General features: G+C 71.7%; 114 protein-coding genes, 4 tRNA genes and 1 pseudogene (2 of these 119 only partly in view). 93 read left to right on the forward strand and 26 right to left on the reverse strand.

The window, feature by feature from the left end:
* Positions 1–587, reverse strand: the 5' portion of a protein-coding gene (locus BLU82_RS00295) for a 1,4-dihydroxy-2-naphthoyl-CoA synthase (RefSeq protein ID WP_370246264.1). Its footprint begins 334 nt before the window's first position; only the first 587 of its 921 coding nucleotides appear in the window; its start codon is at positions 585–587; the stop codon falls past the left edge of the window.
* A 64-nt stretch (positions 588–651) separates the two neighbouring features.
* Between BLU82_RS00295 and BLU82_RS00300 the strand changes: the two genes are divergently transcribed.
* Positions 652–1695, forward strand: coding sequence for a hypothetical protein (locus BLU82_RS00300; RefSeq protein WP_157740443.1), 1044 nt, complete (start codon positions 652–654; stop codon positions 1693–1695).
* Between the two features lie 95 nt (positions 1696–1790).
* Positions 1791–2942: a hypothetical protein gene (locus tag BLU82_RS00305; RefSeq protein ID WP_092614156.1), complete on the forward strand. Its 1152-nt coding sequence runs from the start codon at positions 1791–1793 to the stop codon at positions 2940–2942.
* Between the two features lie 5 nt (positions 2943–2947).
* Here BLU82_RS00305 and BLU82_RS00310 read toward each other — a convergent pair whose 3' ends face one another.
* On the reverse strand, positions 2948–4216 hold the full coding sequence (locus BLU82_RS00310; protein ID WP_092614158.1) for an MFS transporter: 1269 nt from the start codon (positions 4214–4216) through the stop codon (positions 2948–2950).
* Positions 4217–4273: 57 nt separating this feature from the next.
* Here BLU82_RS00310 and BLU82_RS00315 point away from each other — a divergent pair, with 57 nt between their 5' ends.
* Positions 4274–4843, forward strand: coding sequence for an ABATE domain-containing protein (locus BLU82_RS00315; RefSeq protein ID WP_092614160.1), 570 nt, complete (start codon positions 4274–4276; stop codon positions 4841–4843).
* Positions 4840–6498 carry a 2-succinyl-5-enolpyruvyl-6-hydroxy-3-cyclohexene-1-carboxylic-acid synthase gene (menD, locus tag BLU82_RS00320; protein ID WP_092625225.1) on the forward strand — a complete coding sequence of 553 codons (1659 nt, stop codon included), beginning with the start codon at positions 4840–4842 and terminating at the stop codon, positions 6496–6498. Before BLU82_RS00315 ends, menD begins: the two co-directional genes overlap by 4 nt.
* Before the next feature lie 118 nt (positions 6499–6616).
* Here the strand turns inward: menD and BLU82_RS00325 are convergent, their stop codons facing one another.
* The gene (locus BLU82_RS00325; protein ID WP_092614162.1) at positions 6617–7867 is read right to left on the reverse strand and encodes an isochorismate synthase MenF; all 1251 of its coding nucleotides are present in this window, start codon (positions 7865–7867) and stop codon (positions 6617–6619) included.
* A gap of 39 nt (positions 7868–7906) precedes the next feature.
* Here BLU82_RS00325 and BLU82_RS00330 point away from each other — a divergent pair, with 39 nt between their 5' ends.
* The 19 genes from BLU82_RS00330 to BLU82_RS00425 all read left to right on the forward strand — a co-directional run bounded on the left by BLU82_RS00330 (position 7907) and on the right by BLU82_RS00425 (position 28513).
* Positions 7907–8599: a demethylmenaquinone methyltransferase gene (locus BLU82_RS00330; protein WP_092625227.1), complete on the forward strand. Its 693-nt coding sequence runs from the start codon at positions 7907–7909 to the stop codon at positions 8597–8599.
* Positions 8600–8603: 4 nt separating this feature from the next.
* Positions 8604–9422 (forward strand): DUF1707 domain-containing protein, encoded by an 819-nt coding sequence (locus BLU82_RS00335; protein WP_092614164.1) that lies wholly within the window; start codon positions 8604–8606, stop codon positions 9420–9422.
* On the forward strand, positions 9419–10300 hold the full coding sequence (locus tag BLU82_RS33875) for a DUF1707 domain-containing protein (RefSeq protein WP_172885495.1): 882 nt from the start codon (positions 9419–9421) through the stop codon (positions 10298–10300). The genes BLU82_RS00335 and BLU82_RS33875 overlap by 4 nt, the downstream gene beginning before the upstream one ends.
* A gap of 172 nt (positions 10301–10472) precedes the next feature.
* Complete coding sequence (locus tag BLU82_RS00350) at positions 10473–11798, forward strand: geranylgeranyl reductase family protein (RefSeq protein WP_092614168.1); 1326 nt, start codon at positions 10473–10475, stop codon at positions 11796–11798.
* Positions 11799–11850: 52 nt separating this feature from the next.
* On the forward strand, positions 11851–12210 hold the full coding sequence (locus BLU82_RS00355) for an NADH-quinone oxidoreductase subunit A (RefSeq protein WP_069114891.1): 360 nt from the start codon (positions 11851–11853) through the stop codon (positions 12208–12210).
* A gap of 8 nt (positions 12211–12218) precedes the next feature.
* Positions 12219–12773, forward strand: coding sequence for an NADH-quinone oxidoreductase subunit B family protein (locus tag BLU82_RS00360; protein WP_046768237.1), 555 nt, complete (start codon positions 12219–12221; stop codon positions 12771–12773).
* Between the two features lie 53 nt (positions 12774–12826).
* The gene (locus tag BLU82_RS00365; RefSeq protein ID WP_092625229.1) at positions 12827–13657 is read left to right on the forward strand and encodes an NADH-quinone oxidoreductase subunit C; all 831 of its coding nucleotides are present in this window, start codon (positions 12827–12829) and stop codon (positions 13655–13657) included.
* The gene (locus BLU82_RS00370) at positions 13657–15015 is read left to right on the forward strand and encodes an NADH-quinone oxidoreductase subunit D (protein WP_092614170.1); all 1359 of its coding nucleotides are present in this window, start codon (positions 13657–13659) and stop codon (positions 15013–15015) included. The genes BLU82_RS00365 and BLU82_RS00370 overlap by 1 nt, the downstream gene beginning before the upstream one ends.
* Positions 15012–15716, forward strand: coding sequence for an NADH-quinone oxidoreductase subunit NuoE (nuoE, locus tag BLU82_RS00375; protein ID WP_092614172.1), 705 nt, complete (start codon positions 15012–15014; stop codon positions 15714–15716). Before BLU82_RS00370 ends, nuoE begins: the two co-directional genes overlap by 4 nt.
* Positions 15713–17023 carry an NADH-quinone oxidoreductase subunit NuoF gene (gene nuoF / locus BLU82_RS00380; RefSeq protein ID WP_092614174.1) on the forward strand — a complete coding sequence of 437 codons (1311 nt, stop codon included), beginning with the start codon at positions 15713–15715 and terminating at the stop codon, positions 17021–17023. Before nuoE ends, nuoF begins: the two co-directional genes overlap by 4 nt.
* The gene (locus tag BLU82_RS00385; protein ID WP_092614176.1) at positions 17023–19479 is read left to right on the forward strand and encodes an NADH-quinone oxidoreductase subunit G; all 2457 of its coding nucleotides are present in this window, start codon (positions 17023–17025) and stop codon (positions 19477–19479) included. The genes nuoF and BLU82_RS00385 overlap by 1 nt, the downstream gene beginning before the upstream one ends.
* A 5-nt stretch (positions 19480–19484) precedes the next feature.
* A complete protein-coding gene (gene nuoH, locus BLU82_RS00390) occupies positions 19485–20792 on the forward strand; it encodes an NADH-quinone oxidoreductase subunit NuoH (protein ID WP_092625231.1) in 1308 nt (435 codons plus the stop codon).
* A complete protein-coding gene (nuoI, locus tag BLU82_RS00395; RefSeq protein WP_092614178.1) occupies positions 20761–21312 on the forward strand; it encodes an NADH-quinone oxidoreductase subunit NuoI in 552 nt (183 codons plus the stop codon). The genes nuoH and nuoI overlap by 32 nt, the downstream gene beginning before the upstream one ends.
* Positions 21312–22136 (forward strand): NADH-quinone oxidoreductase subunit J, encoded by an 825-nt coding sequence (locus BLU82_RS00400; protein ID WP_092614180.1) that lies wholly within the window; start codon positions 21312–21314, stop codon positions 22134–22136. The genes nuoI and BLU82_RS00400 overlap by 1 nt, the downstream gene beginning before the upstream one ends.
* A complete protein-coding gene (gene nuoK, locus BLU82_RS00405; RefSeq protein ID WP_069114883.1) occupies positions 22133–22432 on the forward strand; it encodes an NADH-quinone oxidoreductase subunit NuoK in 300 nt (99 codons plus the stop codon). Before BLU82_RS00400 ends, nuoK begins: the two co-directional genes overlap by 4 nt.
* A gap of 103 nt (positions 22433–22535) precedes the next feature.
* On the forward strand, positions 22536–24407 hold the full coding sequence (gene nuoL / locus BLU82_RS00410; RefSeq protein ID WP_157741430.1) for an NADH-quinone oxidoreductase subunit L: 1872 nt from the start codon (positions 22536–22538) through the stop codon (positions 24405–24407).
* 11 nt (positions 24408–24418) lie between these two features.
* On the forward strand, positions 24419–25945 hold the full coding sequence (locus BLU82_RS00415; protein WP_231947663.1) for an NADH-quinone oxidoreductase subunit M: 1527 nt from the start codon (positions 24419–24421) through the stop codon (positions 25943–25945).
* A complete protein-coding gene (gene nuoN, locus BLU82_RS00420; RefSeq protein ID WP_092614184.1) occupies positions 25942–27468 on the forward strand; it encodes an NADH-quinone oxidoreductase subunit NuoN in 1527 nt (508 codons plus the stop codon). Before BLU82_RS00415 ends, nuoN begins: the two co-directional genes overlap by 4 nt.
* A gap of 52 nt (positions 27469–27520) precedes the next feature.
* On the forward strand, positions 27521–28513 hold the full coding sequence (locus tag BLU82_RS00425) for a polyprenyl synthetase family protein (RefSeq protein ID WP_231947664.1): 993 nt from the start codon (positions 27521–27523) through the stop codon (positions 28511–28513).
* Here BLU82_RS00425 and BLU82_RS00430 read toward each other — a convergent pair.
* A complete protein-coding gene (locus BLU82_RS00430; RefSeq protein WP_069114879.1) occupies positions 28510–28779 on the reverse strand; it encodes a hypothetical protein in 270 nt (89 codons plus the stop codon). The two genes, BLU82_RS00425 and BLU82_RS00430, sit on opposite strands and share 4 nt — an antisense overlap.
* 82 nt (positions 28780–28861) lie before the next feature.
* On the opposite strand from BLU82_RS00430, the gene BLU82_RS00435 reads away from it, so the two are divergent.
* Positions 28862–29128, forward strand: coding sequence for a winged helix-turn-helix domain-containing protein (locus BLU82_RS00435; protein WP_092614186.1), 267 nt, complete (start codon positions 28862–28864; stop codon positions 29126–29128).
* Positions 29129–29178: 50 nt separating this feature from the next.
* Here the strand turns inward: BLU82_RS00435 and rarD are convergent, their stop codons facing one another.
* The 3 genes from rarD to BLU82_RS00450 form a co-directional block, all read right to left on the reverse strand.
* Positions 29179–30099, reverse strand: a complete 921-nt coding sequence (rarD, locus tag BLU82_RS00440) for an EamA family transporter RarD (RefSeq protein ID WP_231947665.1) — start codon at positions 30097–30099, stop codon at positions 29179–29181.
* A gap of 137 nt (positions 30100–30236) precedes the next feature.
* Positions 30237–31277 (reverse strand): 2-oxoacid:ferredoxin oxidoreductase subunit beta, encoded by a 1041-nt coding sequence (locus BLU82_RS00445; RefSeq protein WP_092625237.1) that lies wholly within the window; start codon positions 31275–31277, stop codon positions 30237–30239.
* Between the two features lie 14 nt (positions 31278–31291).
* Positions 31292–33082: a 2-oxoacid:acceptor oxidoreductase subunit alpha gene (locus tag BLU82_RS00450; RefSeq protein WP_092625239.1), complete on the reverse strand. Its 1791-nt coding sequence runs from the start codon at positions 33080–33082 to the stop codon at positions 31292–31294.
* Between the two features lie 279 nt (positions 33083–33361).
* Here BLU82_RS00450 and BLU82_RS00455 point away from each other — a divergent pair, with 279 nt between their 5' ends.
* The 3 genes from BLU82_RS00455 (at position 33362) to BLU82_RS00465 (ending at position 36632) form a co-directional block, all read left to right on the forward strand.
* Positions 33362–35542 carry a carbon starvation CstA family protein gene (locus BLU82_RS00455; protein WP_092614191.1) on the forward strand — a complete coding sequence of 727 codons (2181 nt, stop codon included), beginning with the start codon at positions 33362–33364 and terminating at the stop codon, positions 35540–35542.
* Positions 35539–35742 carry a YbdD/YjiX family protein gene (locus tag BLU82_RS00460; RefSeq protein WP_197682654.1) on the forward strand — a complete coding sequence of 68 codons (204 nt, stop codon included), beginning with the start codon at positions 35539–35541 and terminating at the stop codon, positions 35740–35742. Before BLU82_RS00455 ends, BLU82_RS00460 begins: the two co-directional genes overlap by 4 nt.
* 68 nt (positions 35743–35810) lie before the next feature.
* Positions 35811–36632, forward strand: coding sequence for a M48 family metalloprotease (locus BLU82_RS00465; protein ID WP_092614193.1), 822 nt, complete (start codon positions 35811–35813; stop codon positions 36630–36632).
* Positions 36633–37375: 743 nt separating this feature from the next.
* Here BLU82_RS00465 and BLU82_RS00470 read toward each other — a convergent pair.
* The 3 genes from BLU82_RS00470 to BLU82_RS00480 all read right to left on the reverse strand — a co-directional run bounded on the left by BLU82_RS00470 (position 37376) and on the right by BLU82_RS00480 (position 41084).
* On the reverse strand, positions 37376–39607 hold the full coding sequence (locus BLU82_RS00470) for an esterase-like activity of phytase family protein (RefSeq protein ID WP_092614195.1): 2232 nt from the start codon (positions 39605–39607) through the stop codon (positions 37376–37378).
* 90 nt (positions 39608–39697) lie between these two features.
* The gene (locus BLU82_RS00475) at positions 39698–40429 is read right to left on the reverse strand and encodes an alpha/beta hydrolase (RefSeq protein WP_092614197.1); all 732 of its coding nucleotides are present in this window, start codon (positions 40427–40429) and stop codon (positions 39698–39700) included.
* A gap of 160 nt (positions 40430–40589) precedes the next feature.
* The gene (locus tag BLU82_RS00480; RefSeq protein ID WP_092614199.1) at positions 40590–41084 is read right to left on the reverse strand and encodes a YajQ family cyclic di-GMP-binding protein; all 495 of its coding nucleotides are present in this window, start codon (positions 41082–41084) and stop codon (positions 40590–40592) included.
* A 100-nt stretch (positions 41085–41184) separates the two neighbouring features.
* Between BLU82_RS00480 and BLU82_RS00485 the strand changes: the two genes are divergently transcribed.
* The 7 genes from BLU82_RS00485 (at position 41185) to BLU82_RS00515 (ending at position 43893) form a co-directional block, all read left to right on the forward strand.
* Positions 41185–41266 (forward strand) — tRNA-Tyr (locus BLU82_RS00485).
* A 117-nt stretch (positions 41267–41383) separates the two neighbouring features.
* A tRNA-Thr gene (locus tag BLU82_RS00490) sits at positions 41384–41456 on the forward strand.
* Positions 41457–41496: 40 nt separating this feature from the next.
* Positions 41497–41573 (forward strand) — tRNA-Met (locus tag BLU82_RS00495).
* Positions 41574–41672: 99 nt separating this feature from the next.
* On the forward strand, positions 41673–41843 hold the full coding sequence (gene rpmG / locus BLU82_RS00500; protein ID WP_026877526.1) for a 50S ribosomal protein L33: 171 nt from the start codon (positions 41673–41675) through the stop codon (positions 41841–41843).
* A gap of 71 nt (positions 41844–41914) precedes the next feature.
* Positions 41915–42373 (forward strand): MaoC family dehydratase N-terminal domain-containing protein, encoded by a 459-nt coding sequence (locus tag BLU82_RS00505; protein WP_092614201.1) that lies wholly within the window; start codon positions 41915–41917, stop codon positions 42371–42373.
* Positions 42366–42812, forward strand: a complete 447-nt coding sequence (locus tag BLU82_RS00510) for a MaoC family dehydratase (protein ID WP_092614203.1) — start codon at positions 42366–42368, stop codon at positions 42810–42812. Before BLU82_RS00505 ends, BLU82_RS00510 begins: the two co-directional genes overlap by 8 nt.
* A 13-nt stretch (positions 42813–42825) precedes the next feature.
* Positions 42826–43893, forward strand: a complete 1068-nt coding sequence (locus tag BLU82_RS00515) for a UDP-N-acetylmuramate dehydrogenase (RefSeq protein ID WP_092614205.1) — start codon at positions 42826–42828, stop codon at positions 43891–43893.
* On the opposite strand, the gene BLU82_RS00520 is transcribed toward BLU82_RS00515, so the two are convergent.
* From BLU82_RS00520 to BLU82_RS00540, 5 genes are read right to left on the reverse strand one after another with little or no spacing between them, the layout of a single operon-like run.
* The gene (locus tag BLU82_RS00520) at positions 43890–45182 is read right to left on the reverse strand and encodes an FAD-binding oxidoreductase (RefSeq protein ID WP_092614207.1); all 1293 of its coding nucleotides are present in this window, start codon (positions 45180–45182) and stop codon (positions 43890–43892) included. The genes BLU82_RS00515 and BLU82_RS00520 overlap by 4 nt on opposite strands.
* Entirely contained in the window at positions 45179–45688 is a 510-nt protein-coding gene (locus BLU82_RS00525) for a GNAT family N-acetyltransferase (RefSeq protein ID WP_092614209.1), read from the reverse strand. The genes BLU82_RS00520 and BLU82_RS00525 overlap by 4 nt, the downstream gene beginning before the upstream one ends.
* A gap of 9 nt (positions 45689–45697) precedes the next feature.
* Positions 45698–46129 carry a nitroreductase/quinone reductase family protein gene (locus BLU82_RS00530; protein WP_092614211.1) on the reverse strand — a complete coding sequence of 144 codons (432 nt, stop codon included), beginning with the start codon at positions 46127–46129 and terminating at the stop codon, positions 45698–45700.
* Positions 46126–46404, reverse strand: a complete 279-nt coding sequence (locus tag BLU82_RS00535; protein WP_092614213.1) for an SDR family NAD(P)-dependent oxidoreductase — start codon at positions 46402–46404, stop codon at positions 46126–46128. Before BLU82_RS00535 ends, BLU82_RS00530 begins: the two co-directional genes overlap by 4 nt.
* 26 nt (positions 46405–46430) lie before the next feature.
* The gene (locus BLU82_RS00540) at positions 46431–47861 is read right to left on the reverse strand and encodes an MFS transporter (RefSeq protein ID WP_197682655.1); all 1431 of its coding nucleotides are present in this window, start codon (positions 47859–47861) and stop codon (positions 46431–46433) included.
* An 82-nt stretch (positions 47862–47943) separates the two neighbouring features.
* On the opposite strand from BLU82_RS00540, the gene BLU82_RS00545 reads away from it, so the two are divergent.
* On the forward strand, positions 47944–48378 hold the full coding sequence (locus tag BLU82_RS00545) for a helix-turn-helix domain-containing protein (protein WP_069110700.1): 435 nt from the start codon (positions 47944–47946) through the stop codon (positions 48376–48378).
* A 193-nt stretch (positions 48379–48571) separates the two neighbouring features.
* Complete coding sequence (locus BLU82_RS00550; RefSeq protein WP_092614217.1) at positions 48572–49375, forward strand: PIG-L family deacetylase; 804 nt, start codon at positions 48572–48574, stop codon at positions 49373–49375.
* Positions 49376–49712: 337 nt separating this feature from the next.
* On the opposite strand, the gene BLU82_RS00555 is transcribed toward BLU82_RS00550, so the two are convergent.
* The 5 genes from BLU82_RS00555 to BLU82_RS00575 are packed head-to-tail and all read right to left on the reverse strand — an operon-like array spanning position 49713 to position 54873.
* On the reverse strand, positions 49713–50738 hold the full coding sequence (locus BLU82_RS00555; protein ID WP_092614219.1) for an adenosine deaminase: 1026 nt from the start codon (positions 50736–50738) through the stop codon (positions 49713–49715).
* A 10-nt stretch (positions 50739–50748) separates the two neighbouring features.
* Positions 50749–51975 (reverse strand): pyridoxal phosphate-dependent aminotransferase, encoded by a 1227-nt coding sequence (locus BLU82_RS00560; protein ID WP_092614221.1) that lies wholly within the window; start codon positions 51973–51975, stop codon positions 50749–50751.
* 52 nt (positions 51976–52027) lie between these two features.
* Positions 52028–52657: a hypothetical protein gene (locus BLU82_RS00565; protein ID WP_092614224.1), complete on the reverse strand. Its 630-nt coding sequence runs from the start codon at positions 52655–52657 to the stop codon at positions 52028–52030.
* A gap of 40 nt (positions 52658–52697) precedes the next feature.
* A complete protein-coding gene (locus tag BLU82_RS00570) occupies positions 52698–53138 on the reverse strand; it encodes a hypothetical protein (protein ID WP_092614227.1) in 441 nt (146 codons plus the stop codon).
* 37 nt (positions 53139–53175) lie between these two features.
* Complete coding sequence (locus tag BLU82_RS00575) at positions 53176–54873, reverse strand: M14 family zinc carboxypeptidase (RefSeq protein WP_157740445.1); 1698 nt, start codon at positions 54871–54873, stop codon at positions 53176–53178.
* 250 nt (positions 54874–55123) lie between these two features.
* On the opposite strand from BLU82_RS00575, the gene BLU82_RS00580 reads away from it, so the two are divergent.
* From BLU82_RS00580 to BLU82_RS00625, 10 genes are all read left to right on the forward strand, one after another.
* Positions 55124–55196: transfer RNA gene (locus tag BLU82_RS00580), tRNA-Trp, on the forward strand.
* Positions 55197–55250: 54 nt separating this feature from the next.
* On the forward strand, positions 55251–55499 hold the full coding sequence (gene secE / locus BLU82_RS00585) for a preprotein translocase subunit SecE (RefSeq protein ID WP_092614235.1): 249 nt from the start codon (positions 55251–55253) through the stop codon (positions 55497–55499).
* 44 nt (positions 55500–55543) lie between these two features.
* A complete protein-coding gene (gene nusG / locus BLU82_RS00590) occupies positions 55544–56293 on the forward strand; it encodes a transcription termination/antitermination protein NusG (RefSeq protein ID WP_231947667.1) in 750 nt (249 codons plus the stop codon).
* Positions 56294–56358: 65 nt separating this feature from the next.
* Positions 56359–56790, forward strand: a complete 432-nt coding sequence (gene rplK / locus BLU82_RS00595) for a 50S ribosomal protein L11 (RefSeq protein ID WP_092614243.1) — start codon at positions 56359–56361, stop codon at positions 56788–56790.
* A gap of 86 nt (positions 56791–56876) precedes the next feature.
* Positions 56877–57587, forward strand: coding sequence for a 50S ribosomal protein L1 (gene rplA, locus BLU82_RS00600; RefSeq protein WP_092614248.1), 711 nt, complete (start codon positions 56877–56879; stop codon positions 57585–57587).
* A 116-nt stretch (positions 57588–57703) separates the two neighbouring features.
* Positions 57704–59449, forward strand: coding sequence for an alpha/beta-hydrolase family protein (locus BLU82_RS00605; protein ID WP_092614251.1), 1746 nt, complete (start codon positions 57704–57706; stop codon positions 59447–59449).
* A 233-nt stretch (positions 59450–59682) separates the two neighbouring features.
* The gene (gene rplJ, locus BLU82_RS00610) at positions 59683–60270 is read left to right on the forward strand and encodes a 50S ribosomal protein L10 (protein WP_092614254.1); all 588 of its coding nucleotides are present in this window, start codon (positions 59683–59685) and stop codon (positions 60268–60270) included.
* A 78-nt stretch (positions 60271–60348) separates the two neighbouring features.
* The gene (rplL, locus tag BLU82_RS00615) at positions 60349–60741 is read left to right on the forward strand and encodes a 50S ribosomal protein L7/L12 (protein WP_092614257.1); all 393 of its coding nucleotides are present in this window, start codon (positions 60349–60351) and stop codon (positions 60739–60741) included.
* A gap of 518 nt (positions 60742–61259) precedes the next feature.
* Positions 61260–64730: a DNA-directed RNA polymerase subunit beta gene (gene rpoB / locus BLU82_RS00620; RefSeq protein ID WP_092625244.1), complete on the forward strand. Its 3471-nt coding sequence runs from the start codon at positions 61260–61262 to the stop codon at positions 64728–64730.
* An 88-nt stretch (positions 64731–64818) separates the two neighbouring features.
* Complete coding sequence (locus BLU82_RS00625; RefSeq protein WP_092614260.1) at positions 64819–68730, forward strand: DNA-directed RNA polymerase subunit beta'; 3912 nt, start codon at positions 64819–64821, stop codon at positions 68728–68730.
* Between the two features lie 54 nt (positions 68731–68784).
* Here the strand turns inward: BLU82_RS00625 and BLU82_RS33890 are convergent, their stop codons facing one another.
* Entirely contained in the window at positions 68785–68943 is a 159-nt protein-coding gene (locus BLU82_RS33890; RefSeq protein ID WP_157740446.1) for a hypothetical protein, read from the reverse strand.
* Positions 68910–70157 (reverse strand): ADP-ribosyltransferase domain-containing protein, encoded by a 1248-nt coding sequence (locus tag BLU82_RS00630; RefSeq protein WP_092614263.1) that lies wholly within the window; start codon positions 70155–70157, stop codon positions 68910–68912. The genes BLU82_RS33890 and BLU82_RS00630 overlap by 34 nt, the downstream gene beginning before the upstream one ends.
* 188 nt (positions 70158–70345) lie before the next feature.
* On the opposite strand from BLU82_RS00630, the gene BLU82_RS00635 reads away from it, so the two are divergent.
* The 39 genes from BLU82_RS00635 to BLU82_RS00825 all read left to right on the forward strand — a co-directional run bounded on the left by BLU82_RS00635 (position 70346) and on the right by BLU82_RS00825 (position 95058).
* Entirely contained in the window at positions 70346–71104 is a 759-nt protein-coding gene (locus tag BLU82_RS00635; RefSeq protein WP_092614266.1) for a hypothetical protein, read from the forward strand.
* 559 nt (positions 71105–71663) lie between these two features.
* The gene (gene rpsL, locus BLU82_RS00640; protein ID WP_026877502.1) at positions 71664–72038 is read left to right on the forward strand and encodes a 30S ribosomal protein S12; all 375 of its coding nucleotides are present in this window, start codon (positions 71664–71666) and stop codon (positions 72036–72038) included.
* Positions 72038–72508 (forward strand): 30S ribosomal protein S7, encoded by a 471-nt coding sequence (gene rpsG, locus BLU82_RS00645; RefSeq protein WP_092614269.1) that lies wholly within the window; start codon positions 72038–72040, stop codon positions 72506–72508. The genes rpsL and rpsG overlap by 1 nt, the downstream gene beginning before the upstream one ends.
* Before the next feature lie 51 nt (positions 72509–72559).
* Entirely contained in the window at positions 72560–74665 is a 2106-nt protein-coding gene (fusA, locus tag BLU82_RS00650; RefSeq protein ID WP_092614272.1) for an elongation factor G, read from the forward strand.
* A 118-nt stretch (positions 74666–74783) separates the two neighbouring features.
* The gene (gene tuf, locus BLU82_RS00655; RefSeq protein WP_092614275.1) at positions 74784–75980 is read left to right on the forward strand and encodes an elongation factor Tu; all 1197 of its coding nucleotides are present in this window, start codon (positions 74784–74786) and stop codon (positions 75978–75980) included.
* 325 nt (positions 75981–76305) lie between these two features.
* Positions 76306–76614, forward strand: a complete 309-nt coding sequence (gene rpsJ, locus BLU82_RS00660; protein WP_026877498.1) for a 30S ribosomal protein S10 — start codon at positions 76306–76308, stop codon at positions 76612–76614.
* 13 nt (positions 76615–76627) lie between these two features.
* Positions 76628–77302 carry a 50S ribosomal protein L3 gene (rplC, locus tag BLU82_RS00665; protein ID WP_092614278.1) on the forward strand — a complete coding sequence of 225 codons (675 nt, stop codon included), beginning with the start codon at positions 76628–76630 and terminating at the stop codon, positions 77300–77302.
* Positions 77299–77949, forward strand: a complete 651-nt coding sequence (gene rplD, locus BLU82_RS00670) for a 50S ribosomal protein L4 (protein ID WP_092614282.1) — start codon at positions 77299–77301, stop codon at positions 77947–77949. Before rplC ends, rplD begins: the two co-directional genes overlap by 4 nt.
* A complete protein-coding gene (gene rplW / locus BLU82_RS00675; protein ID WP_069110679.1) occupies positions 77946–78251 on the forward strand; it encodes a 50S ribosomal protein L23 in 306 nt (101 codons plus the stop codon). The genes rplD and rplW overlap by 4 nt, the downstream gene beginning before the upstream one ends.
* Before the next feature lie 35 nt (positions 78252–78286).
* Positions 78287–79123 carry a 50S ribosomal protein L2 gene (gene rplB, locus BLU82_RS00680; RefSeq protein ID WP_069110678.1) on the forward strand — a complete coding sequence of 279 codons (837 nt, stop codon included), beginning with the start codon at positions 78287–78289 and terminating at the stop codon, positions 79121–79123.
* Between the two features lie 17 nt (positions 79124–79140).
* Positions 79141–79422, forward strand: coding sequence for a 30S ribosomal protein S19 (gene rpsS / locus BLU82_RS00685; protein ID WP_046772620.1), 282 nt, complete (start codon positions 79141–79143; stop codon positions 79420–79422).
* Positions 79423–79452: 30 nt separating this feature from the next.
* A complete protein-coding gene (rplV, locus tag BLU82_RS00690; RefSeq protein WP_069110677.1) occupies positions 79453–79818 on the forward strand; it encodes a 50S ribosomal protein L22 in 366 nt (121 codons plus the stop codon).
* Positions 79818–80675 carry a 30S ribosomal protein S3 gene (rpsC, locus tag BLU82_RS00695; RefSeq protein WP_092614285.1) on the forward strand — a complete coding sequence of 286 codons (858 nt, stop codon included), beginning with the start codon at positions 79818–79820 and terminating at the stop codon, positions 80673–80675. Before rplV ends, rpsC begins: the two co-directional genes overlap by 1 nt.
* 4 nt (positions 80676–80679) lie before the next feature.
* Positions 80680–81099, forward strand: coding sequence for a 50S ribosomal protein L16 (gene rplP, locus BLU82_RS00700; protein WP_092614288.1), 420 nt, complete (start codon positions 80680–80682; stop codon positions 81097–81099).
* Entirely contained in the window at positions 81099–81509 is a 411-nt protein-coding gene (gene rpmC, locus BLU82_RS36210; RefSeq protein ID WP_092614291.1) for a 50S ribosomal protein L29, read from the forward strand. Before rplP ends, rpmC begins: the two co-directional genes overlap by 1 nt.
* Complete coding sequence (gene rpsQ, locus BLU82_RS35420; RefSeq protein ID WP_074946514.1) at positions 81506–81823, forward strand: 30S ribosomal protein S17; 318 nt, start codon at positions 81506–81508, stop codon at positions 81821–81823. Before rpmC ends, rpsQ begins: the two co-directional genes overlap by 4 nt.
* A 7-nt stretch (positions 81824–81830) precedes the next feature.
* On the forward strand, positions 81831–82199 hold the full coding sequence (gene rplN / locus BLU82_RS00715; RefSeq protein WP_046772624.1) for a 50S ribosomal protein L14: 369 nt from the start codon (positions 81831–81833) through the stop codon (positions 82197–82199).
* Positions 82196–82540, forward strand: a complete 345-nt coding sequence (gene rplX, locus BLU82_RS00720; RefSeq protein WP_092614294.1) for a 50S ribosomal protein L24 — start codon at positions 82196–82198, stop codon at positions 82538–82540. Before rplN ends, rplX begins: the two co-directional genes overlap by 4 nt.
* Positions 82540–83109, forward strand: a complete 570-nt coding sequence (gene rplE, locus BLU82_RS00725; protein WP_092614297.1) for a 50S ribosomal protein L5 — start codon at positions 82540–82542, stop codon at positions 83107–83109. Before rplX ends, rplE begins: the two co-directional genes overlap by 1 nt.
* A 1-nt stretch (position 83110) precedes the next feature.
* On the forward strand, positions 83111–83296 hold the full coding sequence (locus BLU82_RS00730; RefSeq protein WP_092614302.1) for a type Z 30S ribosomal protein S14: 186 nt from the start codon (positions 83111–83113) through the stop codon (positions 83294–83296).
* 92 nt (positions 83297–83388) lie between these two features.
* Entirely contained in the window at positions 83389–83796 is a 408-nt protein-coding gene (rpsH, locus tag BLU82_RS00735; protein ID WP_069110670.1) for a 30S ribosomal protein S8, read from the forward strand.
* A 20-nt stretch (positions 83797–83816) separates the two neighbouring features.
* On the forward strand, positions 83817–84356 hold the full coding sequence (rplF, locus tag BLU82_RS00740; RefSeq protein WP_069110669.1) for a 50S ribosomal protein L6: 540 nt from the start codon (positions 83817–83819) through the stop codon (positions 84354–84356).
* A gap of 3 nt (positions 84357–84359) precedes the next feature.
* A complete protein-coding gene (gene rplR / locus BLU82_RS00745; protein ID WP_069110668.1) occupies positions 84360–84743 on the forward strand; it encodes a 50S ribosomal protein L18 in 384 nt (127 codons plus the stop codon).
* A gap of 35 nt (positions 84744–84778) precedes the next feature.
* Complete coding sequence (gene rpsE / locus BLU82_RS00750; protein WP_069110667.1) at positions 84779–85396, forward strand: 30S ribosomal protein S5; 618 nt, start codon at positions 84779–84781, stop codon at positions 85394–85396.
* A complete protein-coding gene (rpmD, locus tag BLU82_RS00755; protein ID WP_092614305.1) occupies positions 85393–85575 on the forward strand; it encodes a 50S ribosomal protein L30 in 183 nt (60 codons plus the stop codon). The genes rpsE and rpmD overlap by 4 nt, the downstream gene beginning before the upstream one ends.
* Positions 85576–85580: 5 nt before the next feature.
* Positions 85581–86030 carry a 50S ribosomal protein L15 gene (gene rplO, locus BLU82_RS00760; protein WP_069110666.1) on the forward strand — a complete coding sequence of 150 codons (450 nt, stop codon included), beginning with the start codon at positions 85581–85583 and terminating at the stop codon, positions 86028–86030.
* Between the two features lie 172 nt (positions 86031–86202).
* Positions 86203–87507 (forward strand): preprotein translocase subunit SecY, encoded by a 1305-nt coding sequence (secY, locus tag BLU82_RS00765; RefSeq protein WP_092614309.1) that lies wholly within the window; start codon positions 86203–86205, stop codon positions 87505–87507.
* Positions 87504–88085 carry an adenylate kinase gene (locus tag BLU82_RS00770; RefSeq protein ID WP_092614312.1) on the forward strand — a complete coding sequence of 194 codons (582 nt, stop codon included), beginning with the start codon at positions 87504–87506 and terminating at the stop codon, positions 88083–88085. Before secY ends, BLU82_RS00770 begins: the two co-directional genes overlap by 4 nt.
* 18 nt (positions 88086–88103) lie before the next feature.
* The gene (map, locus tag BLU82_RS00775) at positions 88104–88919 is read left to right on the forward strand and encodes a type I methionyl aminopeptidase (RefSeq protein ID WP_370246352.1); all 816 of its coding nucleotides are present in this window, start codon (positions 88104–88106) and stop codon (positions 88917–88919) included.
* Positions 88920–89177: 258 nt separating this feature from the next.
* Complete coding sequence (locus BLU82_RS00780; protein WP_092614318.1) at positions 89178–89636, forward strand: DUF1707 domain-containing protein; 459 nt, start codon at positions 89178–89180, stop codon at positions 89634–89636.
* 224 nt (positions 89637–89860) lie between these two features.
* Entirely contained in the window at positions 89861–90082 is a 222-nt protein-coding gene (gene infA, locus BLU82_RS00785) for a translation initiation factor IF-1 (RefSeq protein WP_026877474.1), read from the forward strand.
* 66 nt (positions 90083–90148) lie between these two features.
* The gene (gene rpmJ / locus BLU82_RS00790) at positions 90149–90262 is read left to right on the forward strand and encodes a 50S ribosomal protein L36 (protein WP_015883600.1); all 114 of its coding nucleotides are present in this window, start codon (positions 90149–90151) and stop codon (positions 90260–90262) included.
* Positions 90263–90430: 168 nt separating this feature from the next.
* Complete coding sequence (gene rpsM / locus BLU82_RS00795; protein WP_069110663.1) at positions 90431–90808, forward strand: 30S ribosomal protein S13; 378 nt, start codon at positions 90431–90433, stop codon at positions 90806–90808.
* Between the two features lie 80 nt (positions 90809–90888).
* Complete coding sequence (gene rpsK, locus BLU82_RS00800; RefSeq protein ID WP_026877472.1) at positions 90889–91287, forward strand: 30S ribosomal protein S11; 399 nt, start codon at positions 90889–90891, stop codon at positions 91285–91287.
* A gap of 32 nt (positions 91288–91319) precedes the next feature.
* Complete coding sequence (rpsD, locus tag BLU82_RS00805; RefSeq protein ID WP_069110662.1) at positions 91320–91925, forward strand: 30S ribosomal protein S4; 606 nt, start codon at positions 91320–91322, stop codon at positions 91923–91925.
* Between the two features lie 93 nt (positions 91926–92018).
* A complete protein-coding gene (locus BLU82_RS00810; protein WP_069110661.1) occupies positions 92019–93032 on the forward strand; it encodes a DNA-directed RNA polymerase subunit alpha in 1014 nt (337 codons plus the stop codon).
* 46 nt (positions 93033–93078) lie between these two features.
* Positions 93079–93684: a 50S ribosomal protein L17 gene (gene rplQ, locus BLU82_RS36085; RefSeq protein ID WP_092614321.1), complete on the forward strand. Its 606-nt coding sequence runs from the start codon at positions 93079–93081 to the stop codon at positions 93682–93684.
* Positions 93685–93710: 26 nt separating this feature from the next.
* Positions 93711–94610, forward strand: a complete 900-nt coding sequence (gene truA, locus BLU82_RS00820; protein WP_092614324.1) for a tRNA pseudouridine(38-40) synthase TruA — start codon at positions 93711–93713, stop codon at positions 94608–94610.
* A gap of 97 nt (positions 94611–94707) precedes the next feature.
* Entirely contained in the window at positions 94708–95058 is a 351-nt protein-coding gene (locus BLU82_RS00825; RefSeq protein ID WP_157740447.1) for a hypothetical protein, read from the forward strand.
* 108 nt (positions 95059–95166) lie between these two features.
* Here BLU82_RS00825 and BLU82_RS00830 read toward each other — a convergent pair whose 3' ends face one another.
* Genes BLU82_RS00830 through BLU82_RS00840 form a run of 3 tightly spaced genes read right to left on the reverse strand, consistent with a single transcriptional unit; the run spans position 95167 to position 97880 of the window.
* Positions 95167–96009: a hypothetical protein gene (locus tag BLU82_RS00830; RefSeq protein ID WP_092614330.1), complete on the reverse strand. Its 843-nt coding sequence runs from the start codon at positions 96007–96009 to the stop codon at positions 95167–95169.
* A 30-nt stretch (positions 96010–96039) separates the two neighbouring features.
* Positions 96040–96870, reverse strand: coding sequence for an MBL fold metallo-hydrolase (locus tag BLU82_RS00835; RefSeq protein WP_092614333.1), 831 nt, complete (start codon positions 96868–96870; stop codon positions 96040–96042).
* On the reverse strand, positions 96867–97880 hold the full coding sequence (locus BLU82_RS00840) for a cyclic nucleotide-binding domain-containing protein (RefSeq protein WP_092614336.1): 1014 nt from the start codon (positions 97878–97880) through the stop codon (positions 96867–96869). The genes BLU82_RS00835 and BLU82_RS00840 overlap by 4 nt, the downstream gene beginning before the upstream one ends.
* A gap of 155 nt (positions 97881–98035) precedes the next feature.
* Here BLU82_RS00840 and BLU82_RS00845 point away from each other — a divergent pair, with 155 nt between their 5' ends.
* The 7 genes from BLU82_RS00845 (at position 98036) to BLU82_RS00875 (ending at position 110379) form a co-directional block, all read left to right on the forward strand.
* Positions 98036–98470, forward strand: a complete 435-nt coding sequence (locus tag BLU82_RS00845) for a hypothetical protein (protein WP_157740448.1) — start codon at positions 98036–98038, stop codon at positions 98468–98470.
* A gap of 337 nt (positions 98471–98807) precedes the next feature.
* On the forward strand, positions 98808–100157 hold the full coding sequence (locus BLU82_RS00850) for an adenylate/guanylate cyclase domain-containing protein (RefSeq protein ID WP_092614342.1): 1350 nt from the start codon (positions 98808–98810) through the stop codon (positions 100155–100157).
* Positions 100154–100873 carry an ABC transporter ATP-binding protein gene (locus tag BLU82_RS00855; protein WP_092614345.1) on the forward strand — a complete coding sequence of 240 codons (720 nt, stop codon included), beginning with the start codon at positions 100154–100156 and terminating at the stop codon, positions 100871–100873. The genes BLU82_RS00850 and BLU82_RS00855 overlap by 4 nt, the downstream gene beginning before the upstream one ends.
* Positions 100870–103326: an ABC transporter permease gene (locus tag BLU82_RS00860; protein ID WP_197682657.1), complete on the forward strand. Its 2457-nt coding sequence runs from the start codon at positions 100870–100872 to the stop codon at positions 103324–103326. The genes BLU82_RS00855 and BLU82_RS00860 overlap by 4 nt, the downstream gene beginning before the upstream one ends.
* Positions 103326–105638 (forward strand): FtsX-like permease family protein, encoded by a 2313-nt coding sequence (locus tag BLU82_RS00865; protein WP_092614348.1) that lies wholly within the window; start codon positions 103326–103328, stop codon positions 105636–105638. Before BLU82_RS00860 ends, BLU82_RS00865 begins: the two co-directional genes overlap by 1 nt.
* Entirely contained in the window at positions 105638–108004 is a 2367-nt protein-coding gene (locus BLU82_RS00870; RefSeq protein ID WP_092614351.1) for an ABC transporter permease, read from the forward strand. The genes BLU82_RS00865 and BLU82_RS00870 overlap by 1 nt, the downstream gene beginning before the upstream one ends.
* Positions 108004–110379, forward strand: coding sequence for an FtsX-like permease family protein (locus tag BLU82_RS00875; RefSeq protein WP_092614354.1), 2376 nt, complete (start codon positions 108004–108006; stop codon positions 110377–110379). The genes BLU82_RS00870 and BLU82_RS00875 overlap by 1 nt, the downstream gene beginning before the upstream one ends.
* Positions 110380–111193: 814 nt before the next feature.
* Here BLU82_RS00875 and BLU82_RS36215 read toward each other — a convergent pair.
* Positions 111194–111469, reverse strand: a pseudogene (locus tag BLU82_RS36215) (hypothetical protein); the annotation flags it as partial.
* A 78-nt stretch (positions 111470–111547) separates the two neighbouring features.
* Here BLU82_RS36215 and BLU82_RS36220 point away from each other — a divergent pair.
* On the forward strand, positions 111548–111908 hold the beginning of the coding sequence (locus BLU82_RS36220; protein ID WP_370246353.1) for a sensor histidine kinase. The gene runs 527 nt beyond the window's last position; only the first 361 of its 888 coding nucleotides appear in the window; the start codon lies at positions 111548–111550; its stop codon lies off the right edge, out of view.

A 111908-nucleotide genomic window follows, 5' to 3' on the forward strand; every position in this document is an offset into this window, starting at 1 on the left:
ACCTGCCGGGCGAGGTAGGCCGACCCGTAGCCGCCGTCGAAGGAGCCGACGTCGGCGTCGGTCTGCTTGAACCGGGCGTGCTCGGCGCTGGCCAGCGTGAGGTCGCTGACGACGTGCAGGCTGTGGCCGCCGCCGGCCGCCCAGCCGGGCACGACCGCGATGACGACCTTCGGCATGAACCGGATCAGCCGCTGCACCTCGAGGATGTGCAGCCGCCCCGCCCGTGCGGCGTCGACGGTCTCGGCGGTCTCGCCGCTGGCGTACTGGTAGCCGGACCGGCCGCGGATGCGCTGGTCGCCGCCGGAGCAGAAGGCCCAGCCGCCGTCCTTCGGCGAGGGCCCGTTGCCGGTCAGCAGCACGCACCCGACGTCGGGGGTCATGCGGGCGTGGTCGAGCGCGCGGTAGAGCTCGTCGACGGTGTGCGGGCGGAACGCGTTGCGCACCTCGGGCCGGTCGAACGCGACGCGGACGGTGCCGCGGCCGCGGCCGTCCTCGACCTGGCGGTGGTAGGTGATGTCGGTGAATTCGAATCCCTCGACGGTGCGCCAGCGGGACGGGTCGAACGGTGCGGTCGTCACGCCGGTCACGCTAGCCGGTGCATCTGTCGGGGCGCTCCGATAGGGTGCCGCAACTGAGTGTTCGGGGGGACGAATGCGGTGGGTTCCTGCAGCCCTGCTGGTGGTGCTGACGGCGACGGCCTGCGGCGGCGACGCCGAGCCCGAGGCGGTCGCGGGCACGCCGACGCCCACCATCGACATCGCGGGGTCCACCGACAGCGTCGTCCCGCCGCCGGTCGTCCGCAGCCCGGGCACCGGCGTGCTGTTCGACTGGGTGACGTTCGACGACGAGCAGAGCTACACGAGCACCGCCCTGCCCGACGGCGCGACACCGTTCGAGAACGCCGTCCCCATCCAGGACGGCACGACCATGTCGCGCGGCCACGTGTTCGAGCACGCCGGCGGCGTCATCGGCTACGAGCTGATCGACGCCTACGCCGGCGGTGACGACTTCGCCAAGCTGGCCGCCCTGCTGGCCAGCAGCGTCGACGGCAGCGTGGTGTCGATCGAGCCGGCCGACGTCACCCAGGCGCTGGCCGCCGACGGCGAGATCGTCCACGGCGACGACGAGGTCATGCTGTTCCGCATCGTCGTGGTGAACGAGGCCGGCGACGTCTGGACCGGCTTCGTCAGCGGGCCCGAGCAGGACCGCGAGCGGCTGGAGTCCGAGTTCGCCCGGCTCACCGTCTCGCTGGACGTCCGCTCAGCCGTCGACTGGGTCTACCTCACCGACGAGCCCAGCGGCATCGTCGCGCCGTTCCGGTCCGCGGTCGAGCCGCGGTCGTGGTACCTCCCCGACGCCGGCGACTCGGCCACGTCGGCCCGCGTGTACAACGACTGGAACACCGCGTCGGGGATCATCGTGATCGACGCCGGACCCGGCGGGTTCAGCCCCGAGGACGCGCTGGCCCTGCGGGCCGAGGAGCTCGGCGGGACGGTCGAGAGCTCGGAGCCGAGCGACATCGCGGGGCACGCCGGCGTCGAGGCGGTGATCCTCGACCGGGGCTGGCAGTGGGTCCACCGCGTCGTCGCCCTGGACGACCACGTTCTCGTGGTCTACGCCGGCAACGTCACCGAGCGGGTGGACGACGCCCGGACCTTCGTCGCGATGGTGAGCGACGCGGTGACGATCCCCTGAGAACGAGGGAACGAACGGCCCGATTCGGTCGTCTCAGGGGTGTGGGAGGAACGGGTCGGGGCCGACATGCGCCCGTGATCATGGAAAATAGAGGCATGAAGTACCGCGTGCTCGCCGTCACCGGCGTCCTGGCCCTGGTCGTAGCGGCGGTGTTCGCCATTCTCGGAGCCACCGACGACGACGATTCGGTGGCCGGCGGGAGCGGGCCCGAGGCGAGCATCGTCCAGGCCGCCGCGTCGCCGGCGCCCGAGCAGGTGGCGGGCGCCATCGCCGCCGAGGCGCCCGCCGCGGCCGACGATCTCCCACTGGTCCTGACCGCCCCCGCCGAGGCCCGGCCCGGCGCGTCGGTCGCGTTCGGCGCCAGCTGGATCACGCCGTCCGGCGAGGCCATCAGCGGCGAGGTCGACCTCCAGCGCATCGAGGGCAACTCCTGGACCACCATCACCACCGTGCCGGTCGAGAACGGCGCCGGCGAGGTCGAGGTGCAGGTGCAGTCGTCGGGCATCTACCGGCTCGCGTACGGCGGCGGCCCCGAGGTCGAGGCGGTCGAGTCGCACGAGGTCGTCATCACGGCCGGCTCGCCGCTGGTGTCGCGCATCACCGCCACCGCCGAGAAGTCCGACGACGGCGTGGGCGTCACCGCGGCGTGGACGACCGAGGGCGGCGTCCCGATCCTCGGCGAGATCGGGCTCGAGCAGCAGGCCGACGGCGCCGACTGGGCGCCGGTGTCCGCCGTCACCACGACGGCCGAGGGCACCGCGGTCGCCGAGGCCACCGCCGAGCACACCACCCGGTTCCGGTTCAGCTACCCCGGCGGCAGCCGGTTCGGCGCCGTCGTCAGCGAAGAGGCGCTCGCCGTCGGCGACGACGTCCGCACCATCCCGGTCGAGACCTGCGACGACGACGTCGACATCGACAACCTCGGCAACGGCGTCGGCTGCCACTACACACCGGTCGAGTCGGGCACGTTCGTCGTCGCCCACGACTACCTCGGCAACTCCTGGTGGAACTCCATCCCCGAGGGCACGGTGGTCCAGATGGAGGGTGAGTTCACCGGGCTGTACGAGGTGGTCGACCGCGTCATCGCGCAGGGCCGCGGCTCGGCACTCGGCTCGGCGTCGAACTGGACCTGCGGCGACGACTGCGACATCATCTTGCAGACCTGCCAGGGCAGCAACACCGGCTTCACCTGGCTGCGCAAGCTGCCCGAAGGCGAGACGCCGCCGGCCGGCCAGCCGCAGACCTGACGCCGTCAGCTCGCGCGCGAGAGCCGGGCGGCCTCGTCGATCGAGGCCAGCCGGCGCACCGGTGAGAACGCCACCCACAGCGTCGCGAGCACCATGCCGCAGGCGCCGGTGACCATCGCCGTCCGCCCGTCGGTGAGCCCGGCCAGCAGCCCGCCCAGCGACGCGCCGACCGGGATCGCGCCCCACGAGATCAGCCGGTACGCCGCGTTGACCCGGCCGCGCAGCCGCTCCGGGAGCGCCGCCTGCCGCAGCGTCACCGCGTGCACGTTGGCGATCCCGATGCCGACCCCCATCACCACGAACACCGCGCAGAACAGGCTCATCGTCGCGACGGCGTCCGTGCCGGCCAGCGCGACCAGCACGGGCGCGGTGTTGCCGAGGACCAGCGTGATCAGCAGTACCCGGCCGTAGCCGAAGCGCCCCGTCACGCGCGCGCCGAACCACGCGCCGAGGAAGGAGCCGACGCCGCCGGCGGTGAACACGATGCCGAGCTGCACCGGGCTGAGTCCGGCCTCGCGCACCGTGAACAGCATCAGCCCGAGGATGAACACCTCGTTGAACAGGTTGAACGTGGTGGCCTCGCCGAGCAGCGCCCGGACGAACCGGTTGCGCAGCGCCTCGCGCAGCCCGGCGGTCACCTCGGCCCACGTCGGCCGCGCGGACGCCGCCGGGCGGGCCGTCTCGACGACGGCGATGCCGCGCAGGCTGAGCGCCGACACCAGGTAGGCGACGGCGTTGACCAGCATCGCGACCGGCGCGGAGGCCGCCTGGACGAGCAGCCCGCCGAAGCCGCGGGCGCCGATCTCGTTCGCCGACTGCGCCGCGGCCAGCTTCCCGTTCGCGTCGACCAGCTGGTGCGGCGTCACGACCTCGGGCACGAACGCGAAGTCCGCGACCTGGTACAGCACCGTCAGGACGCCGGCCAGGAACATCACTCCGTATAGCAGCTCGATCCCGGCGACCCCGGCCCACACGGCCAGTGGAATGACGAGGATCAGCGCGAACCGGCCGACGTCGGCGCCGACCATGAGCGGCAGCCGGCGCCGCCGGTCGACCAGCAGTCCCAGCGGCAGCGTGGCCAGCAGGAACGGCAGGAACTGGGCGGTCCGTAACGCGCCCAGCTCGCCCGGCGTGGCGGCCAGCACGCCGATCGCCAGCAGCGGCACGGCCAGCTCGGCGACCTCGGACCCGAACGTCGACACCGCCGAGCCGGTCCAGAGCCGGCGGAAGTCGCGGCTGTCCCAGGCGCGCCGGCTCTCCGTAACCGCTGTCATGGGTTCAGAGGTTAGGCAGTAACCAATGACGACCGCAAGAGGGTTAGGCTCGGTGTCATGTCCGGAGCCAGCACGCCGGCGCCCGGCCGGCTCGAGACCGTCCGGCGCTTCGTCAACACACTCGACGTCGAGGCGGGGTCCGACGCGCTGACGTCGCCGGGCGCTCTCGTCGCGTGGCTGGGCGCCGCGGACCTGCTGTCCGGCGACACCGGCACCGCGCCTGGCCGCGACGAGCTCGCCCGCGCGGTCGCCGTCCGCGAGGCGCTGCGGCAGACCCTCGCCGCCAACCACGGCGGCGACCCCATCCCGGCCGCCGCGCTCGCCGTGCTCAACGACGCCGCCGGACGCGCCCGGCTGACCGCGACCCTCACCGCCCGCGACGGCTGGCGTCCGCGCCCGGCCGCCGGCGGGGTCGACGGCGCGCTCGGCGGGCTGCTCGCGCTGGTCGGCGACGCGATGGCGGACGGCACGTGGGCGCGGCTCAAGGTGTGCGTCAACGACACCTGCCAGTGGGCGTTCTACGACGAGTCGCGGGCGCGGTCGGGCAAGTGGTGCTCGATGCAGGTCTGCGGCAACCGGGCCAAGCAGCGGGCGTGGCGCGGCCGCAGGGCAGAATCGACACCGTGAACCCCTCGACGTGGGCGGCCCGCACGCTGGTCACCGAGCTGGTCCGGGCCGGCGTGCGGCACGTCGTGCTGGCGCCCGGCTCGCGGTCGGCGCCGCTGGCGCACGCGCTGGCGACGGCGTCCGCGCGCGGCGACCTGCGGCTGCACGTCCGGGTCGACGAGCGGGTCGCGGCGTTCACGGCGCTCGGGCTGGCTCGCGTGGCCGGGCCGGTCGCCGTCGTGACGACGTCGGGGACGGCGGCGGCGAACCTGCACCCGGCCGTGCTGGAGGCCTCGCACGCCGGGGTGCCGCTGCTGCTGCTGACCGCGGACCGGCCGCACGAGCTGCGGGGGACCGGCGCGAACCAGACCACCGACCAGGTGCGGCTGTTCGGGTCGGCCGTCCGGTTCTTCGCCGACGTGCCCGCGCCGTACGGACGGCCGGGCGAGGACGGCGACCTGCGGGCACTGCTGGCCCGCGCCTTCGCGGCGGCCGCGGGGACCCGCGCGGGCGACCCCGGCCCCGTCCACCTCGACCTCGCCTACCGCGAGCCGCTGGTGCCCGACGACGACGCCGAGTGGCCGGTGTCGTCCGACGGCGCGGTCGACGTCGCGCCCGGCCCCGGACCCGCCGAACCGACGCTGCTGGACGACGGCCCGCGCACGGTCGTCGTGGCGGGCGACGGCGCCGGGTCCGCCGCGAGGGCGTACGCCGAGGCGGCCGGTGCGCCGCTGCTGGCCGAGCCGTCGTCGGGCGCGCGGTCCGGCCCCAACGCCGTCGGGCCCTACCGCCTGCTGCTCGACCGGCCCGAGCTCGGCGGCCCGGTCGAGCGCGTGGTCGTGTTCGGGCACGCGACGCTGTCACGGCCGGTCAGCGCGCTGCTGGCGGGCGAGCGCGCCGAGGTGGTCGTCGTCGCCGGGTCCGCACCCGACTGGTTCGACGCCGGACGGCGGGCGGCCCGGGTGCTGCCGGCCGTCGCCGCCGCGCCGGGTGCCGGCGACGGCGACTGGCTGGCGTCCTGGCAGCGCGCCGCGAAGGCCGCCCAGGACGCCGTCGACACCGTGCTCGCGGCCGGGCCGCTCACCGGGCCGGCGGTGGCCGCGTCGGTGTGGGCGGCGCGCCGGCCGGGCGAGGCGCTGGTGGCCGGCTCGTCCAACCCGATCCGCGACCTCGACCTCGCCGCGGCGCCCCTGCTCGCCGACGACGCCGGCCCGGTGCTGGCCAACCGCGGCCTGGCCGGCATCGACGGCACCCTCTCGACCGCGACCGGGGTCGCGCTGGGGACGGGCGCGCCCGCCCGCGCCCTCGTCGGCGACCTCACCTTCCTGCACGACGCCGGCGGTCTGCTCGTCGGCCCGTTGGAGGACCACCCCGACCTGCAGATCGTCGTCGTCAACGACGACGGCGGCGGCATCTTCGCGCTGCTCGAACACGGCGACCCGGCGCACGCCGACCGCTTCGAGCGGGTCTTCGGCACCCCGCACGGCGCGGACCTCGCGGCGCTGTGCGCGGGCTACGGGGTGGCGCACCGCCGGGTGACGGACGCGGCGGCGCTGCGCTCGGCGCTGGCCGAGCCGGTGGCGGGACGCAGCGTGCTGGAGGTGCCGGTCGCCCGCGCCGCCCTTCGCGACCTGCACAGCCGCATCCGCGCCGCCGTCGACGCCGCCCTCGCCTGACGCCGTCCGGCCGGCCAGGACGGGGTGTTCGGCTCGGCAGGGTGACTTGAGCGCCAACAGTTGGCGCTCAAGTCACCCCCGCGAAACGCACTTCCCCGGGGGAGGCCTCCCGGGGGGGTCAGGAGGAGAGGGCGTCGCGCATCGGGACGAGCTTGGCGACGCTCTCGGCCAGCTCCGCGGCCGGGTCGGAGCCGGCGACGATGCCGCAGCCGGCGAAGAGGCGCAGCCGGGCGCCGGAGACCTCGGCGGAGCGCAGCGCGATGCCCCACTCGCCATCGCCGCGGGCGTCCATCCAGCCGACGGGGCCGGCGTAGCGGGCGCGGTCCAGCCCTTCGATCTCGCGGATGAGCTCCAGCGCGACCGCCGTGGGGGTGCCGCCGACCGCCGCCGACGGGTGCAGCGCGGCGGCCAGGGCGAGCGACGAGGCGTCGGAGTCGGAGACGCCGGCGAGGTCCGTCGCCAGGTGCATGACGTTGGGCAGGTGCAGCACGAACGGCGATTCGGGCACGTTCATGCTGGAGCAGAACGGCGCCAGCGCGTCGGCGACGGAGCGCACGGCGTACTCGTGCTCCTCGAGGTCCTTGCTGGAGCGCGCCAGCGACGCCGCCAGCGCGAGGTCGTGCTCGTCGTCGCCGGTGCGGCGAATGGTGCCGGCGAGGACGCGGGACGTGACGAGGCCGCGCTCGCGTCGCACGAGCAGCTCGGGCGTGGCGCCGATCATGCCGTCGACGCTGAAGGTCCAGCAGTGCGGGTAGCCGTCCGAGAGCCGTTGCAACGGCCAGCGGATGTCGATGGGCGCCGGGCTCTCGGCGACGAGGTCACGGGCGAGCACGACCTTCTCGAGGTCACCGGCGACGATGCGGCGCACGGCCTCGGCGACGATGCCCTCCCACTCGGTGCCCGACCGCGAGCCGTCGGCGTACGTGACGTCGACCGGCCGCCGCGCGGGCGGGACCGCCGGCAGCGCCGCGCCGCCGGGCAGGTTGCCGGTGACGTCGATGGTCGTGACCCACCAGCGCCCGGACCGGTGCCCGACGACGGTGTCCGGGAGGACCAGCGAGGACGAGCCGGGGACGTCGTCGAAGGCGAACGAGCCGAACGCGACCGGGCCGGTGCCGGGCAGCCGCACCTCGTCGCGGACGACGGCGGTGCCGACCATGCGCCGCCACCAGCGGTCGGCCGCGACGAACCGGTTGGCGCCGATGGTGTCGAACCGGGCCGCCTGGCCCCAGCCGACGACGCCCTCGCCCTGCCGGACCCAGGCCATCGGCGAGTCCTCGGGCAGCAGCTCCAGCAGCGGGCCCGGGTCCGGGACCTCGGTGGTGCGCACGACCATCGGCGCGGAAGCGGGCAGCGTCGTCACGACCATCAAGAGTACGGCCGGCCGGCCCCGGCTACAGTGACGGACGTGACCCGCGCCTCCCTGGACAAGCAGCCGCACGAGGTGGCGGCGATGTTCGACGACGTCGCCGAGAAGTACGACCGCACCAACGACGTGCTCTCCCTCGGCCAGGACCGCGCGTGGCGGCGGGCCGTCGTGGCGGCGCTCGGCGTCGGGCCGGGGGAGCGGGTGCTCGATCTCGCCGCCGGCACCGGCACCTCCAGCGAGCCGTTCCGGGCCCGCGGCGCGTTCGTCGTGCCGTGTGACTTCTCCCTCGGCATGCTCCGGACCGGCCGGCAGCACTTCGCCGACCTCCCGTTCGTGGCCGGCGACGCCACTCGGCTGCCGTTCGCCGACGGTGTCTTCGACGCGGTCACCATCTCCTTCGGCCTGCGCAACGTGCACGATCCCATCGCCGGGCTGCGCGAGCTGCTGCGCGTCACCCGTCCCGGCGGCCGGGTCGTGGTGTGCGAGTTCAGCCACCCGACGTTCACGCCGTTCCGCAAGGTGTACGTCGAGTACCTGATGCGCGCGCTGCCGCCGGTGGCCCGCCGGGTGTCCAGCAGCCCCGACGCGTACGTGTACCTGGCCGAGTCCATCCGCGCCTGGCCCGACCAGCCCGGGCTGGCCGCGTGGCTGCGTGAGGCGGGCTGGGCCGACGTCCGCTGGCGCAACCTCAGCGGCGGCATCGTCGCGCTGCACCACGCCGTGAAGCCCTGACGGGATGGCTCGGGGGCAGAACAGGCGGCCGGAGGACGACGACCGCCGGCGCTACACCGCGGTGCTCGACGCCGCCCGTGCCGACGGCCGCATCGACGACGCCGAGCTGTCCCGGCGCTCCTTCACCGTCCGCTACGCGCAGACGATGGGCGAGCTCGATGCCGTCGTCGGCGACCTGCCCGGCCCGGACCGGACGGCGGGTGGCCGGTCGCTGGTGACGGTCGCCGTGGCGGGTTTCGCGCTGCTGGCGGCCGTGGGTCTCGGCATCGTGGCGGCGAGCTCCGGCGGCGACGACGAGCCGGCCGCCGATCCGCCGGCGGCGGTCGAGGCCGAGCCGCCGCCGGTCGAGCAGGCCGAGGCCCCGCCGGTGGACATGTTCTCCGCGGCCGAGCTGACCTCCCTGTGGGAGGCGCTGGCCGCGCAGCAGGTCTCCGGGGTCCAGAGCATCTACCTGCACAGCGACTGGGCCGACCTCGAGGTGCGCACGGCGCCGGGCGCCCCCACCTACGACGACCTCGAGTACGACGGAGCGCTGAGCGAGCCCACGCCGGGCGGGGAGGTCAACGAGGAGAACCCGGACGACGTCTTCTTCGCCCTCGAGGACGTCAACCCGGCCGTCGTCGCCGCGTGCGCCGCCCAGGCCGCCGAGATCGCCCAGCGGCCGGACCGCGCGGTCGAGCTGGTCGTCATCAGGCGCGACGTGTTCTACGGCGACACCGTGACGATCAACGTGCACCTCGAGTCCGACGCGTACGGCGGCAGCGCGGTGCTGACCTGGGACGCGTCCGGCCAGCACCTGCTCGACGACGGGACGGACCCGTGAGCCGACCGGACCGCCGGTGGCGGCCGGCCGACGCCGACCGCGAGCGGTACGCCGCCGCCATCTCGCAGGCGTTCGCCGAGGGCCGCATCGACGCCGCCGACATGGAGAGCAGGACGGCACTGGTCTACGAGGCGACGTCGATCGCCGACCTCGACGCGCTGGTCGAGGACATGCCGGCGCCCGCTCCGGCCGCGCCGCCGAACAGGCCCGCCCCGGTGCGGACGAGGAAGGTCGCCGGAGCCGCCGCGGCGGCGCTGATCGGCGCGATGGCGGTGGTGCTGATCCTCGGCGCCGTGCTGCTGAGCGCCGTCCGCGACGACGCCCCGAGCGCCCCGGACCCGGCGCCGGCCGCCCCGCCGGCGGTCGCGGAGGAGCCGCCGCCGGACGAGGTCGCCGACCCGCCACCCGTCGCCGACGAGGACCTGCCGCCCATCGCCTCGGTGAAGCTGCCCATGCTGGAGTTGGAAGGGCTGCAGCAGCTGTGGGCGGCCGCCGCCGACATGGAGCCGAGCGACATCAGCCTGTTCTCCGACCGGGCCACGCTGGAGGTGCGGTCCAACTCGGCGCAGCGCGCCCTCGACCGCGTCGACTACACCGGGGGGTTGGTGCTGCCGCGCGAGCCCTACCGGGAGCTGGGCGACCACGAACCGGACGGCGAGGTGTTCTTCGCCTGGACGGACGTCACGCCGGAGGCGGTGGTGGCGGCGATCGCCGGAATGCCCGCCGCGCTGGGCGTCGACACTGTCACCGTCAGCCACATCAGCATCGGGCACTACCAGGACGGGGAGGTGACCATCAGCGTCTATCCGGAGGGTGACATCGGCTCCACATACGTCCGGTGGGATGCCACCGGCCAGCAGGTCATCCGCGTCTACTGACCACCTCGAATTACGCAACGTTGTTGCTGCTTAAATCCGCAGGTCAGGGCGGGTGACCCGGGGTGAGTGACACAACAGGGAACCCCTACACTTGGGACCGAGTGTGCGCTCGTGAACGCATTCACGAGCGTGCCGCCAGCAACCGGACAGTGACACGCAAGAGGACCCGTCGATGAGCCAGCGCACTGGTCGCACGCGACCGAGCGCCCCGACCCGCACCGCCGGCGAGGCCGACGTCATCGTCGTCGGCGCCGGGCCGGCCGGGTCGACCACGGCCTACCACCTGGCCCGGTCCGGGCTGGACGTCCTGCTCCTCGAGAAGGCGTCGTTCCCGCGCGACAAGGTCTGCGGCGACGGCCTGACGCCGCGCGCCGTCCGGCAGCTGGTCCGCATGGGCGTCGACACCAGCGCGCCGGGCTGGATCCGCAACCGCGGCCTGCGCATCATCGGCGGCGGCATGCGGCTGCACCTGCCGTGGCCCGAGCTGGCCAGCTACCCCGACTACGGCCTGGTCCGCACCCGCACCGACTTCGACGAGCTGCTCGCCAAGCACGCCGCGGCGGCCGGAGCACGTCTGCACGAGCGCACCAATGTCATCGCGCCGGTGCTGGACGAGCGCACCGGGCGCATCGTGGGCGTCACCGCGAAGCCGCTGGACGAGCGCGGCCGGGCCGCCGGCGCCGCCGTCACGTACCGCGCGCCGCTGGTGGTCGCCGCCGACGGCACGTCGTCGCGGCTGTCCACCGCCATGGGCATCCACAAACGCGACGACCGCCCGATGGCCGTCGCCGTCCGCACGTACTACAAGACGCCGCGCCACGACGACGACTGGATGGAGTCGTGGCTGGAGCTGTGGGCCGACAACCCGGCCGGCGGGCGCGACCTGCTGCCCGGGTACGGCTGGATCTTCGGCACCGGCAACGGCACCAGCAACGTCGGCCTCGGCATCACGAACACCTCGAAGGCGTTCGGGCGGGTCGACTACAAGGACATGCTGCGCCGCTGGGCCGCGCAGACGCCGCCGGAATGGGGCTTCACCGAGGAGAACCAGGTCGGTGACATCCGCAGCGCGGCGTTGCCGATGGGCTTCAACCGCCAGCCCCACTACAGTCGTGGGCTGCTCCTGGTCGGTGACGCCGGCGGCATGGTCAATCCCTTCAACGGCGAAGGCATCGACTACGCGATGGAGGCGGCCGGTCTCGCGGCCACCGTCGTCGCCGACGCGCTCTCCCGGGATGCCGCCGGGCGGGAGCGGGTGCTGCAGGGCTATCCTGCGGCGCTGAAGCACGAACACGGTGGCTACTTCACGCTCGGCCGCATCTTCGTCCGATTGATCGGTGACCCACGGATCATGAGAATCGCCCGGAACCACGGCCTGCCGCGACCCTGGCTGATGAAGTTCACGCTGAAGCTGCTCGCCAACCTGACCGACCACCGCGACGGTGACGTGTACGACCGCGTCATCAATGCGATGACCCGACTCGCCCCGGCGGCGTGAGGAGCACCATGCAGGACGTCTTGCTGAACTCAGTGCAGAGGAGTGGCCCGGCGTGAACGCCTACGCACCGATTCTCGGCCTCATCCTGCTCGCCGCTGTCTTCGCGGTGGGCTCGGTGGCCTTCTCCGTGGTGGCCGGCCCGAAGCGGTTCAACCGGGCGCGCCTGGAATCCTACGAGTGCGGCATCGAGCCGACCCCGCAACCGGTAGGCGGCGGCCGGTTCCCGGTCAAGTACTACCTGACCGCGATGACGTTCATCATCTTCGACATCGAGATCATCTTCCTGTACCCGTGGGCGGTCCGGTTCGACCACCTCGGGCTCTTCGGCTTCGTCGCGATGGTGACGTTCATCTTCCTGATCACCGTGCCGTTCATCTACGAGTGGCGGCGCGGCGGGCTCGACTGGGACTGAGGCAAATCATGGGTGTTGAAGAGAAGCTGCCGTCCGGTGTCCTGCTGGCCACCATGGAGAACCTGCTCGGGTACCTGCGCAAGGGCTCGGTCTGGCCGGCGACGTTCGGTCTGGCCTGCTGCGCCATCGAGATGATGGCGTTCGGCGGCCCCCGCCACGACTCCGCGCGCTTCGGCATGGAGGTGTTCCGTGCCTCGCCGCGGCAGGCCGACCTGATGATCGTCGCGGGCCGGGTGAGCCAGAAGATGGCGCCGGTGCTGCGGCAGATCTACGACCAGATGGCCAACCCGAAGTGGGTGCTGTCGATGGGCGTCTGCGCCTCGTCCGGCGGCATGTTCAACAACTACGCCATCGTCCAGGGCGTCGACCACGTCGTGCCCGTCGACGTCTACCTGCCGGGCTGTCCGCCGCGGCCGGAGATGCTGATCGACGCCATCCTCAAGCTGCACGACCAGATCCAGCACACCAAACTGGGCGCGCACAAGGTCGCGGCCGACGCCGAGGCCGAGCAGCTGGCGCTGCGGGCCGAGGCCACGCACGAGATGAAGGGCCTGCTCCGGTGAGCGACGACGAGAAGCGGACCGACGCCGCCGACAGCGCGGACGACGCGCAGGGCATGACCAGCGGAACGCAGCACCCCGACGACGTCGCGGAGGCCGCGGAGACCCGCGCCGAGTCCAGCCCGACCGAGGACCAGAAGGCGGCCGAGGCGCCGTCCGACGAGGCGGAGCCCGAAGACGAGGCCCTCCCGGCCGAGCCCGAGGGCCCGGCCCTCCCGCCGGAGCACCCGTCCCGGCGCGGCATGTTCGGCGCCTACGGCGGCAGCGGCGACACCTCCGGCTACGGCCGGCTGGTGGTCCGCGACACCAACCCGGTGCGCGGCGGCTCGACCCCGCGGCCGTGGCCGGAGGAGCTGGAGGCGCTCGGCGACGACGTCACCGCCGCTCTGGCCGAGGCCGGCAGCACCGACGCCGACGTGTTCGAGAAGGTGCTAGTCGACCGCGGCCAGGTCACGTTCTTCGTCAAGCGCGAGAAGCTGGCCGACGTCGCCCGGACGTTCCGCGACGACCCCTTGCTCCGGTTCGAGATGTGCATGGGCGTCAACGGCGTGCACTACCCGGAGGAGACCGGCCGCGAGCTGCACGTCCACATCCAGCTGCTCTCGATCACGCACAACCGCCGGGTCAACCTCGAGGTCACCTGCCCCGAGACCGACCCGCACGTCCCGTCGATCGTCCACACGTACCCGTCGGCCAACTGGCACGAGCGCGAGACGTACGACTTCTTCGGGATCCACTTCGACGGCCACCCGGCGCTGACCCGCATCCAGATGCCGGACGACTGGCCGGGGCACCCGCAGCGCAAGGACTACCCGCTCGGAGGCATCCCCGTGGAGTACAAGGGCGCGACCATCGCGCCGCCGGACGAGCGGAGGGCGTACAACTGATGAGCCAGCAGGACGTCACCTTCACGCCGTCCGGCGACACCGACGACCCGTACGCGGGCGTCCGCGAGACCACCGAGGGTCCGGTCTACACCGTCACCGGCGAGGACTGGGCCGACGTGGTGGGCGCGGCCGCCGCGGGCGAAGAGCGCATCGTCGTCAACATGGGCCCGCAGCACCCGTCGACGCACGGCGTGCTCCGGCTCATCCTCGAGCTGGACGGCGAGACCGTCACCGAGGCCCGCTGCGGCATCGGCTACCTGCACACCGGCATCGAGAAGAACATGGAGTACCGGACGTGGACCCAGGGGGTCACGTTCGTGACCCGCATGGACTACCTGTCCCCGTTCTTCAACGAGGCCGCGTACGTGCTGGGCGTCGAGAAGCTGCTCGGCATCACCGACGACATCCCCGACCGCGCCAACGTCATCCGCGTCATGATGATGGAGCTCAACCGCATCTCGTCGCACCTGGTCTGTCTCGCGACCGGTGGCATGGAGATGGGCGCGCTCACCGTCATGACGGCGGGGTTCCGCGAGCGCGAGCGCACGCTGGACCTGTTCGAGCTGATCACCGGCCTGCGGATGAACAGCGCGTACATCCGCCCCGGCGGCGTCGCGCAGGACCTCCCGCCCGGTGCGGTCGAGAGCGTCCGCGAGTACCTGCGCTGGATGTGGAGCCACATCGGCCAGTACGAGGCACTCTGCAACGAGAACCCGATCTTCAAGGGCCGCACCGTCGGCGTCGGGTACCTCGACCTCGCCGGCTGCATGGCGCTGGGCATCACCGGCCCCGTGCTGCGCTCCACCGGCCTGCCCTGGGACCTGCGCAAGTCGCAGCCTTACTGCGGCTACGAGACGTACGACTTCGAGGTGGCCACCTGGGACACCGCCGACTCCTACGGGCGCTTCCGCATCCGGGTCGAGGAGATGAAGCAGTCGCTGAAGATCGTCGAGCAGTGCCTGGACCGGCTGGAGCCGGGCCCGGTCATGGTCGGCGACAAGAAGATCGCCTGGCCGGCGCAGCTGGCCATCGGCAGCGACGGCATGGGCAACTCCCTCGACCACATCCGGCACATCATGGGTGAGTCGATGGAGGCGCTGATCCACCACTTCAAGCTGGTCACCGAGGGCTTCCGCGTCCCGGCCGGCGAGGTGTACATGCCGATCGAGAGCCCGCGCGGCGAACTCGGCGCGCACGTGGTGTCCGACGGCGGCACGCGGCCGTGGCGCGTGCATTTCCGTGACCCGTCCTTCAACAACCTGCAGGCCGTACCGGCGATGTGCGAGGGTTCCATGGTGGCCGACGTCATCGTGTCCGTCGCGAGCATCGACCCGGTGATGGGTGGATGTGACCGATGACCGACGTGAACGACACACCGGCCGCGACCGGAGCGCTCGACGACACCGTCCGGGCGGAGATGGCCGAGATCATCGCCCGCTACCCGGAGCCGCGCTCCGCGCTGCTGCCGATGCTGCACCTCGTGCAGGCGCACCAGGGGTACGTCACCCCCGAGGGCATCGAGCTGTGCGCCGAGGTGCTCGACATCACCGAGGCCGAGGTGGCCGCGGTCGCCACGTTCTACACCATGTACAAGCGCCGCCCGGTCGGCGAGTACCACGTCGGCGTCTGCACGAACACGCTGTGCGCCGTCATGGGCGGTGACGCGATCTGGGACGACCTCTCCGAGTACCTCGGCGTCGGGCACGACGAGACCACCGACGACGGCAAGGTCTCGCTCGAGCGGGTCGAGTGCAACGCGGCCTGCGACTACGCGCCGGTGATGATGGTCAACTGGGAGTTCATGGACAACCAGACGCCGCAGTCCGCGCGCGAGCTGGTCGACCGGCTGCGCGCCGGCGAGGAGGTCCGCTCCACCCGCGGCCCGCGCATCTGCTCCTGGAAGCAGGCCGAGCGGGTTCTGGCCGGGTTCCCCGACGACCTCGCGACCGACGGCGTCGCTGCCGGTCCGGCCTCGCTCGTGGGGCTGGAGCTGGCGCACGAGAACGGCTGGACGGCGCCCGAGGGCGGCCAGCGCGAGCTGGGAGGTAGCACCAAGTGACGACGCTCACCCCTGTCCTCACCGCCCGCTGGGACCAGTCCGACGCCTTCACCCGGCGCAACTACGAGAAGGCCGGCGGCTACAAGGCGCTGCGCCGCGCGCTGCAGCGCAAGCCCGAGGACATCGTCGAGATCGTCAAGGACTCCGGTCTGCGCGGCCGCGGCGGCGCCGGGTTCCCGACCGGGATGAAGTGGAGCTTCATCCCGAAGGACTCGCCCAAGCCCACGTACCTCGTGGTGAACGCCGACGAGTCCGAGCCGGGCACCTGCAAGGACATCCCGCTGATGATGGCCGACCCGCACGTGCTGGTCGAGGGCGTCATCATCACGTCCTACGCCATCGGCGCCAAGCACGCGTTCATCTACGTGCGCGGCGAGGTGCTGCACGTGTTCCGCCGGGTGCTGAACGCCGTCGCCGAGGCGTACGAGGCCGGCTACCTGGGCCAGGACATCCTCGGCTCCGGGTTCGACCTCGACGTCGTCGTGCACGCCGGCGCCGGCGCGTACATCTGCGGCGAGGAGACCGCGCTGCTCGACTCGCTGGAGGGCCGGCGCGGCCAGCCGCGGCTCAAGCCGCCGTTCCCGGCGGTGGCCGGCCTGTACGCGTCGCCGACCGTCATCAACAACGTCGAGACCATCGCGTCGGTGCCGTCGATCATCTCCGGCGGCGCCGAGTGGTTCCGCGGCATGGGCAGCGAGAAGTCGCCCGGCTACGGCATCTTCTCGCTGTCGGGGCACGTCACGAAGCCCGGCCAGTACGAGGCGCCGCTGGGCATCACGCTGCGCGAGCTGCTCGACATGGCCGGCGGCATCCGGGCCGGTCACGAGCTGAAGTTCTGGACGCCGGGCGGCTCGTCCACGCCGGTCCTCACCGCCGAGCACCTCGACATCCCGCTCGACTTCGAGGGCATGGCCGGCGCCGGCTCGCTGCTGGGCACCCGGGCGCTGCAGATCTTCGACGACACCACCTGCGTGGTGCGCGCCACCGAGCGGTGGATCGAGTTCTACAAGCACGAGTCCTGCGGCAAGTGCACGCCCTGCCGCGAGGGCTTCTGGTGGATGGTGCAGATCCTCGAACGCCTGGAGAAGGGCGACGGCACCGAGGCCGATCTGGACAAGCTGCTGGACATGAGCGATAACATCGCTGGCCGCTCGTTCTGCGCGCTCGCCGACGGCGGGGTGGCACCGGTGGTCTCGACCATCCAGCACTTCCGCGACGAGTACATCGCGCACTTCGAGCACGGCGGCTGCCCGTTCGACCCGGCCGCCTCGACGCTGTTCGCGCAGGAACTGGGGGCCAAGGCCTGATGACCGTGACGACCAACTCCACGTCCGACACCGTGGAGCCGCAGCCGAACCTGGTGACGGTCACCATCGACGGCTTCGAGGTGAGCGTGCCCGAGGGCACGCTGGTCATCCGCGCTGCCGAGCTCATCGGCATCCAGATCCCGCGGTTCTGCGACCACCCGCTGCTCGAGCCCGTCGGCGCCTGCCGCCAGTGCATGGTCGAGGTGCCCGACATGGGCAACGGCCGCGGCATGCCCAAGCCTCAGGCGTCCTGCACGCTCACCGTTGCTCCGGGCATGGTGATCAACACCCAGTTCTCCTCGCCGGTCGCCGACAAGGCGCAGCAGGGGATCATGGAGTTCCTGCTGATCAACCACCCGCTCGACTGCCCGGTCTGCGACAAGGGCGGCGAGTGCCCGCTGCAGAACCAGGCGATGAGCAACGGCCGCGGCGACTCCCGCTACGAGGGCAAGAAGCGGACCTACCCGAAGCCCATCAACATCTCCGCGCAGGTGCTGCTCGACCGCGAGCGCTGCGTGCTGTGCGCCCGGTGCACCCGGTTCTCCAAGGAGATCGCCGGCGACCCGTTCATCGAGCTGCTCGAACGCGGCTCGCTGCAGCAGGTCGGCATCTACGAGAAGGAGCCGTTCGAGAGCTACTTCTCCGGCAACACCATCCAGATCTGCCCGGTCGGCGCGCTGACGTCGGCGGCCTACCGGTTCCGGTCCCGCCCGTTCGACCTGGTGTCCGTCCCGTCCGTCGCCGAGCACGACGCCTGCGGCAGCGCGATCCGGGTCGACCACCGCCGCGGCGCGGTCATGCGCCGGCTGGCCGGCGACGACCCCGAGGTGAACGAGGAGTGGATCACCGACAAGGACCGCTTCGCGTTCCGCTGGCCCACGCTCGACGACCGCATCACGCACCCGCTGGTCCGCGACGAGGAGACCGGTGAGCTGGTCGCGGCATCGTGGCCCGAGGCGCTGACCCTCGCGTCGCAGGGCCTGGCCCGGTCGCGCGACGCCGGCGGCGTCGGCGTCCTGACCGGCGGCCGGCTGACGCACGAGGACGCCTACGCGTACGCGAAGTTCGCGCGGGTGGCGCTGGACACCAACGACGTCGACTTCCGGTCCCGGCCGCACTCGGCCGAGGAGGCCGGCTTCCTGGCCTCGATCGCCGGGTCCGGGCTGGGCGTCACCTTCACCGACGTCGAGAAGGCGCCGGCGGTGCTGCTGGTCGGGCTGGAGCCCGAGGAGGAGGCCGGCGCGCTGTTCCTGCGGCTGCGCAAGGCCAACCGGAAGAACGGCACGCAGGTCCACGCCATCGCGCCGTTCGCGACCCGCGGCCTGACGAAGACCGGCGGCACGCTGCTGCCGGCCGCGCCGGGCACCGAGCCGGAGATCCTCAACGCCGTCACACTCGGCGACGACCGCGTCGCCTACCTGGGCGAGGCGCTGCGCGAGAAGGGCGCCGTCATCCTGGTCGGCTCCCGGCTGGCGACGATCCCGGGCGCGCTGTCCGCGGCCGCCCGCGTCGCCACCGTCACCGGCGCCCGGCTGGCCTGGGTGCCGCGGCGGGCCGGCGAGCGCGGCGCGCTGGAGGCCGGCGCGCTGCCGACGCTGCTGCCCGGCGGCCGGCCGGTCGCCGACCCGGAGGCTCGGGTCGACGTCGCCGCCGCCTGGTCCGTCGACACGCTGCCGTCGCTGCCCGGCCGCGACACCACCGGCATCCTGTCCGCGCTGTCCAGCGGTGTGCTGGCCGGTGCGCTGGTGGCCGGCGTCGAGCTGGCCGACCTCCCCGACCCGGGCGCGGCGAAGCGGGCCCTCGAGGCCGCCGGCTTCGTCGTCAGCCTCGAGGTGCGGCACAGCGAGGTCACCGAGCTCGCCGACGTCGTGCTGCCGGTGGCGCCGCCGGTCGAGAAGGCCGGCACGTTCCTCAACTGGGAGGGCCGGGCCCGGCCGTTCCCCGCGGTGCTCGCGCAGACGCCGTCGCTCAGCGACGCCGCCGTGCTCGACGCCATCGCCGACGAGCTGGGCCTCCGGCTCGGGCTGCGCGACGTCGACGACGTCCGTGCCGAGATCGCCGAGCTGGGCGTCTGGGACGGCGCCCGGCTGGAGTCCACCGACACCCCGCCCGCCGGCCCGCCGCGGCCCGGCGAGCGTGAGGCGGTGCTGGCCAGCTGGAAGCTCCTGCTCGACGGCGGCCGGCTGCAGGACGGCGAGCCGCACCTGGCGGCGACGGCGAAGAAGGCCGAAGCGCGCATCTCCGCCGGCACCGCCGCCGAGGTGGGCGTCGCCGACGGCGAATGGCTCACCGTCCGGACGGGGACCGGCCAGGTCAGCGTCCCGGTGCGGGTGACGGACATGCCCGACCGCGTGGTCTGGCTGCCGGAGAACTCGAACGGTTCGACGCTGCACCAGTTGCTGGGCGCCGGCGCCGGTCAGGTCGTCAAGCTCGCGGGTGGAGGTACCGAGTCGTGATCGCGATCGCCGCTGAGACGACCGCCAACGAGGTCCCCGGCTTCGGGAACGACCCGTGGTGGATCATCGCCATCAAGGTCGTGGCGATCTTCGTGCTGCTGATCCTGCTGACGCTGTTCAACATCGTCTTCGAGCGCAAGGTCGTGGCGCGCATGCAGCACCGCCTCGGCCCGAACCGCACCGGCCCGGGCGGCTGGCTGCAGAGCCTCGCCGACGGCACCAAGCTGATGTTCAAGGAGGACATCATCCCGAAGGCGGCCGACAAGGTCGTCTACGTCCTCGCGCCGATCGTGGCGCTGGTGCCGTCGTTCCTGATCCTCGCGGTCATCCCGATGGGCCCGGAGGTCTCGATCTTCGGGCACGAGACCCGGCTGCAGCTCACCGACCTCCCGGTCGCGGTGCTGTTCACGCTGGCCATCGCGTCCGTCGGCGTCTACGGCCTGATGCTGGCCGGCTGGTCCAGCGGCTCGACCTACCCGCTGCTCGGCGGCCTGCGCTCGACCGCCCAGGTCATCTCGTACGAGCTGGTCATGGGGCTGTCGTTCGTCGGCGTCTTCCTGTTCGCCGGCACCATGTCGACGTCGGGCATCGTCGAGGAGCAGGAGCGGCTCTGGTACGGCATCATCCTGCTGCCGTCGTTCCTCATCTACCTCATCTCGATGGTGGGCGAGACGAACCGGGCGCCGTTCGACCTCCCCGAGGCCGAGGGCGAGCTGGTGGCCGGCTGGGGCACCGAGTACTCGTCGTTCAAGTACGCGATGTTCTTCCAGGCCGAGTACTTCAACATGGTCAACGTCTCGGCCATCGCCACGACGCTGTTCCTGGGCGGCTGGCGGGCGCCGTGGCCGCTCTCGGCGATCAACGACGGCATGTTCAACACCGGCTGGTGGCCGCTGCTGTGGTTCCTCGGCAAGGTCATCCTGCTGATCTTCATCTTCATCTGGCTGCGCGGCACGCTGCCACGGCTCAGGTACGACCAGTTCATGCACTTCTGCTGGAAGGTGCTGCTGCCGATCTCGCTGGTCTGGATCGTCGCGGTGGCCGGCATGCGGCTGGCGTTCAACGAGGGCGTCGAGCGCAACCAGATCCTCCTGTACGGCGGTATCGCCGTGGCGGTGCTGCTGATCGGCAGCCTGCTGATCCCGGAGAAGAAGGTGCCGGCCGAGGCGGAGCCGGCCGAGCCGCCGGAGTTCGACGCGTTCGCCGGCGGACACCCGGTGCCGCCGATGCCGGGCCAGGAGTTCGTGGCGGCGCGCATCCCCGCGGCCACCACTCAGACTGATGACCGTACCGAGGAGAGCAGTCGTGCCTAAGTTCCTCGACCCGGTGGCGGGTTTCGGAGTCACGTTCCGGACCATGTTCCGCAAGCCGGTCACCGAGCAGTACCCGGAGCAGCCGCATCCGGTGGCGCCGCGCTTCCACGGTCGGCACCAGCTCAACCGGCACCCCGACGGGCTGGAGAAGTGCGTCGGCTGTGAGCTGTGCGCGTGGGCCTGCCCGGCCGACGCCATCTACGTCGAGGGCGCCTCCAACACCGAGGACGAGCGCTTCTCGCCGGGCGAGCGGTACGGCCGCGTCTACCAGATCAACTACCTGCGCTGCATCCTCTGCGGGCTGTGCATCGAGGCGTGCCCGACCCGCGCGCTGACGATGACCAACGAGTACGAGCTGGCCGACCACACCCGCGAGAGCCTCATCTACGAGAAGAAGGACCTGCTCGCGCCGCTGCTGCCGGGCATGGAGGAGCCGCCGCACCCGATGCGGCTCGGCGACGACGAGCGCGACTACTACCTCGGCGCGGGCCTCGGCCGCTCCAGCGGTGAGGGGGCGTGATGGGCGAGGCAGCCCTGTTCTGGATCATGGCGCCGGTCGCCGTGCTCGGTGCGCTCGGCTTGGTCTTCTCCCGCAAGGCCGTGCACGGCGCGCTCAGCCTGGCCGTCACGATGATCTCCCTGGCGCTGTTCTACATCGCGCAGGAGGCGCCGTTCCTCGGCGTCGTGCAGATCGTCGTCTACACCGGCGCGATCATGATGCTGTTCCTGTTCGTGATCATGCTGATCGGCATCGACTCCTCCGACTCCAGGGTCGAGACCATCCGCGGCCAGCGGGTCGCGGCGACGCTCGCCGTCGCCGGTGTCGTGCTGCTGCTGGCCGGGGTCACCATCCGGGCGACGCTGCCGGAGGAGCCCGTCGGTCTCGCGCAGGCCACGCCGGACGGCAACGTCCCGGCCATCGCCGACGCGATCTTCGGCACCTACGTGTGGGCCTTCGAGGTGGTGGCCGCGCTGCTGATCACCGCCGCCGTCGGCGCCATGACGCTGACCCACCGCGAGCGGACCCAGCCCCGCCCGACGCAGAAGGAACTGTCGATCAAGCGGTTCAGCGAGGGCGCGCCCGGCGAGGCCGCCGGCCTGCCCGTCCCCGGTGTGTACGCGCGGCACAACGCCGTCGACACCCCGGCGCTGCTGCCCGACGGCACGCCCAGCGAGGACTCCGTCAACCGGGTGCTGGTCGCCCGCGGCGCCGCCCGCTCCACCGACGAGTTCCGGCACCATCCGACGCCGGGCGACATCGAGGCGGCGGCCGAGGGCGACGCCGACGAGCCGGTGAGCGAGTCCGGTACCGACGACGACGCATCCGGAGGTGAGCGCGCATGAACCCGACCAACTACCTGGTGCTGTCGATCATCCTGTTCTCGATCGGCGCCGCCGGCGTGCTCATCCGGCGCAACGCGCTGGTGGCCTTCATGTCCGTCGAGCTCATGCTCAACGCGGCCAACCTGGCGTTCGTCACCTTCGCCCGGATGCACGGCAACATCGACGGTCAGATCGTGGCGTTCTTCGTCATGGTCGTGGCGGCGGCCGAGGTCGTCGTCGGGCTGGCGATCATCGTGACGATCTTCCGAACTCGCAGGTCCGCGTCGGTCGACGACGCCAGCCTGCTGAAGCTCTGACGGGCGTGAGGAACCAGTGACTTCCACACTCAGCGCGCTGGCGACCGCTGTCGCCACCGAGGGCGGGCACGGCGGCGGCCAGGCGGTCGCCGAGGCCACCGGCGTGTTCGACCTGACCTGGCTGCTGATCGCGTTCCCGCTGCTGGGCGCCGCGATCCTGCTGCTCGGCGGGCGGCGCACCGACAAGGTCGGCCACCTCATCGGCTGCGCGGCATCGCTCGCCTCGTTCGTCATGGGCCTGGTGCTGTTCTTCGCGATGGTCGGCGAGCCGTCCGACGGCCGCGCGTTCACCGTCCAGCTCTGGGAGTACGTCAACGCCGGCGGCTACAGCGTCGACGTCAGCCTGCTGCTGGACCAGCTGTCGATCTCGTTCGTGCTGCTGATCACCGGTGTCGGGTCGTTGATCCACATCTACTCCATCGGCTACATGGAGCACGACGAGCGCCGGCGCCGGTTCTTCGGCTACCTGAACCTGTTCGTCGCGGCGATGCTGCTGCTGGTGCTCGCGTCGGACTACCTGGTGCTGTTCATCGGCTGGGAGGGCGTCGGCCTGGCGTCGTACCTGCTGATCGGGTTCTGGCAGCACAAGAACTCGGCGGCGGTCGCGGCCAAGAAGGCGTTCGTCGTCAACCGCGTCGGCGACATGGGCATGATCCTCGCGATGTCGTCGATGATCCTCGTCTTCGGCTCGACGGCCTTCGACGTCGTGTTCGCCTCGGCCGAGGGCGCCGAGACCGGCTGGCTCACCGCCATCGGCCTGTTCCTGCTGCTCGGCGCCTGCGGCAAGTCGGCGCAGTTCCCGCTGCAGTCCTGGCTGCTCGACGCGATGGAGGGCCCGACCCCGGTGTCGGCGCTGATCCACGCCGCCACCATGGTGACCGCCGGCGTCTACCTGATCGTCCGGTCCGCCGCGATCTACGACCTCGCCCCCGACGCGCGCACCGCCGTCGTCGTCGTCGGCGCGATCACGCTGCTGATGGGTGCGATCATCGGTTGCGCCAAGGACGACATCAAGAAGGCGCTGGCCGGCTCGACCATGAGCCAGATCGGCTACATGACGCTCGCGGCGGGGCTCGGCCCGGCCGGGTACGCGTTCGCGATCTTCCACCTGCTGACGCACGGCTTCTTCAAGGCCAACATGTTCCTCGGCGCCGGCTCGGTGATGCACGGCATGAACGACGAGGTGAACATGCGCCGCTACGGCGGGCTGCGCATCCTCATGCCGGCCACGTTCCTCACGTTCGCCATGGGCTACCTCGCGATCATCGGCATCCCGCCGTTCGCCGGGTACTTCTCCAAGGACAAGATCATCGAGGCGGCGTTCGCGGACAACTGGATCACCGGCCTGGCCACGCTGATCGGCGCCGGCATCACCGCGTTCTACATGACCCGCCTCATGCTCATGACGTTCTTCGGCAACCGCCGCTGGAAGCAGACCGAGCCGCCGCACGAGTCGCCGCCGGTCATGACCTGGCCGCTCTGGGTGCTCGGCGCGCTGTCGGTCGTCGGCGGGTTCGGGCTGCTGTACCTCGGCGCCGGCATCGTCGACTGGCTGGCGCCGGTCACCGGTGAGGCGCACCACGACCTCCCGATGCCGCTCTGGCTGCTGATCACCATCACGCTGGCCACCGTCGTCGTCGGTGTCGCGGTCGCCTGGGCGATGTACGGGCGCCGCACGGTCCGCGAGGACGTCCCGGCCGGCAACGCGATCACCGTCGCCGCCCGCAACGACCTCTACGGCGACGCGTTCAACGAGGCGGTGTTCATGCGGCCGGGCCAGTACCTGACCCGCTCGCTGGTCTACTTCGAGAACCGCGGCGTCGACGGTGCCGTGGTCGGCACCGCCACCGCCGTCGGCGGCCTGTCGGCCCGCATGCGGCGCTGGCAGACCGGTTTCGTCCGTTCCTATGCCGTGACGATGCTCGGCGGCGTCGGCGTCGTCGTGCTGGCCATGCTGTTGGTGAGGCTTCCGTGACCTTTCCCTGGTTGACCACGCTCATCGCGCTGCCGGCGCTCGGGGCGGTGCTCACCGCCCTGGTGCCGTCCGGGCGGGGCACGCTCGCCAAGCAGGTCGCGACCGGTTTCGCGGTGCTGACGCTGGTCGTCGGCGCGCTGATCAGCATCCAGTTCCTGTTCGACGTCGACATGGGCGTCGAGTCGGAGACCTACGAGTGGATCCCCGAGTTCGGGGCCTCGTGGGCGCTGGACATCCACGGCATCAGCCTCGCGCTGGTCGCGCTGACGGTGCTGGCGACGCCGATCGTCGCGCTGGCCATGTGGCACGAGGCCGAGGAGGAGAAGCGCGACCCGAAGGCGTTCTTCGCGCTGCTGCTGTCGGTCGAGGCGCTGACGCTGACCGCGTTCCTCTCGCAGGACGTGCTGCTGTTCTACGTCGTCTTCGAGGCGATGCTGATCCCGCTGTACTTCATGATCGGCATGTACGGCGGCCCGCAGCGCCGCTACGCCGCGGTGAAGTTCCTGCTGTACAACCTGGTCGGCGGGCTGGCCATGCTGGCCGCCGTCATCGGGCTGTACGTGCAGTCCGTCGACGCCGGCAACCCGTCGTTCTACCTGCCCGACCTCGTCGCGCTGGACATCGACACCACCACCCAGTGGTGGCTGTTCATCGGGTTCATGTTGGCGTTCGCGATCAAGGCGCCGCTGTGGCCGTTCCACACCTGGCTGCCCGACGCCGCGGCCGAGGCGACGCCGGCGAACGCGGCGTTCCTGTCCGGCGTCGCCGACAAGGTCGGCACCTACGGCATGATCGCGCTGGTGCTGCCGCTGTTCCCGGACGCGTCGCGCGAGGCCGCACCGGTCATCGTCGTGCTGGCCGTCATCAGCATCATCTACGGCGCGCTGCTGGCCATCGGCCAGACCGACATGAAGCGGCTGATCGGCTACACGTCGATCTCGCACTTCGGCTTCATCGTGCTGGGCATCTTCGCGCTGACCGGCCAGGCCGCCACCGGCGCGACGTTCTACATGGTCAACCACGGCCTCTCGACCATCGCGCTGTTCGTCGTCGTCGGCTTCCTCATCAGCCGGCGCGGGTCGCGGCAGGTCGACGACTTCGGCGGCGTGCAGAAGCCGGCGCCGAAGCTGGCCGGGGTGTTCCTCTTCGCCGGGCTGTCCGGGCTGGCGCTGCCGCCGCTGTCGACGTTCCTGTCGGAGTTCCTGGTCATCTCCGGGACGTTCCTGCGGTACCGGCCGGCCGCGATCGTCGCGACGCTGGGCATCGTGCTGTCCGCGCTCTACATCCTGTGGCTCTACCAGCGCACCATGACCGGCCCGGTGCGTCCGGCCGTCGAGGGCATGCCCGACCTGCGCACCCGCGAGGTCGCCGTCGTCGCCCCGCTGCTGGCGCTGCTGCTGGTGGTCGGGTTCTTCCCGAAGCCGCTCACCGACGCGATCGACGAGGCGGTCCAGCCGACGCTCGTCGAGGTCGACGTCGACCAACCCGAGCCGCTGGCTCCCGTCGCTGAACACGTCGAGGAAGGGACTGGCCGGTGAACGCCCCGACCATCGAGTACGCGGAGCTGGCGCCGCTCATCACGATCTTCGGCGCCGCCGTCGTCGGCGTCCTGATCGAGGCGTTCGTCCCGCGGAAGGTGCGGCACCCGATCCAGGTCGGGGTGGCGCTGCTCGCGCTGGTGGCCGCGCTGGTCCAGGTGATCCTGCTGGCCGGCACCGACATGGTCGCCGCCGTCGGCGCGGTCGCCATCGACGGCCCGGCGCTGTTCCTGCAGGGCACCATCCTCGTGCTGGCCATCATCAGCGTGGGGTTCTTCGCCGAGCGGCGGCTCGAGGCCGGCGGCGACGCGTTCGCCCCCGCCGCGGCGTCGCTGCCGGGCAGCGAGGACGAGCGGGTCCTCGTCCGCGAGCGGCGGCTGCAGACCGAGGTCTACCCGCTGGCGCTGTTCGCCGTCGGCGGCATGCTGCTGTTCCCGGCCGCGAACGACCTGCTGATGCTGTTCATCGCGCTCGAGGTCATGTCGCTGCCGCTGTACCTGCTGTGCGGCATGGCCCGCCGTCGTCGGCTGCTCTCGCAGGAGGCGGCGCTCAAGTACTTCCTGCTCGGTGCATTCTCGTCGGCGATCTTCCTGTTCGGCATGGCGTTCGTGTACGGCTACGCCGGCACGCTGCGCTTCGGTGAGATCTCTGAGGCGCTGACGGCGAACATCGGCCAGGACGGCATCCTGCTGGCCGGCGTCGGGCTGATGGCCGTTGGCCTGCTGTTCAAGGTCGGCGCGGTGCCGTTCCACTCGTGGACGCCTGACGTCTACCAGGGCGCGCCGACCCCCATCACCGGGTTCATGGCGGCGTGCACCAAGCTGGCCGCGTTCGGCGCGCTGGTGCGGCTGTTCTACGTCGCGTTCGGCGGGCTGCGCACCGACTGGCAGCCGATGCTGTGGGCCGTCGCGATCGCCACCATGCTGGTCGGCGCCGTCGTCGCCCTGACGCAGACCGACATCAAGCGGATGCTGGCCTACTCGTCCATCGCGCACGCCGGCTTCGTGCTGACCGCGATGGTGGCGGCCGACTCGTCGGCCACCGCGGCGATCCTGTTCTACCTGGCCACCTACGGCATCTCGACGCTCGGCGCGTTCGCCGTCGTCACGCTGGTCCGCGACTCCGGCGGCGAGGCCACCCACCTGGCCAAGTGGGCCGGGCTGGGCCGGCGCTCGCCGGTGCTGGCGGCGACGTTCGCGCTGTTCCTGCTGGCCTTCGCCGGGATCCCGCTCACCAGCGGCTTCGTCGGCAAGCTGACGGTGTTCACGGCGGCCATCGACGGCGGCGCCGCGCCGCTGGTCGTGGTCGGCGTCATCGCCAGCGCCGTGGCGGCGTTCTTCTACGTGCGGGTGATCGTGCTGATGTTCTTCAGCGACCCCGCGCCGGAGGGCCCGACCGTCGCGGTGCCGAGCCTGTGGACGGCCGTCGGCATCACCGTGGGCGCGGCGGCGACGCTGCTGCTGGGCATCGTGCCCGGTCCGCTGCTGGACCTGGCCCAGCAGGCGTCCATCTTCGTTCGTTAGAGTGGATGCTCCTGCTGGGTGAACGGGCCCGGCTGAGCGGGGAGGGGCCGGGTTGAGCAGCGGTCTGGGCATACCGTCGGTGGACGGCGCACTCGAAGCGTCCATCAGCGCCGCCCTCGACGACGTCGAGGCGCGGCTGCTGGCGGCGGTGAAGACCGACGACGCCATGCTCAGCGAGAGCTCGCGGCACCTCGCGCAGGCCGGTGGCAAGCGGTTCCGGCCCATGCTCACGCTGCTGGCGGCCGGCTTCGGCGACATCGACGCCCCGAAGGTCGTGCCGGCCGCCGTCGTGGTCGAACTGACCCACGTCGGCACGCTCTATCACGACGACGTCATGGACGAAGCGCAGCTGCGGCGCGGCGCCGAGAGCGCCAACGCGCGCTGGGGCAACAGCGTCGCCATCCTCACCGGCGACTACCTGTTCGCCTGCGCCTCCGACCTCCTGGCCGACCTCGGGCCCGAGTCGGTACGCATCCAGGCGCGCACGTTCCAGCGCCTGGTGCACGGCCAGCTGCACGAGACGCTCGGCCCGCGCGACGGCGAAGACCCCGTCGCGCACTATCTCTCCGTGCTGTCCGACAAGACGGCCTCCCTCATCGCCGCGTCCACCCGGCTGGGCGCACTGCACGCCGGCGTCGACCCGTCGCAGGTCGAGGTGCTGGGCCAGTTCGGCGAGCGCATCGGCATGGCGTTCCAGCTCGCCGACGATCTCCTCGACATCGCCGGCTCCGAGCGGCTGTCCGGCAAGACGCCCGGCACCGACCTCCGCGAGGGCGTCGCCACGCTGCCCGTTCTCTACGCCCGCCGGGCCGCCCGGCCGGGTGACGAGCGGCTGCTGTCGCTGATCTCGGGCCCCGTGGTCGACGACGCCGACCACGCGGAGGCGCTCGAGCTGCTGCGGGCCCACCCCGCCATGGCCGAGGCGTCCGCCGACGTCCGCCGCTGGGCCGACGACGCCCGGGCGTCGCTGGCGGCGCTGCCGGACCTTCCGGCCCGCGCCGCCCTGCACGCCCTCTGCGACACCGTCGTCACCCGGATGTCCTAGGCGGTCCTCGCCAGCACCCCTGCCGGTGGCGGCGGGATGCGCTGGATGCGGCACACGTACCCGCCCGTCGCCGGCATCCAGCCGCCGAGGCGTTCGAAGCCGAGCCGCCGCAGCGTCACGTCCCAGCCGCGGGTACCGACGGTGCCGTAGGGGAGCGGGCGGTTGGTGATGGTGTGGCCGTCCTGGTCGGTGATGACGATCTCGTCCAGCAGCCGTGCCGGCGGGCGGCTCCACAACAGCCACCCTGTGTAGGTCTCGTCGCGCATGTGATGACTTTAGGTGGCACTGTAGACCTTTGTATAGCTCAGCGTCTTTGTGCAGGTCAGCAGAGCTTCTATCGTGGAGCGCATGGGTGACGTACCGGAGTTCCGGCCGCAGGGCCACGAACTGCTCTACGTCGCCATCGCCGACCACGTCGCCGCCCGCATCGACGCCGGCGAGCTCCAGCCCGGCGCGCGGCTCACGCCCGAGCGCGAACTCGCCGTCGAGTACGGCGTCGCCTACCTCACCGTGCGGCGGGCCATGGTGGAGCTGCGCGAGCGTGGCCGCATCCTCACCGTCCACGGCAAGGGCACCTTCGTCGCCCCCGACCAGCCCACCACTGACGACGCCTGACCATGATCATCCAGGATTCGTGGGGCCATCACCCGCTGAATCCTGGATGATCATGGACGCAGTGCGGGGTCGAGGACCAGCCGGTCCACCGCCGCCCGCCGCGCCTGCCGTCGGCGCACCAGCACCTCGGCGGTGAGGACGACGAGCGCCGTCCAGATGAGGGCGAACCCGAACCACCGCACCGGGGGCACCGTCTCGCCGTAGACCGCGACCCCCAGCAGGAACTGCAGGCTCGGCGTCAGATACTGCAGCGTCCCCAGCGTGGTCAGCGGCACCCGCACCGCGGCCGCGCCGAAGAACAGCAGCGGCACCGCCGTCACCACCCCGCAGCCGGCCAGCAGCAGCGTCATGCCCCAGCCGGCCGTGCCGAAGTCGCCGGTGCCACGTGCCGCCAGCAGCACCAGGTAGCCCAGCGCGGGCAGGAACAGCACCGCCGTCTCGACCGCCAGGCTCTCGACGGCGTCGACGCCGGCCTTCTTCTTGACCAGGCCGTAGGTGGCGAACGAGAAAGCGAGGCTCAGTGCGATCCAGGGCGGCCGCCCGTAGTCGACGGTGAGGACGATGACGGCGACGCCGGCCAGGCCGAGCGCCGCCCACTGCAGCCGGCGGAGCCGCTCGCCGAAGACGAGGACGCCGAGCACCACCGTCACCAGCGGGTTGATGAAGTAGCCGAGTGACGTCTCGACGATGTGGTCGTTGTTGACCGCCCAGATGTACACGCCCCAGTTGGCGCAGATGAGCAGCGCCGCCAGCGTCAGCAGGCCGTAGGCCCGCCGCCCCAGCGTCCGCAGTTTGCCGAGGTTGCGCACCACGGCGAGCAGCCCGAGCACCAGCACCAGCGACCACACGACCCGGTGCGCCAGGATCTCCGCCGCGCCGGTGTCTTCCAGCAGCTTGATGTACAGCGGGAAGATGCCCCACAGCGCGTACGCGCCGAAGCCGTACAGCAGACCGGGCCGGGAGGTGCTCACCAACGCATGCTAGTGGGCTGCCAGCAATCACTGCATGGTTGGCTCATGACGCGAGACGCGGGTTGTCGGTGCCCGCCCGTAGGGTGGGCCCCACCCGGGCCGGGAGAGGACTGCCGTACCTCGCGAAACGAGCCGGCTCAGCCGACCGTCCAGGCGTCCTTGCCGCGCAACAGCGACTGGAGGTCGCCCTCGCCCTGCTTGGCCGCGGCCTCGTCCAACTGCTCGGCCATGAGGTCGCCGTACGCCGGCCGCTCGACCTGGCGGAAGATGCCGACGGGGCTGCGGGCCAGCGTGCCGGGGTCGGCCAGCCGCGACAGCGCGAACGCCTGGGTGGGGTCGTCGGCCGTGGCGTCGTGGACGATGACGCCGGGGTCGTCGCCCGCGCACACCTCCAGCGAACCGGTCGACGGGTTGCGGCGCACGCCCAGCTGCCCGTCGGCGCCGAAGCGCACCGGCTCGCCGTGCGTCAGCCGGATGAGCACATCGTCGCTGCTCTCGCGGTTCTTCAGGATCTCGAACGCGCCGTCGTTGAAGATGTTGCAGTTCTGGTAGATCTCGACCAGCGACGTGCCGCGGTGCGCCGCCGCGGCCGACAGCACCGACGTGAGGTGCTTGCGGTCGGAGTCGATCGTCCGGGCGACGAACGTGGCCTCGGCGCCCAGCGCCAGCGACACCGGGTTGAACGGCGCCTCCAGCGACCCCATGGGCGTCGACTTGGTGACCTTGCCCTGCTCGCTGGTGGGCGAGTACTGGCCCTTCGTCAGCCCGTAGATGCGGTTGTTGAACAGCAGGATCGTCAGGTTGACGTTGCGGCGCAGGGCGTGGATCAGGTGGTTGCCGCCGATCGACAGCGCGTCGCCGTCGCCGGTGATGACCCAGACGGAGAGGTCGGGACGCGACGCCGCCAGACCGGTCGCGATGGCCGGCGCACGGCCGTGGATCGAGTGCATCCCGTAGGTGTTCATGTAGTACGGGAAGCGCGAGGAGCAGCCGATGCCGGAGACGAAGACGATGTTCTCGCGGGCCAGCCCGAGGTCGGGCAGGAAGCCCTGGACGGCCGCCAGCACGGCGTAGTCGCCGCAGCCGGGGCACCAGCGGACCTCCTGGTCGCTGGTGAAGTCCTTCTTCGTCTGCTTGACGTCCGTGGTGGGCACCCCGGCGAGGCCGGGCAGGCCCAGTTCGACGGGTGCGGTCACAGCGCACCCACCTCCTCCATGATCACGTCGGCCAGCTCTTCGGCCTTGAACGGCAGCCCGCGCACCTGGTTGTACCCGACGACGTCGACGAGGTACTTGCCGCGCAGCAGCAGGGCGAGCTGACCGAGGTTCATCTCCGGCACCAGCACGCGGTCGTAGGACCGCAGCACGTCGCCGGTGTTGGCGGGCATCGGGTTGAGGTGGCGCAGGTGCGCCTGGGCCACCTGGTGGCCGGCCTTGCGGGCCCGCCGGACCGCCGCGCCGATGGGCCCGTACGTCGACCCCCAGCCGAGCACGAGCAGCCGGGCCGCGCCGCTGGGGTCCTCGACGTCGAGGCCGGGGACGCCGGCGATGCCGTCGACCTTCGCCTGGCGCAGCCGCACCATGCGGTCGTGGTTGTTGGGGTCGTACGAGATGGTGCCGGGGCCGTCGAGCTTCTCGATGCCGCCGATGCGGTGCTCGAGGCCGGGCGTGCCGGGGACGGCCCACGGCCGGGCCAGCGTCTCGGGGTCGCGCAGGTACGGCCAGAACTCCCGCTCGCCCTCGCCGTCGTGGTTGAGCTCGGTGGCGAAATCCGGGTGGATGGTCGGCAGCGACTCGACGTCGGGCACGTGCCAGGGCTCGGAGCCGTTGGCGAGGTAGCCGTCGGAGAGCAGGAACACCGGGGTGCGGTACGTGACGGCGATGCGCACGGCCTCGATGGCGGCGTGGAAGCAGTCGGACGGCGACGACGCGGCCACCACCGGCACCGGCGACTCGCCGTTGCGGCCGTACAGCACCTGCAGGAGGTCGGCCTGCTCGGTCTTCGTGGGCATACCGGTCGACGGCCCGCCGCGCTGCACGTCGACGATGACCAACGGCAACTCCAGCGACACCGCCAGGCCGACGGTCTCGCCCTTCAGCGCGACGCCGGGGCCGGACGTCGTCGTGACGCCGAGCGCGCCGCCGAACGACGCGCCCAGCGCGGCGCCGATGGCCGCGACCTCGTCCTCGGCCTGGAACGTGCGCACGCCGAACCGCTTGTGCTTGGACAGCTCGTGCAGGATGTCGGAAGCCGGGGTGATCGGGTACGAGCCCAGGAACAGCGGCAGCCCCGACTGCCGCGCGGCCGCGATGAGGCCGTACGACAGCGCGAGGTTGCCGGTGATGTTGCGGTACGTGCCGGCCGGCATGGCGGCCGGCTTGACCTGGTACGAGACCGCGAAGTCCTCGGTGGTCTCGCCGTAGTTCCAGCCCGCCTTGAGCGCGGCGATGTTGGCGTCGCGGATGGTCTCGCGATTCGCGAACTTCTCCCGCAGGAACGTCACCGTGCCGTCGATGGAGCGTCCGTACATCCAGGACAGCAGCCCGAGCGCGAACATGTTCTTCGAGCGCGAGGCGTCCTTGCGGGACAGGTCGAACGGCGCCAGCGCCTCCATGGTGATGCCGGAGAGGTCGAGCGCGTGCACCTTGTAGGCGCTGAGGGTGTTGTCCTCGAGCGGGTTGGTGGTCCAGCCGATCTTCTTCAGCGCCCGCGGGGTGAAGTCGCCGGTGTCGACGATGATCGTGGCGCCCTTGGGGACGTCGGGCAGGTTCGCCTTCAACGCCGCCGGGTTCATCGCCACCAGCACGTCGGGCGCGTCGCCGGGCGTGAGGATGTCGTAGTTGGCGAAGTGCAGCTGGAAGCTGGAGACGCCGGGGAGCGTGCCGGCGGGCGCGCGGATCTCGGCAGGGAAGTTCGGCAGTGTGGAGAGATCGTTCCCGAAGGAGGCGGTCTCGGCGGTGAACCGGTCTCCGGTCAGCTGCATTCCGTCACCGGAGTCGCCAGCAAAGCGGATCACCACACGGTCGAGCTCGCGTACGTGCTTCACCGTCACCGGTGTCGACGCCTCCTTCAGACGTTCGGTGTCTCCGGGGTGTCCCGGCTCGAATCCCGACCATCCATGCTACGGCGACTTTCCACAGGAGCCGTCCCAGCGTCCGAAGCGTGAGAGATGACACGTCCCCGGCAGCTCTCGACCGACAGGACATCTGAGCGTAATCTCTACGGTCACCATCGCAGCACCCGGATCAGTTCGGAGGTCGTCATGGTCGACACCGTCCGCACCGAGCCCACCCAGCCCCGGCGCCGTCCTCCGCTCAGATCGATCGTGATCTGGGCGCTGGTCGCCGCCGTGGGCGCCGTCGCCTGGGGTGTCGTCGCGCTGACCCGCGGCGAGGAGATCTCGGCGCTGTGGCTGCTGGCAGCCGCCCTGGGCTCGTACGCCATCGCCTACCGGTTCTACGCCCGGTTCATCGCCCGCCGCGTGCTGAAGGTCGACGACACCCGCGCGACGCCGGCCGAGACGCTGCGCAACGACACCGACTACCAGCCGACCGACCGGCGCGTGCTGTTCGGTCACCACTTCGCCGCCATCGCCGGCGCCGGCCCGCTCGTCGGCCCGGTGCTCGCCGCACAGATGGGCTACCTGCCCGGCACCCTCTGGATCGTCGTAGGGGTGATTTTCGCCGGCGCCGTGCAGGACATGGTCGTGCTGTTCTTCTCGATGCGGCGCAACGGCAAGAGCCTGGGCCAGATGGCGCGCGAGGAGATCGGCGTCGTCGGCGGCGTGGCGGCGTTGGTCGGCGTCTTCACGATCATGATCATCCTGCTCGCCGTGCTGGCGCTGGTGGTCGTCAACGCGCTGGCGCACTCGGCGTGGGGCACCTTCTCCATCGCGATGACCATCCCGATCGCGCTGTTCATGGGGTTCTACCTGCGTTCGCTGCGGCCCGGCCGGGTGATCGAGACCAGCATCATCGGCGTCGGGCTGCTGTTGCTGGCGATCGTCGGCGGCGGCTGGGTCCAGGACTCCAGCTGGGCCGACACCTTCACGCTGTCGCCCGAGACGCTGGTGTGGGCGCTGATCATCTACGGCTTCGTCGCGTCGGTGCTGCCGGTGTGGATGCTGCTGGCGCCGCGCGACTACCTGTCGACGTTCATGAAGATCGGGACGATCATCCTGCTCGCCGTCGGGCTGCTGCTGGCCCGGCCGGTGCTGCAGAACGAGGCGATCACCGACTTCGCCTCCCGCGGCGACGGCCCGGTCTTCGCCGGCTCGCTGTTCCCGTTCGTGTTCATCACCATCGCCTGCGGCGCGCTCTCCGGCTTCCACGCGCTGATCGCCTCCGGCACCACGCCGAAGCTGATCGAGAAGGAGTCGCAGGTCCGGATGATCGGCTACGGCGGCATGCTGATGGAGTCGTTCGTCGCCATCAGCGCCCTCATCGCCGCGTCCGTCATCGACCCCGGCCTCTACTATGCGATGAACGCGCCGGCCGGCTTCCTGGGCGATTCGCTGGAATCGGCGTCACAGGCCGTCGCGAGTCTCGGCTTCTCGATCACGCCCGACCAACTGGCCGCCGCGGCCGCCTCCGTGGAGGAGTCGACGCTGGTGGCCCGCACCGGCGGCGCCCCCACGCTCGCCGTCGGCATGTCGCAGATCTTCTCCGACGGGTTCGGCGCCGGCGGGCAGGCGTTCTGGTACCACTTCGCGATCATGTTCGAGGCGCTGTTCATCCTGACGACGGTCGACGCCGGCACCCGGGTCGGGCGGTTCATGCTGCAGGACACCCTCGGCAACGTGTGGAAGCCGATGCGCGACGTGTCGTGGAAGCCGGGGCTGTGGCTGACCAGCGCGGTCGTCGTCGCGGCGTGGGGGTACTTCCTGTACGCCGGCGTCACCGACCCGCTCGGCGGCATCAACCAGCTGTTCCCGCTGTTCGGCATCGCCAACCAGCTGCTCGCCGCCATCGCGCTGACCGTCGCGACGACGATCCTGATCAAGTCGGGACGGCTGAAGTGGGCGTGGGTGACGGGCATCCCGCTGGCCTGGGACGCCGCGGTCACGCTGACGGCCAGCTGGCAGAAGGTGTTCTCCGACGACCCCACGCTCGGGTTCTTCGCCCAGCGCGATCGGTTCTCCGAGGCGCTGGACAACGGCGAGGTGCTGCCGCCGGCGAGGTCGCTGGACGACATGGAGCAGGTGGTGACGAACTCCACCGTCGACGGCGTGCTGGCGGCGTTCTTCGCGCTGCTGGTCGTGATCATCATCGCCGACGCCGCCAGGGTGTGCGTCAAGGCGCTGCGCACCCCGTCCGCCGCCACCAGCACCGAGGCGCCGTACGTGCGGTCGACGATGGTGGCGCCGTCCGGGCTGATCCCGACCCGGGCCGAACGCGAACTGATGGCCGCCGCGTCCCACGGCGACCGGGAGGGTGACGGGTGAGCGCCGTGCTGGCCGTGGTCGGGCGCGCCGCCGCGGGCGTGTGGTGGTACCTGCGTGAGGTCAGCGGGGAGACCGCCTACGATCGCTACGTCGAGCACTGCCGACGGCACGACGCGGGGGCACGGGTGCTGTCGAGGCGCGAGTTCGAGCGTCGCCGGCAGGACGACCGCGACCGGTCGCCGCAGCAACGCTGCTGCTGAGGAACCCGGCCGGTTCACCGCGCGTTCATCCCCAGGGGCGCCGTGCTCGTGGTGACGGGCGCCGAGAGGTGGACGTGCAACGCAATCGTGTGAAGGCCGTGCTGCTGCTGGCGGGGCTGTCGGGCCTGGCCCTGCTGGCCGGCTCGTGGCTGGGCCCGGCCGGCCTGTTCGTGGCGGCGGTCGTCGTCGTGGGCCTGAACTGCTACGTGGTGCTGCGTTCCGACGCCATCGCGCTGCGGGCCATGCGCGCCTACCCCGTCAGCGAAGCCGAGCAGCCCGTCCTGCACCGAGTCGTGCGGGAGCTGACGGCGCGGGCGCGGGTGCCGATGCCGCGCCTGTACGTCAGCCCCACCCGCGCCGTGAACGCGTTCGCCACCGGCCGCGACCCCGCCCATGCCGCCGTCTGCTGCACCGAGGGCATCCTCGACCTCCTCGACGAGCGTGAGCTGCGCGCCGTCATCGGGCACGAGCTGGCGCACGTCCGGCGCGGCGACACCGTCGTCTCGTCCACCGCGGGCGCCGTCGCCAGCGTCGTCATGGTCGCCGCCGGCGGGCGGGCCGGCCCGGTGGGGCGGGCGCTGCTGACGGTGCTCGGCCCGGTGGCCGCCGTGGTCGTCCGCGCCACCGTCACCCCGTCGCGCGAGTACGAGGCCGACGCCGAGGCCAGCCGCATCACCGGCGACCCCCTCGGCCTGGCCGCCGCCCTGCGCAAGCTCGACGCCAGCACCCGGCGGCTGGTGCTGCCGCCCGAGCGCGACATCGTCGCCACCAGCCACCTGATGATCGCCAGCCCGCTGCAGCAGACAGGCATCGCCAAGCTGTTCGCCTCGCACCCGCCCATGGCGGAGCGGGTCGCCCGGCTGGAGCAACGAGCCGGCTACCGCCGCTGACCGCCCGCTACGATCGACCGCGACAACGATCACGGCCCGGCCAGGCAGGAGATCGCGCCGGTGCCGCAGCACGCGTTCGTCGACGAGTCATTCTCCGGCGACTACCTCGTCGCGGCTGTCCTCGTTCCTGCGAGGAGCGTGAATGCGGCGCGAGCATCGCTGCGCGGGGTGCTGCGTCCTGGTCAGCGGCGCATCCACTTCAAGGACGAGCGGCCGCCTCGCAAGGACCGGGTGCTCTCGGTCATCGACCGCCTCGAGGTCACGGCGAGGGTGTATGTGACCGCGAACGAGCGGAAAGCCCGCGGTGTGTGTCTGGAGCGCATGGTGCCGGACCTCGTGGCCGCCCGAGTGTCCCGGCTGGTGCTGGAGCGCGACGAGTCGCTGGCGCGCTTCGATCGGCAGGTGCTTGCCCGGCTGACCCGGGTGCACTGTCCCGACCTGTCTACGAGCACCAGCGCGCTCATAGCGACCTGTTGCTGTGCCTGCCCGACGCGATCGCGTGGTGCTGGGCGAAGGGCGGGCGATGGCGCGAACGGGTGGCCGGGCGCACCACCGAGATACGGGTGTAGGAAGCGCGAAACCCCGCTCACCAGTCGTCCGGCTGGCTGCGGGGCTCACTTCCCACGGGCTACTGCCCTGGCACTCATAGGCTACGGCCTCGGGCGGGACAAATCCAGTCCGGCGCAGCCGAAAACGACCGAGCCCGGCCCGTGCGCGGCGCACGGACCGGGCGGCGGTCCCGGTCAGTCCTCGACGGCGGCGGAACCGAGGTCGGGGTTGTCGGTGAAGAAGCCGTCCATGCCGGCCTCCAGGAACACCCGGATCTCGCCCTCGACGTCGCCGACGGCGTTGGGGTCGGCGGAGGAGCGGAACTCGGCCGGGAGGAACTGGTTTTCCCGGCGGAAGGTCCAGCCGTGCACCTCGAGCCCGGCCCGGTGCGCGTCGCCGATGACCGGGGTCGGCTGACCCAGGGTGCCCGAAGCGGTGCGCGGGATCATGACGTTCTTCTCCAGGCCGACGCCGTCGGCGTAGCGGGCGATCGCGCGCAGACCGTCCGCCGTCGCGAGGTCGGCGTAGGTGCGCGGGTCACCGGCGGCGACGAGGTCGTACGGTGCGCCGCTGGAGCTGATCAGCTGGGCCAGCGGCACGTCGGTCATGCCGTCCAGCTCCTTCAGGTTGCCGGTCTCGAACGACTGCAGGATGACCGCTGCGTTCCGGTGGTCCAGCCCGTTCGCCCGCAGCTGCGCGACCAGCGGCTCCTCCAGCGACAGCCCGATCGAGTCGAAGTACGTCGGGTGCTTCGTCTCCGGGTAGACGCCGACCGGCTGCCCGTCGCAGGTGCGGGACGTGCGGGCGAGGTCGAGCACCTCGTCGAGCGTCGGGACCTGGTAGAGCCCGTCGAACGCGGTGTTGGCCGGACGGGTCGCCGGGATGCGCTCCTTCGCCCGCAGCGTGCGCAGCTCGGCGAGGGTGAAGTCCTCGGTGAACCAGCCGGTGACGCCGACGCCGTCGATCACCTTGGTGGTGCGGCGCCCGGCGAACTCCGGGTGGGCCGCGACGTCGGTGGTGCCGCCGATCTCGTTCTCGTGCCGGGCCACCAGCACGCCGTCCTTCGTCGAGACGAGGTCGGGCTCGATGTAGTCGGCGCACTGCAGGATCGCGGTCTCGTACGCGGCCAGCGTGTGCTCCGGCCGGTACCCCGACGCGCCGCGGTGTCCGACGACCGTGACGCCGTCGTCGGAGGGCCGCGACGGGCGCAGGTCGACGATCGCCAGCTCGGTGTCGTCGGGGGAGCCGGTGACGCGCGCGTCGTTGCCCGGATAGTTGTTGTCGTTGCCGATCAGCATGCGGCCGTCCTTCAGCCGCAGCACGGTCTCGAACGACTGCACCGGCAGCGCGTAGGTGTCGCCCAGGCCGTAGCCCTCGCCGGCGTCGATGCCCAGCGGGTTGTCGATGCGCAGCGCGTCGAGCACCAGCGTCTTGCGGACGTAGCCGTCGCGGTCGCGGCGGTTGAGGTCGATCTCGTAGACGCGCTTGACGACGGACTGGCCGCCCTCGAAGTCGTCGCGCTCGATGATCCAGAACTTCCCGCGGCCGACGGTGAACGCGTCACCGATGACGTTGGCCTCCTGGTGCGTCTGGTAGCTCCAGGTCCGGCCGGTGTAGCGGTCCCGGCGGGTGTCGAACTCGTGGATCTCGCGACGCCGCTGGTCGGGGTCGTTCGTGTAGGCGCCCTCGACGATCGGGTAGAGGTAGCGACCGTCGGGCGAGGCGGCCATCGCCTCGAACCCGCGGCTGGACCGCACCAGCGGCGTCTCGCCCGGCGCGAGATACGGGCTCTGCGGCGACTTCAGCCCGCCCGGGAGCGGGACCGGCGGCTCCAGCAGCGTGCCGTCGGCGGCGAAGTGCAGGATGAACGGACCGAACTCCTCGCCCACCCAGAACGTGCCGTCCTTGGCCAGCACGACGGACTCGATGTCGAAGTCGGCGCCGGTGAGCAGCCGGTCCGGCGTCGACTCGTGGACGATCGGGAAGTCCAGGACGTGGTTGCGGTCGTTGTACGAGATGAACCGCTCGACCTCGATCTGCCCCGAGCCGGATCCCTCGGAGCCGGTGTTCCAGTCCGGCCGCATCAGGTAGTTGCGCAGCAGGAAGTCGGCCGAGTTGCCCTTCGAGCCGAACCCGTTGTCGGGCTGCGTCCAGAACGTGCCGTCGCCGTTGTCGACCATGGCCGAGAAGCCCGGGATGACCTGGCCGTCCCACGGGCCCTGGCGCCCGTTCGCCGGCGACGCCAGGGCGCCCGAGGGCGGCCCTTCGGCCAGGTAGTCGGCCGACAGCGTGGCCCGGCCCTCGAGGACGGGGTGCGTGACGGAGCCGCGGCCGGGCGGCTCGTGGTCTCCGGCGGCCGCGGCTGCCGGGAGCAGCAGGGTCGCGGCGACGGCGGCCGCGACGGAACGCGCGAGTGGAGTTCTCATCCGCCGATCACAACCGCGCCCTGCGACGACGACGCGACGTCGTCGTGAACGCCGCCCGGCGCACGGCCGAAGTCCCCGCGAACGGCCGCGTCACGTCAGGTGCCTGACGAAGAACCGGTCGCCGTCGTCCCCCTCGTGCGACGGGACGCCGGTGTGCCCGCCCATGTTCGCGTGCAGCGTCTTCTCCTGGCTGCCGAAGGCGTCGAACAGGTCCAGCGCCTGCTGCCGGTCGTTGCCTTCGTCGTCCCACTGCAACAGCACCAGCAGCGGGATGGTGACCTGCCGGGCCTCCTCGACCATGGCACGGGGCACGTAGCTCCCGGCGAACAGCACGGCGGCCGCGATGCGTGGCTCGACCACCGCCAGCCGGACGCCGACGGAGATCACCCCGCCCGCGAACCCGACCGGGCCGCCGATCTCGGGCAGCGCCAGAAGAGCGTCCAGGGTGGCCCGCCACTCCGGGACCGACCGGTCCACCAGCGGGAGGACGAGCCGGTCGACGATCTCGTCGGCGACCGGCTCACCGGCGCGCACCGCTCGCCGCAGGTCGGCGCGGGCCCGCTCGGCGGCGGCGGAGCGGGGCCGGTCACCGCTCCCCGGCAGCTCGATGGTGGCCGCGGCGAAGCCCTGTGCCGCGCAGCGCCGGGCGCGGCCCACCAGCCGCGGGTACATCTGGCGCAGTCCGCCGGGATGGCCGAGCAGGATCAGCGGGGCCGGCGCGGGCGCCGATGCGGGCGTCCACAGGATGCCGGGGACCTCGCCGAGGGTGAACTCGCGCTCGACGACGCCGTCGTCGAGGCGGTGTTCGGAGGTGAATCGCATGGTCGTGCCTTTCGGGAGTGCGCGTGAACGGCGCTCCCGGACGACCTATCGCCCGACCGTGACCCCGGAGGGGAGCACCCATGTCGATACTGCGTTCACGGGTACCACCTCCTCGTTCGCTCGCACGGCCTCCCGAAGGCTAGCAGGCGCCACGCCCCCGTCAGCGGTAGTTGGTGAACTGGACGGCGAAGTCGAAGTCCTGCTCGCGCAGCATGGCCATGACGGCCTGGAGGTCGTTCTTGCTCTTCGAGGAGACCCGCACCTCGTCGCCCTGCACCTGCGTCTTGACGCCCTTGGGCGCGTCGTCGCGGATGGCCTTGGTGATCTTCTTCACCTGGTCCTGGTCGAGGCCGTCCTGCAGGGTGGCGTTGATCTTGTAGACGGTGCCGGACGCGCGCGGCTCGCCTGCGTCGAGCGCCTTCAGCGACACCTTGCGCTTGATCAGCTTGTCCTTGAAGACGTCGAGCACGGCGTTGACGCGGTCTTCGGCGGACGCCTCCATCTCGACGCCCAGTTCGCCCTGCCAGCGGATCGAGGCGCCGGTGCCACGGAAGTCGAACCGCTGCGAGATCTCCTTCGAGGCCTGGTTCAGCGCGTTGTCCACCTCCTGCCGGTCGACCTTGCTCACCACGTCGAACGACGACTCGCTAGCCACGACGGCTCCTTCTGGATCTCTCGAGCCCGAACCGATTGTCCGGCGCCCTCCGCACTGATGTATTCTCTCACCGGTCCCAGCCAATGGCGGGGAACCACCCGGCAGGTTGCCCGAGCGGCCAAAGGGAGCTGACTGTAAATCAGCCGGCACAGCCTACGCAGGTTCGAATCCTGCACCTGCCACGCCTCTCGAGGACAGTGAGCGAACGTCCCGGCCCAGCCGGTTCGGGACGTGAACTCCGCAGCCGAACGGCCGATTTCGCACCACGGCCCCAGGTTGTGTACCCTCAACTGGCGCACGCCCCAATAGCTCAGTCGGCAGAGCGTCTCCATGGTAAGGAGAAGGTCTACGGTTCGATTCCGTATTGGGGCTCTGGTGAGGCTGCGCCGTTTGCGCGGCGCCGACTCCCCTCGGCGGGGTAGCTCAGGTGGTTAGAGCAAACGGCTCATAATCGTTGTGTCGCGGGTTCGAATCCCGCCCCCGCTACCACCAGCCCGGCCGTCGCACCCGCACGATTGGGTGCGACACGACCAGGTCGGGTACCCTTGCACGGTTCCGACGATCCAGACGTCCCCGAAAGAGGCACCCGTGGCCGCCAAGAGCGCTGACATCCGTCCCAAGATCACCATGGCCTGCACGGAGTGCAAGGAGCGCAACTACATCACCAAGAAGAACCGGCGCAACGACCCCGACCGGCTCGACTTGAAGAAGTTCTGCCCGCGCTGCCGCACCCACACCGTCCACCGCGAGACCCGCTGACGCGTTCGCGTCCCGGCTCGTGGCCAGGGTCTCCCGTCGGAGCCCGGCCCTGGTGACGGTAAGTTCAGCGCATGCCCATTGATCCTTCGGTCGTCGGACGGGTCTACCCTCCCCAGATCTACGAAGTGAGCCGGGAGAAGATCCGCGAGTTCGCGGAGGCCATCGGCGACGCGAACCCGGTGTACGTCGACACCGCAGCCGCGCGCGGCTACGGGCACGACGATGTCGTCGCGCCGCCCACCTTCGTGATGATCATCGTGATGAACGGCTTCGACCTGCTGATGAAGGACCTCGGTATCGAGTTCGCCCGGGTCGTGCACGTCGACCAGCGCTTCACCTACTCCCGCTCGCTGCCGGTGGGCAGCCGGGTCGAGGCGACCACCCGGCTCGACGGCGTCCGCGCCGTCGCCGGCAACGACCTGCTGAAGATCCGCACCGAGGTCCAGGATGCCGACGGCGCCGTCGTCTGCCTGTCCGAGGCCACGCTGCTGGTGCGTCCCGAGGACTCCGACGGAGGAGCCAGTGACTGAGCGGGTGACCGAGCAGCTGTCCGTCGGCGACGTCGTCGCCGACCAGACGTATTGGATCACCCGCGAGAACCTGGTCCGGTACGCCGGCGCGTCCGGCGACTTCAACCCGATCCACTGGAACGAGCGGGTAGCCAGGTCCGTCGGCCTGCCGGGGGTCATCGCCCACGGCATGCTGACCATGGGGCTGGCCGGCCGGCTGCTCACCGACTGGCTGGTCGACCCCGCCGCCGTGGTCGAGTACGGCGTCCGCTTCGCCCGCCCGGTGGTCGTCCCCGACGACGACATCGGCGTGGCGGTGCGCGTGGCCGCCACCGTCACCGACGTCCGCGACGACGGCCTGGTGGCGCTCGAGCTGACCGTCAAGGTCGACGAGCAGAAGGTGCTCACGCAGGCCCGGGCGCTGTGCCGGCTGCCGGCCGACCGGCCATCGGACCCCTAGCGACGAGGCCGCGATGCGCGAACTGACCGACGTCGCCCTTTCCGGCCTGACCACGCTGCGGCTGGGCGGGCCGGCCAAGCGCGTCGTCGAGGCCACCACCGAGGACGAGCTGATCGGCCTGGTCCGCGACTGCGACGAGCGCGGCGAGCCGGTGCTGGTGGTCGGCGGCGGCTCCAACCTGGTCGTCGACGACGCCGGCTTCGACGGCACGGTGGTGCTGGCCGGCACGCGCGGCATCGACGTCGACGCGAGCGCCTCCTGCGACAGCGGTGCGCTCGCGGCCTGCGGCGGGGTCCTGCTGACGGCGGCCGCGGGCGAGCCGTGGGACGACCTCGTCGCCTACACCGTCGCGAACGAGTGGCCCGGCATCGAGGCGCTGTCCGGCATCCCCGGCCTGGTCGGCGCCACCCCCATGCAGAACGTCGGCGCCTACGGCCAGGAGGTGGCGCAGACCGTCTGGACGGTGCGCACCTACGACCGCCAGGACCGCCGCGTCCGCACGTTCGCCAACGCCGACTGCCGCTTCGCCTACCGCGACAGCCGGTTCAAGGGCTCCGAGCGCTACGTCGTCCTCACCGTCAGCTACCAGCTGCGCGAGGGTGGCCTCGGCATGCCGGTCCGCTACGCCGAGCTGGCCCGCCGGCTCGGCGTCGAGGTGGGCGGGCGCGCGCCGATCGCCGCGGTGCGCGACGCCGTCCTCGCCCTACGCGCCGGCAAGGGGATGGTGCTCGACGCCGCCGACCACGACACCTGGAGCGCCGGGTCGTTCTTCACCAACCCGGTGCTCACCGAGGCGCAGGCCGCGGCGCTGCCCGACGGCGCGCCGCGGTTCCCGGCCGGCGACGGCCTGGTGAAGTCGAGCGCGGCGTGGCTGATCGAGCACGCCGGGTTCGGCCGCGGCTACGACGGCGGCCGCACCGATGTCTCGCTGTCGACCAAGCACACGCTGGCGCTGACCAACCGCGGCGACGCCAGCACGGCCGACCTGCTCGGCCTCGCCCGCGAGGTGCGCGACGGCGTCCGCTCCGCCTTCGGCGTCGAGCTGGTGCCCGAGCCGATGCTCGTCGGCTGCTCCCTCTAGGACGCGCGGAAGACGCCGTCCGGGTCGTAGCGGCGCCTGACCTCGCGCAGGCGGGCGGCGTTGGCGCCGTAGTAGGCGAGCTCCGGGTCGGCGAGGCCGCGGTCGGCGAAGTTGGCGTACACGCCGCCGGTGCCGTGCGGGCCGAGGGTGTCGCGCATGGCGCCGGTCCAGTCGCGGGCCTCGGCGTCGGCGGCGGGCGTGAGCGCGATGTGGTGGACGGCGTAGCGGGCGCCGCGGTGCGGGAAGGCGGTCGCGCCGGGAGCGACGTCGGTGTCGCCGCCGCCCCAGGGCATGAACCCGACCTCGCGTTCGGCCGGACCGGCCGCGAACAGCGCGAGCAGCGCGCCGACGGCGTCGTCGGGCAGTGGCTGCTCGAAGAACTCCGACGTGGCGTAGAGGTGGCGGGACGGTGCGGCGGTGTCGATGGCGCCGGCGAGGTCGCGGGCGGAGTCGAGGTAGGACAGCTCGGCGGCCTCGGCGCGCGCGGGCGCCGGCAGGCCGTCGCAGAGGCGGTCCAGCGCCGCACGCGTCTCGGCCTCGGCGCCGGCCATCGCGCCGTGCAGCGCCACCTCGGCGGGGTAGAGGCCCGCCTCGGCGCACAGCCGCGCGGGTGCGTCGACGGCGCGGTCGAGCCAGGCCCGCAGCACCTCGGCCGCCGCGGCGACCGGCCAGGTGTAGCGGAAGTTCGTCATCCGCGACGGCGCCGGTACCGTGCGGAACTCCATCGACGTCACGACGCCGAGGCCGCTGGTCCCGCCGCCGCGGAGCGCCCAGAACAGGTCCGGTTCGTGGTCGTCGTCGGCCACCACCACCGCGCCGTCGGCCGTGACGACCTCGGCCCGGACGAGCTGGTCGCAGGTCAGGCCGTACCGGCGGCTGAGCATGCCCCAGCCGCCGCCGAGCGTCAGGCCGCTGACGCCGACCGTCGGGCAGGTCCCGGTCGGCATCGCCCGGCCGTGCGCCCCGAGCGCCTCGACCAGCGCCGCCAGCCGGGCCCCGCCGCCGACGACGACGTGGTCGCCGTCGACCTCGACGGAGTCCATGGGGGACACGTCGATCACCAGGCCGGTCGTCGAGGACAGTCCGGCCGCGCAGTGCCCGCCGGACCGGACGGCGATCGGCAGCGCCTCGCGGCGGGCGTACCCGATGGCGGCGGCGACCTCGGCGGCGTCACGGCAGCGCAGCACCGCGACCGGTACCGGGACGCCGTCGTGCGCCGTGAACGGCCGCGGCAAGGCGGCGGCGTCGAAGCCCGGGTCGCCGGGGCGCAGCAGCTCGCCGGTGCTCATGCCTGCCCCACCCGCAGCGTGTAGAGGTCGCAGCGGTCGCCGTCGATCGTCGTCCGGGTCCAGAACACGAACCCGAGCTTGCCGGCGACCCGCTTCGACGGGCCGTTCCCGGGATCGATGATCGCCAGCAGCTCGCCGGTGTACGTCCGGCCGGCGCGCTCCAGCAGCGCCGCGCTGGCCTCGGTGGCGTACCCGCGGCCGCGCGCCTCCGGCGCGAACCGGTACCCCCACTCCAGCCAGGCCCGGCCGTCGAGCTCGATGTGGTCGACGCCGGTGTAGCCGACGACGCGGCCGGTGGCCCGCTCGACCACCGGCTGCTTGCCGAACGGGATGGTTTGGCAGACGTCGGTCATGTGGTCGAAGCGGGCCTCGGCCTGCTCCGGGGTGAGGACCGCCGGCGCGAACGCCATGAAGTCCTCGTCCTGGAAGAGCTCGATGAAGCGGGCACGGTCGGCCTCCTGGGGCGGTCGCACCAGCAGCCGGTCGGTCGTGACGCCGTCGGTCATCGGCACATCCTAGGTGCGCTCCAGCACCACCACCGGAATCGTGCGCGGCGTCCGCTCCTCGTACGCGAGGTACACCGGCGCGAGCGTCGTCATCAGCGCCCAGAGCCGGCGCCGCTCCGCACCCCGCGCCGTCCGCGCCGTCGCGGTGAACCGATCGCCCTTGACCTGCACCTCCACGACGGGGTTGACGGCGAGGTTGCGGTACCAGGACGGGTGTGTCGCGGTGACGGCCGACCCCGACGCGACCAGCACGTACCGGTCGGCGTCGGTGCCGTAGAACAGCGCGTTGCGGTAGCGCCGCCCGCTGGTCCGGCCGGTCACCGTCAGCACCAGGTTCGGCACGCCGCCCTCGAGATGGCCGTCGCGGCCGTCGGTGGCGAGGTAGCGGCGCACGTGCTCGGCCACCGACCGGTCCGGACTGTCCACGACGTCGCCGCTCATGCGCCGATCCCCTGCGCGAAGCCGCCGTCGACGGTGCCGAGCCGCTGCTCGACGGCGGCGGCGAGCCGGTCGACGTCGGCGAGGCTGGCGGCGTCGGAGCGCTCCACGCGCGCCCGCGCGGGGTCGAGGGCGGCCAGCTCCTCGGCGACGCGGTGCTCGTTGCGGCCGGTCAGCACGACCTCGGCGCCGCCGTCGAGGAGCGCGCGGACGATCGCCAGCCCCATGCCGTGGGTGCCGCCGGTGACGACGGCCCTGGTTCCGGTGAACCTGCCCATGATGGTGTCTCCTTCGAGGTGAGTGGTCAGGACACGAGTGCGGGCGCGGCGGGGTCGGCGGCCGGGCGGCGGCGACGCCGGCGACGGAGGCCGGACGCGGTGACGACGACGCCGATCAGGGCGGCGGCCAGCGGGACCAGCAGCGCCGTCCGGAACGCGTCCAGATCCGCGCCGTCCGGCCCGCTGCTGCCGACCACGACCGCCGTCACGACGGCCAGCCCGAGCGCCGACCCGAACTGGAACGACGTCGTCAGAACGCCGCTGGCCAGCCCCTGTTCCTCCGCGGCGACGCCGTCGGTCGCGGCGATCGTCAGCGGCCCGTAGCCCAGCGCGAACGCGGTGCTCAGCACGAGGAACGACGGCAGCATGGCGGCGTACGTCCAGTCCGCGCCGACCCGCAGGAACAGCGCGTACGCCACGGCGGCCAGCGCCAGCCCGGCCACGATCACCGTCGCGTTGCCGAACCGGCGCACGAGCACCGGCGTCAGCGTCGGCGCGAGGATCGCGTCCAGGCCGAGCACCATCAGAGCGAGCCCGGTCTGCGTCTCCGACCAGCCGCGGTACTCCTGCAGGTAGAGCACGGCGATGAACTGGAACCCGACGAACCCGCCGACCAGCAGCATCGCGCCGGCGTTGGCCCGCAGCAGCGGCGCGGAGCGCAACAGTCCGAGCCGCAGCAGCGGCGTGCGGGAGCGGCGCTCGATCGTCACGAACAGCGCCAGCAGCGCCAGCCCGGCGGCCGCCGTCGTCACCGTCGAACCGGGGTCGACCTCGGGCAGCATGACGACGGTGTAGACGAGCAGCAGCATGGCGCCGGTGAGGCTGAGCGTGCCGCCGACGTCGTACCCGCCGCCGGCCCGCGCGGCCGGGGTGTCGTGCGGGATCAGCCGCACCGCCGCCGCCAGGATGACCGCGGCCATGATGACCGGGGCGAAGAACACCCAGCGCCAGTCGATCGACGTCAGCAGCCCGCCGGTGACCATGCCCAACGAGAAGCCGCCGGCCGCGATGCCGGCGTAGACCAGCAGGGCGCGGGTCCGCAGCGGGCCCTCGGGGAACGTCGTCGTGATGATCGAGAGGCCGGCCGGGGTCATGAACGCCGCCGCGACGCCGGTGACGAACCGGGCGAGGATCAGCAGCCAGCCGTCGGTGGCCAGGCCGCCGAGGCCGGAGAAGAGCAGGAAGACGGTGAGCCACAGCACGAACATCCGGCGCCGGCCGAGCAGGTCGGAGGCGCGGCCGCCGAGCAGCACGAAGCCGCCGTAGCCGAGCACGTACGCGCTCACCACCCACTGCAGTGACGACGTGGACAGGCCGAGGTCGGCCCGGATCGAGGGGAGCGCGACGCCCATCATCGAGACGTCGATGCCTTCGAGGAAGATCGCGCTGCTGAGCACGAGCAGGATGGCCCAGCCGCGGCCGGTGAGCCGGTCGGCGGGTGCCGTCGGGGTTGGCACGGGAAGCGCTCCTTCATGGTTATCGAACCGAGGGTCGGTTCTTTCTTGTAACTGATCGCATCTTCCGGCACTATGGCTGACCATGGAAGAAGGCACTTCGAAGTCACCCGGGCACCCTCAGGGAACCGACGACTGCCAGCAGTGGGACCCGCGCGAAGACTGCGACGTCCGGCAGATCCTCGACCGCATCGCGGACAAGTGGTCGCTGCTCGTCATCGCCCTGCTCGACGGCCGCAGCCTGCGCTTCACCGAGCTGCGCCGCCGCATCGACGGCGTCAGCCAGCGGATGCTGACGGTCACCCTGCGCCAGCTGGAGCGCGACGGCCTGGTCCGGCGCACCGTGCACCCCGTCGTGCCGCCGCGGGTCGACTACGAGTTGACGCCTCTCGGCGCCACGCTGCACGACACCATCGAGGCGCTGGTCCGCTGGACCGAGGACCACCAGCAGGAGATCGCCGCCGCGCGCGACGCATACGACCAGCGCGCCGCGGCCGCCGCCGAGCTCGTCGACGCCTGAGGTTCCTGCGCGGAACGGGGTGCGCGGGCGCCCGCCGATGTGGCAGACTCTGCGCTCGTGATCGCCATGCCGACCCGCACCGCCGTCCCGGCGGTCCTCGGCATGCCCTGCTGTTGTCGCTGTCGCTGAACCCCACCCGCGACCCGGCCACCTCCGGAGCCGTTCGCCGGCTCCGTCACCACAGCAGGCAGGAATGCTCTCGAACCCCTCGCCCCTCCGCGGGCGCACCGTCCTCGTCCTCCACGCCCACCCCGACGACGAGGCGATCTTCACCGGCGTGACGATGCGCCGGCTGGCCGACGCCGGGGCGCGGGTCGTGCTGGTCACGGCCACGCTCGGCGAGTTGGGCGAGGTGCACGTGCCGCTGTCGCCCGGCGAGACGATGGCGCAGCGGCGGGTCGCCGAGCTGGAGAACGCGGCGTCCCTGCTGGGCGTGCAACGCCTGGTGCTGCTCGGCGCCCGCGACTCCGGGCTTCCCGGCGCCGCTGACAACGTCCACCCGGACGCCCTCGCCGCGGCCGACCCCGAGCGGGTCGCCCGCCGCGTCGCCGCCCTGATCGACGAGGAGTCCGCCGAGACCCTCGTCCACGACGACGGCCGCGGCATCTACGGACACCCCGACCACCTGGCCGCGCACCGTATCGGCGCGGCGGCCGCCCGGCTGACCGGCGTCGCCGCCTACCAGTCCACCGTCGATCGCGACCACCTGCACGACCGTGTCACCCGGTCGCACCTCATCCATGCCGCCGCCGAGGCGACCGGGTTGCCCTTCGGCGTCCCGTCCTCCGACGTCGCGCTGCGCATCGGCGCGACGGCGGGGGAGCTGGCGGTCAAGCGGGCCGCCATCGCCGTCCACGCCAGCCAGGTCAGCGCCGAGTCGCTCGGCCACGCCGGCTTCGACGAGGCGTACGGCTACGAGTGGTACCTGCGCACCGGCGACGGCCGCGGGGTCCTCGACGAACTCGCCGCCCCCGCCGCCGTCGGCGCCCCTGCCTGAGCCAACCAGCCGCGGCGCTCGGCCTCACGGATCAGGTTCCGGGCGCCCGGGTTGGTCAGGCCGAGCGCTCGCTGAACGCTCGTCACCGTGACGAATGGGTCGCGGAACAGTCGGTCGACCAGCGCAGGCAGTTCGATCGCGACTTGCTGGCCACGGCCTCACGGGCGAGGTACGGCACGACGAGGAGCTCGGGGCCGCGGATGCTACGGCCGAGATCCTGGAGGTGGCCGAGGGCGGCGTCGGCCCCTCCGAGAGAAGCGCTCCATTCCCTATTCGAGTTGGGAAGGAACCCGATCTTCCGAGTCTCGAGTCGTTCCGTTGGAAGGATGCCGAACGGTCAAGACGCCAGCCAGGCGTCGACGCCTTCGAGGAGGACCTTGCGGACGTCCGACGGCGCCGCCGAGCCCTCGATCGAGCCGCGGGCGAGCTCGGCCAGCTCGGCGTCGGAGAAGCCGTGCACATGCCGCGCCGTCTCGTACTGGTCCAGCAGCCGCGACCCGAACAGCAGCGGGTCGTCGGCGCCGAGCGCGACCCTCGCCCCCGCGTCGGCCAGGGTGCGCAGTGGCACGTCCGCGGGCGTCGCGTAGACGCCGAGGCTGACGTTGGAGGCGGGGCAGACCTCGAGGGTGGTCCGCGCGTCGACGATGCGGGCCAGCAGCGCGGGGTCCTCCACCGAGCGGATGCCGTGCCCCAGCCGGTCGGCGTGGAGGTCGTCGAGGCAGGCGCGGGCGCTGCCTGGGCCGCGCAGCTCGCCACCGTGCGGGACGGAGATGAGGTCGGCCCGGACGGCGATGGCGAACGCCGGCGCGAACTCGGCGATGACGCCGCGCCGCTCGTCGTTGGAGAGCCCGAACCCGACCACGCCGCGGCCCGCGTACTGGACGGCGAGCCGGGCCAGCGTGCGGGCGTCGAGCGGGTGCCGGGTCCGGTTCGCCGCGATGACCACGGCGATCCCGACCCCCGTCGACGCCGAGGCGGCACGCGCCGCGTCGAGCACGAGGTCGGTGAACGCGGTGATGCCGCCGAACCGGCCGCCGTAGCCGGACGGGTCGACCTGGATCTCCAGCCAGCCCGACCCCTCGGCCGCCTCGTCCTCGGCCGCCTCGGTGACCAGCCGCCGCACGTCGCGCTCCGCCCGCAGCACCGACCGCGCGAGGTCGTACAGCCGCTGGAACCGGAACCAGCCCTTCTCGTCGGCCGCCGACAGCAGCGGCGGCCAGTCCTCGCGCAGCGAGTCGGGCAGCCGCACGCCGTGCTCGTCGGCGAGGTCGAGGAGCGTCGCGTGCCGCATCGAGCCGGTGAAGTGCAGGTGCAGGTGCGCCTTGGGCAGTGCCCGCAGGTCGCGAAGGGCTGGTCCGGTCACCGCCGCGAACTCAGCCGAGCAGCCGCTGGATGCGCCCGACGCCCTCGGCGAGATCGTCGTCGCCCAGGGCGTACGAGAGCCGCAGGTAGCCGCTCGGGCCGAACGCCTCGCCCGGCACCACCGCGACCTCGGCCTCCTCGAGGATCAGCTCGGCCAGCTCGGCGCTGGTCTTCGGCGTGCGCCCGGCGATGGTGCGGCCGAGCACGTCCTTCACCGAAGGGTAGGCGTAGAACGCGCCCTCGGGCTCGGGGCAGAAGACGCCGTCGATCTCGTTGAGCATCGACACCATGGTGCGGCGGCGGCGGTCGAAGGCGGCCCGCATCTGCTCGACGGCGGAGAGGTCGCCGGAGACGGCGGCCAGCGCGGCCCGCTGCGCGACGTTGGAGACGTTGGACGTGGCGTGCGACTGCAGGTTGCCGGCCGCCTTGATGACGTCCTTCGGGCCGATCATCCAGCCGACCCGCCAGCCCGTCATCGCGTACGTCTTGGCCACGCCGTTGACGACGACGCAGGTGTCGGCCAGCTCGGGCACCTCGACCACGATGGACGAGAACGTGGCGTCACCGTAGACGAGGTGCTCGTAGATCTCGTCGGTGACGACCCACAGGCCGTTGGCGTGCGCCCACCGGCCGATCTCGCGGACCGCCTCGGGGGAGTACACGGCGCCGGTGGGGTTCGACGGCGACACGAACAGCAGCACCTTGGTGCGCGGCGTGCGGGCCGCCTCGAGCTGCTCGACGCTGACGCGGTAGCCGGTGGTCTCGTCGGCCAGCACCTCGACGGGGACGCCGCCGGCCAGCGCGATGGACTCGGGGTACGTGGTCCAGTACGGCGTCGGCAGCAGCACTTCGTCGCCGGGGTCGAGCAGCGCCGCGAAGGTCTCGTAGACGGCCTGCTTGCCGCCGTTGGTGATGAGCACCTGGCTCGGCTCGACCTGGTAGCCGGAGTCGCGCAGCGTCTTCGCCGCGACGGCCTCCTTCAGCTCCGGCAGGCCGCCGGCCGGGGTGTAGCGGTGGTTGCGGGGGTCGCGGCAGGCCTCGACGGCGGCCTCGACGATGTAGTCGGGCGTCGCGAAGTCGGGCTCGCCGGCCCCGAAGCCGATGACCGGCCGGCCCGCCGCCTTGAGCGCCTTCGCCTTCGCATCCACCGCGAGCGTGGCCGACTCGGCGATGGCGGCGATGCGGGCAGAGACGCGGGGGCGGGCGCCGGCGGGCGCAGGCGAGGTCATGCCGTTCATCTTGGCATCACCTCGCTGCGCCGCGCCAAGGGGTTGCGCCGATTGGACGGCGTCAGCGCCGCTTGCCGCTGACGGCGGCGTAGTAGGCGCTGGAGTCGGGCCTGTACAGCAGGTACAGGATGTACGCCGCCAGCGCGATGGTCACCACGTTGATGAGCAGGTTGAGGCCGCCGCCACCGCTCAGCGAGAACAGCGTGAACAGGATGTTCAGACCACCGAGCACGGTGGCGACCACCCGGGCCCACGACTTGCCGGCCTTGTTGGCGTAGGCCATCCACAGCCACAGCGCGGCGCCGAGGAGGCCGACCACGATGCCCACCCCGACGATGAGGTTGGCGGCGGCGTCGACGTCGTCGGCGCTGAGGCTGCTGTCGTTGTCGCGGATCGCGTCGCGGATGGAGTCGCGCGCCAGCAGCGTGAACAGCAGGCCGAGCGCGGACAGGCCGGCGCCGACGTACATGAGGATGGCGGCGCGGCGGATCGACTGCGGCGGCTCGGACGGCGGCGCCGGCTCGCCCCAGGCGGCGGAACCCCCGTCGACCGGCCCGCTCCACGCCGGCGGCCCGCTGGGCGGCGGCGTGGCTCCCCACGGCTGCTCGGGCGGCCGGCCCTGGCCCGACTGCGCGTACGGGTTCTCGTCCTCGCCCGGACCGGATCCCGGCGGAGGGGTGGTGCCACTCATGGTCGTTTCTCCATGTCGTCGGGTGCCTTTCTGGCGCACCCTAGCTGGTCGGAGGGGGTCGACGCAGGAACCAGCGCCGCGAATCGGGCCGGTACAACAGCCAGATCACCGCGACCGCCACCACCGCGATGAGAACGCTCACCACGTTGTAGAGGTCGAACCGGGGCCGCCCGGCGAGTACGGCGACGACCGAGGCCACGTACAGCACGGCGAAGAAGGCCGCGGCCCGCCGGGCCCGCCGGCTGCCGTGAGCGCAGTACCGGGCCACGAGCAGCCAGATCGCCGCCACGACGAACAGGAAGACGACGTACGAGCCGCGGGCGCTGGTGCCGGACGAGGTGTCGAGGGCGTCCTCGTACGCGTCGGGGTCGATCAGCCGCAGCAGGCCGAGCAGGGCCGTCAGGGCGGCGCCGGCGTACATGAGCCACACGGCTCGGACGACGTCGCGGGGTGGGCGCAACTCGGCTGCCGTGCCGCTCATGCCGTTCTCCGTCCCGTCGCGGGCCCGTGTATCGACTCTAGCGGCCCCGCGGCGCCACGGCCGGGCAACGGCGCAGGTCCAGGTCGGTGCTCTGGCCGCGCTCGATCGTCACCTGCTGGCTGTGCACGACCCGGCCGGAGCGGTTGCGGCAGGACACCGTCCAACTCTCCGGCAGCCGCGCGGACTCGTACTGGCTGGGCCGCGGCGACGGCTGGACGTGCCACTCGAACCGGCCGCTCGCCGGCACCGTCAGCGTCGACGAGAGCGCCACCGGGGTCGAGAGGACCGCGCCCGCCATCGGCGAGGAGTCGACGACGACGTCCTTCGAGATCGTCAGCTCGACACCGGCCTTGGCCCGCCCGGTGAGCACCGAGTGCAGCGCCGGGTCCGCGGCGGCGTCCCACGCGATCAGCAGCGCCTCGCGCATGCTGGACCCGGGGTAGCTGCCGGTGCCGAAGTACTGGTCGACGACGTACTCGTACGGCGGGTGGAATCGCGCCAGCCCGTCGTGGCCGGGCGTCATCTCCGTCGTGAACCCGAAGATCCCGGCGGTGTAGTAGGCGTTCTGCTCGGCGACGCCGCTGGCCTCGTAGTAGATCTCCGGCCACGGCCCGGCCGGCCAGTCCAGCGCGGCGCCCAGCTCCTGGGCCAGCGCGTCGTACGCCTCGACGTCGGCCGGCACCGGCTCCAGCGGCGAGCTGGGGGCGCGCAGCAGGCGGCCGTCCGGCGAGTGGTTGTGCACGGCGACGGTGACCTGGTGGGCGGCGGTCAGCTCGGCGATGTTGCGGATCTCCGGCTCGGAGTACGGCGCCTCGCCGTAGTGGTTGCTCGCGGTCTGGCTGCCGCTGGACCCGGGCCCGCCCCAGAACGGCGCGTAGTTGCGGTTGAGGTCGACGCCCCGGTTCGCGTTGACGGGGTCGGCGCACTGCTCGTACGTGGGGACGACGCCGTGCTCCACCCGGCAGTTCTTCCGCTTCTGCTCGTTGACGAGGCTGCGCGACAGCTCGTAGCCGTCCGGGTTCACCACGGGCACCACGATCATCGTCGTGCTGTCCAGCAGCCGGGTGACGCGCTCGTCGGCGCCGTCGTGCTGGAGCACGTCCCACGCGAACTCCAGCGTGACCTCGGCGGTCGGCCACTCGCGCGCGTGGTGCACGCCGGTGGTGAGGAACACCGGCTCACCGGACGGCGCGTGCACGTCGCGGGAGATCTCGACGCCGTACACGGTGCGGCCGAGCAGCGTCGGGTGCGGCAGCGCGAACCGGCGCACGAGGTCCGGGTACGCCGCCTCCAGCGCGGCCAGCTCGGCCTCGATCTCGTCCAGCGTGCGGTACGACACCCGCCCGGTCGGCAGCTCGGACGTCGCCGCCGTGGCCTCCGCCCGCTCCTCGGCGGCGCGGGTCGCCTCCAGCGCAAGCGCGGCCGGCGACCGGTCGTGGTCGACGACGACCGGGTCGAACCCGGCGGCGCGCAGGGCCGCCGCCTCGGCGTCGTCGTAGAGGAACAGCTCGGCGCCGCTCTCGTCGGCGTCGACGACGTCCAGGCCGAGGCCGAGCAGCCGGCGGCGGTCGTCGTCGGTCCCCGCTTCGACGCGGACCACGGTGACCTCCGCGCCGGGCAGAGTGGCGGACGGTGCGGGGCGGCCGGCCGCGACCGGCCCGGCGAAGAGCGCTCCGGCCAGGCCGAGCGCGAGCGCGCCGGCGGCGAGACGGACGGGGACGGTCGCTGTGGCCACGGGCTGCCTCCCGGTCGACGGCAGGTGACATCTCGCTCGAATCGTGATCATTCCGTCGCGCCCGCGCGGAGGTCAAGGAACGGACCGAGGGGTGATCTCGTTATGACCTTCGTGGTGGTGAAGAGCGCTCTCCGCAGCGAGTTCGACCAGGGCGCCCCTCACCCCGTACACTCTCACTCTTGGGTGGTCGCCGGACCCCCAGCCGAAGCGTGCCCGCACATCTTCGGCTGGAACGGTCGGGTCCATTCGAAGGGCAGTAGCTCAATTGGTAGAGCACCGGTCTCCAAAACCGGCGGTTGGGGGTTCAAGTCCCTCCTGCCCTGCGAGGTCGCCACACCCAGCGGCCTGACGTTGTTCCAGAGTCAGCGAGGTAGCACGTGACGGAGACCAGCGGCAAGACCGCTACACCCGAGCGTCCGCGTTCGCCCCGGCGCCGCGGGCCGTTCGCCCGGCTGTCGCTCTGGATCCGCCAGGTCGTGGCCGAGCTGCGGAAGGTCGTCTACCCGACCCGCAAGGAGCTGCTGACATACACGGCCGTCGTGCTCGTCTTCGTGGCGATCATGATCGCCACCGTCTCGCTGCTCGATCTGGGCCTGGGCTGGGCGATGTTCAAGGTCTTCGGCTGATCGATCCCGTGGTCAGCCGCACCCAGGAGGAAGAAGCGCACACCGTGTCCGAGCACGAGTCGACCATCGAGGACGCCGAGACCGAGCAGTCGCCCGCGGGCGAGCCCGGTCCGGCCGAGGCTGCCCCCGAGGCGGAGGCCGCCGAGTCCGGGGAGTCCGGCACGGACGACGCCGACGACGCCACCGGCGCCGACGAGTCCGAGGAGACCGACCCGCTGGCCGAGTTCCGCCGGGTGCTGCGCGCCAAGCCGGGCGAGTGGTTCGTCGTCCAGACCTACTCCGGCATGGAGAACCGGGTCCGGGCCAACCTCGAGAACCGCATCGGCAGCCTCAACATGGAGGACTTCATCTTCGAGATCGAGGTCCCGACCGAAGAGGTCGCCGAGATCAAGAACGGCCAGCGCCGCCTGGTGAAGCGCAACCGCTTCCCCGGCTACGTGCTCGTGCGCATGGACATGACCGACGAGTCGTGGTCCGCGGTCCGCAACACCCCGGCCGTCACCGGGTTCGTCGGGCACGCGCACCAGCCCATCCCGCTGGGCCTCGACGAGGTCGAGCGGTGGCTCGCACCGCAGGTGGCCGAGCAGGCCAAGCCGGCCGAGGAGAAGAAGCAGGTCGAGGTCGTAGACTTCCAGGTCGGCGACTCCGTCATGGTGGTCGACGGGCCGTTCGCCACCCTGCACGCGACCATCAACGAGATCAACGCCGACTCCCAGAAGATCAAGGGACTGGTCGAGATCTTCGGCCGCGAGACCCCCGTCGAGCTCTCGTTCAACCAGATCCAGAAGCTCTGACGGTCCCCGAGCGCGCCGTCCGGTGCGCATGGGACAGCATCACCATCACGACAAGGACCCGAGGAATGCCAGCGAAGAAGAAGGTCGCAGGCCTGATCAAGCTCCAGATCCAGGCCGGCCAGGCGACCCCCGCACCGCCGGTCGGCCCCGCGCTGGGCCAGCACGGCGTCAACATCATGGAGTTCTGCAAGGCGTACAACGCGGCCACCGAGTCGCAGCGCGGCAACGTCATCCCGGTGGAGATCACGGTCTACGAGGACCGCACCTTCACCTTCGTCACGAAGACGCCGCCGGCCGCCAAGCTGATCCTCAAGGCCGCGGGCATCGACAAGGGCTCCGGCGAGCCGCACCGCGTGAAGGTCGCGTCGATCAGCCGCGAGCAGCTGCGGGCCATCGCCGAGCAGAAGATGCCCGACCTCAACGCCAACGACGTCGAGGCCGCCGAGAAGATCATCGCGGGCACCGCCCGTCAGATGGGCGTCACGGTCGCCGACTGAACCGCCGGCCGGGCAGACCGGCCGGCCAGTGGGAGGGTCCCAGCGCTGGGCCCGCACCACGACTCCAGGAACCACGAGGAGAAGACATGAAGCGCAGCAAGTCCTACCGCGCCGCGGCCGAGAAGATCGACCGCGACCGCCTGTACAACCCCGCCGAGGCCGTCAAGCTGGCCCGCGAGACGTCGACCACCAAGTACGACTCCACCGTCGAGGTCGCGCTGCGGCTGGGCGTCGACCCCCGCAAGGCGGACCAGATGGTCCGCGGCACCGTCAACCTCCCGCACGGCACCGGCAAGACCGCTCGGGTCCTGGTCTTCGCCGTCGGTCCGAAGGCCGAGGAGGCCAAGGCGGCGGGTGCTGACATCGTCGGCGGCGACGAGCTGGTCGAGGAGGTCCAGGGCGGCCGGCTCGACTTCGACGCCGTGGTCGCCACGCCCGACCTCATGGGCAAGGTCGGCCGGCTGGGCCGGGTGCTCGGCCCGCGCGGCCTGATGCCGAACCCCAAGACCGGCACCGTCACCATGGACGTCGAGAAGGCCGTGTCCGACATCAAGGGCGGCAAGATCGAGTTCCGGGTCGACCGCCACGCCAACCTGCACTTCATCATCGGCAAGACGTCGTTCACCGAGCAGGCACTCGCCGACAACTACGCTGCCGCGCTCGACGAGGTCAACCGGCTCAAGCCGTCGGCGTCGAAGGGCCGCTACATCCGCAAGGCGACGCTCACCACGACCATGGGCCCGAGCATTCCGCTCGACCCGTCGAAGGTCCGTGCGGCGGAGTCCGCCGACGCATGAGCTCGAATCGGTGAGCCGTTGCTGACGGCTCACCGCCCGCCGACCGCCGCGAGCCAGTCCGCTGGCTCGCGGCGGTCGTGCTGTCCTGTCCGTGCCGGCGTCGGGACGTGGTACCGGTGACGCAGCTGCTCGACCGTGGCGCGTCCGCCCGCCGCGGGCTGCCGTCGGTGCGGCAGATCCCGGTGCTCGGCCGGTTCCTGGTCTGGCTGCGGCCCGACTACGGCGGCCTGATCGGCGCCGTCTGCTTCTTCTGCTGGTCGCTGACGCCGACGCTGCTGCCACGTGTGTGGGTCTACCAAGCGATGGTGAGCGGACTGACGGCGACCATCGGCTACGCGCTCGGCGTGCTGATCGCCTGGGTGGTCCGGCTCGTCGTGCGCCGGGCGCGGCCGCAGTTGCTGGCGCCGTCCGCTCGGACCCGGCTGATCGCCTGGTGGGGCCTGGCAGGCGTGTCGGCCGCGGCGATCGCCTGGTACCTCGCCGACAACGCCGCCTGGCAGACCGAACTGCGCGCCCTGATGGACGTCGAGAGCCCGGGGCCCAACCACTACCTGCTGATCCTGCTGGTCGCCGGCGCCATCTTCGTGGTGTTCCTGGCGCTGGCCCGGCTCCTGCGCGGCGCGTCGCGGCGGCTGCGCCGGTTCTTCGGCCGGTGGGTGCCGCCTCAGGTCGCGCTGGTCGCGTCGGTGCTGTGCGTCGGCGGGGTGGCGTTCTGGTCGTGGACCGGGCTGCTCTACCCGACGCTGCTGGGCGTGGCCAACGACGCGTTCGCGGCGGTCAACATGGAGACCGAGGCCGGCAACAACGCGCCCGGCTCCGCGACGCACTCCGGCGGCCCCGGCTCGCTGGTGACGTGGGACTCGCTCGGCCGCAAGGGCCGCGAGTTCGTGTCGTCCGGGCCGACGGTGGACGACCTGACGCAGTTCAGCGGCCGGCCGGCGCTCGACCCGGTCCGGGCCTACGTCGGCATGGACTCCGCCGAGACGCCGGCCGGGCTGGCGTCGCTGGCCGTGCGTGAGCTGGAGCGGGCCGGCGGCTTCGACCGTGAGGTCCTCGTGGTGGTGACGACGACCGGCACTGGCTGGGTCGACGGCGCCGCGGCCGATGCGCTGGAGTACCTCTACAACGGCGACTCCGCCATCGTCGCGATGCAGTACTCCTACCTGCCGAGCTGGATCTCGTTCGTCGCCGACCAGGAGCAGGTCCGCATCGCCGGCCAGGCGCTGTTCGAGGCCGTCCACGAGGCGTGGCTGGAGCGTCCGCCGTCGCAGCGGCCGAAGTTGCTCGTGTACGGCGAGAGCCTCGGCGCCATGGGCAGCGCGTCCGCGTTCGACTCGCTGGACGACCTGCGCTCGAAGGTCGACGGCGCGCTCTGGGTCGGCTCGCCCAGCCGGCACGGGCTGCGCACGGAGCTGACGGCCGAGCGCGACGCCGGCTCGCCGGCCCGGCTGCCCGTCGTCGACGGCGGTCGCGAGGTGAAGTTCTGGGGCGGCTGGCAGGAGCCGATGGACCTCACCTTCGACGACGGCCCGCCGGTGCTGTTCCTGCAGCACGCCTCCGATCCCGTGACGCTGTGGTCGTGGGACCTGATGTTCGAGCGGCCGGAGTGGATCGACGAAGAGCACGGGCCCGACGTCCTGCCCACCCTCGACTGGTATCCGTTCGTCACGTTCTGGCAGGTCACTGCCGATATGGCGCTGTCGGCGACGGTCCCGGCCGGGCACGGGCACAACTACGGCGGCGAGCTGGTCGACGCCTGGCTGGCGGTCGCGCCGCCGGACGACTGGCCGGCCGGGCGCACCGACGAGCTGCGCGACATGGTGCACTCGTTCCAGGACCAGAAGACCGGCCCGTTCGGCTGATTTGGCGACGGCGCCCCGGTGCCCGTACCATGGACGCTGCCAAAGACCGCCGGTCTCACGTTCGCTCGTCGAGCGTGACGAAGGACCCACAGCCATGTGGGCGGCCCGCGCAGGTGAGAGACGAATGTCGCGCCGTCGGTGTTGCCGCCGGTCTTCTTCGCCCCGTGCCTGCGCCGGGGCGTTCTTCATGTCTGCGGGTCTCCTCCGGCACCACCATCTGGAGAAGGAGCCCCATGGCGAGGCCTGACAAGGCAGCCGCGGTCGCCGAGCTCGCGGACGAGTTCCGTGCCAGCAACGCGGTCGTGCTGACCGAGTACCGCGGCCTCACCGTCAAGCAGCTGACGGAACTGCGTCGGTCGCTCGGTGGGAACGCGTCCTACGCCGTGGTGAAGAACACGCTGACCAAGATCGCGGCGAAGGAAGCCGGGGTCTCGGGGCTCGACGACTACCTCTCCGGCCCGTCGGCCATCGCCTTCGTCAAGGGCGACCCGGTCGAGGCCGCGAAGGGTCTGCGTGACTTCGCCAAGGCGAACCCCGTCCTCGTGGTGAAGGGTGGCCTGCTCGACGGGGCGCCGCTCACCGGCGAGGAGATCACGAAGCTCGCCGACCTCGAGTCGCGCGACGTCCTGCTGGCCAAGCTGGCCGGTGCGATGAAGGCTTCGCTGCAGAACGCGGTGTCGCTGTTCAACGCGCCGCTGGCGCAGACCGCTCGCGTCGTCGAGGCGCTGCGGCAGAAGGTCGAAGCCGAGGCGCCTGCCGCCGAGGCACCCGCCGCCGAGGCCGCCGACGCGGCCGAGCCGGCGGAGCAGAACGAGGGCTGAACGCCCGGGGGTCGTCCCACGGCCCCGAGCCCGTACGACAACCCGGCATTCAGCCGAACAGAGAAAGGAACCGCCACCATGGCGAAGCTCAACAGCGACGAGCTGCTCGACGCGTTCAAGGAGATGACTCTGATCGAGCTCTCCGAGTTCGTGAAGAAGTTCGAGGAGACCTTCGAGGTCACCGCGGCCGCCCCGGTCGCCGTCGCCGCCGCTACCGGTCCCGCTGGTCCCGCCGGCGCCGCCCCGGCCGAGGAGGAGAAGGACGAGTTCGACGTCGTCCTCGAGTCGGCCGGCGACAAGAAGATCCAGGTCATCAAGGAGGTCCGCGCGCTGACGTCGCTCGGCCTCAAGGAGGCCAAGGACCTCGTCGAGGCCGCGCCGAAGCCGCTGCTGGAGAAGGTCAACAAGGAGGCCGCGGACAAGGCCAAGGAGGCCCTCGAGGCCGCCGGCGCCACCGTCTCCGTCAAGTGAGTCGCTGACCCGCTGACAGCCTGCGGGCCCGGTACCCCCTTCGCGGGGTGCCGGGCCCGTTCGCGTTGCCGGCGCCGTGGGCCGGTGGCTCGGCACCCGTCCAGAAACTGGGAATCGACGCCACTCCGTTCGCCGTCAGCGAAATTTCCGGCTTCCGCGCCGATCCGCACGACCAGGGCATCCAGCCGCGCCGACCGGCTCCAGACCCCCGGCGCGCCACTGGATCGTACGTTCGGATGAGTCACCGATCGGCCGCTGAGCACGGCGAATGCGGCATTTCAGGTGCCACATCGGGGACAAGCGGGGCTTCGGTGCTTGACGTGGGGCGGCTACGGACGAGATGCTGATCGGGCAGTGGGGTGGGGGATGCGAGACAGAAGGAAGCGCGGAGTGGCTGACCACTCGACAGCAGTGTGCCCATTGGGTTAGACTGCAGCTTTGCGCTGCCCTTCGCCGATGCTGCCCGCTTGGGTTGAGGACTGCGCGTGCATTCCGACCGTGTGCCCTCGGAAGGACCCCTGTTGGCCGTCACGCCCACCACCACTGCTGGCCCCAATGTCTCGCGTCGTATCTCTTTTGCCAAGATTCGCGAACCTCTTGACGTCCCGAACCTGCTCGCCCTCCAGATAGACAGCTTCGACTGGCTGCTCGGCAACGAGCGCTGGCAGGCGCGTGTCGCCGCCGCCGAGGCCGAGGGGCGTACCGACGTCAACACCACCTCGGGCCTGCAGGAGATCCTCGACGAGATCAGTCCCATCGAGGACTTCTCGGCGACGATGTCGCTGTCGTTCTCGAACCCCCGGTTCGAGGACCCGAAGAACAGCATCGACGAGTGCAAGATGCGCGACTTCACGTACTCCGCGCCGCTGTTCGTCACCGCCGAGTTCATCAACAACGAGACCGGCGAGATCAAGTCCCAGACCGTGTTCATGGGCGACTTCCCGCTCATGACCCCGAAGGGGACGTTCATCGTCAACGGCACCGAGCGCGTCGTCGTGTCGCAGCTGGTGCGGTCGCCGGGCCTGTACTTCGAGCGCTCGCTCGACAAGACGTCCGACAAGGACATCTACACCGCCAAGGTCATCCCGTCGCGGGGCGCCTGGCTCGAGTTCGAGATCGACAAGCGCGACATGGTCGGCGTCCGCCTCGACCGCAAGCGCAAGCAGAACGTCACGGTGCTGCTCAAGGCCATGGGCTGGACGAACGAGCAGATCCTCGAGGAGTTCGGCGACTACGAGTCGATGCGCGCCACCCTGGAGAAGGACCACACCACCACCCAGGACGAAGCGCTGCTCGACATCTACCGGAAGATGCGTCCGGGCGAGCCGCCCACGCGCGAGGCCGCTCAGCAGCTGCTCGAGAACGCCTACTTCAACCCGAAGCGCTACGACCTCGCCCGCGTCGGCCGGTACAAGCTGGGCAAGAAGCTCGGCGTCGACCTCGCGCTCGACCAGAGCACGCTGACCATGGACGACATCGTCGGCACGCTGCGCTACCTCGTGCGGCTGCACGCCAACGAGACGGAGCTGACGACCGGCGACACCACGGTGCCGGTCGAGGTCGACGACATCGACCACTTCGGCAACCGCCGCATCCGCACGGTCGGCGAGCTCATCCAGAACCAGGTCCGCACCGGTCTGTCGCGCATGGAGCGCGTCGTCCGCGAGCGCATGACCACGCAGGACGTCGAGGCCATCACGCCGCAGACGCTGATCAACATCCGTCCGGTCGTGGCCGCGATCAAGGAGTTCTTCGGAACGTCCCAGCTGTCGCAGTTCATGGACCAGACCAACCCGCTGGCCGGGCTGACGCACAAGCGCCGGCTCAACGCGCTGGGTCCGGGTGGTCTGTCCCGCGAGCGGGCCGGCATGGAGGTCCGCGACGTCCACCCGTCGCACTACGGCCGCATGTGTCCCATCGAGACCCCTGAAGGCCCGAACATCGGCCTCATCGGCTCGCTGGCCACATACGGGCGCATCAACCCGTTCGGCTTCATCGAGACGCCGTACCGCCGGGTCATCGACGGCCAGGTCACCGACGACATCGAGTACCTGAGCGCCGACGAGGAGGACCGCCGGGTCATCGCGCAGGCCAACGCGCCGCTGACCGACGACAGCCGGTTCGCCGAAGACAAGGTGCTGGTGCGCAAGCGCGGCGGCGAGATCGAGACCGTGCCGGGCGCCGAGGTCGACTACATGGACGTCTCGCCGCGGCAGATGGTGTCCGTGGCCACCGCCATGATCCCGTTCCTCGAGCACGACGACGCCAACCGCGCGCTCATGGGCTCGAACATGCAGCGCCAGGCCGTGCCGCTGCTCCGCTCCGAGTCGCCGCTGGTCGGCACCGGCATGGAGTCGCACGCGGCCGAGGACGCCGGCGACGTCATCCTGGCCGAGAAGAGCGGTGTGGTCACCGAGCTGTCGGCCGACTACATCACCGTCATGGCCGACGACGGCACCTACCAGACCTACCAGCTGGCCAAGTTCCGCCGCTCCAACGCCGGGTCGTGCATCAACCAGCGCCCCGTCGTCGACGAAGGGCAGCGCATCGAGGCCGGCCAGGTCATCGCCGACGGCCCGTCCACCGAGCTCGGTGAGATGGCGCTGGGCAAGAACCTGCTGGTCGCGTTCATGTCGTGGGAGGGCCACAACTACGAGGACGCCATCGTCATCTCGCAGCGGCTCATCCAGGACGACGTCCTCACCTCGATCAAGATCGAGGAGCACGAGGTCGACGCCCGCGACACCAAGCTGGGCCCCGAGGAGATCACGCGGGACATCCCGAACGTCTCCGACGAGGTACTGGCCGACCTCGACGAGCGCGGCATCATCCGCATCGGCGCCGAGGTCACCAACGGCGACATCCTGGTCGGCAAGGTCACCCCGAAGGGCGAGACCGAGCTGACCCCGGAGGAGCGGCTGCTCCGCGCGATCTTCGGTGAGAAGGCGCGCGAGGTCCGCGACACCTCGCTGAAGGTGCCCCACGGCGAGTCCGGCAAGGTCATCGGCGTCCGGGTGTTCGACCGCGACGAGGGCGACGAGCTCCCGCCGGGCGTCAACCAGCTGGTCCGCGTCTACATCGCTCAGATGCGCAAGATCCAGGACGGCGACAAGCTCGCCGGCCGCCACGGCAACAAGGGCGTCATCGCCAAGATCCTCCCGGTCGAGGACATGCCGTTCCTCGAGGACGGCACCCCGGTCGACATGGTGCTGAACCCGCTGGGCGTCCCGAGCCGCATGAACCTCGGCCAGGTCATGGAGACCCACCTCGGGTGGGTGGCCAAGACCGGCTGGCAGGTCGAGGGCGACGACGAGGAGTGGAAGACGCGGCTGCGCGGCATCGGCGCCGCCGAGGCGCCGGCCGACACCAAGGTCGCCACGCCGGTCTTCGACGGTGCGCGCGAGGACGAGATCGCCGGCCTGCTCGGGTCGACGCTCAAGACCCGCGACGGCGTCCGCCTGGTGGGTGGCGACGGCAAGGCCCAGCTGTTCGACGGCCGGTCCGGTGAGCCGTTCCCGAAGCCGGTGGCGGTGGGCTACATGTACATCCTGAAGCTCAACCACCACGTCGACGACAAGATCCACGCCCGGTCGACCGGTCCGTACTCGATGGTCACCCAGCAGCCGCTGGGTGGTAAGGCGCAGTTCGGCGGCCAGCGTTTCGGCGAGATGGAGGTCTGGGCACTCCAGGCCTACGGCGCCGCGTACGCGCTGCAGGAGCTGCTCACCATCAAGTCCGACGACGTCCCCGGCCGGGTCAAGGTCTACGAGGCCATCGTCAAGGGCGAGAACATCCCCGAGTCGGGTATCCCCGAGTCGTTCAAGGTGCTGTTCAAGGAGATGCAGGCGTTGTGCCTCAACGTCGAAGTGCTCTCCAGTGACGGATCGCAGATCGAGATGCGGGAGACCGACGAAGACGTCTTCCGCGCGGCCGAAGAACTCGGAATCGACCTGTCCCGGCGCGAGCCGAGCAGCGTCGAAGAGGTCTGACGGTGGTGGGAGGCCGGTCCGCTGAGCCGGCCTCCCATTTCCGCCAGCCACCACAGACCTGAAACATCTGAGCGAGAGAAGGACACACGTGCTCGACGTCAATTTCTTCGACGAGCTACGCATCGGCCTCGCGACCGCCGACAACATCCGTGAGTGGTCGCACGGCGAGGTCAAGAAGCCTGAGACCATCAACTACCGCACGCTCAAGCCGGAGAAGGACGGGCTCTTCTGCGAGAAGATCTTCGGCCCCACCCGCGACTGGGAGTGCTACTGCGGCAAGTACAAGCGCGTCCGCTTCAAGGGCATCATCTGTGAGCGCTGTGGCGTCGAGGTCACGCGCGCCAAGGTGCGCCGCGAGCGGATGGGCCACATCGAGCTGGCCGCCCCCGTCACGCACATCTGGTACTTCAAGGGTGTGCCGTCGCGGCTGGGCTACCTGCTCGACCTCGCCCCGAAGGACCTCGAGAAGGTCATCTACTTCGCCGCCTACATGATCACCTGGGTCGACGAGGAGGCGCGCCACCGCGACCTCTCCTCGCTCGAGGGCCAGATCGACGTCGAGCGCAAGCAGGTCGAGCAGCGCCGCGACGCCGACATCGAGACCCGCGCGAAGAAGCTCGAGGCCGACCTCGCCGAGCTCGAGGCCGAGGGCGCCAAGGGCGACGCTCGCCGCAAGGTCAAGGAGTCGGCCGAGCGCGAGATGAGCCAGCTGCGCAAGCGCGCCGACGCCGAGATCGACCGCCTGAACGCGGTCTGGGACCGCTTCCGCAACCTCAAGGTCCAGGACCTCGAGGGCGACGAGCTGCTGTACCGCGAGATGCGCGACCGCTTCGGTCAGTACTTCCGCGGCGGCATGGGCGCGCAGGCCATCAAGGAGCGCATCGACGGCTTCGACCTCGAGGCCGAGGCCGAGAAGCTGCGCGACCTCATCCGCACCGGCAAGGGCCAGAAGAAGACCCGTGCGCTGAAGCGGCTCAAGGTCGTCTCGCCGTTCCTGACGACGAAGAACGACCCCCGCGGCATGGTGCTCGACGCCGTCCCGGTCATCCCGCCGGACCTGCGCCCGATGGTGCAGCTCGACGGTGGCCGGTTCGCGACCAGCGACCTCAACGACCTCTACCGTCGCGTCATCAACCGGAACAACCGCCTCAAGCGGCTGCTCGACCTCGGCGCGCCGGAGATCATCGTCAACAACGAGAAGCGGATGCTCCAGGAGTCCGTGGACGCGCTGTTCGACAACGGCCGCCGCGGCCGTCCCGTCACGGGTCCCGGCAATCGCCCGCTCAAGTCGATCTCCGACATGCTCAAGGGCAAGCAGGGCCGGTTCCGGCAGAACCTGCTGGGTAAGCGCGTCGACTACTCCGGCCGTTCGGTCATCGTCGTCGGCCCGCAGCTGAAGCTGCACCAGTGCGGCCTGCCGAAGGGCATGGCGATCGAGCTGTTCAAGCCGTTCGTCATGAAGCGGCTGGTCGACCTCTCGCACGCGCAGAACATCAAGAGCGCGAAGCGCATGGTCGAGCGCGCCCGCCCGGTCGTCTGGGACGTCCTCGAGGAGGTCATCGCCGAGCACCCGGTGCTGCTGAACCGGGCGCCGACGCTGCACCGTCTCGGCATCCAGGCGTTCGAGCCGCAGCTGATCGAGGGCAAGGCCATCCAGATCCACCCGCTCGTCTGCACGGCGTTCAACGCCGACTTCGACGGCGACCAGATGGCCGTGCACCTGCCGCTGTCCGCGGAGGCGCAGGCCGAGGCCCGCGTCCTCATGCTGTCCAGCAACAACATCCTCAAGCCGGCCGACGGCCGGCCGGTCACCATGCCGACGCAGGACATGGTGCTGGGCATCTACTTCCTGACCTCCGACCGGCCCGAGCAGGCCGGCGAGGGCCGGGCGTTCTCGTCCGTCGCCGAGGGCATCGCCGCGTTCGACCGCGGTGAGCTGTCGCTGCAGGCGCCCATCACCATCCGGGTGAACGACGTCGTGCCGCCGGCCGGCTACGAGACCCCGGAGGACTGGGAGGCGGGCCAGCCGCTGACGCTGCGCACCACCCTGGGCCGGGCGCTGTTCAACGAGGCGCTGCCGCTCGACTACCCGTTCGTCGACGCCGTCGTGGACAAGAAGCGCCTCGGCAGCATCGTCAACGACCTCGCCGAGCGGTACCCGAAGATCCAGGTGGCCGCCACGCTCGACGCGCTGAAGGAGATCGGCTTCCACTGGGCCACCCGGTCCGGCGTCACCGTCTCGTTCGACGACGTCGTGCCGCCGCCCACGAAGGCCTCCATCCTGGAGGGCTTCGAGTCGAAGGCCGAGAAGGTCGAGCGCAACTTCGCCCGCGGTGTCATCTCCGACGGTGAGCGGCGTGAGGAGCTCATCGACATCTGGACCGACGCCACCAACGCGGTCGACGTCGCCATGCGCGCGTCGTTCGCGTCGGAGAACGCCATCAACATCATGGTCACCTCCGGTGCCCGTGGTAACTGGATGCAGATCCGCCAGCTGGCGGGTATGCGCGGCCTGGTCGCCAACCCGAAGGGTGAGACCATCCCGCGGCCGATCAAGGCGAGCTTCCGCGAGGGCCTGTCCGTCGTCGAGTTCTTCATCTCGACGCACGGCGCCCGGAAGGGTCTGGCCGACACCGCGCTGCGGACCGCCGACTCCGGTTACCTGACCCGTCGTCTGGTCGACGTCTCTCAGGACGTCATCATCCGCGAGGTCGACTGCGGCACCGAGCGTGGTCTGTCGCTGCCCATCGCCAGCACCGGCGCCGACGGCCGGCTGGTCGTCGACGAGCACGTCGAGACCTCGGTCTACGCGCGCTCGCTGTCCGAGGACGTCGTGTCGCCCGACGGCACGAAGGTGGCCTCGGCCGGCGACGACCTCGGCGATGTCGAGATCGGCCGCCTGGTGGCCGCGGGCGTCGAGAACGTCCGCGTTCGCAGCGTCCTGACCTGCGAGAGCAAGACCGGCGTCTGCGCCATGTGCTACGGCCGGTCGCTGGCCTCGGGCAAGCTCGTCGACGTCGGCGAGGCGGTCGGCATCATCGCCGCCCAGTCCATCGGCGAGCCCGGCACCCAGCTGACCATGCGGACGTTCCACACCGGCGGTGTCGCGGGTGAGGACATCACGCACGGTCTGCCGCGTGTGGTCGAGCTGTTCGAGGCGCGCGCCCCGAAGGGCAAGGCTCCGCTCGCGGAGTCGTCCGGCCGGGTCCGCATCGAAGAGGACGCCAAGGGCGCCCACGCGGTCATCGTCCCCGACGACGGCGGCGAGGAGCAGTCGTTCCCGCTGTCGCGGCGTGTGTTCGAGTGGACCAACCGGCGCGCCCCGGGCATCGCCCAGTGGCGTGTGCAGGAGGCCGACCGCGTCGACGTCGGTGAGCTGCTGCACTCCGGTACGGCCGACCCGCACGACGTGCTGCGGGTCCAGGGCCAGCGGGCGGTCCAGGTCTTCCTGACCGACCAGGTCCAGGAGGTCTACCGGTCGCAGGGTGTGTCGATCCACGACAAGCACATCGAGATCATCGTGCGGCAGATGCTGCGCCGGATCACCGTGCTCGAGAGCGGCACCACCGACCTCCTCCCTGGCGAGCTGGTCGAGCGGTCGCGGTTCGAGGAGGAGAACCGGCGTGCGGTCGCCGAGGGCGGTCAGCCGGCCTCGGGTCGTCCGCAGCTGATGGGCATCACCAAGGCGTCGCTGGCCACCGACTCGTGGCTGTCGGCGGCGTCGTTCCAGGAGACCACGCGGGTGCTCACGGAGGCGGCCATCAACGCCAAGTCCGACCCGCTGATCGGCCTGAAGGAGAACGTCATCCTCGGCAAGTTGATCCCGGCCGGTACGGGTCTGCCCCGCTACCGCAACCTGCGGGTCGAGCCGACCGAGGAGGCCAAGGCGGCCATGTACTCCATGGTCGACTATGGCGCCGACTACTCCGACTACGAGTTCGGCCAGGGGTCCGGCGAGGCCGTGCGCCTGGAGGACTACGACTTCGGCTCGTACAACTGAGCCGGCGTCTCTGATCGACGGCGCCGTCACCCTTCGCGGGTGGCGGCGCCGTCGTCATTCCTCGACGATCTCGAAGCCGTCGTGGCCGGCGGCCTTCTCCGGCGCGATGCCGTCGAGCGCTTGGTCGTCCTCGTCGTCCCGGGCCGCCGCCCGGGCGTAGGCGGCCTTCTCGGCGTCGCTCAACTGGTCGTAGACGGTGCGGTCGAAGCGCATGACGTGACCTCCTCGATCAGGAAGCTCCAGCACTCGCGCCGATGGTCCCACGACCGGTCGACGACGCGGAACCGCGTGCCGGGCGGGTACAGCACCTCGGCCTCGTGCGGGAACGACGACAGCGCCCGGATGTCGGCGCCGCTGTGCCCGACGACGGTGATGAACGCGTTGCCGCCGCCCCGGAACGCGTCGGCCACCGACCGGCTGGCCGACGCACTGGCGAACCCCCGATCCGCCACGACGACGCCCGGCCGCCATCGCCGCAACTGCGCCGCCGGCAGCGACGTGCCGCGGTAGGCGAGGCCCGTGAACCGGGGCAGCGCCGCCACCCCCGCCACCGCGTCGTCGACCAACTGCCACAACGCCGCCCGCCGTTTCTTCGGAACGTCGGTGTGGTGGCGGAGGTAAGCGTTCAGCTCGCCGGCCCCTTCGACGGTCGTGTAGTAGTGCAGAGCGCGGCGTTGCGCGGACGTCAGCCGCTCGAGCGCCTGCCACTCCGGCGCCGGTGCCGGGGCCGCTGCCGGGTCGGTGGCCGGCGTTGTGGCCGGTGCCGGGACGGGGTTCGTGGCTTGGGTGGTTGCCGGGGCCGCTGCCGGCGTTGTTGCCCGTGCCGATGCGGCAGCCGAGGTCGTTGCGCGCGCCGTTGCCGGGTCGGTGGCCGGTGCCGGGACGGGGGTCGTGGCCGGGGTGGATGCCCGGATCGGGGCCGTGGCCGGCGTCGTCGCTGGAGTCGGTGCCGTGGCCTGGGCCGGGACCGGGGCGCGAGTCGTCACCTGCGTCGGCGTCGTGACTGTGGCCGGGGCCGTTGCTGGGGCGCGGGCCGTCACCTGGGCCGGCGCGGGTGCGGCCGTCGGCGTCGAGGCGGTCGTCGGCGTCGTTGCCGGAGCCGCCACCTGGGCCGGGACCGGAGCCGGTGTGGCCGTCGGCGCGGGCACGGGGCGCAGTAGCTCGCCGGCCTCGTCGGCCGCGGAATGGGCGGCCAGTGTCAGCGCCTCGGTGGCGGCCGCGAGCGCCTGTCGCATGGCCGCGGCGGCGTCGCGGAGCGCGTGCTGCTCGGACGGTGACAGCGCCGGCCCGGCCCGCCGCTCGACGACGCGGACGTGCGAGAGCACCGCCGCGGCGAGCACGCCGGTGGCGTCGTGAACCGCGCCGGGCAGCTGCGCCAACCGGCGGGCGGCGGACCGGACGGGTCGCGCGGAGGACGAGAGGACCACACTTCCTATGGGTCGTTCGCGGACCCCGAATGTGACAGCGTCCCCGAGATCGATCTCGTTCTGCCTCGGAACGCGGTTCAACGCCGCCGGGTGTCGGTGCCCGCCCGTAGGGTGGGACTCCCTCCCAGCCGGGCGGGCCATGTCCACGCCGCCGTCAGAATCCACGTCGTCGTCAGAAGGAGCAGCCGATGACCGAGCCGACCGTCGCCCTGCTCCGCGACGCCGGGTTGCTCGACGGCGAGGGGGACGACTGGTACCGCGAGTGGATCCGCTGGACCCTCGCGGCCGGCCACACCCCGCCCGAGGTCGTCGACATCGCGCGCGACGAACATGTGACGGCGGCGACGTTCGCCCCGCTGGCCGGCCGCACCGTCTGGCGCGGCCCCGACGACCGCCCGTACGTCCTCATCGACGACGCGCGGCGGGCGGGCGAACTGGCCCGGCTCACCGAACTGCTCAACGGCGGGCGGCCGAGCCGCAGCGAGCCACGCCGCCGCCGCAACCGCTGGTCCTACACCGGGCTGTTCGGCCTCAACCGCGGCGACGCCGGCACCGCGGTGAAGCGCGGCGCCCTGGTCGCGACGCCCGAGGGGACGATGATGACGGCGGCCGGTCGCCGTGCCCTGCGCGCCGTCCCCAACCCGGTCGACTGGTTCTCCGCCCGCGGCGGCACCACGTGGGGCGAGATCTACGTCGTCAACGGCTCGTTCGACGACCCCGCCGACGTGCTGCGCACGGCCATCGAGTCGGGCCGGCGCCCGCCCGGGTCCGGCGCGCCCAGCCTCGCCCGGCTGCTGCGGCACGAACGGGTGCACTCCGAGCAGTGGGCGCGGTACGGCTACGGGCGGTTCATCTGGGAGTACGTCATCAGGCACGATCCGCGAAAGCCGTGCGAGCATCCGCTCGAACGCGAGGCCGGCCTCGCCGACGGCGGCTATCGCTGCTGACGGTGCCCTGCCCGCCGACGCTGCTGGGACCTCGACGGCGGACCCGGCGGCCGGGCGGTGGGCGGCACCGCTAAGGTGGTGGTCGTCGCGCCGCCCATGAACCGAGGCACACCGGCCCGGGAGGCGGAGGCGCCACCGCACCGGGCCATGACCACTCGCGAACGCGGACGTCGAAGGTGGGGCGCCATCAACCGGCCGCTCCGGCGTGGGGCCGTGACGCGGGCGAGACCAGTGCGTTATCGTCGGTAGACGTCTTCCCGTCGAGCCGCGGCATCACTTTGACCTGGGCACCCTCGACCGGGTAACCTCAGTCTTCGTGCCTGGACTGCTCCGGGCAATCCGGCGCGCCCGGCCGCGGTGTCGGCGCATACCGGACAGATCAACGGACCACCTCGATCGGGAGCCTGATCGTGCGGCGTGGGACCGGGCCGACACGCCCGACCGCGGGGGTCGCCGTGAGGCGCCTTCCACCTGCGCAGACGCCAGGCGAGCGACCGGTGTGATCCCCGGAAACCAGACCAGTCGAGGCAGTTCGACGAGCAGAGGACACGGAGACGTAGTGCCTACGATCCAGCAGTTGGTCCGCAAGGGCCGCCAGGACAAGGTCGCCAAGAACAAGACCCCGGCGCTCAAGGGCAGCCCGCAGCGTCGCGGCGTGTGCACGCGCGTGTACACCACGACGCCGAAGAAGCCGAACTCGGCGCTTCGGAAGGTCGCCCGTGTCAAGCTGACCAGCCAGATCGAGGTCACCGCGTACATCCCCGGTGTCGGTCACAACCTGCAGGAGCACTCCATGGTGCTCGTGCGCGGTGGCCGTGTGAAGGACCTCCCGGGTGTCCGGTACAAGATCATCCGCGGTTCGCTCGACACCCAGGGCGTCAAGAACCGCAAGCAGGCGCGCAGCCGCTACGGCGCGAAGAAGGAGAAGAGCTGATGCCCCGCAAGGGTCCTGCCCCCAAGCGGCCTGTCGTGGTCGACCCCGTCTACGGGTCGCCGCTGGTCACTCAGCTGGTCAACAAGGTGCTCGAGGACGGCAAGAAGTCCATCGCCGAGGGCATCGTGCACGGCGCCCTCGAGGGCTGCCGCGAGAAGACCGGCACCGACCCCGTCGTCACGCTCAAGCGCGCGCTCGACAACGTCAAGCCGACCCTCGAGGTCCGCAGCCGCCGCGTCGGTGGCGCGACCTACCAGGTGCCCATCGAGGTGCGCGCCGGCCGCAGCACCACGCTGGCGCTGCGCTGGCTGGTCAGCTACTCCCGCGCCCGTCGTGAGAAGACCATGACGGAGCGTCTGATGAACGAGATCCTCGACGCCTCCAACGGCCTCGGCGCCAGTGTGAAGCGTCGCGAGGACACCCACAAGATGGCCGAGTCGAACAAGGCCTTCGCGCACTACCGCTGGTAGTCGCTGGCGCCGAGTCGACGAGACCGCATATCAGGAAGCGAACGCACGCACATGGCGACCGACCTCCGCAAGCTCGATCTGGCCAGGGTCCGCAACATCGGCATCATGGCCCACATCGACGCCGGCAAGACCACCACCACTGAGCGGATCCTGTACTACACCGGGATCAACTACAAGATCGGTGAGGTCCACGATGGCGCAGCCACCATGGACTGGATGGAGCAGGAGCAGGAACGCGGCATCACGATCACGTCGGCCGCGACGACCTGTGAGTGGGACGACCACACCATCAACATCATCGACACGCCCGGCCACGTCGACTTCACCGTCGAGGTCGAGCGGTCGCTGCGCGTCCTCGACGGCGCGGTGGCCGTGTTCGACGGCGTCGCCGGCGTCGAGCCGCAGTCGGAGACCGTCTGGCATCAGGCCAACAAGTACGGTGTCCCGCGCATCTGCTTCGTGAACAAGCTCGACCGCACGGGCGCGGAGTTCCACCGAGTCGTCGACATGATCGTGTCGCGGCTCAAGGCCACCCCGCTGGTGCTGCAGCTCCCGATCGGCGCCGAGGCGGACTTCCGCGGCCTCGTCGACCTCGTCGACATGAAGGCCATGCTCTGGTCGGCCGAGACCCCGCTGGGCGAGATGTACGACACCGTCGACATCCCCGACACCCACATCGAGGCCGCTCAGGAGTGGCGCGACCGCCTCCTCGAGACCATCGCCGAGAACGACGAGGCGATGATGGAGCACTACCTCGAGGGCAAGGAGCCGGACCGCGACGAGCTGATCGCCGCCATCCGCCGCGCCACCATCGCCGGCAACCTGACCCCGGTGCTCACCGGCTCGGCGTTCAAGAACAAGGGCGTGCAGCCCATGCTCGACGCCGTCGTGCGCTACCTGCCGTCGCCGATCGACGTCGGCGCGGTCGAGGGGCACGCGGTCGACAACGAGGACGAGATCGTCACGCGCGAGCCCAGCGAGGACGCGCCGCTGTCGTCGCTGGCGTTCAAGATCATGGCCGACCCCCACCTCGGCAAGCTCACGTTCGTCCGGGTCTACTCGGGCACGCTGACCGCCGGTACCCAGGTGCTCAACAGCACCAAGGGCAACAGGGAGCGCATCGGCAAGATCTACCGGATGCACGCGAACAAGCGTGAGGAGATCGAGAAGGCCAGCGCCGGCCAGATCGTCGCCGTGATGGGCCTGAAGAACACCACCACCGGTGACACCCTCTCCGACTCCTCGAAGCCGGTCATTCTCGAGTCGATGAAGTTCCCGGCGCCGGTCATCTCGGTGGCCATCGAGCCGAAGACCAAGAGCGACCAGGAGAAGCTGGGCACCGCCATCCAGCGCCTCGCCGACGAGGACCCGACGTTCCAGGTCCGCACCGACGAGGACACCGGCCAGACGATCATCTCCGGCATGGGTGAGCTGCACCTCGAGGTCCTGGTCGACCGCATGAAGCGCGAGTTCAAGGTCGAGGCCAACGTCGGTAAGCCGCAGGTCGCCTACCGCGAGACCATCCGCCGCAAGGTGGAGAAGATCGAGTACACCCACAAGAAGCAGACCGGTGGGTCCGGCCAGTTCGCCCGCGTCATCATCGACATCGAGCCCACGGGCGGCGAGGGCGACGGCGGTTACGAGTTCGTCAACGCCGTCACCGGTGGTCGCATCCCGCGGGAGTACATCCCGTCGGTCGACGCGGGCGCGCAGGAGGCGATGGAGTTCGGTGTCGTCGCCGGCTACCCGCTGGTCGACGTGAAGGTGACGCTGCAGGACGGCGCCTACCACGACGTCGACTCCTCGGAGTTGGCGTTCAAGATCGCCGGTTCCATGGCGTTCAAGGAAGCTGCTCGGCGCGCCGACCCGGTGCTGCTCGAGCCGATGTTCGAGGTCGAGGTGTCCACGCCCGAGGACTACATGGGCGAGGTCATCGGTGACCTCAACTCCCGCCGTGGCCAGATTCAGGCCATGGAGGAGCGTGCTGGCCAGCGCATCGTCAAGGCGCTGGTCCCGCTGTCGGAGATGTTCGGCTACGTCGGTGACCTCCGCAGCAAGACCCAGGGCCGGGCCAGCTATTCGATGCAGTTCGACTCCTACGCCGAGGTTCCCCGGAACGTGGCGGAAGAGATCATCAAGAAGGTCCGGGGAGAGTAATCTCTCCGGGTCTTCACCCGGCCCGAAGTAACGAGCAATCCCGACCGAGAAACAACAGCCGAACACACCGCACCGGCGGGGGATCGGCAACGTACGAAGTCCACAGGAGGACCACACAGTGGCTAAGGCGAAGTTCGAGCGGAACAAGCCGCACGTCAACATCGGCACGATCGGTCACGTCGACCACGGCAAGACCACGCTCACGGCTGCCATCACCAAGGTGCTGCACGAGAAGTACCCGGAGCTGAACGAGGCCACTCCGTTCGACGACATCGACAAGGCGCCGGAGGAGAAGCAGCGCGGTATCACGATCAACATCGCGCACGTCGAGTACCAGACCGAGAAGCGTCACTACGCGCACGTCGACGCTCCGGGTCACGCCGACTACATCAAGAACATGATCACCGGCGCGGCGCAGATGGACGGCGCGATCCTCGTGGTCGCGGCCACCGACGGCCCGATGCCGCAGACCAAGGAGCACGTGCTGCTGGCCCGTCAGGTCGGCGTGCCGTACATCCTGGTCGCGCTGAACAAGGCCGACATGGTCGACGACGAGGAGATCCTGGAGCTCGTCGAGCTCGAGGTCCGCGAGCTGCTCTCCGAGTACGAGTTCCCCGGCGACGACGTCCCGGTCATCAAGGTCTCGGCGCTGAAGGCGCTCGAGGGCGACGCCGAGTGGGTCAAGTCGGTCGAGGACCTCATGGAGGCCGTCGACGAGAACGTGCCGGACCCGGTGCGCGACATCGAGAAGCCGTTCCTGATGCCGATCGAGGACGTCTTCACCATCACCGGTCGTGGCACGGTCGTCACCGGCCGCGTCGAGCGCGGTGTGCTGAAGGCCAACGAGGAGGTCGAGCTCGTCGGCATCCGTCCGGGCCCGGCCCAGAAGACCACGGTCACCGCCGTCGAGATGTTCCGCAAGACCCTCGACGAGGCGCGCGCCGGCGAGAACGTCGGCCTGCTCCTGCGCGGCACCAAGCGCGAGGACGTCGAGCGCGGCATGGTCGCCGTGAAGCCCGGCAGCAACACGCCGCACACCGACTTCGAGGCGCAGGTCTACATCCTGTCCAAGGACGAGGGTGGCCGGCACACGCCGTTCTTCAACAACTACCGTCCGCAGTTCTACTTCCGGACCACGGACGTCACCGGCGTCGTCACGCTGCCCGAGGGCACCGAGATGGTCATGCCGGGCGACAACACGAGCATGTCCGTCGTGCTGATCCAGCCGGTGGCCATGGAAGAGGGCCTGAAGTTCGCCATCCGCGAGGGTGGCCGGACCGTTGGTGCCGGCAACGTCACCAAGATCCTCAAGTAGTTCGACATTGCGAGGGGCGGCCGTCTCGGCCGCCCCTCGTACCGCGATTGGCCTCAGCCAATCTGATCTGGCATACTGTTCAGGTTGCTCGGCGGAGGGCGACGTCAGCGCTGTGCGCTTGTGACGAAGAACTCCGATGGGGCTGGAGCCGCGCCGTTCCGGTGTGGCTGTCCGGCCGTCAAACCCCCGATGACCAGCGTGTTCGTCGTGGCCGTTATGTGCCGCGGGGCGCGACACGCCCGACCGCGGGGGTCGGCGGAGCAGCAGCTCAGTGTTGGTTCAGATCGGGTCTTAGCAGTACGAAGAGTGAGGACGACAAGCAGCCATGGCGGGACAGAAGATCCGCATCCGGCTCAAGGCCTATGACCACGAGGTCATCGACACGTCGGCGCGGAAGATCGTCGACACGGTGACGCGCACGGGTGCGCAGGTCGCAGGCCCGGTGCCGCTGCCTACCGAGAAGAACGTGTACTGCGTCATCCGATCGCCGCACAAGTACAAGGACAGCCGCGAGCACTTCGAGATGCGTACGCACAAGCGGCTCATCGACATCATCGACCCGACGCCGAAGACCGTCGACTCGCTCATGCGTCTCGACCTGCCGGCCGGCGTCGACATCGAGATCAAGCTCTGAGGGACCGCCGACGATGAGTATTCAGTCTTCCGAGGCCGCCACCACGGTGCGCAAGGGCCTGCTGGGCGAGAAGCTCGGCATGACCCAGGTGTGGGACGAGAACAACCGCATCGTGCCGGTCACCGTGATCAAGGCCGGGCCGTGCGTCGTCACGCAGGTCCGCACGCCCGACAAGGACGGCTACGACGCGGTCCAGCTCGGCTTCGGTGCGCCGAACCCGCGCAAGGTCACGAAGCCGGCCCAGGGCCACTTCGACAAGGCCGGCGTCACGCCGCGCCGTCACGTCGCCGAGCTGCGCACCGCTGACGCCTCCGAGTACACGCTCGGTCAGGAGGTCACGGTCGAGGTGTTCGAGGCCGGCCAGGAGGTCGACGTCACGGGCACCACGAAGGGCAAGGGCTTCGCCGGCGTCATGAAGCGCCACGGCTTCCACGGTCTGCGCGCCTCGCACGGTGTGCAGCGCAAGCACCGCTCGCCGGGCTCCATCGGCGGCTGCGCCACGCCGGGTCGCGTCTTCAAGGGAATGAAGATGGCCGGCCGCATGGGCGCCGAGCGCATGACCACCCAGAACATCGCGGTCCAGGCCGTCGACGCCGAGCAGGGGCTGCTGCTCCTCAAGGGCGCCGTCCCGGGCCCCAACGGCGGTCTGGTCTTCGTCCGCACGGCCGCGAAGGGAGTGACCCAGTGAGCACCGTCACGGTTCTCGACGCCGCCGGCAAGAAGTCCGGCACGGTCGACCTCCCGGCCGAGGTCTTCGAGGTCCAGGTCAACGTTCCGCTGATCCACCAGGTCGTGGTGGCCCAGCTGGCCGCGGCCCGTCAGGGCACGCACGCCACCAAGACCCGCGCCGAGGTGTCCGGCGGCGGCGCCAAGCCGTACCGCCAGAAGGGCACCGGCCGCGCCCGTCAGGGCTCGATCCGCGCGCCGCAGTTCACCGGCGGTGGCATCGTCCACGGCCCGCAGCCGCGCGACTACTCGCAGCGGACGCCGAAGAAGATGAAGGCCGCGGCGCTGCGCGGCGCGCTGTCCGACCGGGCGAGCCACGGCCGTGTGCACGTGGTCACCGGCTTCGTCGACGGCGACGCCCCCAGCACGAAGGCCGCCCTGAAGGCTCTGCAGTCGCTCACCGAGCGGCGCAGCGTCCTGGTCGTGGTCGAGCGGGGCGACGAGCTGACGGTGAAGAGCCTGCGCAACGCGCCGCAGGTGCACCTGCTCGTGGCCGACCAGCTGAACACGTACGACGTGCTCTGCGCCGACGACATCGTCTTCACCAAGGGCGCGCTCGACGCGTTCCTGGGCGGCGGGGAGCAGGCCGCTGAGGAGGGCACCAAGTGACCGTCAACCGCAGGGACCCGCGCGACATCCTCATCGTGCCGGTCGTGTCCGAGAAGAGCTACAGCCTTCTCGACGAGAACAAGTACACCTTCGTGGTCGCGCCCGACGCGAACAAGACCGAGATCAAGATCGCGGTCGAGAAGGTGTTCAACGTCAAGGTCACCGGTGTCAACACCCAGAACCGCCAGGGCAAGCGCCGTCGCACCCGCTTCGGTGTGGGCAAGCGCCCCGACACCAAGCGCGCGATCGTGACGGTCGCCGAAGGCCAGCGCATCGACATCTTCTCCGGCCCGGTCGGCTGAGCCGGCCAGGACACGAGCTACTGAGGTAACGACGAATGGGAATCCGAAAGTACAAGCCGACGACGCCGGGCCGACGCGGCTCCAGCGTCGCCGACTTCGTCGAGGTCACCCGGTCCACGCCCGAGAAGTCGCTGGTGCGGCCGCTGCCCAAGAAGGGCGGCCGTAACAACTCCGGCAAGATCACGACGCGGCACCAGGGTGGCGGCCACAAGCGCCAGTACCGGGTCATCGACTTCCGCCGGGCCGACAAGGACGGCGTGCCGGCGAAGGTCGCGCACATCGAGTACGACCCCAACCGCACGTCGCGCATCGCGCTGCTGCACTACGCCGACGGCGAGAAGCGCTACATCCTGGCGCCGTACCGCCTGGCGCAGGGCGCCACCGTCGAGGCCGGCCCCGGCGCCGACATCAAGCCCGGCAACAACCTGCCGCTGCGCAACATCCCGGTCGGTACGGTCGTGCACGCCATCGAGCTGCGGCCCGGTGGCGGCGCGAAGATCGCCCGCTCCGCCGGTGTCGGTGTCCAGCTGGTCGCCAAGGAAGGCACCTGGGCGCAGCTGCGCATGCCGTCCGGCGAGATCCGCAACGTCGACGTGCGCTGCCGCGCCACCGTCGGCGAGGTCGGCAACGCCGAGCAGTCGAACATCAACTGGGGCAAGGCCGGCCGCATGCGCTGGAAGGGCAAGCGCCCGACGGTCCGTGGTGTCGCCATGAACCCGGTCGACCACCCGCACGGTGGTGGTGAGGGCAAGACGTCCGGTGGTCGTCACCCGGTCAACCCGAACGGTCGTCCCGAGGGGCGCACCCGCCGGAAGAACAAGCCCAGCGACCGTCAGATCGTCCGCCGTCGCAAGACCGGCAAGAAGCGCTGAGTCGGGAGTAGGAACAGATGCCGCGCAGCCTGAAGAAGGGCCCCTTCGTCGACGAGCACCTGGCCAAGAAGGTCGATGCTCAGAACGAGAAGGGCACGAAGAACGTCATCAAGACCTGGTCCCGTCGCTCGATGATCGTGCCGGACATGATCGGCCACACCATCGCGGTGCACGACGGCCGCAAGCACGTCCCGGTGTTCGTGACGGAGGCGATGGTCGGGCACAAGCTCGGCGAGTTCGCACCGACGCGCACGTTCAAGGGCCACGAGAAGGACGACCGCCGCGCCCGGCGCCGGTGACGTCCACCACGGAATGACTGAGGAGTAACGATGGAAGCCAGGGCTCAAGCGCGGTTCGTCCGCGTCACGCCCATGAAGGCGCGCCGTGTGGTGGACCTGATCCGTGGTATGGACGCGGACGAGGCCTCGGCGTTGCTGCGGTTCGCACCGCAGGCGGCCGCCGAGCCGGTGCGCAAGGTGCTCGAGAGCGCCATCGCGAACGCCGACGACCTCGCGGGCACGCCGCGCGAGACGCTGGTCATCGCGCAGGCGTACGTCGATGACGGCCCGACCATGAAGCGGTTCCGCCCGCGCGCCCATGGCCGCGCGAGCCGCATCAACAAGCGGACGTGCCACATCACGGTGATCGTCGATGACAAGGCGTCGATCGCTGCAGCGAAGGGAGGGGCCCGCTAGTGGGTCAGAAGATCAACCCGCACGGGTTCCGGCTGGGCGTTTCCACCGATCACAAGAGCCGGTGGTTCGCCGACAGCACGACCCAGGGTCAGCGCTACCGTGACTACATCGCCGAGGACGTCGCCATCCGCAAGCTGATGACCGACGGCATGGAGCGCGCCGGCATCTCGCACGTCGACATCGAGCGGACGCGTGACCGCGTGCGCGTCGACATCCACACCGCCCGGCCGGGCATCGTCATCGGCCGCCGCGGCGTGGGCGCGGACCGCCTGCGTTCGGAGCTCGAGAAGCTCACCGGCAAGCAGGTCCAGATGAACGTCCTCGAGGTCAAGCAGCCCGAGATCGACGCTCAGCTGGTCGCGCAGGGTGTGGCCGAGCAGCTGTCGGCTCGTGTGGCGTTCCGCCGCGCGATGCGCAAGGCGCTGCAGACCACCATGCGCGCCGGTGCCAAGGGCGTCCGCATCCAGTGCTCGGGTCGTCTCGGCGGCGCCGAGATGAGCCGCTCGGAGTTCTACCGCGAGGGTCGCGTCCCGCTGCACACGCTGCGCGCCGACGTCGACTACGGCTTCTACGAGGCCCGCACCACCTTCGGCCGCATCGGCGTGAAGGTGTGGATCTACAAGGGTGACGTCAGCGGCTCCCGCGCCGAGCGCGCCGCTGAGCAGGCCGCGCAGGCCCGTGCTCAGCAGTCGCGCGGCGGCGGTGGCGGCCGTGGCCGTCCGGAGCGTCGCCGGCCGGGTGGCCGTGGCGACCGCGGCGACAACGCTCCCGCCACGCAGGCCGCCGAGGCCCCCGCGACCGCGCCCGAGGCGCCGGCCGCCGACGCCGCGGCGACCACGACGGGCCAGGAGGGCTGACACCATGCTGATCCCTCGCAAGGTCAAGCACCGCAAGCAGCACCACCCGAAGCGCCGCGGCATGGCCAAGGGCGGCACGTCGCTGGCCTTCGGCGAGTACGGCATCCAGGCGGTCGAGGGCCACTACGTGACCAACCGCCAGATCGAGGCCGCTCGTATCGCCATCACGCGGCACATCCGCCGTGGCGGCAAGGTGTGGATCAACATCTACCCGGACCGCCCGCTGACGAAGAAGCCGGCCGAGACCCGCATGGGTTCCGGTAAGGGTTCGCCGGAGTGGTGGATCGCCAACGTGAAGCCGGGCCGGGTCATGTTCGAGCTCTCGTACCCGAACGAGACCGTGGCTCGCGAGGCGCTCACGCGCGCGATCCACAAGCTCCCGATGAAGGCGCGCATCGTGAAGCGCGAGGCAGGTGAGTTCTGATGGCGATCGGTTCGAAGGACCTCGACGCCGTGTCGCTGCGCGAGCGGTCTGACGACGAGCTGGTCGAGGAGCTGCAGAAGGCCAAGGAGTCGCTGTTCAACCTGCGCTTCCAGGGTGCCACCGGTCAGCTCGAGAGCCACGGCCGGCTGAAGGCCGTCCGTCGCGACATCGCGCGCATCTACACCATCATGCGCGAGCGCGAGCTCGGCATCGTCGCCGTCGTGTCGGCGCCGGTCGAGTCGAAGAAGGCCGAGAAGGCGGAGGCCAAGGCCGAGCCGAAGAAGGCGCCGGCCAAGAAGGCCGCCGCCAAGGCCGAAGTCGAGGCCGACGACGCCGCCGAGGCGCCGAAGAAGGCCGCGCCGCGCAAGCGGACGACCAAGAAGGCCGCTGCTGAGGACGGTGCCGAGTGAGCCCCGCGAACAAGGAAGAGAACGTGACCGAGAGCCCGAAGACCGCTGGGAACGCGCCGGGCGGCCGTGGCTACCGCAAGACCCGCCAGGGCGTGGTGGTCAGCGACAAGATGGACAAGACCGTCGTCGTCACCGTCGAGGACCGCTTCAAGCACCCGCTCTACGGCAAGGTCGTCCGTCGGTCGAGCAAGCTGAAGGCCCACGACGAGCAGAACACCGCCGGCATCGGCGACCGCGTCCTGCTCATGGAGACCCGTCCGCTGTCGGCCACGAAGCGCTGGCGCGTCGTGGAGATCCTCGAGAAGGCGAAGTAGGAGCGAGATGATTCAGCAGGAGTCGCGGCTGCGGGTCGCCGACAACACCGGTGCCAAGGAGCTCTTGTGCATCCGTGTGCTCGGTGGCTCCGGTCGGCGATACGCCGGCATCGGTGATGTCATCGTGGCCACCGTCAAGGACGCCATTCCCGGCGGCGCGGTCAAGAAGGGCGACGTCGTCAAGGCCGTGGTCGTGCGGACCGTGAAGGAGCGCCGCCGTCCGGACGGCTCCTACATCCGCTTCGACGAGAACGCGGCGGTCATCATCAGGGACGGCGGGGACCCGCGCGGCACGCGCATCTTCGGCCCCGTCGGTCGTGAGCTGCGGGACAAGCGTTTCATGCGCATCATCTCGCTCGCTCCGGAGGTGTTGTGAGCATGAAGATCAAGAAGGGTGACAAGGTCGTCGTCATCGCCGGCAAGGACAAGGGCCTGGTGGGCAAGGTCATCGCGGCCTACCCGCGCCAGGAGCGTGTCCTCGTCGAGGGCGTCAACCGCATCACCAAGCACCAGAAGCCGACTCAGACGGCGCGTGGTACGCAGCAGTCCGGTGGGATCATCCACCAGGAGGCGCCCATCCACATCTCGAACGTGCAGCTCGCGGTCGAGGCCGACGTCGACGGCAAGAAGAAGACGGTGGGCACCCGGGTCGGGTACCGCATCGACGACAACGGCAACAAGGTCCGGTTCGCCAAGCGCACCGGTGAGGACATCTGATGACCACCACCACTGAGACCCGCGCTCTGCCGCGGCTCAAGCAGCGCTACCGCGACGAGATCATCGCGGGGCTGCGCGAGCAGTTCCAGATCGCGAACGTCATGCAGGTGCCGACCGTGACCAAGGTCGTCGTCAACATGGGTGTCGGCGAGGCCGCTCGTGACGCGAAGCTGATCGAGGGCGCCATCGCCGACCTCGCGGCCATCACGGGCCAGCGTCCGCAGGTCACCAAGGCGCGCAAGTCCATCGCGCAGTTCAAGCTGCGCGAGGGCATGCCGATCGGTGCGCACGCGACGCTGCGCGGCGACCGCATGTGGGAGTTCCTGGACCGCCTGGTGACCATCGCGCTGCCCCGTATCCGGGACTTCCGCGGCCTGTCGGGCAAGCAGTTCGACGGCAACGGGAACTACACGTTCGGTCTCAACGAGCAGTCGATGTTCCACGAGATCGACCAGGACAAGATCGACCGGGTCCGCGGCATGGACATCACGGTCGTCACGACCGCGACCAACGACGACCAGGGTCGGGCGCTGCTCAAGCTGCTCGGTTTCCCGTTCAAGGAGAACTGACGTGGCAAAGAAGGCGCTTGTCATCAAGGCCGCGCGCAAGCAGAAGTTCGCCGTGCGCGCGTACACGCGGTGCCAGAAGTGCGGCCGTCCGCACTCGGTGTACCGCAAGTTCGGGCTGTGCCGGGTGTGCCTGCGCGAGATGGCGCACCGCGGCGAGCTGCCGGGCGTGACCAAATCCAGCTGGTAATTGGCCAAGCTGGTAGTAGCCCCGAACCCCAGACCCATTGTTCGTCGCAGGTCCGCACAGCGGAAACCACGACGGGAAAGCGGCAACCACACATGACCATGACCGACCCGATCGCAGACATGCTCACCCGTCTGCGCAACGCCAACACGGCGCACCACGACACCGTGGCGATGCCGCACAGCAAGATCAAGGTGAACATCGCCGAGATCCTCAAGCAGCAGGGCTACATCGCCGGGTTCTCCGTGCGCGAGCCGGCCGAGGACCAGGTCGGCAAGACGCTCGAGCTCACCCTGAAGTACGGCCCGTCCCGCGAGCGCTCGATCGCCGGCATCCGCCGCGTCAGCAAGCCGGGTCTGCGGGTCTACGCGAAGGCGACGAACATGCCGCGCGTGCTCGGTGGGCTGGGCGTCGCCATCATCTCCACGTCGCAGGGCCTGCTCACGGGTCAGGCGGCGGCCAAGCAGGGTGTGGGCGGGGAAGTCCTCGCCTACGTCTGGTAACGGGAAAGGAGCGCATACTCATGTCGCGCATCGGCAAGCTCCCGATCCCGGTACCGTCCGGCGTCCAGGTCGACATCGACGGCCGCGCGGTCAAGGTCACGGGCCCCAAGGGCACGCTGAACCACACGCTGCCCGAGGTCATCGGCGTCGAGAAGGGCGACGACGGCACGCTGCAGGTCGTCCGCCCCGACGACGAGCGTGAGAGCCGCGCCCTGCACGGGCTCACCCGCACGCTGGTCGCCAACATGGTCACCGGTGTCACGGACGGGTACGTCAAGAAGCTCGAGATCGTCGGCGTCGGCTACCGCGTCACGGCCAAGGGCCAGAACCTCGAGTTCGCACTCGGCTTCAGCCACCCGGTCGTCGTCGAGCCGCCCGAGGGCATCACGTTCGCCGTCGAGTCGCCCACCAAGTTCTCGGTGCAGGGCATCGACAAGCAGAAGGTCGGCGAGATCGCGGCGAACATCCGCAAGATCCGCAAGCCCGAGCCGTACAAGGGCAAGGGCGTGCGCTACGAGGGCGAGCACGTCCGGCGCAAGGTCGGAAAGGCTGGTAAGTAACACATGGGCATCGCGATCAATCGCCAGATCAGGAAGGGCGACAAGCGGGCTGCCCGGGACCGCCGGCACCTGCGGGTCCGGAAGAAGGTCACCGGCACGGCCGAGCGTCCGCGCCTGGTCGTCACCCGGTCGCTGCGGCACATGGTGGTCCAGGTCGTCGACGACGCCACCGGCCGCACCCTTGCCTCGGCCACCAGCATGGAAGCCGACCTGCGCTCGCTCGACGGCGACAAGACCGCCAAGGCACGTCGCGTCGGCGAGCTCGTCGCCGACCGCGCCAAGGCGGCCGGTGTCGAGGCCGTGGTCTTCGACCGTGGCGGCAACCAGTACCACGGCCGGGTGGCCGCGGTGGCGGAGGGCGCCCGCGAGGGCGGCCTGAAGCTCTGACAGCGATCGAAATCTCGAGAGGATAGAGGGACATCATGGCTGAACCCCAGCGCCGCGGTGGCGGTGCCGGTGGCGAGCGCCGCGATCGTCGTGACCGTCGCGATCGCGACAACCGTCGCGGCGACGGTGCGGACAAGACCAACTACATCGAGACCGTGGTCGCCATCAACCGCGTCGCCAAGGTCGTGCAGGGTGGGCGTCGCTTCAGCTTCACCGCTCTGGTCGTCGTCGGCGACGGCGACGGCACCGTGGGCGTCGGCTACGGCAAGGCCAAGGAGGTGCCCTCGGCGATCGCCAAGGGTGTCGAGGAGGCCAAGAAGCAGTTCTTCAAGGTGCCGCGGATCCAGGGCACCATCCCGCACCCCGTGCAGGGTGAGAAGGCTGCTGGCGTCGTGCTGCTCCGTCCGGCCTCGCCCGGTACCGGCGTCATCGCCGGTGGCCCGGTGCGCGCGGTCCTGGAGGCCGCGGGCGTCCACGACATCCTGAGCAAGTCGCTCGGGTCGTCCAACGCCATCAACATCGTGCACGCCACGGTGGAGGCGCTGCGTTCGCTGGAGCGTCCGGAGCAGGTGGCGGCCCGCCGCGGCCTGCCGCTCGAGGACGTCGCCCCGGCCGCGTTGCTGCGCGCTCAGGCCGCTGGAGCGTCGGCATGAGCGGCCAGCTGAAGGTCCGTCAGGTCAAGAGCCCGATCGGCGGGACGTCGTCCCAGCGCAACACGCTGCGCTCGCTCGGCCTGAAGCGGATCGGACACGAGGTCGTCAAGGAGGACCGCCCTGAGATCCGGGGCATGGTCAAGACGGTGTCGCACCTCGTCACCGTCGAGGAGGTCTGAGAGGCATGAGCAACTCGCCGCTGAAGCCGCATCACCTGCGGCCGGCCCCCGGCGCCAAGACCGCGAAGACCCGTGTGGGTCGCGGTGAGGCGTCGAAGGGCAAGACCGCGGGTCGCGGTACCAAGGGCACGAAGGCCCGTTACCAGGTGCCGGCCCGCTTCGAGGGCGGGCAGATGCCGCTGCACATGCGCCTGCCGAAGCTGAAGGGGTTCAAGAACCCGTTCCGCGTCGAGTTCCAGGTCGTGAACCTGGACAAGCTGGCGTCGCTCTTCCCGGAGGGCGGGGACGTCACCGTCGACGACCTCGTGGCCAAGGGCGCTGTGCGGGCCGGCAAGCCGGTCAAGGTTCTGGGCACCGGTGAGATCTCGGTTGCGCTGCGAGTGAACGCGAACGCGTTCTCCACCAGCGCGAAGGAGAAGATCACCGCTGCTGGGGGCACCGCCACCGAGGTGTAGGTGTTCCGCATCGTGAGTCCGGACGGTCCCGAGAGCGTCTAGTCGTCTTACCAGGCGGCAGGCGCTTTCGGTCGTTCGGACCCGGCGGTGTTACCGTCTTTTCCGTCCGTACCACCGCGCCGGTTTCGACCCAGCAGTCGTCTCCGCCGTCGGCCACGCAGGAGGCCCTGAAGTGCTCAGAGTGTTCGCGCAGGCGTTCCGTACACCTGACCTGCGCACGAAATTGCTGTTCACGCTGGGCATCATCGCGATCTTCCGGGTCGGTTCGGTCCTGCCCACGCCCGGCGTCGACGTCCCGGCGGTACGGACCTGTGTGGACCTCGCCGGCAACGAGGGCATCTACGGGATGCTCAACCTGTTCTCCGGCGGGGCGATGCTGCAGCTGGCCGTCTTCGCGCTCGGCATCATCCCGTACATCACCGCCAGCATCATCCTGCAGCTGCTGACGGTCGTGATCCCCCGCATCGAGGCGCTGCGCAAGGAAGGCGCGTCCGGGCAGGCTCAGATCACGCAGTACACCCGGTACCTCACCATCGGCCTGGCGCTGCTGCAGTCGACCACCATCGTCACGCTGGCCCGCCGCGGGCAGTTCTTCCCGAACTGCCCCGAAGAGGTCCTGCAGGACGACTCGCTGACCACCGCCGCCATCATGATCATCGTCATGACGGCCGGCACCGGCCTGGTCATGTGGCTGGGCGAGCTCATCACCGACCGCGGCGTCGGCAACGGCATGTCGCTGCTGATCTTCACCCAGATCGTCGCCAGCGTGCCGAGCATGTTCTGGAGCATCCAGACCAGCCGCGGCTGGGGCGTCTTCGGCCTGGTCGTCGTGGTCGCGCTGATCGTCGTCGCGCTCATCGTCTTCGTCGAGCAGGCACAACGGCGCATCCCGGTCCAGTACGCCAAGCGGATGGTCGGCAGGCGCATGTACGGCGGCTCGGCCACGTACATCCCGCTGAAGATCAACCAGGCCGGCGTCATCCCGGTCATCTTCGCGTCGTCGCTGCTCTACATCCCGCTGCTGGCCGCGCAGTTCAACCAGACGTCCGGCTGGGCGCTCTGGATCCAGGACAACTTCACCCGCGGCACCCACCCCGCGTACATCGCGGCGTACTTCCTGCTGATCGTCGGGTTCGCGTTCTTCTACGTGTCCATCACGTTCAACCCGAAGGACATCTCCGACAACATGAAGCGCTACGGCGGCTTCGTGCCGGGCATCCGCGCCGGCCGGGCCACCGAGGAGTACCTGGCCTACGTGCTCAACCGCATCACGTCGGCCGGCGCCATCTACCTGGCGCTCGTGGCCCTGTTGCCACTGCTGGCCTTCAACGTGCTGAACCCCGCCGACGGCGGCCAGTCGTTCAACAACATGTTCGGCGGCACCTCCATCCTGATCATGGTCGGTGTCGGCCTGCAGACCGTGCAGCAGATCGAGAGCCAGCTGCAGCAGCGCAACTACGAGGGGTTCTTGCGGTGACGCGACTGTTGATCATGGGCCCGCCGGGTGCGGGCAAGGGCACGCAGGCCGAACTGGTGGCGAAGCGGTTCGCCGTTCCGGCCATCTCCACCGGCGACATCTTCCGGTCCAACATCGCCGACGAGACCGACCTCGGCCGTCAGGTGAAGGGCTACCTCGACTCCGGCCGGTACGTGCCGGACGAGCTGACCAACGAGGTGGTCCGCGACCGCCTCACGCGGGCCGACGTCGCCGACGGCTTCCTGCTCGACGGCTATCCGCGCACGCTGGCCCAGGTCGACTTCCTCGACAAGGTGCTGGCCGAGCACGGCCACGAGATCGACCACGTCATCGTGCTCAACGTCGACGTCGACGAGGTCGTCAAACGGCTGCACGAGCGGGCGCTCAAGGAGGGTCGCGAGGACGACACCCCCGAGACCATCCGCAAGCGGCAGGAGCTCTACCTCGAGCAGACCGCCCCGCTGATCGCGGTGTACCGCGAGCGCGGCCTCGTCTTCGAGGTCGACGGCCTGGGCAGCGTCGACGACGTGCAGCAGCGGGTGGCCGACGCCATCGAGCAGCCGCCGCAGCCGCACTAGGGTCTTCCAGGAGCCACCATCGAGATCAAGTCGCCGGAGCAGCTGGCCGGCATGCGCGCGGCCGGGCTGGTCGTCGCCGAGATCCACGAGGTGATGCGCGCGGCCATCGTGCCGGGCGCCACCCCGCAGGACCTCGACGCGATCGCCCGGCGCGAGCTGGCCGCCCGCGGCGCCACGTCGAACTTCCTCGGCTACGGCGGCTTCCCAGCCACGGTGTGCGTCTCGGTCAACGACGTCGTCGTCCACGGCATCCCCGACGCCACGCCGTTCCGCGACGGCGACATCGTCTCGCTCGACTTCGGCGCGGTGCTCGACGGCTGGCACGGCGACGCCGCGGTGACGGTGCCCGTCGGCTCCGGCGACCTGCCCGACGACGTCGCGCGGCTGCTGACCGACTGCGAGGACGCGCTGTGGTCGGGCATCGCGGCGATGAAGGCCGGCCGGCGGTTGCGCGACATCGGCACCGCCATCGAGAAGACCATCGAGGCGCGGGGCGACTACGGCATCGTCGAGGAGTACGGCGGCCACGGCATCGGCACCGCGATGCACATGGACCCGCACGTCATGAACTACCGCACCCGCCAGCGCGGCCCGAAGCTGGTGCCCGGCCTGTGCCTCGCTGTCGAGCCGATGATCACCCTCGGCGGCCCCGAGACGCACGTCCTGCCCGACGAGTGGACCGTCAAGACCGACGACGGCTCCTGGGCCGCGCACTTCGAGCACAGCATCGCCGTCACGCCCGAGGGCCCGTGGGTCCTCACCGCCCTCGACGGCGGCGCCGAGCGGCTGGCGGCCCTCGGCGTGCCCGCCGCCGCTACCTCGCGCCACGCCTGACCCGTCCGCCACCGCTGCCCGTCATGGGCCTGCTCTCCGGGGTGGTCCGTCCGCTGCCCCTTGCAATGAGCGCCGATACGCATCATGGTCGGGCGCGGGGGCGGCGAGAGCTTCATGACGATGTGCGTCGATGGTCGCCGAGGCGCCCGCGAGGGGACGTGATCATGGCCGACGGCGCCGCACCCGGGGGTGTCCCCGGGGCGAACTGGGGGGTTACCCCGATAGGCGGACCCCGCCGGGCGGCGGATACTGGTGCGCATGGGAGCCGAGCGGTTCGAGATGCGCGCCAGCGACGCCGATCGCGATCGCGTGGCCGAGATCCTGCGCGACGCGCACGGTGAGGGCCGGCTGAGCCAGGACGAGCTGCTGCTGCGGGTCGAGACGACCTACGCGGCGAAGACGTACCAGGACCTCGACCGCGTCATCGCCGACCTCCCGGTGCGCCGTCAGCCGGCCGGCATCATGCCGCGTCCGCTGTCCGCGCCGCGCCCGGCGCCGCGCCGCACGGGCCGGCGCATCGCGCGCGGCCTGCTGACCGGCGCATGGTGGTTCTACGGCTTCGTCGTGGCCCTCAACCTCATGGTGTGGATGCTGGTCAGCATCGGTGGCGGCGGCCCCGAGTACTTCTGGCCCATGTGGGTGGCCGGGCCGTGGGGCCTGCTGCTCGGCGGCCTGGAGATGGCGTACCGTTCCCGGGAGACGCCCGCGCCACGGTGACCGCGGGTCGGCTTGCCTCACACGATTGGCCTCTGGTAGGCCCAGTACCGTACAATTTCTGGTCGGCCCACTGTGGTCTGTTTCGTTGCGCCCTGCGGCTGGTTCCGGTCGTGTCTTCGACCGGGACGGGGTGCACGCGACAGCTCGCCGCCCGTCCCTCCCAGGACTCCCGGTGGCGTGGTGTGCCGAGGCGGAAGACGACCGACAGAAGAAGTGCGGAGGACATGCCGAAGAAGGACGGGGTCATCGAGATCGAGGGCACCGTGACCGAGGCTCTCCCGAACGCCATGTTCCGGGTAGAGCTGTCCAACGGTCACAAGGTGCTCGCCCACATTTCCGGCAAGATGCGTCAGCACTACATCCGGATCCTTCCCGAGGACCGGGTGGTGGTGGAGCTCAGCCCGTACGACTTGACCCGCGGTCGCATCGTCTACCGCTACAAGTAACCACGACCTCTGCCGGCGGCTTCGGCCAACTCCGAACTCTCGGCACACGTCAAGAAAGAGTCCCCGATGAAGGTCAAGCCGAGCGTCAAGCCGATCTGCGACAAGTGCAAGGTGATCCGCCGTCACGGCCGGGTCATGGTGATCTGCGAGAACCTGCGTCACAAGCAGCGTCAGGGCTGATCACCGGGCACCGCTCGCCCGGACACAACTGAATACCCAGGACAACGCACCAGCACCCCTGCTCATCACGGCAGGGACCACCCCCGGGCGGAGGCCGGGGCTCGGCGGCACAGGATCGCCGAGACGCGGTGCGTCAGACACCTCCGCGAACGAAGTGAGGAACACCGCATGGCACGCCTCGTCGGCGTCGACCTCCCGCGCGACAAGCGCCTGGAGGTAGCACTCACCTACATCTTCGGCATCGGGCGTACCCGAGCGCTGGAGACGCTGAAGGAAACGGGCGTCAGCCCGGACATCCGCGTCAAGGACCTCGGTGACGAGGAGCTGGTCAAGCTCCGCGACTGGATCGAGGCCAACTACCAGATCGAGGGCGACCTCCGCCGCGAGGTGCAGAGCGACATCCGCCGCAAGATCGAGATCGGTAGCTATCAGGGCATCCGGCACCGCCGCGGGCTCCCCGTCCGTGGTCAGCGCACTCACACGAATGCCCGTACCCGCAAGGGTCGGAAGAAGACCGTCGCCGGCAAGAAGAAGGCCGGCAAGTGAGTGCCGCGACGGCGTCACGCACGCCGTCGCGCGCAGCGAACCGCTGACCTCAGAAGCTTTCGGACAGGAGTACCGCACACATGCCACCCGCCAAGGGCCGCCAGACCAAGGTGCGCCGCAAGGAGAAGAAGAACGTCGCTCATGGTGTCGCGCACATCAAGAGCACGTTCAACAACACGATCGTCTCGATCACCGACCCTCAGGGCAACGTGATCGCGTGGGCCAGCGCCGGCCAGGTCGGCTTCAAGGGCTCGCGTAAGTCGACGCCGTTCGCCGCGCAGATGGCCGCCGAGGCCGCCGCCCGCCGTGCCCAGGAGCACGGCATGCGCAAGGTCGACGTGTTCGTCAAGGGCCCGGGCTCGGGCCGGGAGACCGCGATTCGCTCGCTGCAGGCCGTCGGCCTCGAGGTTGGTTCGATTTCGGACGTGACCCCGCAGGCGCACAACGGCTGCCGTCCGCCGAAGCGCCGCCGCGTCTGACCCACCGAGACCTCGAGGAGACCTGAACCACCATGGCCCGTTACACCGGTCCACTCACGAAGAAGTCGCGCCGGCTCGGCGTCGACCTGATCGGCGAGGACAAGGCGTACGAACGCCGTCCTTACCCGCCCGGCCAGCACGGCCGCGGCCGGCAGAAGGAGAGCGAGTACCGCCTCCAGCTGCACGAGAAGCAGAAGGCGCGCTACACCTACGGCGTCCTGGAGAAGCAGTTCCGCCGCTACTACGAGGAGGCCAACCGTCGCCAGGGTCGCACCGGTGACGTCCTCCTCCAGCTGCTGGAGTCGCGTCTCGACAACGTCGTCTACCGTTCGGGCCTGGCCCGCACCCGCCGGCACGCCCGCCAGCTGGTCGTCCACGGCCACTTCACGGTCAACGGCCGCAAGGTGAACGTGCCGTCGTACCAGGTGGCGCTGCACGACGTCATCGACGTGCGGGAGAAGTCCCGCGAGACGACGCCGTTCATCATCGCCCGCGAGACCCACGGCGACCGCCCGGTCCCCGCGTGGCTCGAGGTCATCCCGAACCAGCTGCGCGTGCTGGTCCACCAGCTCCCGTCCCGGCAGCAGATCGACACGCCGGTGCAGGAGCAGCTCATCGTCGAGTTCTACTCGAAGTAGTAGTCCGCACCATCGCCGTGGCCGGCATCGGGCCGGCCACGGCGCCCTGATCGCGACAGTCATATAGCGGGCGTCGCGGAGAGGAAGTCAGAAGTGCTCATCACCCAGCGTCCCAGTCTCAGCGAAGAGTCGCTGAACGACTACCGCGCCCGGTTCACCATCGAGCCGCTCGAGCCGGGCTTCGGCTACACGCTCGGCAACTCGCTGCGCCGGACCCTGCTCTCGTCCATCCCCGGCGCGGCCATCACGTCGATCCGCATCGACGGTGTGCTGCACGAGTTCACCACCATCCCCGGGGTGAAGGAGGACGTCACCGACGTCATCCTGAACCTCAAGGGCCTCGTCGTCTCGTCCGAGCACGACGAGCCGGTCGTGATGTACCTGCGCAAGCAGGGCCCCGGCGCCGTCACCGCCGCCGACATCGCGCCGCCCGCCGGGGTCGAGGTGCACAACCCTGACCTGCACATCGCCACGCTGAACGGCAAGGGCAAGCTGGAGATGGAGCTGACGGTCGAGCGCGGCCGCGGCTACGTGTCGGCCGTGCAGAACAAGCGCGCCGACGCCGAGATCGGCCGCATCCCGGTCGACTCCATCTACTCGCCGGTGCTGAAGGTCACCTACAAGGTCGAGGCGACCCGCGTCGAGGGCCGCACCGACTTCGACCGTCTCATCGTCGACGTCGAGACCAAGCCGTCGATCCGGCCGCGGGACGCGCTCGCGTCGGCCGGCAGCACGCTGGTCGAGCTGTTCGGCCTGGCCCGCGAGCTGAACATCGAGGCCGAGGGCATCGAGATCGGCCCGTCGCCGGTCGACGCCCAGCTGGCCGCGGACCTCGCGCTGCCGATCGAGGACCTGCAGCTCACCGTCCGTTCGTACAACTGCCTCAAGCGTGAGGGCATCCACTCCGTGGGTGAGCTCGTCTCCCGCAGCGAGGCCGACCTCCTCGACATCCGCAACTTCGGCCAGAAGTCGATCGACGAGGTCAAGGCGAAGCTGGCCACCATGGGCCTCGGCCTGAAGGACAGCGCGCCGGGCTTCGACCCGGCCGCGGCCGTCGACAGCTACGGCGACGACGACCAGTCCTACGCCGAAGACGAGCAGTACTGACCGAGCGCGGCCGGTAGCGGCCGCCACCACACAGGAGTAGATCACCATGCCCACCCCAACCAAGGGTGCTCGCCTGGGAGGCTCGCCGGCTCACCAGCGCGCGATCCTCGCCAACCTGGCGACCGCGCTGTTCGAGCACGGCCGCATCACCACGACCGAGGCCAAGGCCCGCCGCCTGCGCCCGGTCGCCGAGCGGCTGATCAGCAAGGCCAAGCGCGGCGACCTGCACGCGCGGCGCCAGGTGCTCAGCACGATCCGCGACAAGGACGTCGTGCACGTGCTGTTCGCCGAGATCGGCCCGCGCTACGAGAACCGCAACGGCGGCTACACCCGGATCGTGAAGATCGGCCCGCGCAAGGGTGACAACGCTCCGATGGCGGTCATCGAGCTGGTCGAGCCGCTGGCCGAGCAGGTCGTGACCGAGGCGACGAGCGCGACCCGGCGTGCGGCGCAGACGGCGGCTCCGGCTGCCGCCGCGGCTTCCGCCGCCGAGGCGACCGAGGCTCCGGCCGACGAGACCAAGGTCGAGACGACCGAGGCCGAGGCCGCGGTCGACGAGGCTGCGGGCTCCGAGGAGGCCGCGTCCGACACCGCCGAAGCCTCGGACGAGGCCAAGGACGACGACGCCGAGGGCTCGGCCGAGAAGGCCTGACCCCCGCGGCACAGCACAGCACCGTCATGCAGCCCGCCGACCCCACCCCTGGGGACGGCGGGCTGCTGCGTGTGCGGCTCGACCTCGCCTACGACGGCACCGACTTCTCCGGCTGGGCCGCGCAGCCCGGCCGGCGCACCGTGCAGGGCGTGCTCGAGGAGGCGCTGGGCCGGGTGCTGCGTATCGACCCGCCGCGGCTCACCGTCGCCGGGCGGACCGACGCCGGGGTGCACGCCCGCGGCCAGGTCTGTCACGTCGACGTCCCGGTGACGGCGTGGGCGGCGGCGCCCGGGCGGTCGGACCGGCCGCCGGCGGTGGCGCTGACGCGGCGGCTGGCCGGGGTGCTGCCGGGCGACGTCCGGGTGCATGGCGTCGCCGTGGCGCCGTCCGGCTTCGACGCCCGCTTCTCCGCCGTCTGGCGCCGCTACCGCTACCGCGTCGCCGACACCGCGTACGGCGCCGACCCGCTGCTGCGCGGGTTCGTGCTGTGGCACGACCGCCCGCTCGACGTCGACGCGATGAACGCCGCGGCCGCCGGGCTGCTCGGCGAGCACGACTTCGCCGCCTACTGCCGGCCCCGCGAGGGCGCGACGACGATCCGCGAGCTGCGGGTGCTCTCCTGGGAGCGCTCGGACGACGGCCTGGCCGTCGCGACCGTCGAGGCCGACGCGTTCTGCCACAACCAGGTGCGCGCGATGATCGGCGCCCTGCTGCTCGTCGGCGACGGCCGCCGCCCGGCCGACTGGCCGGCGACGGTGCTCGCGGCCGGCGCGCGCGACCCGGGCGTCGTCGTCATCCCGCCGCACGGCCTGACGCTCGAGGCCGTCGGCTACCCGCCCGACGCCGAGCTGGCCGCCCGTGCGGCCACCGCCCGCAGCGTCCGCACCCTCCGTCCGGGGGAGGGGGAAGGTCGGGGAGATCCCTGAGGGCAAAATCGGCTCGGGCGCGTAGCCTGGTGGAGTGTTCACCGATGCGATCGAGATTGCCGTAGCCGCACTGGGGCTCGGGCTTGTCGTGCTGTCCGTGCGACAGGCACGGGCCAAGGGCTGGGCGGCCTCGCTGCAGATGGCGGCGGGCGGCTTCCTGCTCATGGGTGCCTCCGCCATCGGCATCGTCGGCTTCGTCGTCGGGCTGGTGCTCTCGCCGATGGCCTGGATCGGCGTCGGCATGCTCGCGGTGGCCGGCCTGCTGTTCGTGGCGGGCCAGAAGCTCGAGGTCCCGAAGAACTCCGCCAAGCCCGGCGCCGTCGGCGAGTCCGGACCGGCCCCGAAGGGCGCGGTCGACGCCGGCCCGAAGAAGGGCAAGAAGCAGGCCTCCGGCGATCCCGAGCTCGACGACATCGAGGCCATCCTGCGCCGCCACGGCATCCAGTAGGTTCTCGTCGCGAGGCGAAGAACGGCGGCGTTCGAGGCCGTGGTAGACCCCGCGCTCCGGCACCGGGCGGCCTCGCGGTCAGTGCGCGCGGCTCTGCCCGGTCCATGATCAGCGCGGGACGAGCTCGTCCAGACCGGTGGCCGCCAGCGCGTCGGCGACGCCCTGCATGACGGCGGGAGAGTTCTCGTTGCCCGGCTGGTCCAGACCCGGCCCGTTCACAATGGGCCGCACGTCCACGCAGGCGGCATCGTGGTCGGCGGCCGCGGCACACATCGCCGTGGTGAGCTCGGCGAAGAACGTCTCGGCCGCGGCCGGGCCGAAGCCGGCGTCGGTGGCGAACGGGCCGGGGCCCCCGATGAACGCGTTCCCGGCCGACACCAGCCGGACGACGGTCGGCTCGCCGCCTCGCAGCGAGTCGATCTCGACCAGCATGTCGTCGAACGCGGTCAGCCACCGGGCACCCTGCCGGCGGATGCATGCCAGGCCGTCCGGCCCGCCGCACGAGTCGCCCTCGAACAGCCCCGGCAGCTCGCTGAGCTCGTTCGGTCCGGTGGCGATGACGATCACGTCCGCCGCGGCGACGGCCTCGCGGAGCTCCTCGGACGTCTGCAGCTCGGCCAGCAACGAGGCCGATGTCTGTCCCAGCGACGGGTTGGACGGCTGGGCCTGTTGCGTGCGGTCCACGAACTCGACCGCCTGCCCGGTCTCGGCCTCGAGCGCGTCGGCGTAGCGGACCATGAACGTCTCGCAGCCGCCGCAGTGGGCGCCGTTCGGCCACGAGTCGCCGAGCCCGAGGTACGACAACCCCGCTGCCGTTGCCGTCGGCGACGGCGACGGTGCTGAGGTCGGTGTCGACGTTGACGCGGTGCTGGTCTCCGGGTCGTCGGAGGCACAGCCGCCGGCGAGCGCCGCGGTGATGAGCAGCAGGGCGAAGGAACGGTGTCGGCGCATTTCGGTACTCCTCTGGTCGGATCGTGCGGTTCACAGCTCCAGCACGTCGCCCTCGCGGCCGACGCTGACGGGAAGGGGCGCGGCCGCGGCGTACTTGGCGGCCAGTTCGTCCACCTCGTCGTCGGTGCGGGCGGGCGCGTGGTGGATCAGCACCAGCTGCCCGACCCGGGCGCGGGCGGCCAGCGCGATCGCGTCGCCGATGGTCGAGTGACCGTACGCCTCGGCCCAGTACCGTTCCGCGTCGGAGAACTGCGCGTCGTGCAGCAGTAGGTCGACGCCGCGGACGAGGGCGACGGCGGGCCCGTCGCCGGCGCCGGCGGCGTGGTCGGGCAGGTAGGCGAACGAGGCGCCGTCCGCCTCGACCCGCATCCCGAACGTCCGCCCGCCCTTGTGCGGCAGGTCCGCCAGCCGCACCCGCGCACCGCCGGCCGCGAACCAGCCGGCGTCGCACGCGTCGAACTGCCACCGCCCGGCCAGCCCGTCCGGCCCGATCGGGAAGTGCGGCGGCGACATCGCCCGTGCCAGCAGCGCCGCCGCCGACCCCGGCGCCGACGGCGACGCGCCGGCCTGCGCGGGCAGCCGCAGCCGCACGTCGGCGCCGTCGACGTCGCCGGAGCGGAAGAACGGCAGCCCCTGCACGTGGTCCCAGTGCAGGTGGCTGAGCACCAGGTCGCCGCGGTACGGCGCGCCCCCCAGCAGCGCCGTCAGGTGGGCGAGCCCGGTGCCGGCGTCGAGCACCAGCCGCGGCGCCGGCTCGTCCCGCACGGTCACCGAGACGCACGACGTGTGGCCGCCGGTCCGCACGAACGCCGCGCCCGGCGCGGGAGTGGAGCCGCGGACGCCGTGCAGGACGATCCTCACGCCGGCACGTCCTCCCGGCGGTGCGACCCGGCCAGCTCGGCCAGCCGCTCGCGGTCGATCGCCGCCGACGGCGCCACGGCCACGCGCACGGGGGTGACGGCGGCCAGCGTCGACGTGCGCCGCCCGCCCTCCAGGACGGCCCGCTCGCCGAGCACCGCGCCCGGCCCGACCTCGGCCAGCCGCCGCCCGTCGACCTCGACCCGCAGCACGCCGTCGAGCAGCAGGTACAGCTCGTCGCCCGGCTCGCCCTGCAGCGTCAGCAGGTCGCCGTCGGCGAGCGTGCGGATGCGCGGCTTGTCCGCGCCGGTCATCAGCAGCCGCGACAGCACCCGCTCGGCGGCGCTCTCGACCTCGACGCTCAGCGCCGGCGAGTCCTCGTCGCCCCACGGCGTCCGCGCGCCGAACGAGTGCGCGGCCCACGCCGAGTAGTCGGTGAGGCCGGACTTGCGCACCAGCGCGCCGGCGTCGTCGTAGACCCAGTGCCGCGGGAACGCGCTGGCGCCGGGCAGGCCCGGCTCGGACCGGCCGTCCGGGTGGATGGTCAGCGTCAGCGTCGTCCACACCAGCGGCGAACGCAGCTGGACGAACGGCGGGTGCGGGACGGCGCGCGGCGCGGGCAGCGCGGTCCGGCCGCCGCAGGTCTGCGTCAGCCGCACGCTGCCGTCGGGCAGGTACTCCGGGTCGCGGCGCAGGACCGGCAGCGCGACCGCGGCGAACGTCGCGCCGAGCCGCCCGATCCGTACCGTCGTCGACCCCATCCGCACCCCGGCGGAGGCGCCGTAGCCGGCCCGGACGATCCGCCCGTCCGCGACGTCGGCCCAGCCGGCCAGCACGTTCGCGTACCGGAACCGGTCCGCGGCGTGCAGCCCGTCCAGGTCCTCGACGACGTCGGGCGGCGGCGGGTCGTAGTGGGTGAACCCGGTCTCGAAGGCGGCCTTGGTGAGTCCGGTGACCGCCTCGGACGGAATCCAGGAGAGTATGGTGGCCGTGGCCTCGATACGTGTGTCCATGTGTTCACGCTAGGGAGCGGCGACGCCGGCGGGCAGGGTGCAGACAGGCCGGTCGGCGGGGGTGCTGGCACGCCTCCGCATGAGCGCGATCATCGTGGGGTATTTCTTGACGTATGGGAGTCTCGACGCGGTTTCGGTCGACGACCGCCGCCGGCGTGATCGCGGTGCTCGTCCTGGTGTTCGTGTTCGGCAGCCCGCCGTTCGGCAGCTGGGCCGCTGACAACGCGAACGGCACCGGCGCGCTCGATCTGTTCCTCAGCGTCCTCGCCTGGCCGTCCTGGGACTTCACCCTCGACGCGCCGGCCCGCGACGTGCTCGCGATGGTGCTGCGCGCCGTGCTGGTCGTCATCCTCACGGCGGCGTTCCTCACCGCGCTGGCCTGGCCGCGCACCGGCAACGCGGGCGCCCAGCTGCTCACCGGCTGGGCCAGCGTCGTCTTCGCCGGGGCCGCCGCCGGGCTGGTCATGGGGCTGATCCAGAGCGACGCCTCCGCGCCGGCGGTGTTCGCGCTGATCTCGTCCGGCGCCACCTACGGCATCTTCGCCGGCTGGATCGTCGGCCTGGCCACCCTGCGGGCGCCCAGCCGGTAACGACTCGGGTCCGGGTCGAGGTTCGTCCGTCGGCAGACTTCACCGACCCGACCTGGGGCCACGTCCGGGTCGGGGGCGCGGACATCGAGGTCGATGTTTCCGACCGCCCACAGCTGGACTCCTTCGCACTTCACATCCGTGGTGCGGACGACGACGCCAACCGGTTCGTCGCCCAGCTGCTGCAGAGGCTCGGTGCCCGCGCCTTCGACGTCGCGTCCGAGACCGGCATCTTCACTGGCGGCTAGTCCCGGCCACCCGCCCAGGGGTGCTGGCACCCCGTCGTATTCGGGTGGCTGCCGCCCTGGCGCGTTCGCGCCGGTAGGAGTGTCATGGCGGCATGACCTCGGCCACCGCCCGCATCACCGTGCTTCTCGCGGACGACAACCTGCTCGTCCGCGAGGGGGTGCGGGCGCTGCTGCGCGTCGCCGGTGACGTGGACGTGGTGGCGACGGCCGAGGACTACGACGGGCTGGTCGCGCAGGCGGTCGAGCACCGCCCGCAGGTCGTCGTCACCGACATCCGGATGCCGCCGCGCTTCGCCGACGAGGGCATCGAGGCGGCCAAGGAGGTCCGCAAGCGGCTCCCGGGCACCGGGATCGTGGTGCTGTCGCAGTACGACGACCCGGAATACGCGGTCGCACTGCTGGCCCAGGGCGCCGCCGGCTACGCATACTTGCTCAAGGAGCGGGTGGCGGACGGCGACCGGCTGGCCCGTGCCGTCCGCGAGGTCGCGGCGGGGGGTTCCATGCTGGACCCAGAGATCGTGCAGGCCCTCGTGACACCGGCACGGGGCGGCACCGGCCTGTCCGCCGACGAGGAACGGCTGCTCACCATGGTGGCCGAGGGACGCGCCGTCAAGGCCATCGCGGTCGCGCTGCAGAGCACCCCTGAGGCCGTCGACCACGCCGTCGAGGAGCTCTTCCTGCACCTCGCCCGCGACGCCAGCTCCGGCGTCCGCGGCGCGCTGGAGCGGCTGCGCAAGCTGCACACGGCGATCCTGGAGCGCGAGGAGCAGGGTGAGACGCTCACCCGGTTGCTGCCGTCCGGGCTGGCCGACAAGCTGCGCGACGACCCCGGCGCGGTCGCCCGCACCGAGCGGCTGATCGTCACCGTGCTGATGTCGGACGTGCGCGGCTACTCCGGCATCGCCGAGCGGGCCGACCCGTCGACGCTGGCCCGTCAGCTGAACGCCCACCGCCGGGCCATGAACGGTGCCATCCTCGACCAAGGGGGCACCGTGATGCAGTACGTGGGAGACGCCGTCATGGCCGTCTTCGGAGCGCCGTTCCCGCAGGCCGACCACGCCGAGCGGGCGCTTCGGGCCGCCCACGACATGCACCGGCGGCAGGCCGGCGTCGACGCCCAGTGGGTGGCCGAGGGGCTGGAGCCGTTCGGCATGGGCATCGGCCTGTCCACCGGCGAGGTGGCCGCCGCGCTGCTCGGCAGCGACGAGCGGCTGGAGTACACGCTGGTCGGCGACACCGTGAACCTGGCGCAACGCCTGCAGGACCTGGCCCGGCCGGCCGGGACGACGGTGGCCAGTGCGGCCACCGCGGCGGCCGCGCCCGCGTGGACGTTCCAGCGGCTCGACCCGGTCCGGGTCAAGGGCCGCGACGCTGCGGTGACGGCGTGCCGGGTGCTCGCGCCCGCCGCCGCACCCGACGAGGTGGAGGAGTACAGCCGATGACCGCACTGCTGGCTCAGGGGGTCCGCCGGACGTTCGAGGCGGAGTTGGCGCCCGTCCGGGCGTTGCGCGGCGTCGACCTGCGCGTGGACCGCGGCGAGTTCGTCGCGCTGATGGGGCCGTCGGGCTGCGGCAAGTCGACCCTGCTGAACATCTTCGCCGGGCTCGATCAGCCCGACGAGGGCGAGGTGGTCGTCGACGGGCTGGTCGTGAGCGGCCGCGACGAGAACTGGCTGGCCCGGTTCCGGCGGCACCACGTCGGCATCGTCTTCCAGTTCTTCAACCTGCTCGAGGGCGTCTCGGCGCTGGACAACATCGCGCTGCCGGCCATCCTCGGCGGGCTGCGCCGCAAGGCGGCCGAGTCGCGCGCCCGCGACCTGCTCGACCTGCTGGGCCTGGGCGATCGCACCGAGCAGCTGCCGTCGGTGCTCTCCGGCGGGCAGCGCCAGCGGCTGGCGATCGCCCGCGCGCTGGTCAACGAGCCGGCCGTGCTGCTGGCCGACGAGCCGACCGGCGCGCTCGACAGCGAGGGCGGCGCGGAGATCCTGGAGCTGTTCCGCCGGCTGCACGGCGACGGTCAGACCATCCTCATGGTCACCCACTCCGCCGACGTCGCCGCCGGGGCGTCGCGGGTGGTGCGCATGCGCGACGGACGCATCGACGGCGTGCGGGTCGGTTCGGTGCCGGCCGCGTCCGTGGTGGAGGAGCGCGCGCCGTGACGGCCGTCCGCGCCTGGCTGCGGCTGGACGCCCGGCGCCGGTGGCGGTCGCTGCTGGTCATGGCGCTGCTGGTGGCGCTGGCCGCGGGGACGGTCATGACGGCGTTGTCCGGCGCCCGGCGCGGCTCGACCGCGGTCGACCGGCTGGTGGAGCGGACGCTGCCGGCCACCATCGCCGTCCTCCCGAACCAGGCCGGCTTCGACTGGGACGCCGTCCGGGCGCTGCCCGAGGTCGAGGCGCTGACGACGTTCTGCCTGACCGGCTCGTACGTGGTCGACGAACTGCCGCCGGACTCGTACGCCGCGGGCTTCCCGCCGGGCGACGACGAGGTGTTCCGGACCATCGAGCGCCCGGTCGTCCTCGACGGCCGGCTGCCCGACCCGGTGCGGGCCGACGAGGTCGTCGTCAGCCGGTCGTTCGAGCAGAACTACGGGCTGGGCGTCGGCGACGGCGTCACACTGCGGCTGTTCACGCCGCGGACGCAGGACGGCCTGAAGTTCGCGTCGACGCTGCCCGAGCCGGACGGCCCGGTGGTCCACGCGACGATCGTCGGGATCATCCGGTCGCCGTGGTTCAGCGATGTCGTCGGCGACTCCGAGGGTGGGCTGTCGCCGTCGCCGGGCCTGTTCGCGCGGCACCGCGACAACCTCATGGGCGCCTCCGGTGAGGGCGAGCTGAACGCGCTGGTCCGGCTGCGCGGCGGGGAGGCCGCGATCCAGGCGTTCAAGGCGGACCTGCGCGAGGTCAGCGGGCGCGGCGACATCGACTTCATGGACCTCGCCGAGGATGGCCGGCACCTGAACGCGGTCACCCGGTTCGAGGCCGACGCGCTGCAGGCGTTCGCGCTGGCGGCGGGCGCGGCGGCGATCTTCCTCGTCGGCCAGGCGGTGGCGCGGTACGCGGCATCGGCGGCGGCCGAGCTGCAGATCGGACGGGCGCTGGGCATGACATCGGGGCAGGCCGTCGTGGCCGCGGCGGCGGGTCCGGTGGGTGCGGCCGTCGCCGGCGCGCTGCTGGGTGCGGGCGCCGCGGTGGTGGCGTCGTGGTGGTTCCCGATCGGCACCGCCGCGTTGTACGAGCCCGACCCGGGCATCGACGCCGACCCGCTGGTCGTCGTCGTGGTCGGGACGGCGACGGTGCTGCTGGCGGCGCTCGGCGCGGGCCTGGCGGCGCGGCTGGCACTGCGCTCGGCCCGCACGGCGCGCCGCGCGCGGCCGTCGGCGCTCGCGGCCGCCGCCCGGCGGGCCGGTGCACCGGTTCCGGTGGTCGTCGGCGCGCGGTTCGCGCTCGAGCCCGGCCGCGGCCGCCAGGCGGTTCCGGTGCGCCCGGCGCTGGTGGGCGCCGTCGTCGGGGTCGTCGGCGTCATCGCGGCGTTCACCTTCTCCAGCGGCGTCACCGACGCGGCCGCGCACCCGGAGCGGTTCGGGCAGGTGTACCAGCTGGCGTCCTTCGTCGGCGACGCCGGCGAGGACTTCGGTCCCGTCGACGACGTCATGGAGGTCATGGCCGACGACCCGGACGTGCGGGTCGTCAACGACACCCGCGTCGCGGTCGCGACGGTCGAGAACCGGCCGGTCACGCTGTTCACGCTGGACCAGGCCGGACGCGAGCCGCTGCGGCCGGTGCTGGTCGAGGGCCGGGCGCCGGAGCACCCGGGCGAGGTGGCGCTGGCGCCCGCCAGCGCCGACACCATGGGCGTGGGCGTCGGCGACGTCATGACGATGTCCGGCACCGCGGGCGACCGCGAGTTCACCGTCACCGGCCTGGCGTTCGTGCCGGAGGGGCCGCACAACAACTACGTCACCGGCGGCTGGGTCTCCGGCGACGGCTACGACACGCTGTTCGACCCGGCCAGCACGGTGTCGCCGGCGTTCAAGTACCACCTCGTGCTGCTCGGGCTGACGCCGGGCGCCGACGCGGCGGCGGTGACCGAGCGGCTCGAGGCCACCGTCGCGCCGGTGATCGCCGCGGCCACCGGCGCGCCGCCCGAGTCCGTCACCGACGTCGTCGCACCGGCCGAGCCGCCCAGCCGCCTCGCGGAGCTGCGCCAGGTCCGGACGCTGCCGGTGTTCCTGGCCGGGTTCCTGACGGTGCTCGCGCTGGGCGCCGTCGGGCACGCGCTGGCCACCGCCGTGCGCCGTCGCCGGCACGAGGTCGCCGTGCTGCGGGCGCTGGGCATGACCCGCTGGCAGTCCCGCGGCGTCGTCGTCACCCAGGCCAGCCTGCTGGCGCTGGTCGGGCTGGCTGCCGGGGTGCCGCTCGGCCTGGCGCTGGGCCGGACCGTCTGGCGCTACGTCGCCGACACGACGCCGCTGCTCTACGTCGCCCCGCTGGCGGCGCTGGCGCTGCTGCTGATCGTGCCGCTGGCACTGCTGGCGGCGAACCTGCTGGCGGCCTGGCCGTCGCACCGGGCGGCGTCGCTGCGGGTGGGCTCCGTGCTGAGGGCCGAGTGATGACGGCGGCGTGGCTGCGGCTGGAGCTGCGACGGCGGTGGCGGTCGCTGCTGGTGCTGGCGCTGTTGGTGGCGCTGGCCGCGGGGACGGTGCTGACGGCGGTCGCGGGCGCCCGGCGTGATGCGAGCGCCGTCGACCGGCTGCTGGAGCGGACGCTGCCCGCGGACGTCGCGGTGCTGCCCAACCAGCCCGGCTTCGACTGGGACGCCGTGCGAGCGCTGCCCGGCGTCGCGGCCGTCGGCACCTACACCGGCATCGACTACGACGTCGACGGCGAGCCGTCCGCGGGTCTGCTCGGCGACGACGAGACGATGCGGACGGTGGAACGTCCGGCCGTGCTCGATGGCCGGCTGCCCGACCCGGAACGGCCGGACGAGGCGGTCGTCACGAGTGACCACAGCGCGGAGGTCGGCGACACGGTGACCTTGCGGCTGCATCCGGCCGACTCGGCGGCGGCGCAGCCGGAACTGACCGTGACCGTGGTGGGCGTCGTCCGGTCGTACTGGTACCACGACGACGCCGAGGGCGTGGGCGAGCTGGTCCCGTCGCCGGAGCTCTACGCCGCGTTCGAGGATCAGCTGATCGGCGACGAGCCGGGCGAGTTCAACGCGATCGTCCGGCTCCATGACCGTGAGGCGGGCATTCCCGCGTTCCAGGCGCGGTTGCGGGAGATCAGCGGCGTCGACATCGACGTGGTGAACCTGGCCGAGCTGGCCCGGCGCGACCGCGACGACGCGGCGTTCGAGGCCGACGCGTTGCTGGTGTTCGCGCTGGTCGCGGCCGTCGCGTCGGTCGTGCTGCTGGGGCTCGCGGTGGCGCGGTACGTGGCCGCGGTCCGGCCCGCGCTACGCGTGCTGGGTGCGCTGGGCCTGACCCCGCGCCGGCTCGCGTGGGCGGCCGCCGCAGGACCGGCGCTGGCGGCGGTCGTCGGCGCGCTGCTGGGCGTCGCGGCGTCCGTCGTGGCGTCGCGCTGGTTCCCGATCGGCGCGGCGGCGCGGTTCGATCCGGCGCCGGGTGTCGCCGTGGATCTGCCGGTGCTGGCCGCCGGCGCAGTTGCGGCGCCGGCGCTGATGCTGCTGGGCACGATCGCGGTGGCTCGCGCGGCGCTGCGCCGTACCGGCGCGCGGCCGGCCAGGTCCGCGGTGGCGGCAGCAGCGCAGCGGCTGGGGGCGCCGGTCCCCGTGGTCGTCGGGAGCCGCTTCGCGCTGGAGGCGCGGTCGTCGGGCGCCGTCCGGCCCGCACTGGCCGGCGCCGTCGCCGGGGTGCTGGGGGTCGTCGCCGCCGTGACGTTCTCCGCCGGCGTCCGCGATGCCACCACCCACACCGAGCGGTTCGGGCAGGTGCATCAGCTGGTGGCGTTCACCGGGTTCTCCGGGATCGAGGTCGCGCCGGTGGCGCAGCTGGCTCCGATGGTGGCCGCGGACCCGGACGTCCGCGCCGTCAACGACACGCGCATGGCGGTGGCCGGCGCCGGTGACGCCTCGATGAGCCTGTTCACGCTGGAGCCCGGGTGGCGGCCGGTGGTGACCGAGGGCCGGGCGCCGCGGGGCGCCGGCGAGGTCGCACTCGCGCCGCACAGCGCCGCGGCCGTCGGCGCGGCGGTCGGCGACGTCATCCGGCTGACGGGAACCCGCGGCGAGCGCGAGGTCACCGTCACCGGTCTGGCGTTCGTCCCGGAGGCCCCGCACAACGACTACACGCTGGGTGGCTGGGTGACTCCGGCCGGTTACGACGAGCTGTTCGACCCGGCCGCCACGGCGTCTCCGCCGTTCAAGTTCCGGCTGCTGCTGGTGGCGCTGACGGCAGGCGCCGATCCCGGGCTCGTCGCCGACCGGTTGGCCACGGCCACGGCGACCGACGGATTGATCCAGCCGGCTGAGCCGCCCAGCCGGCTGGCCGAGCTCCGGGAGATCCAGGGCCTGCCCGTCTTCCTGGCGGCGTTCCTTGCCGCGATGGCGCTCGGAGCCGTCGGCCATGCTCTCTTGACCACGGTCCACCGGCGTCGCCACGACCTCGCCGTGCTGCGCGCCGTCGGCCTCACCCGGCGGCAGTCGCGAGCGGTCCTGATGACGCAGGCGAACGTCCTCGCCCTGGCCGGGTTGCTGTTCGGCGTGCCGCTGGGCATCGCCACCGGCCGAGTGGTCTGGCGGTTCGTGGCCGAGACCACGCCCGTCGACCACGTGGCGCCGGCCGCGTTGCTGACGACCGGCCTGGTCGCGGCGGCGGCGCTGCTGGCGGCGAACCTGCTGGCGGCCTGGCCGGCGCGCCGGGCGGCGTCGCTGCGGGTGGGCTCCGTGCTGAGGGCCGAGTGATGACGGCGGCGTGGCTGCGGCTGGAGCTGCGACGGCGGTGGCGGTCGCTGCTGGTGCTGGCGCTGTTGGTGGCGCTGGCCGCGGGGACGGTCATGACGGCGGTCGCGGGCGCCCGGCGTGGTGCGAGCGCCGTCGACCGGCTGCTGGAGCGGACGCTGCCCGCGGACGTCGCGGTGCTGCCCAACCAGCCCGGCTTCGACTGGGACGCCGTGCGGGACCTGCCCGGGGTGGCCGCGCTGTCCACGTTCGGCGGCGCACCGTACGTCGTCGACGGCGTGCCGGCCGACTCGCTCGGCGGCGCCGTGGGCCCGGACACCATGGTCACGGTGGAGCGGCCGGCCGTCCTCGACGGGCGGCTGCCCGACCCGCACCGCGCCGACGAGGCGACGGTGACGCCCCGGTTCGTCGAGACCTACGGCCTGGGCGTCGGTGACACCGTGACGATCCAGCTGTTCCGGCCCGAGTCGTTCGCCGCCTTCCGCGCCGATCCGTCGCTGCCGCCGGACGGGCCGGTCGTCGAGGCGCGCATCGTCGGCGTCGTCCGGTCGTTCTGGCACGGCGACAGCCTCGGCGGGCAGGGGCTGCTGACGTCGTCGGCCGGGCTGTTCGAGCGGTATCCGGCCGAGCTGGGCGCCGGCTCGCCGACGGAGCTGTTCAACGCGATCGCCCGGCTGGACGGCGGCGCCGCGGCCATCCCGGCGTTCCAAGCCGAGCTGGAGCGGCTCACCGGCCGCACCATCGACGTCTGGGACCTGGGGGAAGCGTTCCACCAGCACGCCCGCGACGTCACCGGCTTCGAGGCCGACGCGCTGCTGGTGTTCGCGCTGGCCGCTGCTGCCGCCGCGGTGTTCCTGGTCGGGCAGCCGGTCGCCCGCTACGTCGCCGCATCCGTCGCGGACCTGCAGGCGCTGCGGGGCGTCGGGATGCTGCCGCGGCAGGTGGTCGCGGCGGCGGCGCTCGGGCCGGTGCTGGCGGCGGCCGCGGGCGCGGGGCTCGGCGTGGCGGGCGCGGTGGCGGCGTCGCGGTGGTTCCCGATCGGCTCCGCGGCGACGCTGGAGCCCGCTCCCGGCGTCGACGCCGACGTCGCGGTCCTGGGCGGTGGCCTGCTCGCGGTGCCCGTCCTGGTGGCCGTCGCGGCCGTGACGGCGGCCGTCCTGGCCGTGCGCGCCGCCAGGACGGCGCCGCACCGCCGCCGCTCGGCCGTCCCGGGCGCCGTCGCCGCCGCGGGGCTGCCGGTGCCGGTGGTCGTCGGCGCCCGGTTCGCGCTGGAGCCCGGCCGCGGCCGCCAGGCGGTGCCCGTACGGCCCGCGCTGCTGGGCGCCGTCACCGGCGTGGCCGGCGTGATCGCGGCGTTCACCTTCTCCAGCGGCGCCGACGACGCGACCGGCGACCTGCGCACGTTCGGCCAGACCCACCAGCTGCTGGCCTACCTCGACGACGGCGCGGACGCGCCGCCGGCCGCCGACGTGCTGGCCGCGGCCGCCGCCGACCTCGACGTCGCCGCCGTCAACGACGCCCGCATCGGCGCGGCGGAGATCGGCGGGGTGTCGGCCGCGGTCTACGCCTACGCGCCGGTCGGCGACGGTGTGCCGGATGTCGTCGTGCTGAACGGGCGGATGCCTGCGCGGGCGGACGAGATCGTGCTCGCCCCGGCGACGGCGGCGGCCGCCGGAGCGGGCGTGGGCGACCGCGTCGACCTGGTGGCGACCGGCGGGACCGGCAGCGCCACCGTCACCGGCATCGCGTACCTGCCCGACGGCTCGCACAACGACTACACGACCGGCTCCTGGGCCACCCGCGACGGCTACGACGCGCTGTTCGCCGGTGACGTCAAGTTCCACGAGGCGCACGTCGAGCTGCGCCCCGGCGCCGACGCCGCCCTCGTCGCGGACCGGCTGGCCGAGGCGACCGGCGTCGGGTTCGCCCCGCCGGAGCCGCCCACCCCGGTCGCGGAGATCCGGCAGATCCGGACGCTGCCCGTGGCGCTGGCCGGGTTCCTGGCCGTGCTGGCGCTCGGCGCGGTCGGGCACGCGCTGGCCACCGCCGTGCGCCGTCGCCGGCACGAGCTGGCCGTGCTGCGCGCCGTCGGGCTGACCCGGAGGCAGTCGCGCGCCGTCGTGACCACGCAGGCCAGCGTGCTGGCGCTGGCCGGGATGCTGATCGGCGTCCCGCTGGGTGTCGCGCTCGGCCGCACCGTCTGGCGCTACGTCGCCAAGACGACGCCGCTGCTGTACGTGCCGCCGGTGGCCGCGCTGGCGCTGGCGCTGGTGCCGCCGGTCGCCCTGGTGGCGGCGAACCTGCTGGCCGCGTGGCCGTCGCAGCGTGCGGCGTCGTTGCGGGTGAGCTCCGTGCTGAGGGCCGAGTGATGGCCGCCGCCTGGCTGCGCCTGGAGCTGCGGCGGCGGTGGCGGTCGCTGCTGGTGCTCGCGCTGCTGGTCGCGGTGGCGGGCGGCGCCGTGCTGGCGACGGTCGCCGGGGCGCGGCGGGGCGCGTCGTCGGTGCACCGGCTCGACGCCGTCGGGCTGCCCGCGACCGCCCAGGTGCTGCCGGGCGACCCGGGCTTCGACTGGGCCGCGGTGCGCGCGCTGCCCGGCGTCGCGGCGGTGGGGGAGGTGGCCTTCGCCGCGTACGAGATCGACGGCGTGCCGGCCGACGGGCCGGTGCCGGCCGACCGGAACGTGCTGCGGACGGTGGAGCGGCCGGTGCTCCTCGACGGCCGCGCGGCCGACCCGGACCGCGTCGACGAGGCCGTGGTCACGCCGCGGTTCGTCCGCACCTACGGCAGCGGCGTCGGCGACACCGTCACCGTCCGCCTCTACCGGCCCGAGACGCTGCAGGCGGCGGTGACGGACTGGCGCGGCCCGGTCGAGGAGGGTGCCCGGCCGCCGGCGGATGGGCCCGAGCTGCGCGTCCGCATCGTCGGCGTCGTCCGGTCGCCGCTGTTCACCGACCTGCCGGGCGCGCCTGGCTGGCTGGTGCCGACGGCCGCGTTCTACACGGCCTACGCCGGTGACCTGCTCGGCCCGCACGGCGCCACCGGCGCGATGGTGCGCCTCGACGACGGCGGCAGCGGCTACCCGGCGTTCAAGGCGGCCGTCACCGGGCTGACCGGGCGCACCGACCTCACCATGTGGAGCGAGGCCACGGCGACCGGCTTCGTCCAGGGGCTGGTCGACATCGAGGCCACCGCCGTCACCGCGTTCGCGCTGGCCGCGGGCGCCGCCGCCGTCGTGCTCGTGGGCCAGGCGGTCGCCCGGCACACCACGTCGGCCATGACCGAGCTGCGGGTGCTCGGCGCGCTCGGGATGACGCCCCGACAGCAGGTCGCCGCCGCGGCGGCCGGTCCCGCGCTGGCCGGGCTGGCCGGCATGACGGTGGGCGTGGGCGCCGCGGTCCTCGCGTCGGCGTGGTTCCCCGGCGGGACCGCTGAGCAGCGCGAGCCCGCCCCGGGGCTCGACGCCGACTGGACGGTACTGGCGACCGGCTGGTCCGTCGTCGTGGCCGCGATCGCCGGCGGCGCCGCGCTGAGCGCCGTCCTGGCCCTGCGGGCCGCGCGCGACACCGTGGCTCCGCGGCGCTCACCGGTCGCCGCCGCCGTCGCCCGGGGCCCGCTCCCGCTGCCGGTCGTCCTCGGGACGCGGCTGGCGCTGGAGCCGGGCCGTGGCCGGCGTGCTGTCCCGGTGCGCCCGGCGCTGGCCGGCGCGATCGCCGGGGTCGCCGGGACGGTGGCCGCGCTGACCCTGGCCGCCGGGATCGACGACGCCGCGTCCACGCCCGCGCGGTACGGGCAGGTGCACGCGCTGGAGGCGTCGCTCGACGTCGACGCCGCGACGGCCGCGCGGGTGCTGCCGCGGCTCGCCGCCGACCCGGACGTCACCGCCGTCAACGACAGCCGGTCCGCCGTGGCCCAGGCCGGGGGCGCCAGCCCGATGGTGTACTCGCTGGCGCCGGTCGGTGCCCCGCTGCCCGTCGTCGTCGACGAGGGCCGGGTGCCGTCCGCCGCCGACGAGGTCGCGCTCGGCCCGTACGCGGCCGCGACCCTGGGCGCCGGCGTCGGCGACACCGTCGAGCTGACCGGCACCCGGGCGGCGCGCCGGTTCACCGTCACCGGGCTGGCGTTCGTGCCCGAAGGGCCGGAGAACTACAACGTCGACGGCGCCTGGGTCACCGCACCGGCCTTCGACGCGCTGTTCGACGCCCCGACGTTCCACGTCGCCCATGTCGCGGTACGCGACGACGCCGAACCCGCCGTCGTGGCCGAGCGCCTGAACCGCGCCGTGGCCCCGGACGTCTCCGTCCAGCCGGCGCTGCGCCGCGACCACTCGGTGGAGCTGCGGGTGATCCAGGCGCTGCCGCTGTACCTCGCGATCTTCCTGGCCCTGCTCGCGCTCGCCGCCGTCGCGCATGCGCTGGCCGTGGCGCTGCGCCGGCGGCGGCACGACCTCGCCGTGCTGCGCGCCACCGGGCTGACCGCCCGGCAGTGCCGCGCGGCCGTCGTCACGCAGGCCGTGGTGATCGTGCTGACCGGGCTGGTGATCGGCGCGCCGCTCGGGGTGGCGGCCGGCCGGTCGCTGTGGCGCTACGTCACCGACGCCGCGGTGACGCACTACGTGCCGCCGCCGGCGGTCCCGGCGCTGGTCGTCGTGGTCCCGGCGGCGCTGGTGGCGGCCGTTCTGGTGGCGGCGTGGCCGGCTCGGCGGGCGGGGACGTTCCCCGTCTGGCAGGCCTTGCGGGCGGAATGAGGAGGTGGGCGGGGTGAACGGTTCGGTGCGCGCACGCAACCGGCGCGACGTCGCGCTGTGGGCCGGGTGGGCGGCGCTGGTGGCCGGCGCCGTCGGGCTCGCGGTGTGGGCGCTGCGGACGCTGATCGACGTGCCCGGCGAGCTGCTTCCGTGGGCGCTGCTCGGGCTGGCCGCGGTCCCCTTCGCCGTGACGGCGGCGGCCGTGCCCCGGCTGCGGCGCCGCGCCGGCTCCGTCGCCGGGCCGACGCTGGTGTTCTGCGGCCTGGCCCTGATGGTGCTCGCCGTCTACCTGGTGGTCGTGATCGGCCTCGGCGGCGAGGTCGACGACGACGGTCAGGGCGTGCTGGCGTTCTCGATGCTGGCCGCGCTGACGGCGGTCGTGCTGGCCGAGCCGGTGCGGGCGCGGCTGCACGAGCTGGCCTCGCAGTGGGCCGGTCCGCCGCAGCGCCCGGCGTCGTCGGCCCTCGAGACGTTCGGGTCGCGGATGACACGTGCCGTCCCCATGGACGAGCTGCTGCTGCAGCTGGCCGAGACCCTGCGCTCCACCCTCGGCCCGGCCGGCGCCGAGGTCTGGACCGGCGAGGACGGCGTCCTGGAACGGGCCGTGTCGGTGCCTGAGCGCGGTCATGCGCGGCTGACCCTCGCCGGCCCCGAACTGGCCGCCGTCAGCCGGGCCCGCGTGTCCGGCAACGCCTGGGCGGCGATGTGGCTGCCCTCCTTGCTGGCCGACGGCGGCGCGCCGGCCGTACCCGCTGGCCGTGCGCCGGACCTCGCGTCGGCCGAGAGCGCGCCGGGTGGTTCGGCGCTGGCGGGCGGGGGTGCGTCGGGCGGGGGTGCGTCGGGCGGGGGTGCGTCGGGCGGGGGTGCGTCGGGCGGGGGTGCGTCGGGCGGGGGTGCGTCGGGCGGGGGTGCGTCGGGCGGGGGTGCGTCGGGCGGGGGTGCGCCGGGTGGTTCGGCGCTGGCGGGCGGGGGTGCGTCGGGCGGGGGTGCGTCGGGCGGGGGTGCGTCGGGCGGGGGCGTGCCGGACGGGGCGCCGCCGGCGGGCGGGGGTGCGTCGGTCGGCGGTGCGTCGGGCGGCAGTGCGTCGCACGACCTCGCGCCGGCCGAAAACGCGTCGACGTTGTCAGTGCCCACCCCTAGGGTGGGCACTGCCCGGGCCGGGCGGGTCATGCCTACCTCGTCGGCGAACGCACGTCGATCGGTGCGCGTCGCGTCGGTCACGCATCTTGGCCGGCTGCTCGGCCTGCTCGTCGTGGTCCGCACCGCCGACGACCGCCCGTTCAGCGACGACGACGACCGCGTGCTGGCCGACCTCGCCCGCCAGGTCGGCCTGGCGCTGCACAACGTCCGCCTCGACTCCGCGCTGCAGGCGTCGCTGGAGGAGCTGCGCCGCCGCAACGCCGAGCTGCAGGCGTCGCGGGCCCGCATCGTGTCCGCGGCGGATGCGTCCCGGCGGCAGATCGAGCGCAACCTGCACGACGGCGCGCAGCAGCGGCTGGTCGCGCTGGCGGTGAAGCTGGGGCTGGCCC

The organism is Jiangella sp. DSM 45060 (assembly GCF_900105175.1).
In the GTDB taxonomy this organism is placed as follows: domain Bacteria; phylum Actinomycetota; class Actinomycetes; order Jiangellales; family Jiangellaceae; genus Jiangella.

Excerpts from the sequence above, each read along its gene's own strand:
- BLU82_RS00300 (WP_157740443.1), top strand. The coding sequence starts at position 652 with ATGCGGTGGGTTCCTGCAGCCCTGCTGGTGGTGCTGACGGCGACGGCC.
- BLU82_RS00305 (WP_092614156.1), top strand. The coding sequence starts at position 1,791 with ATGAAGTACCGCGTGCTCGCCGTCACCGGCGTCCTGGCCCTGGTCGTA.
- BLU82_RS00310 (WP_092614158.1), bottom strand. The coding sequence starts at position 4,216 with ATGACAGCGGTTACGGAGAGCCGGCGCGCCTGGGACAGCCGCGACTTC.
- BLU82_RS00315 (WP_092614160.1), top strand. The coding sequence starts at position 4,274 with ATGTCCGGAGCCAGCACGCCGGCGCCCGGCCGGCTCGAGACCGTCCGG.
- BLU82_RS00325 (WP_092614162.1), bottom strand. The coding sequence starts at position 7,867 with ATGGTCGTGACGACGCTGCCCGCTTCCGCGCCGATGGTCGTGCGCACC.
- BLU82_RS00335 (WP_092614164.1), top strand. The coding sequence starts at position 8,604 with ATGGCTCGGGGGCAGAACAGGCGGCCGGAGGACGACGACCGCCGGCGC.
- BLU82_RS00350 (WP_092614168.1), top strand. The coding sequence starts at position 10,473 with ATGAGCCAGCGCACTGGTCGCACGCGACCGAGCGCCCCGACCCGCACC.
- BLU82_RS00360 (WP_046768237.1), top strand. The coding sequence starts at position 12,219 with ATGGGTGTTGAAGAGAAGCTGCCGTCCGGTGTCCTGCTGGCCACCATG.
- BLU82_RS00365 (WP_092625229.1), top strand. The coding sequence starts at position 12,827 with ATGACCAGCGGAACGCAGCACCCCGACGACGTCGCGGAGGCCGCGGAG.
- BLU82_RS00370 (WP_092614170.1), top strand. The coding sequence starts at position 13,657 with ATGAGCCAGCAGGACGTCACCTTCACGCCGTCCGGCGACACCGACGAC.
- nuoE (WP_092614172.1), top strand. The coding sequence starts at position 15,012 with ATGACCGACGTGAACGACACACCGGCCGCGACCGGAGCGCTCGACGAC.
- BLU82_RS00385 (WP_092614176.1), top strand. The coding sequence starts at position 17,023 with ATGACCGTGACGACCAACTCCACGTCCGACACCGTGGAGCCGCAGCCG.
- nuoI (WP_092614178.1), top strand. The coding sequence starts at position 20,761 with ATGACCGTACCGAGGAGAGCAGTCGTGCCTAAGTTCCTCGACCCGGTG.
- BLU82_RS00400 (WP_092614180.1), top strand. The coding sequence starts at position 21,312 with ATGGGCGAGGCAGCCCTGTTCTGGATCATGGCGCCGGTCGCCGTGCTC.
- nuoK (WP_069114883.1), top strand. The coding sequence starts at position 22,133 with ATGAACCCGACCAACTACCTGGTGCTGTCGATCATCCTGTTCTCGATC.
- BLU82_RS00430 (WP_069114879.1), bottom strand. The coding sequence starts at position 28,779 with ATGCGCGACGAGACCTACACAGGGTGGCTGTTGTGGAGCCGCCCGCCG.
- BLU82_RS00435 (WP_092614186.1), top strand. The coding sequence starts at position 28,862 with ATGGGTGACGTACCGGAGTTCCGGCCGCAGGGCCACGAACTGCTCTAC.
- BLU82_RS00450 (WP_092625239.1), bottom strand. The coding sequence starts at position 33,082 with ATGCAGCTGACCGGAGACCGGTTCACCGCCGAGACCGCCTCCTTCGGG.
- BLU82_RS00455 (WP_092614191.1), top strand. The coding sequence starts at position 33,362 with ATGGTCGACACCGTCCGCACCGAGCCCACCCAGCCCCGGCGCCGTCCT.
- BLU82_RS00470 (WP_092614195.1), bottom strand. The coding sequence starts at position 39,607 with ATGAGAACTCCACTCGCGCGTTCCGTCGCGGCCGCCGTCGCCGCGACC.
- BLU82_RS00475 (WP_092614197.1), bottom strand. The coding sequence starts at position 40,429 with ATGCGATTCACCTCCGAACACCGCCTCGACGACGGCGTCGTCGAGCGC.
- BLU82_RS00505 (WP_092614201.1), top strand. The coding sequence starts at position 41,915 with ATGCCCATTGATCCTTCGGTCGTCGGACGGGTCTACCCTCCCCAGATC.
- BLU82_RS00515 (WP_092614205.1), top strand. The coding sequence starts at position 42,826 with ATGCGCGAACTGACCGACGTCGCCCTTTCCGGCCTGACCACGCTGCGG.
- BLU82_RS00520 (WP_092614207.1), bottom strand. The coding sequence starts at position 45,182 with ATGAGCACCGGCGAGCTGCTGCGCCCCGGCGACCCGGGCTTCGACGCC.
- BLU82_RS00525 (WP_092614209.1), bottom strand. The coding sequence starts at position 45,688 with ATGACCGACGGCGTCACGACCGACCGGCTGCTGGTGCGACCGCCCCAG.
- BLU82_RS00530 (WP_092614211.1), bottom strand. The coding sequence starts at position 46,129 with ATGAGCGGCGACGTCGTGGACAGTCCGGACCGGTCGGTGGCCGAGCAC.
- BLU82_RS00535 (WP_092614213.1), bottom strand. The coding sequence starts at position 46,404 with ATGGGCAGGTTCACCGGAACCAGGGCCGTCGTCACCGGCGGCACCCAC.
- BLU82_RS00545 (WP_069110700.1), top strand. The coding sequence starts at position 47,944 with ATGGAAGAAGGCACTTCGAAGTCACCCGGGCACCCTCAGGGAACCGAC.
- BLU82_RS00550 (WP_092614217.1), top strand. The coding sequence starts at position 48,572 with ATGCTCTCGAACCCCTCGCCCCTCCGCGGGCGCACCGTCCTCGTCCTC.
- BLU82_RS00560 (WP_092614221.1), bottom strand. The coding sequence starts at position 51,975 with ATGAACGGCATGACCTCGCCTGCGCCCGCCGGCGCCCGCCCCCGCGTC.
- BLU82_RS00565 (WP_092614224.1), bottom strand. The coding sequence starts at position 52,657 with ATGAGTGGCACCACCCCTCCGCCGGGATCCGGTCCGGGCGAGGACGAG.
- BLU82_RS00570 (WP_092614227.1), bottom strand. The coding sequence starts at position 53,138 with ATGAGCGGCACGGCAGCCGAGTTGCGCCCACCCCGCGACGTCGTCCGA.
- rplK (WP_092614243.1), top strand. The coding sequence starts at position 56,359 with ATGCCAGCGAAGAAGAAGGTCGCAGGCCTGATCAAGCTCCAGATCCAG.
- rplA (WP_092614248.1), top strand. The coding sequence starts at position 56,877 with ATGAAGCGCAGCAAGTCCTACCGCGCCGCGGCCGAGAAGATCGACCGC.
- rplJ (WP_092614254.1), top strand. The coding sequence starts at position 59,683 with ATGGCGAGGCCTGACAAGGCAGCCGCGGTCGCCGAGCTCGCGGACGAG.
- rplL (WP_092614257.1), top strand. The coding sequence starts at position 60,349 with ATGGCGAAGCTCAACAGCGACGAGCTGCTCGACGCGTTCAAGGAGATG.
- BLU82_RS33890 (WP_157740446.1), bottom strand. The coding sequence starts at position 68,943 with ATGCGCTTCGACCGCACCGTCTACGACCAGTTGAGCGACGCCGAGAAG.
- BLU82_RS00635 (WP_092614266.1), top strand. The coding sequence starts at position 70,346 with ATGACCGAGCCGACCGTCGCCCTGCTCCGCGACGCCGGGTTGCTCGAC.
- rpsG (WP_092614269.1), top strand. The coding sequence starts at position 72,038 with ATGCCCCGCAAGGGTCCTGCCCCCAAGCGGCCTGTCGTGGTCGACCCC.
- fusA (WP_092614272.1), top strand. The coding sequence starts at position 72,560 with ATGGCGACCGACCTCCGCAAGCTCGATCTGGCCAGGGTCCGCAACATC.
- rpsJ (WP_026877498.1), top strand. The coding sequence starts at position 76,306 with ATGGCGGGACAGAAGATCCGCATCCGGCTCAAGGCCTATGACCACGAG.
- rplC (WP_092614278.1), top strand. The coding sequence starts at position 76,628 with ATGAGTATTCAGTCTTCCGAGGCCGCCACCACGGTGCGCAAGGGCCTG.
- rplB (WP_069110678.1), top strand. The coding sequence starts at position 78,287 with ATGGGAATCCGAAAGTACAAGCCGACGACGCCGGGCCGACGCGGCTCC.
- rpsS (WP_046772620.1), top strand. The coding sequence starts at position 79,141 with ATGCCGCGCAGCCTGAAGAAGGGCCCCTTCGTCGACGAGCACCTGGCC.
- rplV (WP_069110677.1), top strand. The coding sequence starts at position 79,453 with ATGGAAGCCAGGGCTCAAGCGCGGTTCGTCCGCGTCACGCCCATGAAG.
- rplP (WP_092614288.1), top strand. The coding sequence starts at position 80,680 with ATGCTGATCCCTCGCAAGGTCAAGCACCGCAAGCAGCACCACCCGAAG.
- rpmC (WP_092614291.1), top strand. The coding sequence starts at position 81,099 with ATGGCGATCGGTTCGAAGGACCTCGACGCCGTGTCGCTGCGCGAGCGG.
- rplN (WP_046772624.1), top strand. The coding sequence starts at position 81,831 with ATGATTCAGCAGGAGTCGCGGCTGCGGGTCGCCGACAACACCGGTGCC.
- rplE (WP_092614297.1), top strand. The coding sequence starts at position 82,540 with ATGACCACCACCACTGAGACCCGCGCTCTGCCGCGGCTCAAGCAGCGC.
- rpsH (WP_069110670.1), top strand. The coding sequence starts at position 83,389 with ATGACCATGACCGACCCGATCGCAGACATGCTCACCCGTCTGCGCAAC.
- rplF (WP_069110669.1), top strand. The coding sequence starts at position 83,817 with ATGTCGCGCATCGGCAAGCTCCCGATCCCGGTACCGTCCGGCGTCCAG.
- rplR (WP_069110668.1), top strand. The coding sequence starts at position 84,360 with ATGGGCATCGCGATCAATCGCCAGATCAGGAAGGGCGACAAGCGGGCT.
- rpsE (WP_069110667.1), top strand. The coding sequence starts at position 84,779 with ATGGCTGAACCCCAGCGCCGCGGTGGCGGTGCCGGTGGCGAGCGCCGC.
- rpmD (WP_092614305.1), top strand. The coding sequence starts at position 85,393 with ATGAGCGGCCAGCTGAAGGTCCGTCAGGTCAAGAGCCCGATCGGCGGG.
- rplO (WP_069110666.1), top strand. The coding sequence starts at position 85,581 with ATGAGCAACTCGCCGCTGAAGCCGCATCACCTGCGGCCGGCCCCCGGC.
- BLU82_RS00780 (WP_092614318.1), top strand. The coding sequence starts at position 89,178 with ATGGGAGCCGAGCGGTTCGAGATGCGCGCCAGCGACGCCGATCGCGAT.
- infA (WP_026877474.1), top strand. The coding sequence starts at position 89,861 with ATGCCGAAGAAGGACGGGGTCATCGAGATCGAGGGCACCGTGACCGAG.
- rpmJ (WP_015883600.1), top strand. The coding sequence starts at position 90,149 with ATGAAGGTCAAGCCGAGCGTCAAGCCGATCTGCGACAAGTGCAAGGTG.
- rpsM (WP_069110663.1), top strand. The coding sequence starts at position 90,431 with ATGGCACGCCTCGTCGGCGTCGACCTCCCGCGCGACAAGCGCCTGGAG.
- rpsK (WP_026877472.1), top strand. The coding sequence starts at position 90,889 with ATGCCACCCGCCAAGGGCCGCCAGACCAAGGTGCGCCGCAAGGAGAAG.
- rpsD (WP_069110662.1), top strand. The coding sequence starts at position 91,320 with ATGGCCCGTTACACCGGTCCACTCACGAAGAAGTCGCGCCGGCTCGGC.
- rplQ (WP_092614321.1), top strand. The coding sequence starts at position 93,079 with ATGCCCACCCCAACCAAGGGTGCTCGCCTGGGAGGCTCGCCGGCTCAC.
- truA (WP_092614324.1), top strand. The coding sequence starts at position 93,711 with ATGCAGCCCGCCGACCCCACCCCTGGGGACGGCGGGCTGCTGCGTGTG.
- BLU82_RS00830 (WP_092614330.1), bottom strand. The coding sequence starts at position 96,009 with ATGCGCCGACACCGTTCCTTCGCCCTGCTGCTCATCACCGCGGCGCTC.
- BLU82_RS00840 (WP_092614336.1), bottom strand. The coding sequence starts at position 97,880 with ATGGACACACGTATCGAGGCCACGGCCACCATACTCTCCTGGATTCCG.
- BLU82_RS00850 (WP_092614342.1), top strand. The coding sequence starts at position 98,808 with ATGACCTCGGCCACCGCCCGCATCACCGTGCTTCTCGCGGACGACAAC.
- BLU82_RS00855 (WP_092614345.1), top strand. The coding sequence starts at position 100,154 with ATGACCGCACTGCTGGCTCAGGGGGTCCGCCGGACGTTCGAGGCGGAG.
- BLU82_RS00865 (WP_092614348.1), top strand. The coding sequence starts at position 103,326 with ATGACGGCGGCGTGGCTGCGGCTGGAGCTGCGACGGCGGTGGCGGTCG.
- BLU82_RS00870 (WP_092614351.1), top strand. The coding sequence starts at position 105,638 with ATGACGGCGGCGTGGCTGCGGCTGGAGCTGCGACGGCGGTGGCGGTCG.
- BLU82_RS00875 (WP_092614354.1), top strand. The coding sequence starts at position 108,004 with ATGGCCGCCGCCTGGCTGCGCCTGGAGCTGCGGCGGCGGTGGCGGTCG.